This window comes from Sulfitobacter indolifex, from assembly GCF_022788655.1.
Lineage (GTDB): Bacteria > Pseudomonadota > Alphaproteobacteria > Rhodobacterales > Rhodobacteraceae > Sulfitobacter > Sulfitobacter indolifex.
Genome location: NZ_CP084951.1, coordinates 2,307,493 through 2,418,425, shown reverse-complemented (window position 1 = coordinate 2,418,425; position 110,933 = coordinate 2,307,493). Strand labels below are relative to the sequence as shown.

114 protein-coding genes and 1 riboswitch (2 of these 115 only partly in view) are annotated in these 110,933 nt (G+C 60.5%); of the genes, 54 read left to right on the top strand and 60 right to left on the bottom strand.

The window, feature by feature from the left end; genetic code table 11:
• Nucleotides 1–154, top strand: the final stretch of a protein-coding gene (locus DSM14862_RS11820; protein WP_007117482.1) for a response regulator. 590 nt of this gene lie to the left of the window's left edge; 154 of the gene's 744 nt are visible here — the last part of the coding sequence; its start codon lies off the left edge, out of view; its stop codon occupies nt 152–154.
• Between the two features lie 187 nt (nt 155–341).
• On the opposite strand, the gene DSM14862_RS11815 is transcribed toward DSM14862_RS11820, so the two are convergent.
• From DSM14862_RS11815 to DSM14862_RS11780, 8 genes are all read right to left on the bottom strand, one after another.
• Nucleotides 342–1,466, bottom strand: a complete 1,125-nt coding sequence (locus tag DSM14862_RS11815) for a site-2 protease family protein (RefSeq protein ID WP_007117480.1) — start codon at nt 1,464–1,466, stop codon at nt 342–344.
• Between the two features lie 198 nt (nt 1,467–1,664).
• Nucleotides 1,665–2,078, bottom strand: a complete 414-nt coding sequence (locus DSM14862_RS11810) for a c-type cytochrome (RefSeq protein ID WP_007117479.1) — start codon at nt 2,076–2,078, stop codon at nt 1,665–1,667.
• Between the two features lie 810 nt (nt 2,079–2,888).
• Entirely contained in the window at nt 2,889–3,590 is a 702-nt protein-coding gene (locus tag DSM14862_RS11805; protein ID WP_040700182.1) for a FadR/GntR family transcriptional regulator, read from the bottom strand.
• Nucleotides 3,591–3,728: 138 nt separating this feature from the next.
• On the bottom strand, nt 3,729–5,258 hold the full coding sequence (locus DSM14862_RS11800; RefSeq protein ID WP_007117477.1) for a tripartite tricarboxylate transporter permease: 1,530 nt from the start codon (nt 5,256–5,258) through the stop codon (nt 3,729–3,731).
• 3 nt (nt 5,259–5,261) lie between these two features.
• On the bottom strand, nt 5,262–5,723 hold the full coding sequence (locus tag DSM14862_RS11795) for a tripartite tricarboxylate transporter TctB family protein (protein WP_007117476.1): 462 nt from the start codon (nt 5,721–5,723) through the stop codon (nt 5,262–5,264).
• A 200-nt stretch (nt 5,724–5,923) separates the two neighbouring features.
• The gene (locus DSM14862_RS11790) at nt 5,924–6,889 is read right to left on the bottom strand and encodes a Bug family tripartite tricarboxylate transporter substrate binding protein (protein ID WP_007117475.1); all 966 of its coding nucleotides are present in this window, start codon (nt 6,887–6,889) and stop codon (nt 5,924–5,926) included.
• 571 nt (nt 6,890–7,460) lie between these two features.
• Nucleotides 7,461–8,981, bottom strand: a complete 1,521-nt coding sequence (locus DSM14862_RS11785; protein WP_007117474.1) for an aldehyde dehydrogenase (NADP(+)) — start codon at nt 8,979–8,981, stop codon at nt 7,461–7,463.
• A 2-nt stretch (nt 8,982–8,983) separates the two neighbouring features.
• Nucleotides 8,984–9,709 (bottom strand): ribonuclease activity regulator RraA, encoded by a 726-nt coding sequence (locus DSM14862_RS11780; protein ID WP_007117473.1) that lies wholly within the window; start codon nt 9,707–9,709, stop codon nt 8,984–8,986.
• Nucleotides 9,710–10,369: 660 nt separating this feature from the next.
• On the opposite strand from DSM14862_RS11780, the gene DSM14862_RS11775 reads away from it, so the two are divergent.
• The 4 genes from DSM14862_RS11775 to DSM14862_RS11760 all read left to right on the top strand — a co-directional run bounded on the left by DSM14862_RS11775 (nt 10,370) and on the right by DSM14862_RS11760 (nt 14,291).
• Nucleotides 10,370–11,431, top strand: coding sequence for an extracellular solute-binding protein (locus DSM14862_RS11775; protein WP_007117472.1), 1,062 nt, complete (start codon nt 10,370–10,372; stop codon nt 11,429–11,431).
• 61 nt (nt 11,432–11,492) lie between these two features.
• A complete protein-coding gene (locus tag DSM14862_RS11770) occupies nt 11,493–12,578 on the top strand; it encodes an ABC transporter ATP-binding protein (RefSeq protein ID WP_007117471.1) in 1,086 nt (361 codons plus the stop codon).
• Nucleotides 12,578–13,435 carry an ABC transporter permease gene (locus DSM14862_RS11765; protein ID WP_007117470.1) on the top strand — a complete coding sequence of 286 codons (858 nt, stop codon included), beginning with the start codon at nt 12,578–12,580 and terminating at the stop codon, nt 13,433–13,435. The genes DSM14862_RS11770 and DSM14862_RS11765 overlap by 1 nt, the downstream gene beginning before the upstream one ends.
• Before the next feature lie 4 nt (nt 13,436–13,439).
• Nucleotides 13,440–14,291, top strand: a complete 852-nt coding sequence (locus tag DSM14862_RS11760) for an ABC transporter permease (RefSeq protein WP_007117469.1) — start codon at nt 13,440–13,442, stop codon at nt 14,289–14,291.
• A 38-nt stretch (nt 14,292–14,329) separates the two neighbouring features.
• On the opposite strand, the gene DSM14862_RS11755 is transcribed toward DSM14862_RS11760, so the two are convergent.
• From DSM14862_RS11755 to DSM14862_RS11735, 5 genes are all read right to left on the bottom strand, one after another.
• Nucleotides 14,330–14,896, bottom strand: a complete 567-nt coding sequence (locus tag DSM14862_RS11755; RefSeq protein ID WP_007117468.1) for a poly-gamma-glutamate hydrolase family protein — start codon at nt 14,894–14,896, stop codon at nt 14,330–14,332.
• Nucleotides 14,897–14,926: 30 nt separating this feature from the next.
• Nucleotides 14,927–15,862: a class II glutamine amidotransferase gene (locus tag DSM14862_RS11750; RefSeq protein ID WP_007117467.1), complete on the bottom strand. Its 936-nt coding sequence runs from the start codon at nt 15,860–15,862 to the stop codon at nt 14,927–14,929.
• Between the two features lie 160 nt (nt 15,863–16,022).
• Entirely contained in the window at nt 16,023–16,310 is a 288-nt protein-coding gene (locus DSM14862_RS11745; RefSeq protein WP_007117466.1) for an SH3 domain-containing protein, read from the bottom strand.
• Nucleotides 16,311–16,371: 61 nt separating this feature from the next.
• Nucleotides 16,372–18,789, bottom strand: a complete 2,418-nt coding sequence (locus DSM14862_RS11740; RefSeq protein ID WP_113075645.1) for a PAS domain S-box protein — start codon at nt 18,787–18,789, stop codon at nt 16,372–16,374.
• A gap of 223 nt (nt 18,790–19,012) precedes the next feature.
• A complete protein-coding gene (locus DSM14862_RS11735; RefSeq protein ID WP_040700175.1) occupies nt 19,013–20,161 on the bottom strand; it encodes an alpha-D-ribose 1-methylphosphonate 5-triphosphate diphosphatase in 1,149 nt (382 codons plus the stop codon).
• A 47-nt stretch (nt 20,162–20,208) separates the two neighbouring features.
• Between DSM14862_RS11735 and DSM14862_RS11730 the strand changes: the two genes are divergently transcribed.
• On the top strand, nt 20,209–20,886 hold the full coding sequence (locus DSM14862_RS11730; protein ID WP_007117463.1) for a DUF1045 domain-containing protein: 678 nt from the start codon (nt 20,209–20,211) through the stop codon (nt 20,884–20,886).
• Here the strand turns inward: DSM14862_RS11730 and phnN are convergent.
• The 7 genes from phnN to phnG form a co-directional block, all read right to left on the bottom strand.
• Nucleotides 20,862–21,410, bottom strand: coding sequence for a phosphonate metabolism protein/1,5-bisphosphokinase (PRPP-forming) PhnN (gene phnN, locus DSM14862_RS11725; RefSeq protein ID WP_007117462.1), 549 nt, complete (start codon nt 21,408–21,410; stop codon nt 20,862–20,864). The genes DSM14862_RS11730 and phnN overlap by 25 nt on opposite strands.
• Nucleotides 21,407–22,090 carry a phosphonate C-P lyase system protein PhnL gene (gene phnL / locus DSM14862_RS11720; RefSeq protein ID WP_007117461.1) on the bottom strand — a complete coding sequence of 228 codons (684 nt, stop codon included), beginning with the start codon at nt 22,088–22,090 and terminating at the stop codon, nt 21,407–21,409. The genes phnN and phnL overlap by 4 nt, the downstream gene beginning before the upstream one ends.
• Before the next feature lie 71 nt (nt 22,091–22,161).
• Nucleotides 22,162–22,932: a phosphonate C-P lyase system protein PhnK gene (gene phnK, locus DSM14862_RS11715; protein WP_007117460.1), complete on the bottom strand. Its 771-nt coding sequence runs from the start codon at nt 22,930–22,932 to the stop codon at nt 22,162–22,164.
• A complete protein-coding gene (locus DSM14862_RS11710) occupies nt 22,929–23,798 on the bottom strand; it encodes an alpha-D-ribose 1-methylphosphonate 5-phosphate C-P-lyase PhnJ (RefSeq protein ID WP_040700529.1) in 870 nt (289 codons plus the stop codon). Before DSM14862_RS11710 ends, phnK begins: the two co-directional genes overlap by 4 nt.
• Before the next feature lie 47 nt (nt 23,799–23,845).
• Nucleotides 23,846–24,946 (bottom strand): carbon-phosphorus lyase complex subunit PhnI, encoded by a 1,101-nt coding sequence (locus tag DSM14862_RS11705; protein WP_007117458.1) that lies wholly within the window; start codon nt 24,944–24,946, stop codon nt 23,846–23,848.
• Nucleotides 24,946–25,506 carry a phosphonate C-P lyase system protein PhnH gene (gene phnH / locus DSM14862_RS11700; protein WP_007117457.1) on the bottom strand — a complete coding sequence of 187 codons (561 nt, stop codon included), beginning with the start codon at nt 25,504–25,506 and terminating at the stop codon, nt 24,946–24,948. Before phnH ends, DSM14862_RS11705 begins: the two co-directional genes overlap by 1 nt.
• Nucleotides 25,506–25,964, bottom strand: a complete 459-nt coding sequence (gene phnG, locus DSM14862_RS11695; protein ID WP_007117456.1) for a phosphonate C-P lyase system protein PhnG — start codon at nt 25,962–25,964, stop codon at nt 25,506–25,508. The genes phnH and phnG overlap by 1 nt, the downstream gene beginning before the upstream one ends.
• Nucleotides 25,965–26,065: 101 nt before the next feature.
• On the opposite strand from phnG, the gene phnF reads away from it, so the two are divergent.
• Complete coding sequence (gene phnF / locus DSM14862_RS11690; protein ID WP_007117455.1) at nt 26,066–26,779, top strand: phosphonate metabolism transcriptional regulator PhnF; 714 nt, start codon at nt 26,066–26,068, stop codon at nt 26,777–26,779.
• A 9-nt stretch (nt 26,780–26,788) separates the two neighbouring features.
• Here the strand turns inward: phnF and phnE (DSM14862_RS11685) are convergent, their stop codons facing one another.
• From phnE (DSM14862_RS11685) to phnC, 4 genes are all read right to left on the bottom strand, one after another.
• A complete protein-coding gene (gene phnE / locus DSM14862_RS11685) occupies nt 26,789–28,093 on the bottom strand; it encodes a phosphonate ABC transporter, permease protein PhnE (RefSeq protein ID WP_007117454.1) in 1,305 nt (434 codons plus the stop codon).
• On the bottom strand, nt 28,090–28,968 hold the full coding sequence (gene phnE, locus DSM14862_RS11680; protein ID WP_007117453.1) for a phosphonate ABC transporter, permease protein PhnE: 879 nt from the start codon (nt 28,966–28,968) through the stop codon (nt 28,090–28,092). Before phnE (DSM14862_RS11680) ends, phnE (DSM14862_RS11685) begins: the two co-directional genes overlap by 4 nt.
• Before the next feature lie 73 nt (nt 28,969–29,041).
• Nucleotides 29,042–29,950 (bottom strand): phosphonate ABC transporter substrate-binding protein, encoded by a 909-nt coding sequence (gene phnD / locus DSM14862_RS11675; RefSeq protein ID WP_007117452.1) that lies wholly within the window; start codon nt 29,948–29,950, stop codon nt 29,042–29,044.
• 45 nt (nt 29,951–29,995) lie between these two features.
• A complete protein-coding gene (gene phnC / locus DSM14862_RS11670; protein WP_007117451.1) occupies nt 29,996–30,790 on the bottom strand; it encodes a phosphonate ABC transporter ATP-binding protein in 795 nt (264 codons plus the stop codon).
• A 415-nt stretch (nt 30,791–31,205) separates the two neighbouring features.
• On the opposite strand from phnC, the gene DSM14862_RS11665 reads away from it, so the two are divergent.
• From DSM14862_RS11665 to DSM14862_RS11645, 5 genes are all read left to right on the top strand, one after another.
• Nucleotides 31,206–31,478, top strand: a complete 273-nt coding sequence (locus DSM14862_RS11665; RefSeq protein ID WP_007117449.1) for a hypothetical protein — start codon at nt 31,206–31,208, stop codon at nt 31,476–31,478.
• Nucleotides 31,479–31,667: 189 nt separating this feature from the next.
• Nucleotides 31,668–32,522 carry a ChaN family lipoprotein gene (locus DSM14862_RS11660; protein ID WP_007117448.1) on the top strand — a complete coding sequence of 285 codons (855 nt, stop codon included), beginning with the start codon at nt 31,668–31,670 and terminating at the stop codon, nt 32,520–32,522.
• A gap of 10 nt (nt 32,523–32,532) precedes the next feature.
• Nucleotides 32,533–32,850, top strand: coding sequence for an antibiotic biosynthesis monooxygenase family protein (locus DSM14862_RS11655; protein ID WP_007117447.1), 318 nt, complete (start codon nt 32,533–32,535; stop codon nt 32,848–32,850).
• A gap of 309 nt (nt 32,851–33,159) precedes the next feature.
• Nucleotides 33,160–33,324: a hemin uptake protein HemP gene (locus DSM14862_RS11650; protein ID WP_007117446.1), complete on the top strand. Its 165-nt coding sequence runs from the start codon at nt 33,160–33,162 to the stop codon at nt 33,322–33,324.
• Nucleotides 33,325–33,455: 131 nt separating this feature from the next.
• Entirely contained in the window at nt 33,456–33,884 is a 429-nt protein-coding gene (locus DSM14862_RS11645) for a YqaA family protein (protein ID WP_007117445.1), read from the top strand.
• Between the two features lie 3 nt (nt 33,885–33,887).
• Here DSM14862_RS11645 and DSM14862_RS11640 read toward each other — a convergent pair whose 3' ends face one another.
• Nucleotides 33,888–34,406 (bottom strand): cell wall hydrolase, encoded by a 519-nt coding sequence (locus tag DSM14862_RS11640; RefSeq protein ID WP_007117444.1) that lies wholly within the window; start codon nt 34,404–34,406, stop codon nt 33,888–33,890.
• 332 nt (nt 34,407–34,738) lie between these two features.
• Here DSM14862_RS11640 and DSM14862_RS11635 point away from each other — a divergent pair, with 332 nt between their 5' ends.
• The 3 genes from DSM14862_RS11635 (at nt 34,739) to DSM14862_RS11625 (ending at nt 37,415) form a co-directional block, all read left to right on the top strand.
• Complete coding sequence (locus tag DSM14862_RS11635; protein ID WP_007117443.1) at nt 34,739–34,957, top strand: hypothetical protein; 219 nt, start codon at nt 34,739–34,741, stop codon at nt 34,955–34,957.
• A 137-nt stretch (nt 34,958–35,094) separates the two neighbouring features.
• Nucleotides 35,095–36,084 carry a glucokinase gene (locus DSM14862_RS11630; protein WP_007121268.1) on the top strand — a complete coding sequence of 330 codons (990 nt, stop codon included), beginning with the start codon at nt 35,095–35,097 and terminating at the stop codon, nt 36,082–36,084.
• Nucleotides 36,085–36,137: 53 nt separating this feature from the next.
• The gene (locus DSM14862_RS11625; RefSeq protein WP_007121267.1) at nt 36,138–37,415 is read left to right on the top strand and encodes a glycerate kinase type-2 family protein; all 1,278 of its coding nucleotides are present in this window, start codon (nt 36,138–36,140) and stop codon (nt 37,413–37,415) included.
• Nucleotide 37,416: 1 nt separating this feature from the next.
• Here the strand turns inward: DSM14862_RS11625 and DSM14862_RS11620 are convergent, their stop codons facing one another.
• From DSM14862_RS11620 to DSM14862_RS11590, 7 genes are all read right to left on the bottom strand, one after another.
• Nucleotides 37,417–38,508: a Zn-dependent alcohol dehydrogenase gene (locus tag DSM14862_RS11620; protein WP_007121266.1), complete on the bottom strand. Its 1,092-nt coding sequence runs from the start codon at nt 38,506–38,508 to the stop codon at nt 37,417–37,419.
• A 71-nt stretch (nt 38,509–38,579) separates the two neighbouring features.
• Nucleotides 38,580–39,800: a TCR/Tet family MFS transporter gene (locus tag DSM14862_RS11615; protein ID WP_007121265.1), complete on the bottom strand. Its 1,221-nt coding sequence runs from the start codon at nt 39,798–39,800 to the stop codon at nt 38,580–38,582.
• Nucleotides 39,801–39,804: 4 nt separating this feature from the next.
• Nucleotides 39,805–40,212: a lyase family protein gene (locus DSM14862_RS11610; RefSeq protein ID WP_040702010.1), complete on the bottom strand. Its 408-nt coding sequence runs from the start codon at nt 40,210–40,212 to the stop codon at nt 39,805–39,807.
• A gap of 2 nt (nt 40,213–40,214) precedes the next feature.
• Entirely contained in the window at nt 40,215–41,018 is an 804-nt protein-coding gene (gene pcaD / locus DSM14862_RS11605) for a 3-oxoadipate enol-lactonase (RefSeq protein WP_007121263.1), read from the bottom strand.
• A 195-nt stretch (nt 41,019–41,213) separates the two neighbouring features.
• Nucleotides 41,214–42,185 (bottom strand): threonine ammonia-lyase, encoded by a 972-nt coding sequence (locus DSM14862_RS11600; protein WP_243254251.1) that lies wholly within the window; start codon nt 42,183–42,185, stop codon nt 41,214–41,216.
• On the bottom strand, nt 42,182–43,003 hold the full coding sequence (locus DSM14862_RS11595) for an alpha/beta fold hydrolase (protein ID WP_007120822.1): 822 nt from the start codon (nt 43,001–43,003) through the stop codon (nt 42,182–42,184). The genes DSM14862_RS11600 and DSM14862_RS11595 overlap by 4 nt, the downstream gene beginning before the upstream one ends.
• Nucleotides 43,003–43,689, bottom strand: a complete 687-nt coding sequence (locus DSM14862_RS11590) for a haloacid dehalogenase type II (RefSeq protein WP_007120821.1) — start codon at nt 43,687–43,689, stop codon at nt 43,003–43,005. Before DSM14862_RS11590 ends, DSM14862_RS11595 begins: the two co-directional genes overlap by 1 nt.
• Nucleotides 43,690–43,881: 192 nt before the next feature.
• On the opposite strand from DSM14862_RS11590, the gene DSM14862_RS11585 reads away from it, so the two are divergent.
• Entirely contained in the window at nt 43,882–44,310 is a 429-nt protein-coding gene (locus DSM14862_RS11585) for an FKBP-type peptidyl-prolyl cis-trans isomerase (RefSeq protein WP_007120820.1), read from the top strand.
• Nucleotides 44,311–44,418: 108 nt separating this feature from the next.
• Nucleotides 44,419–45,534: a THUMP domain-containing class I SAM-dependent RNA methyltransferase gene (locus DSM14862_RS11580; RefSeq protein WP_007120819.1), complete on the top strand. Its 1,116-nt coding sequence runs from the start codon at nt 44,419–44,421 to the stop codon at nt 45,532–45,534.
• A 184-nt stretch (nt 45,535–45,718) separates the two neighbouring features.
• Here the strand turns inward: DSM14862_RS11580 and DSM14862_RS11575 are convergent, their stop codons facing one another.
• Entirely contained in the window at nt 45,719–46,510 is a 792-nt protein-coding gene (locus DSM14862_RS11575) for an enoyl-ACP reductase FabI (protein WP_007120818.1), read from the bottom strand.
• A 9-nt stretch (nt 46,511–46,519) separates the two neighbouring features.
• Nucleotides 46,520–47,749, bottom strand: coding sequence for a beta-ketoacyl-ACP synthase I (gene fabB, locus DSM14862_RS11570; protein ID WP_007120817.1), 1,230 nt, complete (start codon nt 47,747–47,749; stop codon nt 46,520–46,522).
• Nucleotides 47,750–47,913: 164 nt separating this feature from the next.
• Here fabB and DSM14862_RS11565 point away from each other — a divergent pair, with 164 nt between their 5' ends.
• Entirely contained in the window at nt 47,914–49,293 is a 1,380-nt protein-coding gene (locus tag DSM14862_RS11565) for an NAD-dependent succinate-semialdehyde dehydrogenase (RefSeq protein WP_007120816.1), read from the top strand.
• Between the two features lie 76 nt (nt 49,294–49,369).
• A complete protein-coding gene (locus DSM14862_RS11560; protein WP_007120815.1) occupies nt 49,370–49,972 on the top strand; it encodes an SDR family oxidoreductase in 603 nt (200 codons plus the stop codon).
• 67 nt (nt 49,973–50,039) lie between these two features.
• Here the strand turns inward: DSM14862_RS11560 and fabA are convergent, their stop codons facing one another.
• A complete protein-coding gene (fabA, locus tag DSM14862_RS11555) occupies nt 50,040–50,549 on the bottom strand; it encodes a bifunctional 3-hydroxydecanoyl-ACP dehydratase/trans-2-decenoyl-ACP isomerase (RefSeq protein WP_007120814.1) in 510 nt (169 codons plus the stop codon).
• 163 nt (nt 50,550–50,712) lie between these two features.
• Between fabA and irrA the strand changes: the two genes are divergently transcribed.
• A complete protein-coding gene (gene irrA / locus DSM14862_RS11550; protein ID WP_040701812.1) occupies nt 50,713–51,132 on the top strand; it encodes an iron response transcriptional regulator IrrA in 420 nt (139 codons plus the stop codon).
• A 34-nt stretch (nt 51,133–51,166) separates the two neighbouring features.
• On the opposite strand, the gene DSM14862_RS11545 is transcribed toward irrA, so the two are convergent.
• The 4 genes from DSM14862_RS11545 to DSM14862_RS11530 form a co-directional block, all read right to left on the bottom strand.
• Nucleotides 51,167–51,784: a class I SAM-dependent methyltransferase gene (locus DSM14862_RS11545; RefSeq protein ID WP_007120812.1), complete on the bottom strand. Its 618-nt coding sequence runs from the start codon at nt 51,782–51,784 to the stop codon at nt 51,167–51,169.
• Between the two features lie 17 nt (nt 51,785–51,801).
• Nucleotides 51,802–52,566: a CDP-diacylglycerol--serine O-phosphatidyltransferase gene (gene pssA / locus DSM14862_RS11540; protein ID WP_007120811.1), complete on the bottom strand. Its 765-nt coding sequence runs from the start codon at nt 52,564–52,566 to the stop codon at nt 51,802–51,804.
• 9 nt (nt 52,567–52,575) lie between these two features.
• Nucleotides 52,576–53,268 (bottom strand): phosphatidylserine decarboxylase, encoded by a 693-nt coding sequence (locus DSM14862_RS11535; RefSeq protein ID WP_007120810.1) that lies wholly within the window; start codon nt 53,266–53,268, stop codon nt 52,576–52,578.
• Between the two features lie 267 nt (nt 53,269–53,535).
• Nucleotides 53,536–54,405 carry a hypothetical protein gene (locus DSM14862_RS11530; RefSeq protein WP_040701810.1) on the bottom strand — a complete coding sequence of 290 codons (870 nt, stop codon included), beginning with the start codon at nt 54,403–54,405 and terminating at the stop codon, nt 53,536–53,538.
• A gap of 123 nt (nt 54,406–54,528) precedes the next feature.
• Between DSM14862_RS11530 and miaB the strand changes: the two genes are divergently transcribed.
• Nucleotides 54,529–55,833, top strand: coding sequence for a tRNA (N6-isopentenyl adenosine(37)-C2)-methylthiotransferase MiaB (gene miaB, locus DSM14862_RS11525; RefSeq protein WP_007120808.1), 1,305 nt, complete (start codon nt 54,529–54,531; stop codon nt 55,831–55,833).
• Nucleotides 55,834–55,879: 46 nt separating this feature from the next.
• Here the strand turns inward: miaB and DSM14862_RS11520 are convergent, their stop codons facing one another.
• Entirely contained in the window at nt 55,880–56,224 is a 345-nt protein-coding gene (locus tag DSM14862_RS11520) for a hypothetical protein (RefSeq protein ID WP_243254250.1), read from the bottom strand.
• A gap of 468 nt (nt 56,225–56,692) precedes the next feature.
• Between DSM14862_RS11520 and DSM14862_RS11515 the strand changes: the two genes are divergently transcribed.
• The 7 genes from DSM14862_RS11515 (at nt 56,693) to metK (ending at nt 62,905) form a co-directional block, all read left to right on the top strand.
• On the top strand, nt 56,693–57,220 hold the full coding sequence (locus tag DSM14862_RS11515) for an OmpA family protein (RefSeq protein WP_050770441.1): 528 nt from the start codon (nt 56,693–56,695) through the stop codon (nt 57,218–57,220).
• A gap of 13 nt (nt 57,221–57,233) precedes the next feature.
• Entirely contained in the window at nt 57,234–57,557 is a 324-nt protein-coding gene (locus DSM14862_RS11510) for a hypothetical protein (protein ID WP_007120805.1), read from the top strand.
• A 147-nt stretch (nt 57,558–57,704) separates the two neighbouring features.
• Nucleotides 57,705–58,694, top strand: coding sequence for a PhoH family protein (locus DSM14862_RS11505; RefSeq protein WP_040701796.1), 990 nt, complete (start codon nt 57,705–57,707; stop codon nt 58,692–58,694).
• Nucleotides 58,669–59,214: an rRNA maturation RNase YbeY gene (gene ybeY, locus DSM14862_RS11500; protein ID WP_007120803.1), complete on the top strand. Its 546-nt coding sequence runs from the start codon at nt 58,669–58,671 to the stop codon at nt 59,212–59,214. The genes DSM14862_RS11505 and ybeY overlap by 26 nt, the downstream gene beginning before the upstream one ends.
• 26 nt (nt 59,215–59,240) lie before the next feature.
• Complete coding sequence (locus DSM14862_RS11495; protein WP_007120802.1) at nt 59,241–60,143, top strand: hemolysin family protein; 903 nt, start codon at nt 59,241–59,243, stop codon at nt 60,141–60,143.
• A complete protein-coding gene (lnt, locus tag DSM14862_RS11490) occupies nt 60,140–61,639 on the top strand; it encodes an apolipoprotein N-acyltransferase (protein ID WP_007120801.1) in 1,500 nt (499 codons plus the stop codon). Before DSM14862_RS11495 ends, lnt begins: the two co-directional genes overlap by 4 nt.
• A gap of 31 nt (nt 61,640–61,670) precedes the next feature.
• Nucleotides 61,671–61,719, top strand: a riboswitch (SAM-SAH riboswitch).
• A gap of 4 nt (nt 61,720–61,723) precedes the next feature.
• Entirely contained in the window at nt 61,724–62,905 is a 1,182-nt protein-coding gene (gene metK / locus DSM14862_RS11485; RefSeq protein WP_007120800.1) for a methionine adenosyltransferase, read from the top strand.
• 47 nt (nt 62,906–62,952) lie between these two features.
• Here the strand turns inward: metK and DSM14862_RS11480 are convergent, their stop codons facing one another.
• The 4 genes from DSM14862_RS11480 to trmB all read right to left on the bottom strand — a co-directional run bounded on the left by DSM14862_RS11480 (nt 62,953) and on the right by trmB (nt 66,245).
• Nucleotides 62,953–63,588: a (d)CMP kinase gene (locus DSM14862_RS11480; RefSeq protein ID WP_007120799.1), complete on the bottom strand. Its 636-nt coding sequence runs from the start codon at nt 63,586–63,588 to the stop codon at nt 62,953–62,955.
• Entirely contained in the window at nt 63,585–64,088 is a 504-nt protein-coding gene (locus DSM14862_RS11475; protein ID WP_007120798.1) for a hypothetical protein, read from the bottom strand. The genes DSM14862_RS11480 and DSM14862_RS11475 overlap by 4 nt, the downstream gene beginning before the upstream one ends.
• Nucleotides 64,085–65,437, bottom strand: coding sequence for a 3-phosphoshikimate 1-carboxyvinyltransferase (gene aroA / locus DSM14862_RS11470; RefSeq protein WP_040701792.1), 1,353 nt, complete (start codon nt 65,435–65,437; stop codon nt 64,085–64,087). The genes DSM14862_RS11475 and aroA overlap by 4 nt, the downstream gene beginning before the upstream one ends.
• A 106-nt stretch (nt 65,438–65,543) precedes the next feature.
• Nucleotides 65,544–66,245, bottom strand: a complete 702-nt coding sequence (gene trmB, locus DSM14862_RS11465; RefSeq protein WP_007120796.1) for a tRNA (guanine(46)-N(7))-methyltransferase TrmB — start codon at nt 66,243–66,245, stop codon at nt 65,544–65,546.
• Nucleotides 66,246–66,373: 128 nt separating this feature from the next.
• Here trmB and DSM14862_RS11460 point away from each other — a divergent pair, with 128 nt between their 5' ends.
• The 5 genes from DSM14862_RS11460 (at nt 66,374) to DSM14862_RS11440 (ending at nt 70,867) form a co-directional block, all read left to right on the top strand.
• On the top strand, nt 66,374–67,132 hold the full coding sequence (locus tag DSM14862_RS11460; RefSeq protein ID WP_007120795.1) for a response regulator: 759 nt from the start codon (nt 66,374–66,376) through the stop codon (nt 67,130–67,132).
• Nucleotides 67,133–67,625: 493 nt separating this feature from the next.
• Nucleotides 67,626–69,290 (top strand): 30S ribosomal protein S1, encoded by a 1,665-nt coding sequence (rpsA, locus tag DSM14862_RS11455; RefSeq protein WP_040701803.1) that lies wholly within the window; start codon nt 67,626–67,628, stop codon nt 69,288–69,290.
• 285 nt (nt 69,291–69,575) lie between these two features.
• Nucleotides 69,576–69,860: an integration host factor subunit beta gene (ihfB, locus tag DSM14862_RS11450; RefSeq protein ID WP_007120793.1), complete on the top strand. Its 285-nt coding sequence runs from the start codon at nt 69,576–69,578 to the stop codon at nt 69,858–69,860.
• The gene (locus DSM14862_RS11445; RefSeq protein WP_007120792.1) at nt 69,860–70,210 is read left to right on the top strand and encodes a lipopolysaccharide assembly protein LapA domain-containing protein; all 351 of its coding nucleotides are present in this window, start codon (nt 69,860–69,862) and stop codon (nt 70,208–70,210) included. Before ihfB ends, DSM14862_RS11445 begins: the two co-directional genes overlap by 1 nt.
• 9 nt (nt 70,211–70,219) lie before the next feature.
• Nucleotides 70,220–70,867: a phosphoribosylanthranilate isomerase gene (locus DSM14862_RS11440; protein ID WP_007120791.1), complete on the top strand. Its 648-nt coding sequence runs from the start codon at nt 70,220–70,222 to the stop codon at nt 70,865–70,867.
• 81 nt (nt 70,868–70,948) lie between these two features.
• On the opposite strand, the gene DSM14862_RS11435 is transcribed toward DSM14862_RS11440, so the two are convergent.
• The 5 genes from DSM14862_RS11435 to DSM14862_RS11415 all read right to left on the bottom strand — a co-directional run bounded on the left by DSM14862_RS11435 (nt 70,949) and on the right by DSM14862_RS11415 (nt 76,726).
• Nucleotides 70,949–72,445, bottom strand: coding sequence for a phosphomannomutase/phosphoglucomutase (locus DSM14862_RS11435; RefSeq protein ID WP_007120790.1), 1,497 nt, complete (start codon nt 72,443–72,445; stop codon nt 70,949–70,951).
• A 26-nt stretch (nt 72,446–72,471) separates the two neighbouring features.
• Nucleotides 72,472–73,305 (bottom strand): 3-deoxy-8-phosphooctulonate synthase, encoded by an 834-nt coding sequence (gene kdsA / locus DSM14862_RS11430; protein WP_007120789.1) that lies wholly within the window; start codon nt 73,303–73,305, stop codon nt 72,472–72,474.
• Complete coding sequence (locus DSM14862_RS11425; protein WP_007120788.1) at nt 73,302–75,038, bottom strand: hypothetical protein; 1,737 nt, start codon at nt 75,036–75,038, stop codon at nt 73,302–73,304. The genes kdsA and DSM14862_RS11425 overlap by 4 nt, the downstream gene beginning before the upstream one ends.
• The gene (locus DSM14862_RS11420) at nt 75,016–75,675 is read right to left on the bottom strand and encodes an ABC transporter ATP-binding protein (protein ID WP_007120787.1); all 660 of its coding nucleotides are present in this window, start codon (nt 75,673–75,675) and stop codon (nt 75,016–75,018) included. The genes DSM14862_RS11425 and DSM14862_RS11420 overlap by 23 nt, the downstream gene beginning before the upstream one ends.
• A 244-nt stretch (nt 75,676–75,919) precedes the next feature.
• Nucleotides 75,920–76,726, bottom strand: coding sequence for an acyl-homoserine-lactone synthase (locus tag DSM14862_RS11415; RefSeq protein ID WP_113075751.1), 807 nt, complete (start codon nt 76,724–76,726; stop codon nt 75,920–75,922).
• A gap of 286 nt (nt 76,727–77,012) precedes the next feature.
• On the opposite strand from DSM14862_RS11415, the gene DSM14862_RS11410 reads away from it, so the two are divergent.
• The gene (locus DSM14862_RS11410) at nt 77,013–78,416 is read left to right on the top strand and encodes a sensor histidine kinase (protein WP_113075750.1); all 1,404 of its coding nucleotides are present in this window, start codon (nt 77,013–77,015) and stop codon (nt 78,414–78,416) included.
• Between the two features lie 396 nt (nt 78,417–78,812).
• Here the strand turns inward: DSM14862_RS11410 and DSM14862_RS11405 are convergent, their stop codons facing one another.
• A complete protein-coding gene (locus tag DSM14862_RS11405) occupies nt 78,813–79,844 on the bottom strand; it encodes a permease (RefSeq protein ID WP_040701595.1) in 1,032 nt (343 codons plus the stop codon).
• Entirely contained in the window at nt 79,837–80,178 is a 342-nt protein-coding gene (locus DSM14862_RS11400; protein WP_007120559.1) for an ArsR/SmtB family transcription factor, read from the bottom strand. The genes DSM14862_RS11405 and DSM14862_RS11400 overlap by 8 nt, the downstream gene beginning before the upstream one ends.
• A 109-nt stretch (nt 80,179–80,287) precedes the next feature.
• On the opposite strand from DSM14862_RS11400, the gene DSM14862_RS11395 reads away from it, so the two are divergent.
• Together DSM14862_RS11395 and DSM14862_RS11390 are read left to right on the top strand one after the other, a co-directional pair.
• Nucleotides 80,288–80,887: a uracil-DNA glycosylase family protein gene (locus DSM14862_RS11395; RefSeq protein ID WP_040701593.1), complete on the top strand. Its 600-nt coding sequence runs from the start codon at nt 80,288–80,290 to the stop codon at nt 80,885–80,887.
• Nucleotides 80,888–80,915: 28 nt separating this feature from the next.
• Nucleotides 80,916–81,698 (top strand): SseB family protein, encoded by a 783-nt coding sequence (locus DSM14862_RS11390; protein WP_040701591.1) that lies wholly within the window; start codon nt 80,916–80,918, stop codon nt 81,696–81,698.
• A gap of 76 nt (nt 81,699–81,774) precedes the next feature.
• Here DSM14862_RS11390 and DSM14862_RS11385 read toward each other — a convergent pair whose 3' ends face one another.
• A complete protein-coding gene (locus DSM14862_RS11385) occupies nt 81,775–82,383 on the bottom strand; it encodes a GcrA family cell cycle regulator (protein WP_007120556.1) in 609 nt (202 codons plus the stop codon).
• 349 nt (nt 82,384–82,732) lie between these two features.
• Between DSM14862_RS11385 and DSM14862_RS11380 the strand changes: the two genes are divergently transcribed.
• The 3 genes from DSM14862_RS11380 (at nt 82,733) to DSM14862_RS11370 (ending at nt 85,917) form a co-directional block, all read left to right on the top strand.
• Entirely contained in the window at nt 82,733–83,908 is a 1,176-nt protein-coding gene (locus tag DSM14862_RS11380) for an aspartate aminotransferase family protein (protein ID WP_007120555.1), read from the top strand.
• A gap of 72 nt (nt 83,909–83,980) precedes the next feature.
• Nucleotides 83,981–84,886 (top strand): ornithine carbamoyltransferase, encoded by a 906-nt coding sequence (argF, locus tag DSM14862_RS11375; protein WP_007120554.1) that lies wholly within the window; start codon nt 83,981–83,983, stop codon nt 84,884–84,886.
• Nucleotides 84,883–85,917 carry a 2-dehydropantoate 2-reductase gene (locus tag DSM14862_RS11370; RefSeq protein ID WP_007120553.1) on the top strand — a complete coding sequence of 345 codons (1,035 nt, stop codon included), beginning with the start codon at nt 84,883–84,885 and terminating at the stop codon, nt 85,915–85,917. Before argF ends, DSM14862_RS11370 begins: the two co-directional genes overlap by 4 nt.
• A 19-nt stretch (nt 85,918–85,936) precedes the next feature.
• On the opposite strand, the gene DSM14862_RS11365 is transcribed toward DSM14862_RS11370, so the two are convergent.
• Complete coding sequence (locus tag DSM14862_RS11365) at nt 85,937–87,418, bottom strand: inorganic phosphate transporter (RefSeq protein WP_007120552.1); 1,482 nt, start codon at nt 87,416–87,418, stop codon at nt 85,937–85,939.
• Nucleotides 87,419–87,583: 165 nt separating this feature from the next.
• Entirely contained in the window at nt 87,584–88,045 is a 462-nt protein-coding gene (locus tag DSM14862_RS11360) for an NUDIX hydrolase (RefSeq protein WP_040701558.1), read from the bottom strand.
• A gap of 136 nt (nt 88,046–88,181) precedes the next feature.
• On the opposite strand from DSM14862_RS11360, the gene gndA reads away from it, so the two are divergent.
• On the top strand, nt 88,182–89,630 hold the full coding sequence (gndA, locus tag DSM14862_RS11355; protein WP_007120550.1) for an NADP-dependent phosphogluconate dehydrogenase: 1,449 nt from the start codon (nt 88,182–88,184) through the stop codon (nt 89,628–89,630).
• 175 nt (nt 89,631–89,805) lie between these two features.
• Here gndA and truA read toward each other — a convergent pair whose 3' ends face one another.
• The gene (gene truA, locus DSM14862_RS11350; protein ID WP_007120549.1) at nt 89,806–90,579 is read right to left on the bottom strand and encodes a tRNA pseudouridine(38-40) synthase TruA; all 774 of its coding nucleotides are present in this window, start codon (nt 90,577–90,579) and stop codon (nt 89,806–89,808) included.
• Between the two features lie 89 nt (nt 90,580–90,668).
• Here truA and DSM14862_RS11345 point away from each other — a divergent pair, with 89 nt between their 5' ends.
• From DSM14862_RS11345 to DSM14862_RS11335, 3 genes are all read left to right on the top strand, one after another.
• Nucleotides 90,669–92,096: a YcjX family GTP-binding protein gene (locus DSM14862_RS11345; RefSeq protein ID WP_007120548.1), complete on the top strand. Its 1,428-nt coding sequence runs from the start codon at nt 90,669–90,671 to the stop codon at nt 92,094–92,096.
• 71 nt (nt 92,097–92,167) lie between these two features.
• Complete coding sequence (locus tag DSM14862_RS11340) at nt 92,168–92,557, top strand: GNAT family N-acetyltransferase (protein ID WP_050770431.1); 390 nt, start codon at nt 92,168–92,170, stop codon at nt 92,555–92,557.
• On the top strand, nt 92,557–93,561 hold the full coding sequence (locus DSM14862_RS11335) for a YcjF family protein (RefSeq protein ID WP_007120546.1): 1,005 nt from the start codon (nt 92,557–92,559) through the stop codon (nt 93,559–93,561). Before DSM14862_RS11340 ends, DSM14862_RS11335 begins: the two co-directional genes overlap by 1 nt.
• Before the next feature lie 5 nt (nt 93,562–93,566).
• Here DSM14862_RS11335 and DSM14862_RS11330 read toward each other — a convergent pair whose 3' ends face one another.
• On the bottom strand, nt 93,567–94,346 hold the full coding sequence (locus tag DSM14862_RS11330; protein WP_007120545.1) for a sulfotransferase family protein: 780 nt from the start codon (nt 94,344–94,346) through the stop codon (nt 93,567–93,569).
• 146 nt (nt 94,347–94,492) lie between these two features.
• Here DSM14862_RS11330 and DSM14862_RS11325 point away from each other — a divergent pair, with 146 nt between their 5' ends.
• The 4 genes from DSM14862_RS11325 to DSM14862_RS11310 are packed head-to-tail and all read left to right on the top strand — an operon-like array spanning nt 94,493 to nt 99,765.
• Nucleotides 94,493–96,541, top strand: coding sequence for an HAD family hydrolase (locus DSM14862_RS11325; protein WP_007120544.1), 2,049 nt, complete (start codon nt 94,493–94,495; stop codon nt 96,539–96,541).
• Entirely contained in the window at nt 96,538–97,695 is a 1,158-nt protein-coding gene (locus tag DSM14862_RS11320) for a glycosyltransferase (RefSeq protein WP_007120543.1), read from the top strand. The genes DSM14862_RS11325 and DSM14862_RS11320 overlap by 4 nt, the downstream gene beginning before the upstream one ends.
• Nucleotides 97,667–98,611, top strand: a complete 945-nt coding sequence (locus DSM14862_RS11315; protein WP_007120542.1) for a glycosyltransferase family 2 protein — start codon at nt 97,667–97,669, stop codon at nt 98,609–98,611. The genes DSM14862_RS11320 and DSM14862_RS11315 overlap by 29 nt, the downstream gene beginning before the upstream one ends.
• Nucleotides 98,608–99,765: a glycosyltransferase gene (locus tag DSM14862_RS11310; RefSeq protein ID WP_007120541.1), complete on the top strand. Its 1,158-nt coding sequence runs from the start codon at nt 98,608–98,610 to the stop codon at nt 99,763–99,765. The genes DSM14862_RS11315 and DSM14862_RS11310 overlap by 4 nt, the downstream gene beginning before the upstream one ends.
• On the opposite strand, the gene DSM14862_RS11305 is transcribed toward DSM14862_RS11310, so the two are convergent.
• Nucleotides 99,762–100,511, bottom strand: coding sequence for a Crp/Fnr family transcriptional regulator (locus tag DSM14862_RS11305; RefSeq protein WP_007120540.1), 750 nt, complete (start codon nt 100,509–100,511; stop codon nt 99,762–99,764). The genes DSM14862_RS11310 and DSM14862_RS11305 overlap by 4 nt on opposite strands.
• A gap of 374 nt (nt 100,512–100,885) precedes the next feature.
• On the opposite strand from DSM14862_RS11305, the gene ileS reads away from it, so the two are divergent.
• Together ileS and DSM14862_RS11295 are read left to right on the top strand one after the other, a co-directional pair.
• On the top strand, nt 100,886–103,807 hold the full coding sequence (ileS, locus tag DSM14862_RS11300) for an isoleucine--tRNA ligase (protein WP_007120538.1): 2,922 nt from the start codon (nt 100,886–100,888) through the stop codon (nt 103,805–103,807).
• 261 nt (nt 103,808–104,068) lie between these two features.
• Nucleotides 104,069–104,524: a methylated-DNA--[protein]-cysteine S-methyltransferase gene (locus DSM14862_RS11295; protein WP_007120537.1), complete on the top strand. Its 456-nt coding sequence runs from the start codon at nt 104,069–104,071 to the stop codon at nt 104,522–104,524.
• A 6-nt stretch (nt 104,525–104,530) separates the two neighbouring features.
• Here the strand turns inward: DSM14862_RS11295 and DSM14862_RS11290 are convergent, their stop codons facing one another.
• The gene (locus DSM14862_RS11290) at nt 104,531–105,226 is read right to left on the bottom strand and encodes a CDP-alcohol phosphatidyltransferase family protein (protein WP_040701555.1); all 696 of its coding nucleotides are present in this window, start codon (nt 105,224–105,226) and stop codon (nt 104,531–104,533) included.
• Between the two features lie 268 nt (nt 105,227–105,494).
• Between DSM14862_RS11290 and rpmB the strand changes: the two genes are divergently transcribed.
• The gene (gene rpmB / locus DSM14862_RS11285; RefSeq protein WP_007120535.1) at nt 105,495–105,794 is read left to right on the top strand and encodes a 50S ribosomal protein L28; all 300 of its coding nucleotides are present in this window, start codon (nt 105,495–105,497) and stop codon (nt 105,792–105,794) included.
• 256 nt (nt 105,795–106,050) lie between these two features.
• Entirely contained in the window at nt 106,051–107,679 is a 1,629-nt protein-coding gene (locus tag DSM14862_RS11280; protein ID WP_007120534.1) for a BCCT family transporter, read from the top strand.
• A gap of 39 nt (nt 107,680–107,718) precedes the next feature.
• Here the strand turns inward: DSM14862_RS11280 and DSM14862_RS11275 are convergent, their stop codons facing one another.
• Both DSM14862_RS11275 and DSM14862_RS11270 read right to left on the bottom strand, forming a co-directional pair.
• Nucleotides 107,719–108,411 (bottom strand): NAD-dependent deacylase, encoded by a 693-nt coding sequence (locus DSM14862_RS11275; RefSeq protein WP_007120533.1) that lies wholly within the window; start codon nt 108,409–108,411, stop codon nt 107,719–107,721.
• Nucleotides 108,412–108,417: 6 nt separating this feature from the next.
• Entirely contained in the window at nt 108,418–109,401 is a 984-nt protein-coding gene (locus DSM14862_RS11270; protein WP_007120532.1) for a LysR family transcriptional regulator, read from the bottom strand.
• A 187-nt stretch (nt 109,402–109,588) separates the two neighbouring features.
• Here DSM14862_RS11270 and DSM14862_RS11265 point away from each other — a divergent pair, with 187 nt between their 5' ends.
• The 3 genes from DSM14862_RS11265 to DSM14862_RS11255 all read left to right on the top strand — a co-directional run.
• Complete coding sequence (locus tag DSM14862_RS11265; RefSeq protein WP_007120531.1) at nt 109,589–110,464, top strand: carbon-nitrogen hydrolase family protein; 876 nt, start codon at nt 109,589–109,591, stop codon at nt 110,462–110,464.
• A gap of 81 nt (nt 110,465–110,545) precedes the next feature.
• A complete protein-coding gene (infA, locus tag DSM14862_RS11260; RefSeq protein ID WP_005978431.1) occupies nt 110,546–110,764 on the top strand; it encodes a translation initiation factor IF-1 in 219 nt (72 codons plus the stop codon).
• An 89-nt stretch (nt 110,765–110,853) separates the two neighbouring features.
• On the top strand, nt 110,854–110,933 hold the start of the coding sequence (locus tag DSM14862_RS11255) for a Maf family protein (protein WP_007120530.1). 499 nt of this gene lie beyond the right edge of the window; only the first 80 of its 579 coding nucleotides appear in the window; the start codon lies at nt 110,854–110,856; its stop codon lies off the right edge, out of view.

Below are 110,933 nucleotides of genomic sequence, written 5' to 3'. Positions count from 1 at the left end.
GGAATGGGCCCCTTTGGACCGCACCATCGACAATCAGGTAGCACGCCTGCGCAAGAAGGTTGAGCGGGATGCCTCTCGCCCGCTGTTAATCAAGACGGTGCGCGGCATCGGGTATATTTTGACAGAAAGCGCTGTCGAATTGGACCATCATTAGTCGAGTAGAGCGTGAAATGCCTTTGCGAGATCGGCCTGCCGATAGGCCTTGCGCAAAACCTTGAACTCGGAGGCTTGGCTGTCCCCCCGCATGAGGGCTTCGGAGAACCCTGAGGTTTATTCATGCAAGCGGGTCCGCTTTTGCAGTACTTTCAGGTCGCAGACCCGCTTCGGGACCGTCTTATAAGCTATCCGATTTCTTTCGAGATGTTCAGAACCGAGACCATGTCCGAGAGCGACACCACCCCAGCGAGGCCCTGCGCATCGACGACAAGGAATTTGCGCCGTCCGCTGCTCACGAACTTGGCTATGAGTTCTGTGGCTGACATGTCGTAGTCAACGGTATTTGCGTCACTGCAGCTTTCAACAACATCGTCGACTTTTGTAGTAGTCCAATTCTCACGGTCGATCTTACGCACGATCTGCGTATCAACATACCCGAGCAGAGCACCGTCTTCGACTACGGGCACAAAGCTGATCGCGTGCTTCAGGAAGACGTCATTTACCAATTCCGACAAGGACAGGTTCGGTGACACTGTCCAAGGGTCGCGGCTCATAAGTTGAGAGACAGCCCGGCCTTCAAATGCTTTGTTTTTTTCCAAATTGGCCAAGGTCGATCGCGCGGCCGCCAACAAGAAAAGCGCAATGAAGATAGCCCATAGGCCCAAGGTTACAGCCCCCGAAAAAGCCGCAAGCAAGCCTAATATTGCAATCGCATAGGAGAGGGCCTTTGAGGCCTTGATGGCCTGCCGCGTCGCCGCCAGAAAATCGCCACTGCGGCTCCATAGCCACGCGCGCAAAATTCGCCCGCCGTCCATCGGGAATGCCGGTAACAAGTTGAAGAGAGCAAGGGTGATGTTGAGCGCGGTAAGGTAACCGAGAACGGACCTCAACGGGGCGGATGCCCCAATGAGCAGGGCGATATAGCCAGAACCCCAAAAGGCCAACGCGATGCACAGGCTGGCCACTGGGCCCGCAATGGCGACCCAGAATTCGGTATTTGCGCTCACCGGCTCAGATTCGAGCTCCGCGACCCCGCCGAACAGAAACAGAGTTATGCGGCGGACCCTCAGCCCAAAGTGGCCTGCGACAAAGGCATGCGCCAGTTCATGCAAGACAATTGAGCCAAACAGACCCAGCATGGCAATTGTTGCAAGGAAGAGAAGGGTTGCGGGCTTGGCCTCGGGCAATTCGGCCGGGAAATAGCCCGTGGCGAGGCTCCATATGATCAAGATCGCGATCAGAAACCAGCTGGGATCCAACGTGATATCGATGCCGTTAAGTCGCGCGACCTTCAAAGAGTTACCCCACATTCTGTCCTCCGCGGTTTGGCGTTCCAGCCTGAACGCGTGGTTTGAATAAGCCGTGATGAGGGTCGCATGTCACAGTTCTCCGAAGCCTATCGCAGTGATGTTGCAAAGATCGTGCAGCCCAGAGGCGGGCAGGTGGCATTCCCATCCTTTGAAAGGCACCGACCCTGCGAGCAAATTTGTCCAGCGTGCCGCGCAAGCCTATTCTTGGATCGCTTCGAGATAGTCGAGCAGGTCAGCAAAATCGGTCTCCAGTACTTCGCCATTGGCCCCGCCGTTCGGATAAACATGCCGCAGGCCGACCTGAGAAAAGTCCGGCATCGGAGACGCCGGGTCGTCTTTCTCAAGGCGCCCCATGATGAAGCGGCGAACGAACTCGCGGGGGAAATAGCCGTCATTGCGCCGCTGAAGTCCCGCCAAATCAGGCGGCGCCACACCTAGGTCATAAGACGCAGGTCCAGATCCTCTGCCTTGCGCGCCATGGCATGCGGAACATTCCTTCGCGTAAATTTCCTGCCCGTTCTGAACCGCATTGGGTCCGGCGATGGTGTCTTCGGTGCAAGCGGTCAGGAGCAGGAGACCGAGCGGAGCGATGAGGGAGGAGCGTTTTTTCATGTCGGAAGAATACCTTTAAGTGTTGCGAAAAGGTGCTAGCGCGCGCCGCTGTGCGGCAATCGATTTCGGTGCGGTGTCAGGTTCGCATAAAGCCAGGGGGTCAGTATTGACCTGCATCAAGGCGGGGAAATGGCGCGGTGGCGAGATGGGCCAATCGGCTGCTGACCTGAGCAGCAGCGCAAAAAAACACGAGGCAGCCGCGCTGTTGGATATGGATGCGTATAAACGGCAGGCGTTCCCATGCCGATGTGCTCTGACCGGTCATTCGCCACGCCGAGCATGAAGGTCCGCTGAGGACCGTTTCTGTTCAGGCTGGCAAGGTGTGCAATCACCGAGCCAGCCCTAACCGACACCTGGGCAGCATACCCAGGAATGGCTTTGGCCCGGCTAACATGCAGTGTTCGGATCGGCAACTGCGCATTGAGAGCCGCTTGTGGATTGAGAAATTAGAATACCAGTTAACGCCTGCTTCCGGGAAGCTGCAGCGCGACATGCGATGGCCGGTCAAAGTCTAGAAAGGCCGTCACCTGCAATGTATGCGATGCTGTAACTGCGAATAGTTTCAAGCTCAGCACGGTAAGATCGGGCTCATTCCGGTGGCCGGGAAACGAATTGGCGCAATTCGATCGCCGCTTGGGAGCCGTCGCTTAATCTACTCTAGGCCCGTTCCAACGAGGAGGGGGGCGTTCAGCGTCTTGCGCAACTCAACTCTGCTTCCAAAGGGGACAAACCGCGCGCACGACCGTTCCGGCATTTTCTGACTAGACGTCTCATCCCACTTCTAGCCTCATCATGCGGCGCGCTACCACGTTAGTCCTCTTGCGCATCCACAAACATCCGGTCCTTTGCGGCGGTGATATGGTGGCGCATTGTGGCCTGTGCCACGTCGGGTTGCTTTAGGCGGATCGCCTCGAGTACCGCGCGATGCTCTGCCAACACCAGCTCTTGCCGGACGGGGGCGTCCAGAAGGGTGAGTGAACGCGACAGCCTAACGCCATAGGCAATTTGCTCGCTCAAAGATTCCAGCACAGACGAGAAAAACGGGTTCTTGGCGCCACGGGCAATTGCCAAATGCAAGCTTTGATCCGCATCAACGCCAAGAGCGTTTTGCTGATAGGTCTGTTCCATCAAAAGATAGGCCGCATCCATCGCGGCCAGATCCTCATCATCGCGGCGCCGTGCCGCCCAAGCGGCGGCGGCACCTTCGACATCAATGCGAAACTCATAGCAGCGTTGAACGTCTGAAACCGACTCCAGCGGTACGAAGCTAATCAATTCGCGGTCGGGACGGCGCAGAACATAGCTGCCCGACCCACGCCGTGATTGCACGATGCCATCGTCTCTAAGTCGCGACAGCGCCCCGCGCACAACGGGTCGCGACACGCCAAAGCTCTCGGCCAGCATTTCTTCGGTCGGTAGTCGGCTGTGTACCGGATATTCCTCTTCGAGGATCTTTGTCAGGAGCTGATCGTACACTTGATCTGCCAGTGAGGGGCGACGTGTCTCTGACAAAGTGATCTCCTTGCTTGTGGCCCGGCGTTCGGAGTGACCCTTATAAACCGCATTTGATTAAAATACAGGGGGGGCGGCACGCGCGTGGCAGCAATCTAAGGGACCGCCCCTTCAGAAAAGGGGCGGTCCCAGGGTTGGTTACGACTTGCTATTGACGACAGCTGGCTTCTTTGTCGGCGTGCGGATCACCAAGAAGTAGACGAACACCAGCGTCAGCGCGACAAAGAACAGGCTGTCGGGATTGGTGAAAAAGGTCGTCGGATCCCCGTTCGACAGCGCCAGCGAGCGGCGCAGGAATTCTTCCAGATTTGGCCCAAGGATATACCCCAGCAGCATGGTGATGACCGGAAAACCGTTGCGGCGCAGATAGAAGGCCAGAACCCCCATCGCCAGCGCCATGAACATCTGGAAGGTCGAGTAGGTGGCGACATAGCTGCCCACGACCGCCAAAAGCGCGATCACCGCATAAAGCACATCCTTACGGACCGAGACGATTTTGATGAAGTATGGCCCAATCAGCCACAACGTTAGGGGGATCAGTACCACCGCGCTGAACAACAAGGCGGCCAGCATCGGCGCAATAAGCCCCGCTTGATCGGTCATCAACTGCGGTCCGGGTTGAATGCCGTTAATCACCAGCACGCCTAGCATAATCGCGGTGATCGGATCGCCGGGAATACCAAAGGTCAGCATCGGCACCATGGCGCCACCACAGACCGCATTGTTGGCGCTTTCAGAGGCGGCGATGCCCTTTGGGTTGCCCTTGCCAAAGGTCTCAGGCTCCGTCGAGGTGCGCACGGTTTCGGTATAGGCGAGGAACGATCCCATCGAGCCGCCCGCACCCGGCAACGTGCCGACGAAATAACCAATCAGGCAGGATTTAAAGTAACAACCGAACCCGATTTTGCGGATGTCCGACCATGGCGGCAGGAAGTCACGGCGACGGATCTTGACCTTACCGGCGGCTGCGGCGGCGGCAGTGATATCCGTGCGCGCGCTTGCTTGGGTCAGCACTTCGGCAATGGCGAAGGTGCCGATGATGACGGGCATCAGATCGATCCCAGCCGTGAGGCTGGAATAGCCATAGGTAAAGCGGGTGATCGGCTCCATCGCATCAAGCCCGACCGTCGCCAGCATCAGGCCAATGCAAGCCGCAAGACCGGCTTGCGGGATGCGTCCCCGTTGCGCAATCACGACAACGATCAAAGCAAAGGCCAAGAGAGAGAACTTGCCCGTGGTTTTGACGTAAAGCGACAGTTCGGCCACGAAGGGCGCAAGTGCGATCAACAAAAGCGCACCCACGGCACCGCCGAACATGGAGCCGAGTGCCGCGTGGCCGAGCGCCAGCGCGCCTTTGCCTTGCTGCTGCATCGGATAGCCGTCGAGCGCGGTCATCATTGAGGATGGTGCGCCGGGGATATTGATCGTGGTCGCGGTGATAGACCCGCCGCACATGCCGGCCATATAGATACTGGCACAGGCCATCAGCGCGGTCTCAACGCTAAGTGTGTAGGTGAGGGGCAGCAAGAGCGCCATCGCCAGTGTCGCGGTCAGCCCCGGAATGGCGGCAAAGATCGTGCCGATGACAAAGCCAAGGATCACATAAGTAAAGTTGACCGGATCGGCCAGCAGGGAAAAGCTGCTGAATACGAGGATGATGAAATCCATGACTTAACCCCACAGTGTCGGGAGGCGAACCCCGAACAATTGTTGAAACATGACAAAGGCGACCCCAACGATCGCCGCCGATATGACAGCCTTGAGGACCAGCTTTTCGAACTTTGAAAACAGCAGGATCAGTGCAAAGACGAACAGGCCCGACGACAGGAAATAGCCCAAAGTTCTGAAAGCGACGATGTAGAAGAAAATCGCCACCACCACCCAAACATGGGTGTAGCTGCGCTCCTCGTCCGCGGCATCGGTCTGGGGCGCAGTCTCGGGCGGGACCCGCAGCGCTTGCACAATGAGGATGCTGCAAAAAACAATCGCCGCACAGCCTACAAGGATCGGAAAAAAGGCCGGCGTCAGCCCGTTGTCGGCGATCGGTGCGCCCAAGCTGAGCGCCGTCACCAAATAGCCAACAGACACTGCAAGAGTGACATACAGAAATACCAATTGCCTGTTTAAAAGCATCGTCGTCTCCCGGACTGGGTGTGATAGGGGCGTCTGCGCAAGGCGGCTGTCAGTGCGGTGGGTGCGATTGCGGCAGTTGGCCGCTTGTTCGATCCCAAAGCTTGAAAAACCGGCTTGTGATCAGTGACACTGCGTCTCTGACCCCGACAGGGGGGATGTCTTCGACCCCTAGGAGCCGAAGACATGGTGGGCGTGGTGGCTTACAATTCCAGTTCGTCCATCAGCGTGAACGTCTTGGTCTGCAGCTCGTCGATCCAAGCGTTGACTTCGCCAGAACCCAGCCAATCGGCTGTCACGCCAATCTGTGCCAGCCAGTCTTGGAATTCCGCGCTGTCATAGGCTGTCTTGAACGTGGTCTCCAGCGTCTCGACCGCCTCGTCCGGCGTGTTAGCCGGTGCTGCGAGTACAATGAAGCTGCCGGTCTGCAAGTCGTGGCCCTTGGATTTCAGCGTCGGCACATCGGTGTAGGTGGCGTTCTGCACGCCCGTCAGTTCGACCACACCTTTGGCGTCGCCAGAGGCTAGGATGCCGCTAAAGTCACCAAGGCTCGAGATGGCCGCATCCAACTCGCCCGAGAGCAACGCCTCGGCTTCGGCACTGGACGAGCCTGCATAGGTGATGACGTTGAAATCCACATCAAGCAGTTTTTCCAGCTGCATCACCGAAAGGTAGGGGCCGGAGCCTTTGGGAGCCACGCCGACACGCACTTCGCCAGGGTTCTCTTTGGCACGGGCGATTAGGTCTTCGTAGCTCTCAATCCCCGAATGTTTGGAGACGACAATCGCATCAGCCTCAGAGGTGATGCGCGCGATTGGCTTCATATTGTCGAGCGAATAGCCCGGCACCATTTGGCCGCGGGGCAGGGTGATGACGCTGTCATAGGTCAGCACACCGACGGTATGCCCATCGGGGCGTGCGTTCGTCATCTGGATCAGGCCCGTCGCGGTAACCGCACCGGCGATGTTTTCCACATAGATCGATTTCGGCAAGTCCTGCTCGGCAAGGTTGCTGATTTTGCGCGAGATCGCGTCGGCGCCGCCGCCGGCGGGCCAAGGGACGATCAGGCGAATGTCGCGCATTGGAAAGTCCTGCGCCGCGACGGATGTGCCAAGGATGGCTGCGCCAAGCGCAACACCAAGGGTGGTTTTCAAGCTTTTGTAAAACATAGATCTGTTCCTCCTCTACAGATGTCGTGTGCCAGACAGGGGCTGGCGTCTTGCGTGCACCGACTGGTCCGGAAAAGCGGGGCTTTACCGGTTCGGCGTCATGACGTTGGTCAGCGTTGTCGTCAGTGGGATATGCCATCGGGCCAGATAGGCTGGCTGTTGTACGGCTTTGGCTGGATCTGGTCGCGGTGTGGGCACGAACTGCGCCTGTCCCGACTTAATCTTCGCGTGGATACACAGGTGGCTGTGTCTCTGGTGCGACTGTTGCGATCCTCCCCCTTCCGCTTCGGCAAATTGCCTCTCCGGGTGTCCGCCTGCTGGGGCGGGTACGGTGAAGCTTTGGTCACATTAAACAGCGAATATTTACAAATCAACACAAATTTAACAGGTAAGGCGTATTTATAGCGCGAAACTGCCTAATATTTGTTCACTAAATATACACATCTTCACAATTCCCGCCAAATTGTCGCTAACAGGCGGTGCAACTTGGGAAAGTTGTAAGGTTGGGCGTCAGAATGAACGGTATTAGCCCGCCAACATGGGGTCGGCGGGCTCGTTTCGGTGCCGATTGTCAATCTGCCTGAAGATCGGCTGGCAACAGCGCCTCAGGCAGGTTTTGGTAGCAAACCGGGCGCAAGAACCGGCGAATCGACAGGGTGCCGACCGACGTTGCACCAAAGTTGGTCGATGCCGGATATGGCCCGCCATGCACCATAGTGTCGGCCACTTCGACCCCGGTGGGAAAGCCATTGGCCAATACGCGCCCGGCCATCTGTTCAAGCACCGGCAAAAGCGCGCGCGCCAGATCGGTGTCGCCCTCGTCCATTTGCAAGGTCGCGGTCAATTGACCCTTAAAGCCGGCAGCAACGGTCTGCATCTCATCCGCGTTTCTAACCCGGATCACCAGACCCAATGGGCCAAAGACTTCTTCCGAAAGCTCTTCGTTTGCTGTCCAATCTTCGGCTGAAACCTCAAACAGATACGGCGCGGCAGAGCGGCCTTCGCAGGCGGTGGTCAACAACGATTTCACACCCGCGCCCTCAGACACCCGGCGCGCGCCGCTGCGATAAGCATCAGCCATCCCATCGGTCAGCATGGTTTGGGCGGCCACGGCTTTCAGACCATCGCTGGCGGCGGTCACAAATGCATCCGCTTCTGGCCCGTCCACCACGATCGCGATGCCGGGATTGGTGCAGAATTGGCCCGCGCCCATGGTCAGGCTTGCAGCCCAGCCCGTGCCAAGGTCGGCACCCCGGGCGGCGGCGGCCTGCGGCAGTACGAACATCGGGTTTACACTGCCCAACTCGCCAAAGAACGGGATCGGCTCGGGCCGTTTGGCGCAGAGGTCAAACAATGCGCGCCCGCCGCCAAGGCTGCCGGTGAAGCCAACGGCTTTGATCCGGGGATCGGTCACAAGCGCTTCGCCAACTGCACGGCTGCCGCCCTGCACAAAGCTGAAGATGCCGCCGTCCATGCCGAGCTTGGACAGTGCCGCAACAATGGCATCGCCGACGATCTCGCCAGTGCCGGGGTGCGCGGAGTGGCCTTTGACAACAACCGGACAACCCGCCGCCAATGCCGCGGCGGTGTCACCACCAGCGGTCGAAAAGGCCAGCGGGAAGTTGGACGCGCCAAACACAGCAACCGGGCCGATGGGCCGCTGCATCATGCGCAGATCAGGGCGGGGCAACGGCTGACGGTCTGGCAGCGCCGTATCGTGACGACGGTCAAGGTAGGCGCCATCGCGGATATGGGTCGCGAACAACCGCAGCTGGCCCGTGGTGCGCCCACGCTCACCCTGAAGCCGGGCTTCGGGCAGACCGGTTTCGGCTGTGCCAATCTCGGTGATTTGCTCACCGCGCGCATCGATCTCGTCGGCGATGGTTTCCAGCAGCACTGCGCGCTCTTCGCGCGAAGTTGCAGCAAATGCCCGGAACGCTTTATGCGCGGCCTCGCAGGCCTCGGCGATCAGCTCTGGCGAACCGGCGGAATATTCAAAGGCGTCGCCACGGGCTGGAGAGGAAGAGAATTTCGCCTCAGCACTCACGCGCTTGCCAGCAATCAGGTGGTCGCCATGTGGGGTGAATGTCATGTTTATCGGCCTTTCTGTTCGCGCCATGCGTTAAATTTCACGATGCTCTCGTCGTCGGTTCCCGGGTAAAGACCGATAATCCCGGCCCCAGCGTTGACCTGCTCAAGGACGAAATCCTCATAGGCTTCCATTTCAATGCATTCCGCTGCGATTTCGTCGGCAAGATGCGCCGGGATGACCATGACGCCATCGCCATCGCCCAGCATCACATCACCGGGAAAGACCGCCGCATCGCCGCAGGAAATCGGCACGTTGATGTCGATCGCCTCGTGCAGGGTCAGGTTCGTAGGGGCCGAGGGCCGGGCAAAATAGGCGGGCATGTCAAGCGCGCCAATGCCAGCCGCGTCGCGCACACCGCCATCGGAAACCACGCCTGCGACGCCGCGTTGCTGCAACCGGGTAATAAGGATTGAGCCCGCCGTCGCCGCGCGACAGTCCTTGCGCGCGTCCATCACCAGGACATGGCCTTCAGGGCAGGTTTCGACGGCGACGCGCTGTTTGTGGTCGCGGTTGCGGAACACAGTAATCGGATTGCGATCTTCGCGCGCCGGAATGTAGCGCAGGGTAAAGGCCTGACCGACCATGGTCACCGCCTTACGCTCGACCGGGGTAACACCCTGCACGAACTGGTTGCGCAGCCCACGTTTGTAAAGCGCCGTGGCCACGGAGGCCGTCGACACCTTGCGCAATTTGTCGCGGGTTTCGTCTGACAAGTTATATTCGCTCATTTTTCTTCCCCATGGTGTAGCGTTTTGCATTTTTGGAAAGATCAGGCGCTAGAGTGCGCTCCCCCAGCCGTCGTCGCGAACGACACTGGCCGCGAAGTCTCGCGAATTTTTTGCCCGCTCCTCCAAGAGCATCGAGCCTTGGAGCTACATAAGGATGGGAGATATGTCAATATTTGTAATGTTAGGTCGTGGAATTAGTGAAATATTGCCGTTATTGGCGCAATACGAATTACTAATTTTTACAATAGCGGGAGCCGACGGCTTTCGCTCTCTGGGCTTTTAACCGGCAATTCCCGGTCTCAAACCGAATGATCTTTGCCGCTACACTGAACCAGCCCGTCAGCCTTGGCACGGTCTCGACCCGTACAGCGACCGCTTCGCTGACGCGGGGTCATTTGCTTCAGCATCTGTGGTCTTCGTTTAATTCTAGGTCATCAGACCCAGAACCCGAACGAGGATAATCGCTCAGTTTTAAGAGGCATCGTGGCGAAGCCTGCTTCCAAGACAACCATGCCAGAACAAACGGCAATCTCCCCCTCTGTCACAAATGTTTCGCAATATCAGGCGACAAGGGCCCGATGCGCTCTGAAGTATAAATTGACCAAACGGTCTAACGCGCGCATTCTGCCGACAATGAGTACACTAGAAAGAGGATTTCCCATGACACGAACCATTTTGCTGGCCGGCACCATGCTGGCGGGGCTCGCTTCCGTGGCCCACGCCGACACGCTGCGTCTTTTGACATGGGGCGGCTACGCACCTGAGGACGTGGTCGCGAAATTCGAAGAAGAGACCGGCCATACCGTCGAAGTGACGAAATCCAACAACGAAGAAATGATCGCCAAGCTGCGCGCGACGGGCGGTGGTGGTTTCGACCTCGCTCAGCCGTCGCAAGACCGCATCATGGGCCCGCAGATGGAGTTCGGCATCTACAAGCCGATTGATGTCTCGAAGCTGAACAAAGATCTGTTCATTACCTCCATGCTCGACGCGACGATGGGCAACACCACCGTGAACGGCGACGTCTACGGTGTGCCGCATGTCTGGGGCACCTCTGGTCTGGTGATAAACACCGCCGAAGCGGGCGAGACGGTCAAGGATTACACCGACCTCTGCGCGCCGGAAGTGGCGGGCAAAGTCTCTTACCGTCTCAAACGTCCGACGCTGATCGGTTTTGCTTTCGCCATGGGCGAAGACCCCTTCGCCGCCTATGGCGACGAAGCCAAATACGCCGAGATCATGGGCAAGGTCGAAGCCAAGCTGATCGAATGCAAAGCGAACGTCAAAACCTACTGGGGTGGCGGTGATGAGCTGATGAACCTGCTGCGCTCGGGCGAAGTGACCGCGTCGATGGCATGGGACACCGGCGGTTGGAAGCTGAACGACGACAACGCTGACCTGACCTTCGTGGCCCCGGCTTCGGGTGCTTTGGGCTGGATCGACACATTCGTTCTGCCCGCCAAAGGCCAGGCCGACGATGTGGCCTATGAGTGGATCAACTTTGTCATGCAGCCCGAAATCGCGGCGATGATCACCGCAGCGGCGGGCAACTTCACCGCCTCTGCAGGCGCAGATGAGTTCGCCGAAGACAGCCTGAAAGCCAAGTATCAGGCCAGCTTCCCGCAAGAGGCGATCGACAACATCAAATGGTATCCGCCGGTGCCCGCCGGTCTGGAAACGATCGAAGGCGAAGTGCTGGACCGCGTTCAAGCTGCCAACTGATATTTGACCCTAAGAGCGGCACCCTCATCCCGAGGGTGTCGCTCCTTTATACGGAATTCACATGACCCCAGATCTGGAATGCGTCGACCTCGTGAAGCGGTTCGGCGATACCACCGCTGTTAACAACGTCTCCTTCACGGTGCCGCCGGGCAGTTTCTTCTCCATCCTCGGGCCTTCGGGCTGCGGCAAGACGACGATCATGCGGATGATCGCGGGGTTTCTTGACCCGACCTCGGGCGACATTCGGATCAAGGGCGGATCGGTGCTCGACACGCCACCGAACAAGCGCCCGGTGAACATGGTGTTCCAACATCTGGCGCTTTTCCCGATGATGACGATTGCCGAGAATATCGGCTATGGCCTGCGCCGCCGTGGCATGCCTAAACCCGAGATCGCGCGCAAAGTTGATGAGGCGCTGGACCGGATCGGCCTGCCGGGGATCGGCACGCGCAAGGTGGATGAGCTTTCGGGCGGGCAGAAACAGCGGGTCGCCATCGCGCGCTGCATGGTGCTGGAGCCTGATGTGCTGCTGCTGGATGAGCCGCTGGGCGCGCTGGACCTGAAGCTGCGCGAGCATATGAAGGTTGAGCTGAAATCGCTGCAAGCCGCCTTTGACACGACATTCGTCTATATCACCCACGACCAGTCCGAAGCGCTTGTGATGTCCGACCAGATCGCCGTCATGAGCAATGGCCAGTTTGAGCAGGTCGGCAAGGGGCAAGACCTCTACTACCGCCCCGAGACGCCCTTCGTCGCGGGCTTCATCGGGGAATCGAACCGCTGGAAGGGCCGGATTGAGCGGGTTGAGGGCGACGCGCTGCAACTGCGCACCGACAGCGGGTTGGCGATGCGCGCCACGGGGGCGGGTCTTGCCCAAGGGGCGCGGGCCGAGATTTTCGTGCGGCCCGAATCCATTCGGCTGGCCGCCAGTGCCGATGCGCTCTCAGGCTTCGACAATCAACTGACGGGCACTGTCACCAGCCTGCTGTTCAACGGCGCGGCTTCGCGTGTGTTGGTGCAGGATGACGTGGGTGAAACGCTTGAAGTCACGCTGCCGCAGTCGGGAGAATTCTCAAGTCTGCAACGCGGCGATGCGGTGCATATCGGCTGGGGTGCGGGGCAGGCGACCTGCTTTGGGGCCGCCTGATGCGCAGCCAATCCCGAATTACATTCTACCTGCTGCTGACGCCTTTGGTGCTTTGGCTGGGTCTGCTCATCATCATCCCGCATATCGACATGCTGCTGATTTCGCTGCGCGAACGGATCAGCTTTGGCGTCTATGAAACCAGCTTAGCGCAATATGAAAAGGCGCTGACCGAACCGCTCTACCTACGCACCTTTTGGCGCACGGCGGTGATGTCGGTGCTGGCCACGGCGCTGACGCTGCTGATCGCCTTTCCAGTGTCTTATTACATTGCCAAGATGGCGAAGGGGCGCTTGCAACAGGTGCTTTTCCTGCTCTGCCTGATCCCGTTTTACGTCTCTGAACTGGTGCGTACTTTTGGCTGGATGATCCTGCTGCGGGAAACAGGCCTTGTCTCGAACCTGCTACAATGGGTGGGGCTGGCGGATCGCCCAGTTGAGATGCTCTATACCGACGCCACGATGATGGTGGGGCTGGTCTATACCTCGATGCTCTTCATGGTGGTCCCGCTTGTCACCACGTTGGAAAGCCTCGACGACAGTGTGATTGAGGCGGGCTATGATCTGGGCGGAAGCGGGCTTTCGGTCTTGCGAGAGATCATCATCCCCCACGCCATGCCCGGCATCGTCTCGGGCTGTATCGTGGTCTTTATGCTGAGCTTGGGCAACTACCTGACGCCGACGATGCTCGGGGGCAAGGACAGCCTGTGGTTCACCGAAATGATCTATAACCAGTTCATCGTACGCTCCAATTGGGAGCTTGGCGCCGCCTTTGGCTTTATGCTTCTGTTGCTGTCTTCGGTGATCGTCTGGGGGATGCTCTGGCTCACGGGCCGGACCCTCAAGGAAACGATGGGGTGATCCAATGATCCCGACAATCCCGCAATCGCGCAGCTTTCGCATCCTCTATGGTGGCTATGTGGCGCTGTTCTTTCTCTATCTGGCCCTGCCGCTGACCGTGGTCGCGGTCTTTGCCTTTAACGACAGTCAGTTCCCCTCTCTCCCGTGGGAGGGGTTCACGTGGAACTGGTTCTTTGGCGAGGAGCGCCCGCAGATCGGCGTCTTTCATGAACGCGGCATTCTGCGGTCGGTCGGCACCTCGGCATTTGTGGCGCTTTGCGTGGCGATCATGTCGGTCTGCGTTGGCACGACGAACGCCTTTTTGTTCAACCGCTATGAGTTTCGCGGCAAGGGGTTTCTCTATGTGCTGATGCTGCTGCCGCTGGTGATCCCCGGCATCGTACTGGGCATCTCGGTTCTGGTGTTCTCATCCACGCTGGCCAATGGCGTCTGGGACATGGCGCAGATCGACATTCAGGCGCTGCGCCCCGGTCTATTGTTGGTGATCCTTGGGCAGTTCAGCTTTATCACCACCATCGCCACGCTCGTCATCTCGGCCCGCTTGCAGAAGTTTGACCGCACGCTGGAAGAGGCAGCACTGAACCTTGGCGCGGATCGTTTGACGGCTGTGCGCACGATCACGCTGCCGTTTCTCGCGCCTGCGATGATTGGGGCGGTCGTGGTGGCGTTTCTCATGAGCTTTGAGAACTTCAACACCACGCTGATGCTGGTAGGCTCTGACGCGCCGCTGACCATTGCCATGTTCGACCGGTTGAAAGAGGGCTCGACCCCCCTGTTGAACGCCGTGTCGCTGCTGTTGATGCTAGGCTCATCGCTTTTGGCGCTGATGCTGATCCTGTTTCAAAAACGGGGATGATAATGGGGCAGGCCCGTTCTGGGCCTGTCGCCTTTTGGTTAAAGCGCGTGCCGTACCGCTCGGCTGAAGCTCTCTAACAGGTCGGGGTCTTCGGCCAACCTGCGCCGCAACGACCGCGGCAGTTCAAGCTGCACCCCTTCGCCTGTGCGGGTACGGTTGCAGATGTTCGTTTCATGCACGCCGGGCAGCGTGGTGTTCAGCGCCGCCTCAAACCCCGCAACGCGCAGGGCCGTGCCGATTGCATCGCGCAAAGCTTCGGCTCGCCCGCCCAGCCAGACCGTCTCAGTGCCATCATCCTTGCGGCCATGGATCGCCACGGCGACCTGCGCGCTTGCCACAAGTTCCAACGCCTGTGGCTCGTCAAAGCGATGCGAGGTGATGTGAAAATCCCCATGCGCGCCGGCTTTCAACGCCTCAAACAGATAGTAGGAATGATCGCCTCCCGCGATGGCCTCGGCGATCAGGCTGGTCTCAGGCTCAATCGTACCGCCATGGGGCGCGATGATGATGACTGCGCTGCCCCGATCCTCGGCGCGTATCTGGTAATCATCATCGCGCAGCATCTCGGCAGAGAGGTCGGCATAGTTCTGGAAACGATCCGTCATCAAATGGCTCCTATCGGCTGGGGAGGGCGATCAAACGTCGAGCTTGCGCACCGTTTTGGTAATGAGCCCGTCTTTCCGCTCCAGAAACACGATCTCGCCAAACTTGATGCACTGCCATTCCTCACCGTCTTCGGTCAGCGGCTCAGAGGCAAAGATCGCCGATGTGGCTTCGCCCTCGGGGCAGGCGTCGACCTTATAGGAATCCGCATGATCCTCAAAATTCGCGCCCGTCAGCACATAGACCGGCTCAAGCAGCATAGAGAGGGGCAAGTCCTCGTCGCGCAGCTTTTTCCAGTCGCCGGTCACATCGGTCTCGCCGTCATGCCCGCAGCCATAGTTTACGCCGATAATGCGATCCGAACTGACCAGCGCGATTTTTAGCTTGGTCAGTGCCGCCAGATCAAGTTTTCGCGCGGCCTCACAAATGACCCGCAACAGCTTTTCAAATCCGCGTTGCACATCGTCGTTACTGTCGCCTTCCAAGAGGGATAGCAGCAGCACATACAGAAATTCCGTATCCGTCGTGCCGCGCATTTGGGTGAGGTATTTATCTTTACAATGCTGCAAAAGCTCGCGTTGCAACTGCCGCCAATGGGGCAGGGCCCCGTTCTGGGCGATGATCCACGGGGTGTGCTCAAACGAGAATGGGTGGCAATTCTCATCCGCCTGCACAACGCTGGCATCATAAGACGCTGCCCGGACATGCGACAGCAGCGTGTGCGCTTGCAGGCTTGGGATCAGAGTCTTGGCATTGTCATCGTGAAAGGCCGCTTTGGGCCGATGGTACAGCAGCGGCGCTTCGGGTTTCAGCAGATGGTCGCTCCACGCGGCAAAACCCCAGCCCGCCAGTTGCAGGCTTGGGTGCAGCTCAGGATCAAGGCTTTGGTTCAGCAGAGAGTTCTCAGGCGCAAGGAGCAGCGCGTCGATTGGCAGTTCGGGTCCGATATAGGCGAGGAAGCGGCACATATTTGTCCTTACTCTTGAGAGGTTTCACTGACTGTCTCAGCGGGTGTGAAGCCCTCAGATAGAGTGATGTGCCGGTAAATCTAGCCACGCGTCGGACAGCGGCGCAGTGGGGCCGTCTGAAAGGGAGGGGGGCGTGCGCCGCCCCGCTCCGGTTTTCGCGTCAGATATCCGAGATATAATCAGCCGAGACATAGCCCCGTACCTCTGGCGCGTCGGCCAAGGACACACGGCACCAAAGCTGGCCAGTCTCAGTCACACAATCGCGACGGTTGAGGACTGTGCCATCAGGCAGCCCCATGATGACCCCAAAGTCGAGGCCGGGGCCGCTGCGCAGCTTCAAAAGCTCATCTGGCCCGGTGCGGTGCACCATCACCTGATCGGCAACGATGCCCGCACAACCTGCGACGAACATAAGGGTGGAAACGGTTGCGAATGTGATCCTGCGCATGATCTGCCTCTCATTTGTTTTCTGACGTCTTAAATCGAAAACAGGGCTGATCCTAGCCGTCTTAGGCCTGGCTCTCCTCGCATTGCGCAAGTGCGCGTTTCAACGAATGTTCATCGTAAGGTTTCATCAAGCTAACAAAGCGCGTCCGGTCGGTTTCACCTTCGGCGTATTCCCGCGGATCGGCGCCTGAGGCAATGATGACCGCGATCTCCGGGCGCAATTGCGTAACCTGCTGCACCAAATCCATGCCAGAGCCATCCGGCAGCCCAAGATCGGTAAACATGATATCAAACCGCTCCTGCGCGAGGCAGCGCTCTGCGGCGGCGACACAGTCCGCTTCGGTGACAGCATAGCCCAAATCAGAGAGCATATCCGCCGTGGCCATGCTGATCAGTGCGTCGTCTTCGACCAACAAGACTTTCAACGCATCGCTGGTCTGGTCCTGCTCGGCTTGCCGACCCGAAAGCGCAGCTTCGGCGCTGGCATGACGGGACAGGATCTCGTGGATCTTTAGCGCTAGCCGTTCGCGGGTGTAAGGTTTGCTCAGCAAGTCAACTCCGTCATCCAGCCGGCCGGCATGGACAATGGCGTTCTGTGTGTAACCCGAGGTAAAGAGCACACCAACATTTGGCAGTTGCGCTTTGGTTTCACGCGCAAGCTCGGGGCTGCGGATTTTGCCGGGCATGACCACATCGGTGAACAGCAGGTTGATTTTCACGCCGCTTTTGACGATCGCCAGCGCGCTGTCGGCATTCTCAGCCGTTAGCACAGCATAGCCCAGATCGCGCAGCAGATCGACGGCGGTTTCACGCACGGCGGCGTCGTCTTCGACAACCAAAATCACCTCACCGCTGCCAATGGGCGTTTCGGTTGTGACGGGCTGGCGCACGCTTTCTTCTTGGCGCTGTGTGCGCGGCAGATAGACCCGCACAGTCGTACCATGGGCCTCTTCGCTGTAGAGTTTGATGTGCCCGCCGGACTGTTTGATAAAGCCGTAAACCATGCTGAGACCAAGCCCCGTGCCTTCGCCGGTTTCCTTGGTGGTAAAGAAGGGGTCAAAAACCTTCTCCATAATCTCGGGTGCGATGCCAGAGCCGGTATCGGTGATCGCCAGCATCACATATTGGCCGGGGGTCACATTGGGTTGGCTCCGTGCGTAGGCGTCATCGAGGGATGCGTTGCCCACCTCAATTGTCAGCTTGCCATGATGCGACATCGCATCACGCGCGTTGATCGCGAGGTTAAGGATCACGTTTTCCAATTGTGCCGGATCGACAAGGCAGTTCCACAATCCGCCTGAGATTACCGTCTCAATCTCAATCCCTTCGCCCAAGGTGCGGCGCAGCATGTCGTCCATGCCCCGCACCAAACGGCCAAGGTTCTGTGGCTTGGGCTCCAAGGGCTGCTGCCGCCCAAAGGCCAACAATTGCGACGTAAGGTTCGCCCCGCGCGACACGCCCGCAATCGCATTATCGACGAAACGTCGCTTAGCGTCGCCTTCGGCCAATTCTTTCGACAAAAGTTGAAGGTTGCTGCCCACCACCTGAAGCAGATTGTTGAAATCATGCGCGATGCCGCCGGTAAGCTGGCCTACGGCTTCCATTTTCTGGGCCTGTACCAGCTGCGCTTCTAGCCGGTCACGCTCGCCCATGGCCTCTTCGATCTTGGTCTTCAACGCGTTGCTAAATTCAATCTCCGCATTGCGGGCGCGAAGTTCTTCACGCAGGTCGCGGACTTCGATCACCGTGCCGACGGTCTTGCCATCCTCGTTCTTCATCGGCGACGCGGTGAAGCCTACGGGGTAAAAACTGCCATCCTTATGAACGAAAGTTTCCTCGCCTTGGGTCTGGTGGTTTTCGGGAAAGGCGCGGTCGATGGCGCAGTCTTCGATGGGGAAGTGCCGCCCGTCGGGGTGGGTGTGATGGATCACGTCATGCAGCGGTTTGCCCGCCGTTTCCTCAAACTTATAGCCGGTCAATTCTTCCGCAGCGCGGTTCATAAAGACGCATTGCTGCTGATCGTCCATCATGAAGATCGCCATGGTGGTGTTGCTCAGGATCGCGTCCAGTTGGGTCGAGACCTTGGTCAGCGCCGCGTTGGTCTCTTTCTGCTTGGTGATGTCCTGAATGGCCGCATAGAACACCTTCTCGCCTTCGGTGACGATTAGCTGCAAATGCGTCAAGACGTGGTAACGCGAGCCATCTTTGCGCTGGTGTACCGTCTCATACTCAAGGGTGGATTTTTCACCCCGCAACAGCGGCTGCACAAGGCTGAGAAAGGCGTCGCGCGACAGTTCGGGTTTGATGTCCCACGCGACCATGTCGCGCAGTTCACTCATCGAATAGCCCAAGTTCTCACGCGCGCCGCGGTTAACGAGGGTGAAAGTGAAGTCATCGGCTGAAAATAGGTAAACTTCGCTCGCCGCGTCTTCGACGATTTGACCCAGACGATCGCTCGCCAATTTGATTGCTTCTTGCACCTTTTCCCTCAAGCTTGTCGATTGCAATAACCGGCTGAAATCCACCTGCGAGATGCAGAGTGGACGTAATCTAGCTTTAAGGCGCGGCAAGGCGAGCGAAAAGGGCCACTTTTCCGCTTAGCAACAAATTTTTGTGCTGCTTGCCCCTGAGGTTAGGGAGGATGATGCGCTTGGCGGTACCCGCCGTAAGGGGCGGGTCCGCTGAAATAGCCATCTGCGCCGATCAGGCGACACGCTTGCCCATGGCAATAACTGAACGCAGGATCGGCGCGTCTTTCATCACCTCGAACTCGATCAGATCGGCCCGCATCCCAACCGCAATCTCCCCCCGGTCGGTCAGCCCCACATGATGTGCGGGCGTACGTGTGACGGTGGCAAGCCCGCGGGCCATATTGCCCCAAAGGTTGCCCAGTTGCACCGCGCCCAAGAGGAGGGCAGCAGGCACGTAGTCTGACGAGAGGATGTCGAGCAAATCCAGTTCGGCCAATTCCTGCGCCGCCACATTGCCCGAATGCGATCCACCGCGCACAAGATTGGGCGCGCCCATGATCGTGGCGATGTCTTGGGCATGGCAGGCCTGCGCCGCCTCGCGGGTGGTGGGAAATTCGGCCAAGCGCACGCCATGGGCATGGCTGGTGGCAACCTGTTGGGCCGTGGTGTCATCATGACTGGCCAGCGCCGCGCCATAGCGCTTTGCCGCTGCCACCGCCGCCGCCTCATGTTTCGCGCCCAGCCGCTCCTGCAACCCGTGCAGAAAGGTGACGTAGTCGCCAAAATCCTCACGCGGAAGGCCGTTTTTGCCGCAGACGTAATCCTCGAACTTTTGCACATCGCGGAATTGGCGCTGGCCCGGTGTGTGGTCCATCAGGCTCACGATGCCGACCTTATCGTCGGGGCCAAATTCGGCCAATTCCTCCTCCAGCGTTTCCGAGCATACCTCGGCGCGCAGGTGGATGTGGTGGCTGATCGACAGCGCGCCGCTGTCGCGCATCATCAGAATTTCATCGGCCATGTTGCGGGCGTATTTATCATAGCGTTTGCGCCCGTCGTCCGAGATGATCGACCCCACACGGATCGCGTCAAAGACCGTGGTGATCCCGGTGCCCGCCAGTTCCCGATCATGGGCGATGATTGCCGCGCGGTGTGGCCAATCGACCTTTGGGCGTGGCTTCATGTGACGCTCAAGATTGTCGGTGTGCAATTCCACCAAACCGGGCGCGAGGTAGCGGCCTTCACAATCGGCTGCCCCCTTCGGCACGGCGGCCCCTTCGGCGATATCCGCGATCACCCCGTCACGCAGTACAATGCTGCCGGTTTTTACCTCATCGGGCAGGATCAGTTTCGCATTGGCGAGAATGGTTTCTTTTGTCATGAGAACGTCACGCTTGTTGCGCATCCATGGATGCAAGGAGAAGATGAATGAAGTTTGACCGCTACGCGATCTATTATACGCCGCAGGGTACCTTGGCCGAGGCCGGTGCCGCGTGGCTGGGTTGGGATGTGGCACGCGGGCAGACTGTGGCGCATCCGAACGTGGCCGGGCTGGACGTGGCCGCCCTGACCGAGACGCCGCGCAAATACGGACTGCATGCGACGATCAAACCGCCCTTCGTTTTGGCCGAGGGGGTCACGGCGGACGACCTGCAAGCCGCGTTCGAAGCGCTGTGCACGCAGCTTGCACCCGTTACGCTGGACAGGCTCACCCTGACCCCACTGGGCCGCTTCCTGGCGCTGACGTCTGAGGGGGACACCACCGCACTGAACGCCATGGCCGCCGAGGTGGTGCGCGGCCTTGATACCTTCCGCGCGCCCCCGGCTGAGGCTGACCTTGCCCGCCGCCGCCAAGCCAGCTTGACGCCTACGCAGGAGGCGAACCTCATCCAATGGGGCTATCCTTACGTCATGGACGCTTTCCGCTTCCACATCACCCTGACCAGCAAGCTGCCTAAAGCCGACCTGCCGCAGATTACGGCGGCGCTGACCCCCTATATCACGCCACATCTGCCCCAGCCCTTCACGCTGGACAGCCTGACGTTGGTGGGGCAGGCCAAGGACGGTATGTTCCACGAGGTTCACCGCGCCACCCTCTCGGGGTAAAGTGCCGCCACCGCCTGCGCCACGGTTTGCTCCAGCGGGCCAGAGTTGTCGATTTCAAGCGCCGCGATGTGATCGGGCAGGGCGCGTTCGGCCCGTGCCAAACGGGCGGTGATTTCATCCTCCGTTTCGCGCCCACGCCCTCGCAGCCGCGCGGCCAGCACTTGAGGGGAGGCAGTGAGCGACAGCACCTCGAACCGCGCGAACCTCCGCTTTGCCTCACTCAACACCCCGCGCGAGAGATTGGCCAGCACATCGCGCCCATCTTCCAGCGCCGTTTCGACCGCGATGGGAATGCCGTAGTGCAGCCCATGCGCCGACCAACTCAGCGCAAAGGCACCCGCCGCCTCAAGCGACAGGAATTCGCGCTTGCTCATCCCGTCGAAATCCTCGCCCCCTGCGTCACTGGACCGCGTGATCGCGCGACGGGCGAGGAAGAGGTCAGGCCGCCCTTCCGCCAGCTTTGCCATGACACTGTCCTTGCCGACGCCTGACGGGCCGACCACTGCGATAAAACGCCCGCTCATGCCGCCAATCCGGGGGTGAAGCGGGTCACATCCACCTCGCGGTCGCAGATCTGATCGCGGGCGGCTTCATCGTGGAAAATGCCCAAGATTGCCGTGCCGCGTGCCTTGGCCTCTTCGATCAACGCGAGCACCGTGGCGCGGTTGGTGGCATCCAGGCTCGCTGTCGGCTCATCCAACAGCAAGACGGGGTAGGGGTGCGCAAAGCCGCGGGCGATGTTCACCCGCTGCTGCTCCCCGCCTGAAAAGGTCGTCGGGCTGAGCTGCCAAAGCCGCTCGGGGATGTTGAGCTGCGCCAGCAACTCTCCGGCCCGCGCCCGTGCGTCAGCTTCGCTGCTGCCCACGGCGCGGAGCGGTTCGGCCACCACGTCAAGCGTGGCCACCCGCGGCACCACCCGTAAGAACTGGCTTACATAGCCCAGCACATTGCGGCGCAGGTCCAATATCTCACGCGGGGCGGCGCGGGCGACATCCAGATCGCCCACCATGACCCGGCCCGAGGCGGTCAGATAGTTGCCGTAGATCATCCGCATCAGCGTTGATTTCCCGGCCCCCGAGGCACCGGTCAGCGCCACGCATTCGCCGCGTGCCACGGTCAATTCACCGCCGCGCATCACCGGGATCACCGCAGCACCTTGGTTGTGCAGGGTAAAGGATTTGCTCACATTTTCCACGCGTATCATGGGTTCAGCCTTGTTTAACCTATTGTTAACTTTTGTAATTTGTTTCGCGTGCGAAACATTTCCCTGCACCGTCAAACCTGTAGCACGCTAGAGACCAAAAGCTGCGTATAGCCATGCTGCGGGTCGTCCAACACCTGATCTGTCAGTCCGGTTTCAACCACATGGCCGTCCTTCATCACCATCAACCGATCGGCGAGCAGCCGCACCACCGCCAGATCATGGGTCACGATAATGGCGCTCAGCCCCATTTCACGCACCAGACCGCGCAGCAGGTCGAGCAGCCGCGCCTGCACGCTCACGTCCAGCCCGCCGGTGGGTTCATCCATAAAAACCAGCCGTGGCCCGGTCACGAGGTTGCGGGCAATCTGCAAGCGTTGCTGCATCCCGCCGGAGAATGCCGAAGGCCGGTCGTCAATCCGGTCTTCGTTGATCTCGACCCGGCCCAGCCAATCGGTGGCGCTGGCGCGGATGTCGCCGTAATGTCGCGCGCCCACGGCCATCAGCCGCTCACCCACATTGCCGCCTGCGCTTACGTTCATGCGCAGCCCATCGCGGGCGTGCTGGTGCACAAAGGCCCAATCGGTGCGCGACAGCATTCGGCGCTCCGGCTCGCTCATCGTTACCGTGTCGCGCAGCCCATCGGCGCGGGTGTCAAAACGCACCGCCCCACGATCCGGCGTCAAATGCCCCGCCAGCGTGTTCAGCAGCGTAGACTTGCCCGAGCCACTTTCGCCGACGATGCCCATGACCTCACCAGGATAGAGGTCAAAGCTGACATCGGTGCAGCCGATCCGCGCACCATAGAATTTCGCGATGTTTTCAACTTGCAACAAAGGGGTCATGCCACGCCCTCCAACATAGGGGCCGCATCCGCGCCGCGATGCCCAGCCGCCTGACGCGCCGCGCAATAATCGGTGTCGGAACACATGAACAGGCGCCCGCCTTCGTCATCGACGATCAACTCATCCAGATAGCTGTCGTCGGCCCCGCAAAGCCCGCAGGGGTGATCGGCTTTGCTAGCCTCAAAGGGGTAGTCCTCGAAATCCAGCGACACGACCTGCGTATAGGGCGGCAGCGCATAGATCCGCTGCTCGCGCCCCGCACCGAAGAGTTGGATCGCGGCCATTTCCAGTTTGGGGTTATCAAACTTGGGGATCGGCGACGGGTCCATCACATAGCGTCCCTCGACCTTGACCGGATAGGCGTAGGCCGTGGCAATCGCGCCATGCTGGGCGATGTCTTCATAGAGTTTCACATGCATCAGCCCGTATTCCTCCAGCTCGTGCATCTTGCGGGTCTCGACTTCCGAAGGCTCAAGAAAGCGGAGCGGTTCGGGGATTGGCACCTGATAGACCAGCACCTGATCCTCGCGCAGCGCGGCTTCGGGAATGCGGTGCCGGGTTTGGATGACGCTGGCCTCTGTCGTGGCCTCAGTCACGGCGACCCCGGCGGTCTTTTCAAAGAAACGGCGGATTGAGACGGCGTTGGTCGTGTCATCCGCCCCTTGGTCGATCACCTTGAAAGTGTCCTCCGGCGTTAGCACGGCGGCAGACACCTGCACCCCGCCCGTGCCCCAGCCGTAAGGCATAGGCATTTCGCGGCTGGCAAAGGGCACCTGATAGCCGGGGATCGCCAACCCTTTCAGGATCGCGCGGCGGATCATTCGCTTGGTCTGCTCATCTAAATAGGCAAAGTTGTACTCGTTCATGCCGCTATCCTCTTTCGTGTCCTGTTCACTCTGTGTCATAGCGTGCCTCATTCTGCGGCCTCCCGGGGCGCGTCTTGGGCTGCTGTCGCCTCGCGGCGCAGCTTGCGGATCAGTTCGAGTTCGGACTGGAAGTCGACGTAATGGGGCAGTTTGATATGCTCCAAGAACCCCGTCGCTTGGATGTTATCCGCATGATAAAGCACGAATTCCGCATCCTGCGCAGGCGCGCCGAGGTTGTCTTCGCCCAGTTCTTCCCAGCGCAGCGCCCGGTCCACCAGCGCCATGGAAATCGCCTTGCGCTCGGACATGCCGAACACCAATCCATAGCCGCGGGTGAACTGCGGCGGTTTGGTTTTGGAGCCCGTGAATTGGTTCACCGTTTCGCATTCGGTGAGTTCAACCTCACCGATCTCGATGGTGAAACCCAGTTCGGGAATGTCCATCTCCACCGCGACCTTGCCGATGCGCAGTTCTGCGACGAAAGCGTGGTTCCGCGCATAGCCGCGCTGGGTGGAATAGGCCATGCCGAGCACGAAACCTTCATCGCCGCGTGTTAACGCTTGCAGGCGCAGGTCGCGGGTGGCGGGCAGTTCCAGCGGTTCGCGGGTCAGATCGCGCGGCGGGGTCTGACTGTCCGTATCGCGCTGCATCAAGCCTTCGCGGTCGAGGAATTCCATGATGTGCGGCGTGTCCTTGGGCGGCTCGTCATCGGCCACCTCGGGCGCGGGCGGCACCTCACCATCGGCGGCCAGTTTGAAGTCCAGCAGGCGGTGCGTGTAGTCGAATGTCGGCCCCAAGACTTGCCCGCCCGGCGCATCCTTAAAGGTGGCCGAGACGCGGCGGTCGCAGGCCATAGCGCCAGTCTCCATCGGGCGCGAGGCGCCAAACCGGGGCAGGGTGGTGCGATAGGCGCGGATCAGGAAGACCGCTTCGATCAGATCGCCGCGCGCCTGTTTGATCGCCAGCGCAGCAAGGTCCGGATCATAAAGCGAGCCTTCGGCCATCACCCTGTTCACCGCCAGCGTCATCTGTTCGCGAATTTGCGCGACGCTCAGTTCGGCCACGCCGCGATCGCCGCGCCGCTCTTCGGCGAGCCATGCGTGGGCGTTGTCAATCGCCCGCTCGCCGCCTTTTACCGCTACATACATCAGGACACCTTTGTGCTTCGGGGCAGCGCCGCCAGTCGGTCGCCGCAGGTGAAAATGAAATCCAATCCGCGCGGGAAAAGCGCCGCGTTTTGTTGAAAGGCGGCACGTTCGGGCAGCGACAGCGCCGCGCTGTCTTTGATGCCGGGGCCAGTAAGGGTTGCGCCCTCGGCGCGCAGGTCATCCATCTCGACGATCAGCGTGGCGGATCGGTCGGGGTAGGCGGCGCTGCCGAGGGGAAAGTCAGCCAGCGGCAGTTCGTCCCATGTGCCCAAGGCGAATTGTGCCGCGCTGGCCGCAACGAAAGCTGCGCCGGTGTGGAAGGTGATCCAGTCGCGCAATTCGGGCCGGTCTAGGCTGGGGGCGAGATAGATCGGCGTTTCGGGGTCGCAGAGCGTCAGCAAGATGACCCCGGCAGCGATCGACAAACCCGCAGGCGGTTCAGCGCCAGCCACGCTGTTGATCTCCCCCGGTTTTGCCATGGCGTTCATCACGGCGCGAAAGGCAAAAGCGGCGTCTTTGGGCGCGTCGCGAAACCCACCTGTCAGCGATAGGGTCTGCATCAGTCTTCTCCTCGGACCATGGTGAAAAAATCGACCTTGGTGGCTGCTGCCTTGGCGGCGCGACTGGCGCGGCGTTGGGTCTCAATCTTAGCCAGCGGGTCGAGCAGTTTGGCGCGCAGCTCATCGGCGGCATCGCCTTGCATCAGCGCGTCGATAAGGGCGGCTTGCAGCGCCTTGTCACGGCTGCGGCCTTGCACATAGGCGTGGCCGTCAGGCCCATCCGCCAGCCGCACCGAACAGCGCGTGACCGACATTTCGCCCATGTTAAAGGCTTCGCCCACAGCGCCCATCCGGCCCCGGAGCATGACGCCGCCGATCTCGGGCGCGCGCAGCAGGTCATGGGCAGGGGCCGCACCGTAGCGCGCCCAGAGCCGCGCCAAATCAGCGGCCTCGGCCCGCGCAAGCAGGCCCATCCAAGCCTGCCGATCGCTGGTCTTTTCTTTGGTTTCAACGGTCATCTAGACACCTTGTGCATTTGTCTAATTTTCTATACAACTAGACAAGTATTAGCCGCTGGCCTCTCGCTGGTGCAAGCTTGGATATGTGAAACTTCTGCGACATGGCCCGTACCGCGATTTGGAAAAACATCACCGCCACGCTGACCCGTGACATCGCCACGGGGAAATACGCCCCTGGCGACCGGCTCCCGACCGAGGCGCAACTGGCCGCACGGTTTGGGGTGAACCGCCACACGGTGCGCCGCGCGATCAGCAATATGAACGAGGGCGGGCTGACCTATAGCCGCCGGGGCGCGGGGGTGTTCGTAGCGCAGCGGCCCACGGACTATGCCATTGGTAAACGGGTGCGCTTTCACCAGAACCTTGCGGCGGCGGGGCGCGTGCCGGCCAAGGAGATTTTGACGTTGGAGACCCGCGCGGCCTCGGCCCATGAGGCCGATCACCTTGGGTTGGAGTACGGGGCGCTGGTGCATGTTTATGAGGGGCTTTCACTGGCCGATAGCCAGCCAATCGCGATCTTTCGCAGTCTGTTTCCTGCCGCGCGTTTCCCCGATCTGTTGGCGGCGCTTGAGACCAGCCGCTCGGTCACATCGGCTTTGGCGCAGGGCGGGGTGGCGGATTATACCCGCGCCTCAACCCGGCTGACGGCGAAGCTGGCCAATGCCACGCAGGCGCTGCATCTACGGTTAAGTGAGGGCGCGCCGATCTTGCGGTCTGCTGGGATCAACGTGGACCCGGACGGGGTGCCGGTGGAATATGGGGTGACGTGGTTCGCCGGGGACCGCGTGACGCTGACGCTGAACCCCGGCGATTGATGCGCGGCCTTAATGGCCGTCTGAGGTGCCCGCGATCAGCTTGCGGCGGAGCCAGCCCGAGAAACTGTCCATCGCCACAACCATCAGGATGATCAGCACGATGTAATAGCTGACTTCCTCCCAATCCTTCTGGGTGATGATCGCTTGGGTCAACAGCAAACCGATGCCGCCACCGGTGATCGCGCCGATGATGGTGGCTGAACGGGTGTTGGACTCCAGATAGTAGAGCACTTGGCTCAGCAGCACCGGGGTGATCTGCGGGATGACGCCAAAACGGTAGCGCTGCATCGGCGCGGCCCCGGTGGAGGCGATACCTTCGATCTGTTTTTCGTCTACATTCTCCAGTGCCTCGGAGAAGATTTTGCCGAAGGTGCCGGTATCGGTCAGGAGGATCGCCAGCGACCCCGTGAGGGGGCCGGGGCCAAAGGCGCGGGACAAGACGATGGTCCAGATCAGCCCATCGACGCCGCGCAAGAAGTCAAAAAGCCGTCGCGCGGCGAAGCGCAGACCGCCTAATGGGGAAAAGTTCTTGGCGGCCAGAAAGCCCAGCGGTAGGGCAATCATCGCTGCGCCAAAGGTGCCGAGGAAGGCCATGAGAATGGTCTCGACCAGCGCCCAAGCGACATCGCCGTGACGCCACATTTTGTTGGTCCAGAAATCCTGCCAGATCGCGCCGTATTCGCCGCTGCGCAGCAGCTCTAGCGGGGACATGCCGTGATAGGGGCTGTCGAGCGTGAAGAAGAACAGCTCCCACCCATTGAAATAGCGGAAGACCTCGGCCCGGTTGCGGGTGATCGTCAGACGGCCTGCGTCCGTGGTCACCGCAAGGCGGTTTTTGGAGGCGTTGATCCATTCGGGCAGGGGGCCGTCCGGCAGGGTGGCATTGACGCCGCTGCGCCCCGGTGTGGCGGTGATTAGCCCGTAGCCCGGCACGTCATAGCGCACTTCGGGGCCAAGTTCGACGGCATGACCGTCGCCCAGCTCGACTAGCGTCGTCTCACCCAAGGTGACCCAATCGGGGGAGGTGCCCGGCGCGTAGCGGCCCTTGCGCTCGCCTTCGATGGCGATCTCCATCTCGCCGTTGCGGTTGTCGCGGGCGACATGGGTTTTGTAGCTGTAGCTGTCGGCCACCAACGTCTTCATGTTGGAGACACTGATCCGATCTCCCAGCCCGGCCACGTCGAAGGCAAAGAAGACGTAAGCGAGATAGACAAGGATCAGCACCGGCGCGGCGAGGCTAGCGATGCGCTTGCGCCGGAAGCTGCGGCTGGCGGTCTGCTGGGCGGGGAAAGTGGCAGCGGTAAGGTCGGTCACAGGATGGCTCCCTTGTCCTTATAGGCGCGGCCATGGGTCAGCCGGTCGCGGAAATGGCTCGAGATTTGGTCAACGATGATGATGGTGCCGAAGAGCAGCAGGAAGATCGCCGCCGCCTCGTCGAATTTGCCCTGACCCCAGGACATCGTGTTGCGCAGGTCATAGCCAATGCCGCCTGCGCCCACGAAGCCGAGGATGGCGGAGGCGCGGATGTTGATCTCGAACCGCAGCAGCCCATAGGAGAGGTAGTTGGGCGCGACCTGCGGCACGACGCCCAAGACCATCCGTTGCAGCCAGCCCGCCCCGACAGAGGCAAGGCCGTCTACGGGTTTAAGCGAAGCGTTCTCATTCACCTCAGAGAAGAGCTTGCCAAGCGCGCCCACGGTATGCAGCGCGATGGCGATCATCGCGGGCACCGGACCGTCGCCGAGCAGGAAGATCAGGACGAGGGCCACAACAATCTCAGGCACCGCGCGCAGCACATCCAGCAAACGGCGCAGCGGGGCGACGAGCCATGGCGCGGGGGCAAGGCCACGGGTGGCCAGCAGGGCGGCGAAGAAGGCAAAGAGCGCGCCGATCAGCGTCGCGGCCCCGGCGATGTTCACCGTCTCGATGAGAGAGGGGAGGTATTTCCCGAAATAGCCGGGCAGCAGATGGACGCGCTCCCAAGCCTCGCTCAGCACATCGGCGGGGAAATCAAAGACATTAGGCAGCCCATTCCAGAACCCGCCAGCGTTGCGGGTATTGGCCGTGCCGAAGCCGCCGATCAGCAGGGCCACGAAAACGACCAGCAGGATCATATTCATCACCCGCTTTTGTCGGGTATGGGCAAGGTAATCGGCCGTGATCTGCGGCGCGGTGGTGGTTTGGTGCATCTGTCGTCCCCCTATGACGACAGGCCCCGACAATCGTTGCCGGGACCTGCCAGATGTCTTTCGTCCCTAAGGATCAGTTGGATTTCGCCTTGCGCGCTTCGACGATCGAGACATAGGCGTCATGGGCAATCGGATCGAAGCCAAGGCTTTCGCCCGCGGCCACACCGTAAGCGCAATCGGCGTCCATCTCGTGCAGCTCATCCACCAATGCGGTCATGGTCGCCTTGACCTCTTCGGGCAGGTCTTTGCGCAGCACGACCGGGCCTTCGGGGATCGGTTTGGAGCGCCAGATTTCCACCAGATCATTCATATCGACGAGGCCCGCGTCCACCGCTTTGCGCAGCGCGCCGGAGTTGTAGCCGTCTTCCCAGTTGCCCTGACCGTCGGCCCATGTCACGCCGCCCGCCACGTCACCGTTGTTGACCGCAACGATGGTCTGCTCATGGCCGCCGGTGAATTTCACTTCGCCGAAGTAGTCGCCAGATTCCATTGTCGCACCCGTGGTCTGGGGGATTTCGATGGAGGGGATCAGGTAGCCAGAGGTCGAGTTCGGATCGCCAAAGCCGAAGACCTTGCCTTGCATGTCTTCCAGCGTGTTGATGCCCGCATCTTTGCGCGCGAAACCGATGGAGTGGTAGCCGTAGGAGCCATCAAGGTTGATCTTGACCAGCACCGGCTCAACCGCTTCGGGGTCTTGCAGGTAAACGGCGGCATAGCTTGAGGCCCCCATCCACGCCATATCGAGCGTGCCACCCAGCAGGCCTTGGATCACGCCGTTATAGTCAGCCGGGGCAAAAAGCTTGGCCGGAACGCCAAGGCGTTCTTCGGTGTAGCCGCGCAGACATTCGTAGGAGTTCATCCGGTCCTGCGCGTTTTCCCCGCCGAGGATGCCGATGCGAAATTCGGTGACATCGGCGCTTTGGGCCAGTGCAGCGCCGGTCAGGGCAGTTGTTGCCAATGCGGCGGCGATGAGCTTCTTCATTTTGTCGTCTCCAGTTTGAAAATATGCCCCGTGGGGCGGGTCGTGTCAGGCTGGCACCTTGTCCAGCGTTTCGATCTCGGTTGAGGTGGCGGCTTCGGAGAAGCTGCTGTCGGCACCGTAGATTTCGCGGGCCATGCTGGTGGTCAGCTGCGCGGGCGTGCCGTCAAAGACGATTTTGCCGTCGCGCATCCCCACCACGCGGTCGCAATAGCGGCGCGCGGTATCCAGCGTGTGTAGGTTGGCGATGACCATGCGGCCGTCTTCCTCGTGAATGCGGCGCAGCGATTGCATCACCACCTGCGCGTTCATCGGGTCGAGGCTGGCAATGGGTTCATCGGCCAGAATGATCTGCGGGTCTTGCATCAGGGCGCGGGCAATGGCGACGCGCTGCTGCTGCCCGCCCGACAACGCTTCGGCCCGTTGGGGCGCATGTTGCGCGATGCCCAGACGGTCGAGGATTTCAATCGCGCGGGTGATGTCGGCATCGGGGTAGAGGTTGAAAATGCTGCTGAGCGTCGAGCGGCGGTTGAGCGTGCCGTGCAGTACGTTCGAGACCACATCCATGCGCGGGACGAGGTTGAACTGCTGAAAGATCATCGCGCATTCCGCCTGCCAGCCGCGCCGGGCCGCCCCGCGCAGGGCGGTCACATCGCGCCCTTGGAACAGGATTTGCCCCGAAGAGGACTCGGTCAGCCGGTTCAACATCCGCAGCAGCGTGGATTTCCCCGCGCCAGAGCGCCCGATGATCCCGATCATCTGCGGCTTGTCGACCTGCAGATTGGCGCGGGCCACCGCAGTGTTTGCGCCGAATGTTTTGGTCAGTTCAGATATGACGAGCATAAGTCCCCCGGGTTTACGGGGCGAGCTATCGCAGCGGTGAATGTCACGAATGTTTAAGTTTGACGAAGCTTTTGTAACGCGTCGCTTTTTGAGAAACCTGCGGAGCACGTAGCCCGTTCGGTGTGGCGCGGGCAGCTGTGCAGAGCATGGTTCTGGGGGGTTGCGGGTGCGGGTTTCTTGGCTCGTAAGGCATCCAATTTCAGGGCCGAGGCGCAGAAAAATAAGGGATTATGGAACTAAATACCGCGATACGGGCTTTCACTCGTAGGGCCAATTAGGTAGGGCCACATCTTGTTCAGCTGCGCGATGTAGCGCAGGCTAAATCATCTTAGGCGAAATCACCGGCTGTGCAGCGCCCAACCCACGCGCCCCATCGGTGATACGGCCCCCGCAAACGAAAAAAAGGAGCGCGTTCATGAGCGCACAAGTTATCGCATTTTTGATTCTGCTGCCGATCACATTGGTTTTTATCTACGCAGGCATTCACGAGTTTCAGCGCTACAAAAGCGAGGGTAAGGCGAGTTATGGTTTGGTCTACGATGAGGAAAGCGGCACCACCCACGTCAGTGGCATTGCTGACCATGAGGACCCGTATGATCCTGATGACTTTGACCCCAACAACTACAACGATCCTGAAGTGAAAAACGATATCGATCCGCAGGTTGAAACGGAAGTGCCCAAGGTCTGAGCTGGGGAGGGACGTCTCGGATGGCTGAAGGGTAATAGAGCGACGTTGATGATTTCCCGAACGTCTTCTTTGTTGTGCAGCTGTGAGGCGTATTGCCGTCAGATGCATGACTGCAGGTGTGCCATGTTTGGGCCGTGGTTGAACAAACCTCTATGCCCTGCAACGAAATAGGCGGCGGCGGACGGACCGATGAAGACGTATCTCACCTTGCTGGAGCTCAACTACATGGTTCGAGACAATTGCCTGCGACAGTATCTTGCATCCTTCCGCATCACATTCCCTGAAGGGGCGCTCATGGGCCTGAGTGCGTTTCTATTTTGCCTTGCATTGCCAGCCGGTGCTGCCCCCACCGCCGACATCGTTATCTTGGGCGAAGTCCACGACAATCCCCATGCACATCTTGAACAGGCCGCCGCGTTGGAAGTGCTGCACCCTACGGCTGTTGTCTTTGAGATGCTGACGGCCGAGCAGGGCGCAAAAGCCGATGCCGACCGCAGTCAGATTGCACAGGCTTGGACCGCCAGCGGCTGGCAGGATTTCGATATCTACGCGCCGATCTTTGACGCAATGGGGGCTGCGCGCATCATCGGTGCCGCTGCCCCGCGCGAGGCGGTGCGTGCTGTCTATCGTGATGGGGCGGCAGCGTTATTTGGGCCTGAGGCGGGGCGCTTTGGTCTTGACCAGCTGCTGCCGGACATTGAGCAAGCCGCGCGCATCGAGGTGCAGTTCACAGCCCACTGCGAAGCGATGCCGCGTGAGATGATGGGCGGCATGGTCGAGGTGCAACGCTACCGCGACGCCACATTCGCCCGCGCGGCGTTGGACGCGTTGAAACTCTATGGCCCACCCGTCGCCGTTATTGCAGGCAACGGTCATGCCCGCACCGATTGGGGCATTCCCGCCCTGATCGCCCTGGCCGCGCCTGAGGTGACGACCCATGCTATCGGCTTTGTCGAGGCTGGGGGCACCGCCCCCTATGATGAGACCCATGTCATTCCGCCCGCCAAGCGGGAAGATCCCTGCAAATCCTTGATAAAAGACTAAAGGACATCCCATGTATCTTGCCATGAACCGCTTCACCGTGCTGCGCGACAACGCCGCCGATTTCGAAGACCTTTGGCTGGGCCGCGAGAGCCGTTTGAAAGATACCGAAGGGTTTATCTCGTTCCACATGCTCAAAGGGCCAGAGGAAGAGGGGCAGGTTCTCTATGCTTCTCACACGGTTTGGGAGAGCGAGGCGCATTTCCGGGCGTGGACAACCAGCGACGCGTTTCGCGCGGCGCATGCGCGGGCAGGAGAAACCCGCAAGCTGCATGAGGGGTCGCCGCGTTTCGAAGGGTTCCGCGCCATTCAAAAGATTGAAGCCTCTTAGCTAGAGTAACACCTAAAAGGGCCAGCTTCTATACTTGACTAAAATAATCGGGTTAAGTAGCTTGTTCAGAGGCCCGGTACAAACCTCGGGCGCTTAGACAATTTACACTGATACCGCCCAAGCCACCGTTTCCGGCAGCCGGGATGTCACCGCAAAGGAGCCCGCCCCCGTGAAAACATCCCTAACCACGCCCGAATTGCCATCCCATGCCCCGCGCGCCCCGCACCGCGGAAATACGCGCGATCTCGCGCCCCGGTATTTCATTGACCAGCAGCCGCTGTACCGGGTGGAGGCAGGACGATGAGCCTCATGCAAAAGCTACCCGATCCGTCACCTGCAAACCAACCGGTCGAGCAGGCCGTTCATGATGCCCGTGCATTGGTGCCCAACGGCACCACGGCCAATATCGTGCTGGACGGTCAAACCTATACGTTGCGCATCACACGGGCTGGGAAATTGATCCTGACGAAGTAAGCTGCGGCTCTCTCTGGGGCGGCCCTCTGCTCGGTGCCGCATGATGTGTCTGTGGCTTGCTTTGACGGCGCGCCGTCTTTAACTGAGCGCCATGCTTGGCCCCTTTATCCTACACAAAGATAGCCGCTGACGTGTTGGCCCTTCTGAGCCTGTTTTTCGCGGCGCTGTTGGCGGCGACGTTGATCCCCGCCCAATCCGAAGCGCTGCTTCTGGGGCTGATGTGGTCGGGGTCTCATGCGGTTGCGCTTTTGTGGTTGGTGGCGACTGTGGGAAACGTCTTGGGGTCGGTGCTGAATTGGCTGCTTGGGCGTTACCTTAGCCATCATGCTGATCACCGCTGGTTTCCCTTCTCGGCCAAGCAGATGGCACGCGCATCAGACGGGTACCAGAGGTGGGGCTATTGGAGCCTGCTGGCCAGTTGGGTTCCCGTCATTGGCGATCCGCTGACCTTGGCCGCAGGTATTCTGCGCGAGCCGCTTTGGCGCTTTATCCTGATCGTCACATTTGCCAAAGGCGGGCGCTACCTTGTGCTGATCTTGATCGCACGTGGTTCTATGTGAGTGTCAAAGTGGTGTGATGCCCTCAAGCGGCGGCAGCGGGTTGGGCGTGGTCACAAGGGCCGGGCGGCGCTTTTCATAAAAGGCATTACCGCCTGCCGTCACAACGTAATGCATGTTGTTGTAATTGGCATTGTACCACGCGGCGTGGAAGAACTTAGCACGCGTGACCTTGGGATGACGCTCGCCTTGCAGCACTGCAAGCGCCGTGGCGCGCGCCAGCGGGGCAGAGCGGTCGTTCATGGGTTTGCTCATGACGCCCGGTGCGAATTGGTTCGCCTGCCCAACCACGCCGCAGATCGTGTTGGGGAAGGCGTCGGAATGCACGCGGTTCATCACCACCGTGCCCACGGCAATCATCCCATCGCGGCTGGAGCGGTTAGATTCGAAATACATCGCGCGTGCCATACACTCAACATCACGCGCAGGCACCGAAACCGGCTCAGGCGATTTGCCACAGGCAGCAAGCAGGCCAAGGCCCACGATTAGGGCGGTGGTCGTGGATTTCCGAGATTGCGCGCGCATGGATGACCTTCCGAAAGCAGTGGGCTGTTTGGCTGGCAATTTTTCAGCAAACGCTTGGTGAGGCAAGTCCTGTACCTTCGACCCGGCGATTTCCCCCCTTACAGAGCAGAATGGGGCGCTTGGGCTGGCCCATTTGCTGTGATGGGCGGGCGGCGCCGGCAACGTGATAAATTGTAGTCAGATTTCGACATGCCATTGTGGAATTTACGGCGCGCCTCGGAAACCTTCCAGCCTCTGGGAACTTTGGCATGGTCTGCCGGGTTCGTCCTGTAACAAGGTCGCGCGACGCATATTTCGCGGCGCAGGTCGAATTAAGCGAAAGGGAGCGGATCATGAGTCCACCAGACACAAATCTGAACAAGCAGGAAAGCCGTCATAAATGGCCGCTAATCGGTATGGCGATTGTCGTGATCTTTGGCATCGGGATCATTGTGTTTTGGACTGGCGAAGAAGTCGCGACCGCGCCGGGCACCGAAGAAGAAGTGATTGTCGATGACGGCACGGCAATCGAGGGCGACAGTACCACAACCGTGCCCGTCGCACCTGATTGACAGTACCTGATTGATAGCACCTCGGCCTGATTAAAAGTTAGACCCGGAAGCCAGAAGCTTCCGGGTTTTTTGCTGTTTGACCTTTGCCGTGCGGGTGGGCCATCTTGCATCAGCATTCAGGGCATCGGGGCAGACATATGTGGTTTCTCGTAGGGGACATCGGCGGCACGAACCTGCGGCTGGCAGCGGTCGATGCGGCAGGCGCAGTCATAAGCCGAAGCGAGCATGCCACTGACGGTCGGACAGCGCTGCCTGAGGTCTGCGCCGACTTCTGTGCAAAGATGAGCAGCGCGCCTGAGGGGGTCGCAGTTGCGGTGGCCGGTGTCGTTGTCGATGGCCGGGTCCGTATGACCAATGCCAATCGCACAATCTCGCGCGGTGATCTGGCGAAGGCTTGTAAGATCGCGCCGGCCAAAGTGATGCTGCTTAACGATTTTGAAGCGGCGGCATGGTCACTGGCCACATTGGACCCGGAGAAAGTCACCTATCTACAAGGCGGTCCAGCCTCGCAGCCGGGCCCGCGGGTGATCATCGGGCCGGGAACGGGCTTGGGCGTCGGGGCTTTGGTATGGCAAGGCGCGCGGCCAGTGGCAGTGCCGGGCGAGGGGGGGCATGTGCGGCTCACCCCGCATAGCGCCGAGGAAGTGGCCTATTTCGAGGCGCTGATCGCGCTTTGGCCTGAGGTGCAGATGGGCGACACTATGGCGGTCGAGGCCGAAGCGATCCTTTCAGGCACCGGTATGCCCTATTGGTATCGCGCTATTTCTCAGGCGCGCGGCGAAGCGGCGACGTTGGGCGGGGCAGCGGCAATTTTCGCGGCGGCCAAGACCGGAGAGGATGCCAACGCGTGCCGCGCAGTGGGATTGATGGCGCGCTATCTGGCGGGTGTTGCGGGGGATCTGGGTTTGGTTATAGGCGCGCGGGGCGGGGTCTTTTTGACGGGCGGCGTGGCACAGCAGAATGCATGGATATTTGACGCGGCCTTTCTCGCGGCGTTCAACGCAGGCGGGCGGCACAGCAGATGGCGCGAAGCGCTGCCACTTGGCCTGTGCCATGACCCGGATTTTGGTCTGCTGGGCGCGCGCAACTGTCTCTTTGCGGATCGCGATCACCCTCTGCCGGATTGACAGCAGGCCGCACACCGCCAAGATTGCCGCAGCCGTCGGAGTGTGCTTGCCCTATGTCCAACCTCAATAGCCCGAAACGCCAGTTCTTGGCAGAGCTGTTTCACACTGCCGTTGCCGCGGCTGACCCGCGTTTGATCTTGAAGGACATACTCCCGCTGCCGCCCAAGGGGCGCACAGTGGTGATCGGCGCGGGCAAGGGGGCGGCGCAATTGGCGCAAGCGTTCGAAGCGCTTTGGCCGCATCCCTATGAAGGCGTGGTGGTAACGCGCTATGGCTACGGCGCCTCGTGTCAGCGCATTCAGGTTTTGGAGGCCGCCCATCCGGTGCCCGATCAGGCCGGGGTAGAGGCTGCGCGTGCTCTGCAAGGTGCTTTGCAGGGCTTGGGGCCAGAGGATCAGGTGATCGCGCTGATCTGCGGCGGTGGGTCTTCGCTGTTGCCCGCGCCGCCCGAGGGATTGACGCTGGAGGATTTGCAGGCGTTGAACAGCGCGCTCTTGGCCTCAGGGGCACCGATCTCAGTCATGAATGACATTCGCAAACAGTTTAGCACCGTGAACGGCGGGCGGCTGGCGGAATTGGCCTATCCGGCGCAGGTGGTGAGCCTTATCGTGTCGGATGTGCCGGGAGATGATCCGGGCGCTGTTGCCTCTGGTCCCACCGTGCCGGGACGGCGCAGCGCGGGGGATGTGTTGGAGGAGGTGGCCGCGCGGGGGTTGGAGTTGCCACAGCACTGCATGACGTTTCTGAAGGACGCGGCGCAGCGGCCATCGTTGGACGCGCCAAGCAACACGCGCACAGATGTCATCGCCTCTGCCGGTCAGTCGCTCGCCGCCGCCGCCGAAGCCGCACGTGCGCGGGGGGTGAACGCTTGGGTTTTGTCTGACGCGATCGAAGGCGAGGCGCGGGATGTGGCGTTGGTTCATGCGGCTTTGGCCCGACAGGCCGCCCAAAGCGGTTTCCCGCATCGCGCGCCTTTGGTCCTGCTTTCGGGCGGAGAGGCGACAGTCACCCTGCGCCACAAGGGCCGCGGCGGGCGCAACAGTGAGTTCGCCCTTTCCTTGGCGCTTGGCTTAGAGGGGCAGGCGGAGATTGCCGCCTTGGCTGCAGATACAGATGGTATCGATGGGTCAGAGGAAAATGCCGGGGCCTTTGTCGACGGCGGCACGACGCGCGCAATGCGTGCGGCAGGCGTGGATCCGCGCGGCGCGCTACAGCGCAACGATGCTTACGGCGCGTTTGCGGCGATTGACGCGCTGTTTCACACCGGCCCCACGGGGACCAATGTGAATGATTTTCGCGCGATCCTGATCGGCGATCTGCCGGAGAGCTAAGTCAGTCGGGTTGATTGAACAGGATTACATTGCGCCGCGCGGCACCGGTTTTGGTATCGGCAATCGCCTCGTTGATCTGATCCAATCGCCAGCGCCCTGAGATGAGGCTGTCGAGTTGCAAGCGGCCCTGTAGGTAGAGGTCGACCATCCACGGAATATCGCGCTGGATCACCACATCACCCATTTTCGAGCCGACCATCCCTTGGCCCATTGCGGCTAGGATCACCGGCTCATAGCTGGCACGCGCCCCGCTGTGGGGCATGCCGACCATGATCACCCGTCCCCCAGCGGCGAGATAGCGCGTGGCAGTCTCATAAGCGGGGATCGCGCCGACGGTGACGATCACGGCATCCGCCCCGCGTCCCATGGCCTTGACCGCCGCGCGCCACGGTTTGGCATCGGTGGCCAGCACGGTGTCGGTGGCACCAAATTCTCGCGCGATGGCAAGCTTTTCTTCGGTCATGTCGACCGCCACGATCCGCCGCGCCCCGGCGATACGCGCGCCTTGGATCGCGTTTAACCCAACGCCGCCCGCGCCAATCACCACCACGTCTTGGCCAGCGCGCAGCTCCGCCGCGTTGACCACCGCGCCGACCCCGGTGATGACACCGCAGGCGATCAGGCAAGCGGCCTCTTTGGGGATGTCATGCGAGATTTTAACGACCTGTGAGCGGTCCACGACGACCTTCTCGGCAAAGCCGCCGGTCGCCATGGCCTGATGCAAAGGCCCGCCATCGGCGGTTTGCAACGGACCTTCGGGATCCTGTGGGGTTTCGCAGATAGTTGGCTGGCCCGAGGCGCAGCTGGGGCAGCTGCCGCAGGCGCGGATTAAGGTCACCACCACGCTATCGCCTTCGGCCAGCCCTTGTACGTTTGGCCCCACGGCGCTGACGCGGCCTGCGGCCTCATGGCCATAGACGGCGGGCAAGCTGCCACCCCAAGCGCCATCCGCAAAAGAAATGTCCGAATGGCAGATCGCCACGGCGTCGAGGGTGACTTCGACTTCGCTCGACACCGGCGCGCGGAGCAATACGTCTTCGACGCTCAGCGGGCTGTCAAAGGCGTGGCAGACGGCGGCTTTTATGGTTTGCAATGGCCTGTCCCTTTATCTCAATTTGGCTCAGCGTGGCCCGGATGGACGCGCGGTGCAAGACTGGGAATGGCTTAGGACGCGCGTGAATCGGCCTGTGACGTAGGGGTAGGGCGGCTGGCAAAGATCACCAGCCCGCCGAGGGTCAGAACGAGCGCGAGTAAGAAGGGCGCGCCTGGCAGATAGAGCGGCGCCTCAGACGCGGTGAAATAGGCAAAGACCGCTGTCATCGTCAGGGGGGAGAGGATCATTGCAAGCGCGGTTGAGGAACTGAGCGCGCCGTGAAGCTCGCCCTGCGCATCTGCGCTGACGCGGGCCGACATGATGCCTTGGAGTGCGGGAGGGATGACGCCCGCTAGGGCTGCAAGTGGGGTCATGATCAGCGCCCAAGTGCCCGAGGTCAGCAGGGTCAGCGCCGCAAAGGCCGCAAGAGCAAAGACATGACCCAAGATGACCGTCCTGCGCGCGCCAAGGCGGCGGGTCACCGGGCCGATCAGCGCGCCTTGGACCAGCGCCATCTGCACCCCGAACAGACCCAGCGACAGGCCGATCATCGTCGGTGACCAGCCAAACCGCTCCACTCCGAAATAGGCCCAGACCGCCGGGTAGGCGGCAAAACCCACATGATAGATGAAATAGACAAACAGCATCCGGCCAATGCCCGGCAGGCGACCAAGGGCGCGCAATGCGCCCAGCGGGTTGGCGCGCCGCCAGTCGAACGCGCGACGTTGCGTTTGGGGTAGGGTCTCACGCAGCACTGCCCAGCCAAGCGCAGCATTGCCCGCCGCCAGCACCGCCGCCGCCCAAAAGGGTGCGCGGGTGCCATATTCGCCCAAGATACCGCCCATCAACGGCCCCAGAACAAAGCCTGCACCAAAGGCCGCACCGATCAGCCCAAACCGTGCGGCGCGGTCCTGTGTGGAAGAAATATCGGCCATATACGCCGAGGCGGTGGCATGGGTCGCCGCCGTAACACCGCCCACCAGCCGCCCGATCAACAGCAGCCAGATGCTGCCCGCCAGCGCCATGACGCCATAGTCCAAAGTCATTACCACCAGCGCCAGCAGCAACACCGGGCGGCGGCCAAAGCGGTCGGAAAGCCCGCCCAAAACAGGGCCGAATAGGAACTGCATCGCGGCAAAGCCCGTCGCCAGCACACCACCCCAGAGTGCTGCATCGCTCAGCCCGCCGCCCCGCACTTCGCGGATCAGGTCAGGCATCACCGGCAGGATCAGACCAACGCCCATGGCATCGATCATCACGGTCAGAAGAATAAAGATCAGCGGCAGCGGCATCCGGTTAGATGTGGTCCGCGCGGGTGGCAAAGGCAAGGGCATCGGCGGGGGCTTGGCGTAGGTGCGGCACCAGCGCTGTGTCGATGGTGTACTGCGAGGTCGCGCCCCAAGGGACGTATTGCGCGGGTTTGGGGGCCTGCAACTCGGCGCGAAACCGGTCGATCAGGGCAGGCACGCTGACGCCGTTATGGCTCGTGGCCTTGGCCCGCGCTTTGGGCTCGATGCGGTTCTCAAGACTAGCGCGGTGGATGGCGGGGGCGCTGAGTTCGGGGATCACGCCTTGGACCTTGGCCAGCGCCCCTGTGACCAGCAGGATGGCACGCATTGCGGCACTGTCTGTGAGCCGCCGCCCAGCCGCGCCGCAGTCAAAGGAGCGGGCGCAAGGGGAGCTGTCGAAAACGCTGGCGGCCACTTTTAGCCCCGCGCCTTGGAGATATGCCCGACACTGACGAGGAATTCGTTCAGCGTCTCGGCGTATTCTTGGGGCTGCTCGACGCAAGGCAGGTGTCCTGCGCGGCGGATCAGTTTAAACTTCGATGCCGGGATCAGGTCCATCATCTCGCGCACCAGATCGGGCGGGGTGGAGCCGTCCTCGGTCCCGGCGATGCCAAGCGCGGGCAGGCGCAGGCCAGAGGTCGGGGTCATGAAGTCACTGTGTGAGATCGCCGCCGAACAGCCCGCATAGCCCGCGTCCGGCTGACGGACCAGCATATTACGCCACAGCGCCAGTTCCGGCGTGGCGCGGAATTGGGCAGAGAACCAGCGCTCCATCACCGCATCGGCAAGGCTCTCGATACCGCCCTGTTCCACCGCCGCGATCCGCTCGGCCCAGATGTCGCGGTTGCCGATCTTGGTGGCGGTGTTGCTGAGCACCAGCGCGCGGATCATGTCGAGGCGTTTGACCGCCAGTCCCTGCGCGATCATGCCGCCAATCGATAGGCCGACGAAGACGCAGTCGCGGACGTTCAGATGGTCGAGCAAACGCTCGGTATCGGTGATCAGCGACCCCATAGAATAGGGCGCAGGCGGGCAGGACGACAGACCGTGGCCGCGTTTGTCAAAGCGGATGATGCGCAGGCCGGGGGCGAGCAGCGACAGGATCGGATCCCACAGGCGCATGTCGGTGCCGAGCGAATTGGCAAAGACCACGGGCGCGCCATCATCGGGGCCGTCGACGCGGTAGTGGAGTTGCACCTCGCCTGTGTCGAATATTTGCATGGGTGGTCTCCTGCGAGTGGCGGTGGTGGCTAGCATATCGCGCGAACGCGGAAGGTCAAAGATACGGGCAATCTAGAAATGCCCCGCCCGGTGGTACACTGGGCAGCGCCATGCCAAAGGCATGCCTCCGGCATGACCCGCCCCCATGGGGCGGCGCTTTCAGCACCACCCCGCGGGTCGGCGCTACCCTTGTCTTTACCCCAACGTCTGCAGCGCGCGGGCGAACATGTCCGAATCCACGTTGCCGCCGGAAATGGTCACGATCACATCATCACCTTCGATCTCATCGCCGCGAAACAACGCCGCAGCCAGCGCCACCGCGCCACCCGGTTCAGCCACCAGTTTCAACCGGTTGAAGGCATGGCCCATCGCTTGCAAAGCCTCGTCGTCGCTCACCACCAGACCGGGACCGGCGAGCCGCTGCATGATCGGAAAGGTCAGATCCCCCGGCTGGGGCGTCACAATGGCATCGCAGATTGACCCGAGGGGGCGGTCGTTACCCACGATCTGCCCCTGCAGCAGCGACCGGGTCGCATCGTCGAAGCCTTCAGGCTCTGCCGGGCGCGCACGAAGAGAGGGGGCCTCGGCCTCCAGCGCCAGCGCGATGCCGGAGGTCAGGCCGCCACCGCCGCAGCAAACGATCACATCGGCAGACTTAATCCCGGCCTCGGCTGCCTGCTGGGCGATCTCCAGCCCCGTGGTGCCTTGGCCCGCGATAACCTGCGGCTCGTCATAGGGTTTGATCAGCGTGAGGCCGCGTTCTTCGGCCAATTTCGCGCCGATCTCTTCGCGGCTTTCCCCCGCACGGTCATAGAGCACAACCTCGGCCCCATAGGCGCGGGTGTTGGCGATTTTCAGGCGCGGGCTGTCTTTTGGCATGATGATTACGGCGGGTGCGCCATGCATTTTGGACGCAAGTGCGACGCCCTGTGCGTGGTTGCCGCTGGAATAGGCGATGACACCCTTGGCGCGCGCCTCTGGGTTCAGTGCCGAAAGTGCTGACCACGCGCCGCGAAACTTGAAGCTGCCAGTATGTTGTAGACATTCCGGTTTGACCCAAACCCGACGGCCCGCGATCTCGTCCAGAAAATGCGAGTTCAGCAGGGGCGTGCGGCGCACATGGCCTTCCGCACGGGCGGCAGAGGCGCGGATCATGTCGATGTTCATTGCAGTTGTCCTATCCATTCGTGCAGCGCGGCCAGCGCTTCGGGTTCGTCGAGAAATGGCACATGGCCACGGCCCGGCACTTCGGCCACGATCATATCGGGTCGTTTCTCTTGCATTTGCAGAAGCGTCTTGTGGCTAAGTAAGGTGGAACTGGCCCCCCGGATCGCAGCCAGCGGCATGCCTTGGAGCGCCTCGAAAAACGGCCATAGGTCAGGCGTGGGCTGGCCCGCCGTGGCAACAGCATCGCGCAGGTGAGGGTCATAGGTGATTTTCAGCCCGTCCTCGGTGGCCGTGTAGTGGCGATGCACCTCTTCCATCCAACGGCTTTCCGGCACATCGTGAAATTCAGGAAAGGCGCGCGCCATGGCGGCGGCGGCCTCTTCATAGGTCTTGGCGGCGGGGTTGCGGCCCAGATAGCCCATGATGAACTCGATGCCCTTGGCGTCAAGCTCGGGGCCCACGTCATTCAGCGCTACGCCCAGCAGGTGATCATGCGCCACCATCGCCAGCCCCATAGCGTTTAGCCCGCCGCGCGAGGTGCCGATGACGGCGACCCGTTCCAATCCCAGATGCGCCAGCAGTTCCAGCACGTCGCGGCATTCCACCGGCAGGCTATAGTTCTTCCAGTTCTTGTCGAAGTCCGACCGGCCACGGCCTCGGTAATCCATGCGGATCAGGCGATGGCCCGGCAAATGCGGGGCCAGATAATCGAAATCCGCGCCGGTGCGGGTAAGGCCCGCGAGGCAAAGGATTGGCAGCCCGTCGCCCTCATCCGTGTAATGCAGCGACAGCCCGTCGGAGGTGGTAAAACGCGCCATCAGAGGCCGGCCAATGCAGGGATACCGCTGAGTTCACGTAACTGATGCGCCGGTGTCCAAGGCAGCCGGTCCACCGGATCGCCGCCCCGGTTCACCCATGCGGTGGTGAAGCCATAGCCCGTAGCCGCTGCTGCATCCCAGCCGTTGGAGGAGACGAACAGCACCTCTTCCTTGGCGCAGCCGTAGTGCTGCCCCACAAGATCATAGACCGACGCATGCGGTTTGAAGACGCCCACGCTTTCGACCGACAGCGACACGTCAAGCAGGTCACTGATTCCCGCCGATTGCACCGCGCCGTCCAACATCGCAGGCGAGCCATTCGACAGAATCGCAGTATTCATGCCGCCGTCTTTCAGGACGCGCAGCATGGCGGGGACTTCGGCAAAGGCCTGAAGCTCCCAGTAAAGGGCCAGCAGGCGCTCGCGCAGGGCTGGGTCACCCGCGACGCCCATTTTCTCAAGCGACCAATCCAACCCGTCTTGGGTCACCTGCCAGAAATCGTCATGCGCCCCGGTTACGGCGCGCAGCCATGAATATTGCAACTGCTTGAGGCGCCAGTGTTCCGCCAGCTGCGGCCAAGTGTCGGCGATGGCGGCAAAGGCAGGCTCTTTGGCTGCCTCCCGGGCGGCGGCGGCCACGTCGAACAGGGTTCCATAGGCGTCGAAAACACAGGTGGTAATGGGCATCTGGCTGGCTCTCCCTCATATGTCGCGGCAGAGTGGCATGCGGGCGAAGCGGCGAAAAGGGGCGAATTCCCCCATCGGCCGGGACTGGGGGTTTACTCTCGGGGCCACAATCTTCATGCTGTCGCGGAATTTGGAGCACCCGTGCAGATACGCGGCCTCCTTCCCTTTTCCCCTGACAAATTGGAGACAACAATGGCTGAGGTCAAATCCGGCGACACAGTACAGATTCACTATACCGGCACCCTGCAGGACGGCACCACTTTTGACAGCTCTGAGGGGCGCGACCCGCTTGAGTTCGTCGTAGGGTCGGGCCAGATCATTCCCGGTCTCGACAGCGCGCTGCCCGGCATGGCTGAGGGCGACAAGAAGGTCGTTCAAGTGCCCAGCGAAGAAGCCTACGGCCCGGTGAACCCTGAGATGCGCCAGTCGGTGCCGCGCGAAGGTATCCCAGCGGATATCCCGCTTGATCCCGGCACGCAGCTGCAGATGCAGACACCCGAAGGTCAGGCGCTGCCCGTGACCGTAGTGGAAGTGGACGAAACCACCGTTACACTCGACGCGAACCACCCGCTTGCGGGCAAAGACCTGCAGTTCGACATCGAATTGGTCAAGATCGCTTAAGCGGCCTGACAATGGCTACCGGGGGGCAATCCCCCCCGGTGACCCGACAAGGCGCGGCTTGCGTCTTTTCCCCTCGCACCATGCCGCGCAGGCGCTTATGCAGGGGCCATGGATACGCAAGATACATTTGAGATTTTCCTTGTCTGCCCGCCCGGGCTTGAGGATTTGCTCTGCGCCGAGGCGCAGGAAAAAGGCTTTGCCGACGCACAGGCGCAGCCCGGTGGCGTGACCGTTCAGGGCGGTTGGCCCGAGGTCTGGCGCGCCAATCTGGAACTGCGCGGCGCGGGCCGGGTTCTGGCGCGGATCGGCGGCTTTATGGCCTTCCATCTGGCACAGTTGGATAAACGTTGTCGCAAGTTTCCCTTTGGCGATGTGCTGCGGTCAGACGTGCCGGTGAAGGTGCAGGTGACGACGAAGGCGTCGAAGATCTACCACGCCGGGGCCGCGCAGCAGCGGGTCGAGACGGCATTGCGCGAGAGCCACGGGATCACTGTCAGTGCTGATGCTGCGATGGTGCTGAAGGTGCGCATTGACGACAACCAAGTGCAGTTCAGCATCGATACCTCCGGGGAGGCGCTGCACAAGCGCGGCCATAAGGAGGCGGTGGGCAAGGCGCCAATGCGCGAGAATATGGCGGCGCTGATGCTGCGGTCCTGTGGGTATACGCCGGGTGAGCCGGTGGTTGATCCGATGTGCGGCTCGGGGACGTTCCTGATCGAAGCAGCAGAGATCGCGGCGGGGGTGAAGCCGGGGCGCTCTCGGCGTTTTGCTTTTGAGGACTTGGCGAGTTTTGATGCCGGGGCTTGGGAAGAGAAGCGCAGCGGCGGGGATGTTTCGGTGCCTTCCGCGCGGTTCTACGGCTCGGACCGGGACGCGGGCGCAATCCGCATGAGCACGGCCAATGCCGAGCGCGCGGGTGTGGGGGAGTGGTGCCATTTCGCCTGCCATGGGGCAGGGGAGGTGCAGCCGCCAGAGGGTCCGCCGGGGCTGGTGATCGTGAACCCGCCTTATGGGGGGCGGATCGGGAATAAGAAGCTGCTCTATCCGCTTTATGGGACTTTGGGTGAGACGCTGAAGTCGCGGTTCCGAGGGTGGCGCGTGGGGCTGGTGACGTCAGAGCCGCCCTTGGCGCGGGCGACCGGGCTGCCTTGGAAACCGCAGGGGCCTGCGATTGCCCATGGTGGGATGAAGATATGGCTCTGGCAGACGGATGCGCTGCGGTAGAGACCGAGGGCCAGCGCCTGCCCGTGGGGTGGCGATTACAGCGTTCATCCGTCCCACTTTATGGTGAGGCTTTAGCGCACCCCCGAAAAGGCGCGCCCAGCCTCACCAAATCGCCTCCCCGTGGGGACGGGCAGGCGATGGCCCGGCGCCTGCGGCTTAATTCCGGGCTGAGGTAGTTAAACCCTTACAGGTTCTCCGCCTGCGGCATCCCCAGCACATGGAAACCCCCGTCGACGCGGACAATCTCACCCGTCGTGCAAGCGCCTGCATCAGACGCCAGATAAACCGCCGTCCCACCAACAGCCTCCAACGTGGCATTCGACCGCAACGGTGCGTTCTGATCCGTGTGCTTATAGGTCTTGCGCGCACCACCAATCGCGGCCCCCGCCAGCGTCTTCATCGGCCCCGGCGAGATCGCGTTCACACGGATCCCCTCCGGCCCCAAATCATTCGCCAGATAGCGCGTCGCACTCTCCAGCGCCGCCTTGGCCACACCCATCACGTTGTAGTTCGGCGTGACCCGGTTCGAGCCCATGTAGGTCAGCGTCAACAGCGTGCCGCCGTTCTCAACCATCAGCGGATGCGCGCGGCGCGCAACGTCGATGAAGGAATAGGCCGAGATATCCATCGAGTTTTTGAAGTTCGCCCGGCTGGTGTTCAAAAACCGCCCCGTCAACTCGGACTTGTCCGAGAAAGCAATGGCATGCACGACGAAGTCAATCGTCGGCCAACGCGCGCCCAATTCCTCAAACGCCCGGTCAAGCGACGCATCGTCGGTCACATCGACGTCGACCATGAAGTCGGACCCGACACTCTGCGCCAGCGGCTCAAGACGCTTGCCAAAGGCCTCGCCCTGATAGGTGAAGGCCAGTTCGGCCCCTGCCTCGGCCATCGCTTTGGCGATGCCCCAAGCGATGGAGCGTTCATTGGCCACACCCATGATGAGGCCGCGTTTTCCTGCAAGCAATCCTGACATAACGCGCCCTCAGCCCTTATACTTTGACAGGATCATCGACCCATTGGTGCCACCAAACCCGAAAGAGTTGGTCATCACGGAATCGAGCCCCGCATTGTCGACCCGCTCCAGCGCGATTTCCGACGGATCAAGCGCCGGGTCGAGATTTTGCACATTGATCGACCGAGCAATGAAATCATTGTCCAGCATCAGCAGGCTAAAGATCGCCTCCAGCGCACCGGCGGCGCCTTGGGCGTGGCCAGTCATGGATTTGGTCGAGCTGACCGGAGGCGTGCTGCCCTGACCGAAGACGCGGCGGACCGCTTCGATCTCGCCCACGTCGCCGACGGGGGTCGAGGTGCCATGGGCATTGATATAGCCCACCTTGCGGCCTTCGGGCAGGGTCTCAAGCGCCAGACGCATCGCGCGCTCGCCGCCTTCACCGGAAGGGGCCACCATGTCGTGCCCATCGCTGGTGGCGGCATAGCCCGTCACCTCGGCATAGATTTTTGCACCGCGCGCCAGCGCGTGGTCGAGGTCTTCCAGCACCAGCATCCCGCCGCCGCCTGAAATTACGAAACCATCGCGGTCCGCATCAAAGGCGCGGCTCGCTGTTTCGGGGGCGTCGTTGTACTTGGACGACATCGCGCCCATCGCGTCAAAGAGGCACGACAGCGTCCAGTCCAACTCCTCACCACCACCGGCAAACATCACGTCTTGCTTGCCCAGCATGATCTGCTCAGCCGCGTTGCCGATGCAATGCAGCGAGGTGGAGCAGGCTGAGGTGATCGAATAGTTGATGCCCTTGATCTTGAAAGCGGTCGACAGGTTCGCGCTGACGGTCGAAGACATGCATTTCGGCACGGCAAAGGGCCCGATGCGCTTGGTGGCGCCTGTGTCTTTGACGATGTTATGCGCGGCGAACATGGCGGAGGTCGACGGCCCGCCGGAGCCTGCCACCAGACCGGTGCGCGGGTTGCTGATCTGATCTTCACTCAGCCCGGCATCCTTGATCGCCTGATCCATCGCGACATAGGCATAGCCTGCGCCCGGCCCCATGAAGCGCAGTGTGCGCTTGTCGATGTGGTCGGCCAGATTGATCTTAAGCGTTCCGGCCACGCGGCTGCGGAACCCGTGTTCGGCCATCTCCGGGCTGGCTTCGATCCCGGAGGTGCCGTCCTTCAGCGCGGCAAGCACTTCTTCGGCGTTATTTCCGATGGATGAGACAATTCCCAACCCTGTGACGACGACGCGGCGCATGGGCAGCACTCCTTTGTTTTATCAGCCCCGGTGTATGACAGCACGGCGGGACGGCGCAAGCGGTTTGCCATTTGGCCGCGGGCGGAAGTTGTCGGTCAAGGTTCTGTGATGGAACGCGCGGCGGGCAGGCGGTGTTGGCCAAGCAAGACATAGAGGAGAACAGAATGCCCGAGATCAAAACGATAAACCCCGCCACCGAAGAAGTCCTGAACACCTACACCGTGATGTCCGAAGCCGAGGCGACCCAAGCGGTCGAGGCCACGCATGAAGCTTTTAAAAAGTGGCGCAAGTTCACCCATGCAGAACGCGCGCCCTATCTGAAAAAGATCGCCGAAAAACTGCGCGACAACAAAGAGGAACTGGCCGAGTTGATGACCCGCGAGGTTGGTAAACTGTACAACGACAGTCTTGACGAAGTCGACCTCTGCGCCGCGATCTTTGACTGGACCGCCGACGCGGGCCCGGAAAAACTCAAAGACGAGACCCGCGAGTTGATGGACGGCAAGAAAAACGGCGTGGTGACCTATCAGCCGATCGGCGTGATCTATTCAGTCCAGCCGTGGAACTTCCCCTTTTACCAGCCGGTCCGCGTTCTGGCGGCAAACCTGATGGCAGGCAACGGGAACGTCCTAAAACACGCCCAAATTTGTACCGGCAGCGCGCTGCGTCTCAAGGAGATCTGTGAAGAAGCCGGGCTGCCGAAAGACCTGTTTAACGTCGTCATTATTGACCATGACACCAGCGACAAGCTGATCGCCCATGACCTGGTGCGTGGCGTGACCATGACCGGGTCCGACAAAGCGGGCAGCCACATCGGGTCGCTGGCGGCAAAGCACCTCAAGAAATCGGTTTTGGAGCTGGGTTCGAACGATGCTTTCATCGTGCTGGATGATGCAGACATCGAGACGGCAGTGAAGTTCTCTGTCGCCGGCCGGATCTACAACAATGGCCAGACCTGTATCTCGGCAAAGCGCTTTATCGTGACCGACAAGAATTACGACGCCTTCGTGAGCGCCTTTGTTGAGCAAATGAAATCGATCGAGATGGGCGACCCGATGGACAAAAGCACCGGCCTTGGCCCGCTGTCGAGCCAAGAACAGTTCGAGACGGTGCGCGATCAGGTTAAGGAAAGCGTCGAGAATGGGTGCGAACTGCTCTGCGGGGGCGAAGTGCCTGACCGCACGGGGGCTTACTATCCCTCGACCGTTCTGGGCAATGTGAAGCCCGGCTCGCCCGCCTATGACGATGAAATCTTCGGCCCTGTCGCCTCGGTGATCCGCGCCAAGGATGACGAAGACGCGATGCGCATTGCCAATGACAGCCGCTATGGCCTTGGCGGCGGTATCTTCTCGCAAGACGAAGACCGCGCGCTTGAACTGGCTCGGGCCGAGTTTGACACCGGGATGATCCGGATCAATGGTTTTGGTTTGGCGGATCCGAATATGCCCTTCGGCGGGGTCAAGAACTCAGGTTATGGCCGCGAACATGGCGGCTTTGGCATGAGCGAGTTTGTCAACGCCAAGGCGATTTTCCTGCCGTCCTAAGCAGCACTCGCAGATTAGAGGCGGGCGGCTCTCCAGTTGCCCGCTGTGGTATCAACGAAAATTCAAGAGGTTCCATATGACACTTAAGGTACTCGTTGCCGGTGCGACCGGCAAAACCGGGCGTTTGCTCGTAAGTGAATTGAAAGATCGAGGGGCGGAGCCGATCGCGCTGGTGCGCAAAGGGTCTGACACTTCTGTTCTGCCCGAATGCACAGCACAGCGCGAAGGGGATTTGACGAAACTGCGGGCAGGCATCTGTGATGATGTGGATGTCGTCGTCTTTGCTGCAGGCTCGGGTGGTAACACCGGCCCTGAGATGACCGAGAAGGTTGATCGAAAAGGCGCGCAGCATCTGATTGATTTGGCCCGTACAGCTAATGTGGACCGTTTCGTGATGCTAAGCTCGGTCGGGGCTGACAACCCGCCCGAAGATACGGAAATGACCCATTACCTCAAAGCGAAGCAGGCAGCGGATCAACATCTGATCAACTCAGGGCTGACCTATTCCATTTTACGCCCCGTGGCGCTGACCGATGACCCCAAGACCAACGCGGTGAACTTGGGCGATAGTGTCGATCAGCAGGGTCAAGCGCGCCGCGGTGATGTGGCCGCCGTGTTGGCCGAGGCGGCGGTGACTGGTCGCCATGATGGTAAGGTACAGGAAATGCAGACCCTCTAAGGGTATGCTAGAGACACAAAAGGGGGCCACGCGGCCCCCTTTTTCGTATTCGCTGGGCGTTGTCGGCTCAGCTCTCGCTCAGCGCGACTTTCATGTCTTTCACCTGATAGATCACTTCACCATCGGCTTCGACGATGCCGTCGGCCACACCCATGGTCAGACGGCGTGTTTGGATCGCTTTGGTGAAATCAATCTTATAGGTCAGCATCTTACGCTCAGGCCGGACCATGCCGGTCAGCTTCACTTCGCCCACGCCAAGCGCATAGCCACGCCCCTGCCAGCCGCGCCAGCCGAGGTTGAAACCGGTCAACTGCCACAGACCGTCTAGGCCCAGACAGCCGGGCATGATCGGGTTACCGGGGAAGTGGCATTCGAAGAACCACAGGTCCGGGGTGATGTCGAATTCGGCGGTGATATGGCCTTTGCCATGGGCGCCGCCATCGGCGGATACATCGGTGATCCGGTCCATCATGAGCATCGGCGGGGCAGGAAGCTGCGCGTTACCGGGGCCGAAAAGTTCGCCGCGGGCGCATTTCAGCAGATCTTCCTTGTCGAAACTCGTGGGGTAGTCGGCCATACTGCGGCTCTCCTGCTGGTCTGTTATCACTTGGGTCCCGTTTAGCATCGCGCTCCAGCATGCTGCAAGGGCCGCGCGCGCGCAGCTGCGACGATTGGCGCGAGGTTTTCAATTGAAAACCGGGGATTTCATCCTTTATATGACCATGAAAGGCAGGAAATTGATGTCCGAACAGGAACAAGAGGTCGGGACGCGCTGGTTGGCGCAGGCCGGACTACGCCCCACACGCCAACGTGTTACGCTGGCAAGCCTGCTGGTGGGCGATGGACAAGACCGTCACGTCACCGCCGAAAGCCTGTTTGAGGCAGCCAAAGGGCAGGGCGAAGCCGTGTCGCTGGCAACGGTCTACAACACCCTGCGGGCGTTCTGTGATGCTGGATTGTTGCAGGAAGTGACCGTTGATGGCTCCAAAAGCTATTTCGACACCAACACCCACGACCACCCGCATTTCTTTTGGGAAGACGACAGCAAGCTGACAGACGCGCCGTCAGAGCAGTTGGTGATTGCCCAGCTTCCCGATGCGCCTGAGGGGGCCGAGATCGCCTCGGTTGATGTGGTGATCCGCCTGCGCCGGAAGTCCTGAGCGGCGGGGCGATGCGCCCTGCCACAGGGGCGGCTTAGCCGCGTTTGCGCAACACCAGAAACGTCATCATGCCCATTGGCGGCAGGGCGCGTTCGTCTTCGACTTGCAGCGCATCTTGTTGCAGCACGGTTTCCATCTCGAAATCCGAGTGCCAGCCCAGCGTATTGGCGAAGGGCGCGGACACTTTTTCAAGAAAACCCAAAACGCCGGTGGTGCGCATAAAATGGTTGGCGATGACCACCTGACCGCCAGGTTTGAGCACGCGGGCGATCTCCTCCATCACGCGCTCAGGTTCGGGCACGACCGACAGCACATGCATGGCGGCGACGGTGTCGAAACTGGCGTCGGGAAAATCAAGGTCGCGGGCATCCATCTGGCGCAGGCCGGCTACATGCGTCAGCCCTTCGCGCGCGACGCGCTCGCGGGCTTTGGCGAGCATCTCATCGCTGAAATCCATACCTGTGACTGAAAGATGTGGCGCGTAATGCGGCAGCGATAATCCGGTGCCAACGCCGACTTCGAGCACTGTGCCGTCGCCCTTGTTGATATGGGCGACCACATGGCGACGGCCACCGCTGGTCAGCGCGCCAAAGGTCTTGTCGTAGATCGGCGCCCAGCGGGCATAAGAAGTCTCGACCGCCTTGATATCCATCTTAATTCCTTTTGGTTTTATTTGGTTTTTTTGCCGCGCAGCAGGCCCCAGATCACCATGCCGATATAGGCCACGCAAACTGCGACCAATGTGGTCCACGCATAGGTCGCCAGTGCTGCGGCAAAAATTGCCACACCGACGAGCAGGTATTTCACATGGCGGCGCGAAATCTTGGTGGTTTTAAATGACCATGTGGGGATGCGGCTGATCATCAGAAAGCCGATCAGCACCATATGCAGCGCAATGATCCAGTCCGGCAGAATGGGCCGGTTGTGGAAAGCAAAGGACAGCGTCATCGGCAACAGCACCAGCAGGGCCCCTGCGGGCGAGGGGATGCCGGTAAAGTAGGAGCCGGATTCCCCGACCGCGTCGCCATTCTTGGCTTTCTCGGCTTCGGCCTTGTCGTTCACATTGAACCGGGCCAGCCTGACCACACAGCAAACCGCGTAGATCAACACCGCAATCCAAGCCGCGCCGCCCATGTCTTGCAAGGCCCAGAAGTAGAGGATCAGCGGCGGCACCACGCCAAAGTTCAAAAAGTCGGCCAGCGAATCCAGTTCTGCGCCCATCGGGCTGGAAGAGCGCAAAAGCCGCGCCAGCCGCCCGTCTAACCCATCCAGCACACAAGCCAGCAGGATCAGTTGCACCGCCAGCACATAGTTGCCATTCACGCCAAAGCGGATCGCCGAGAGGCCCGCGCAGATCGCGGTGATGGTCAGCGCATTTGGCAGCAATTGGATCAGCGCAAGGTCTGCGCCGGACTTTTCAGAAGAGGGGCGCATGCAGCAATCCTAGACGGGGGTGGACTGGGCCACCGGCGGTTTCAACTCGGCCAGCACGGTTTCCCCGGCGACCATGGTTTGCCCGATGCGCACCATTGGGTCGACGCCTTCGGGCAGGTAGACATCTAGACGCGAGCCAAAGCGGATCAAGCCAAAGCGCTCGCCGGTTTCCAGCCCGTCGCCGGACTTCACGAAACAGACGATCCGCCGCGCCACGAGGCCCGCAATCTGCACCACGGCCAGATCGCGCCCGTCGTCCATACGGATGCACAGGCTGTTGCGCTCATTGTCGGCGCTGGCTTTGTCGAGCGAAGCATTAAAGAATTTGCCGGGGCGGTAGGCCACGGCCTGCACCTTGCCCGCGACGGGGGCGCGGTTGATGTGGCAGTTGAACACGCTCATGAAGACGCTCACGCGGGTCAGGGGCACATCGGGCATGCCCAGTTCGGCGGGGGGCACCGCAGGCTCGATCAGTGAGACGATGCCGTCGGCGGGGCTAACGATCAGGTCGGGCCGGTCGGGGGTGACACGCTCTGGATCGCGGAAGAAGTAGTAGCACCAGACGGTCAGACCGACGCCGATCCAGCCCAGCACATCTGCGATGGCAAAAAGTACCAGTGTGATGGCGGCAAAGATCGCCACGAATTTGACGCCCTCGCGGTGCATCGGTTTGATGAATGTGTCGAGCATGTTGACGGACATCGGACCCTCCCGTGATGGCTGTCTTCCGTCATAGGTGCATAGCGCGCGAGTGCAAGTCGGTTTTGGGAATAGGGCATGTTTGGGCGGTAGGGTGCAGGCATGCGCGAAGGGCGTAGCCCTCCCTGTAGGGCGATGAATGGGGGCGCAGGGCAGACGGAAGCATCAATCGTCTAGGATGCTGTATGATGAGGCAGCAGAAAACTTCCCCCCGGGGGGAGGGCAGTGCCCTTTGGGTCCTTGGGCGGCAAAGCCTTTAGCGAAGCGCTGTCAAAACCACTGACCCGGCTCCATCAGGCCCAGATCCATCAACTGCCGTGAATGCCACTCAAACGGCTCTGAGTTATGCCATTGAAAAGTGGGTATATCATAGCGGCTGCCCGGATTGCTTTTCAGCGCTTTGGCCGTGCGGAACGAGCAAATCGCCGTGGTTATATTGTGGTGCCACTTACACGCGTAGGTATTGTATTCTTCATCATTGAACGTGTGATCGCTGCGCAGCAATAGCCCCGGCTTGGCGCGAAACAGGGGGATGCGGTCAATCTTGCGGCTTTGCGGGGGGACGTGTTCTTCAAACCTCCAGCGCAGGCCGCCAAAGAAATCCAACTGCCGTTCCTTTGGGTGCCCTTGCTGCTCCGTGTCCTTGCGCGCCGATGCGTAATAGCCTGAGCGGTCCAGATGCGCTTGATCAAGTGAGACCGCATTGGGGTGCCGCTTGAGGTCCAGCGCGTAGAGGTCGACCACATAGCCCAGCAACGCATCGCGCCGCTCTTCAACGTGAAAAGCCAACAATTCCTTGATATTGCGCGTCTCGCTGAAGGGGTGGAAAAGGTATTCGGCGTTGTAGCAGTAATAAAGCCATTGCCCCGGCAGCGCCGCGATCATCTGGTTCACCGCCTGCTCTAACGCGCCGTCGCGTGTGGTGTCGTAATCGACCCTGAGCACGCTTTGCTGCAAATCGCGCGGCAGGTCGAACGCCGGGGGCATCAGCGCCATCACCGTGTCAAAACCGGCCTGCTGGTGGTGGCGAATGGTCGTGTCGATCTCGACATCATCCTCGACCAGCACCATCGCGACGGGGCCCGCGTTCAGCGCCGTGCGTGCCTCTTTGATAAGGTGATCAAGATCGCGATACCGCATAGGCCCCCGCTGGAATTTCCGTGGGGCAAAGTCGGTCAATTCCGGGCGCATTGCAAGACGCGGCTGCCGCTGTTAGACAACGCCATCTGCCTATGTACTGCCAAAGCCAGTTGGATCCCCGCCATGACACAACCGAAAAAGCTGTTCATCAAGACCTATGGTTGCCAGATGAACGTCTATGACAGCGAACGCATGGCCGAAAGCCTGGGCGGTCAGGGCTATGTCACGACCGACAAGGCTGACGACGCCGATATGATCCTGCTCAACACCTGCCACATTCGCGAAAAGGCGGCGGAGAAGGTTTATTCCGAGTTGGGCCGCCTGAAGCCGCTGAAAGACGCGCGCCCCGACTTGAAGATCGGTGTGGCGGGCTGTGTGGCGCAGGCCGAGGGGGCAGAGATCATGCGCCGCCAGCCTGCCGTCGATCTGGTCGTTGGGCCGCAAAGCTATCACCGTCTGCCAGAGATGGAGGCGAAGGTGCGCAGTGGGCAAAGCGCGCTCGACACCGATTTCCCGGCAGAAGACAAATTCGATCACCTCAAGAGCCGCCCTAAGGCGAAACGCGCGCCTGCGGCATTTCTCACGGTGCAAGAGGGCTGCGACAAGTTCTGCGCCTTCTGCGTGGTGCCCTATACGCGGGGCGCCGAAGTCTCGCGCCCTGCCGAAAAGGTGTTGGAAGAAGCGCGTGATCTAGTCGAGCGCGGCGTGCGTGAAGTCACCTTGCTGGGTCAGAACGTAAACGCCTACCACGGCGGCATGACACTGGCCGATCTGATCCGCGCTTTGGCCAAAGTCGACGGGCTAGAGCGCATCCGCTACACCACCAGCCACCCCAACGACATGGGCGACGATCTGATTGCCGCGCATGGTGAGGTGCCAGAATTGATGCCTTACCTGCACTTGCCAGTGCAATCGGGCAGCGACCACATCCTGAAACGGATGAACCGCAGCCACACCGCCGAAAGCTATCTGAAACTGCTGGAACGCATCCGCGAAGCGCGGCCTGATATCCTTCTGTCAGGCGATTTCATCGTCGGCTTCCCCGAGGAAAGCGATGCCGATTTCGAGGCCACGATGGAGCTGGTCCGCCAAGTACGCTACGGCTATGCCTATTCGTTCAAATACTCCACCCGCCCCGGCACCCCTGCGGCAGAGCGCCCACTGGTCGATCCGGCAGTCGCGGACGACCGCCTGCAACGCTTGCAGGGGCTGATCACCCAGCACCAGCGTGAGATCCAGCAATCGATGGTTGGGCGCGAAGTGTCGGTTCTGGTTGAGAAGCAGGGCCGCTTGCCCGGTCAGATGCTCGGCAAGTCTGAATATCTTCATGCAGTGCATATCGAGAACTGCACAGCGGCAATCGGTGACATCCAGCGCGTGCGGGTGACCGAGGCGAAGACGAACTCTCTGGCCGCCGTTCAGGTCTAAAGGTTAGGGCTGCCTTGGGTGCGCGTTGCCGCGCACCCTGAGCGTTTCAGTAGTTGTGCTTGCGATGAGATGACGCATCCGCAAAGATCCGCTCCATCTCCGCTTTCATGCCAGCAGGGTTGCCCACCAGTTTGTCGTCGCGGCAGATGCGCTCGGCCACGGCATGGGCGGTCGAGAAATCGTAGCCCACGGCCACGAGGCTATCCACGAAGACAGAATTGGGGCGGTCCCAGATCACGCCCTTCCACGGGCCGCGAAAGCAGCTGACATGGATCACGTTGCCTGTTGGATGCGCCTTGCCTTGATGGTGGTAGGCGTATGTCACACCACCAGCAAAAGCAGGCATGGCCAGCAGGCCGGTGACGGCGGTGGCGAGTATTGTTTTCATCATGAGTTGGTCCCCCAAGTTATCATTGCAGCGTCAGTCCAGATCGGCAAAGCCGCGCGAAAGTCCCACCCTCGCGATCCGATGCATAGAGGCTTAGGCCCAACCGTGCGCATTTCAAGAAAATTCGATGGAACTGTCAGGGGGCTGCGAACAATCTTGAAAGCCCGCAGTTGATTGTCGCTTAGGTGGCGATCAATGGGGTGTTTTCTAAGTCGGCGGTTCAGGCACGAGGCCTTGAGCGATCTGTCTTTCCCCAGTCCCCCGCCGCAGCAGATTCGTTGTGACCTAAAGTGTCCAGGCCACAAAATGTTGATTTCACAGCTTCACAGCAGGCAAGTTTTTGCCTAACCTGACACCATATTATGTAGATGCTGCTTCGGGGTGGGGCCGCATTTGCCAAAATTTAGAATGAGGACAATCGCTGTGGGACCCACTATTTCCAATGCGCTGCGCGCCATCGCCAGCCTGACGATGGCAGCCGCGCTGACCGTTGCCAGCACGTCGGCAGACGCGCAGACACGCTCGCAACAGGGCCGTGACAAAGGCGTCTACACGCCGACCATCTGGGTTGATCCCGATGGATGCGAACATTGGGTGATGGATGACGGTGCTGAGGGGTATATGACCCCGCACACCACCCGTCAGGGCATCCCCGTATGCCGCCGTGGCGATGTTTGCGGTGTGATGGAGGCGGACCAGTTCTTTGCCACCGACAAATACAATATCTCCGCTCAGGGCCGCGCGCGTTTGGCGAATTTCTTCCAGTCGACCGGGGCGGTTTCTTATATCATCACCGGCCATACCGACAGCCGCGCGTCGGACGCTTATAACATGCGCCTGTCCTACAACCGCGCAAACTCGGTCGCGCATGTCGCCAACCAAGTTGGCGCACGCATCGCCGATGTACGGGGCTACGGCGAACGGATGCCAGCCGTGCCGAACAATTCCGCTGCGAACATGGCCAAAAACCGCCGTGTCGAAATTATCTGCATCCGCTGAAGGGACCAAAAAAGTGATTCAGACGAAACTTCTCATGGTCACCGCCTGCGCCGTCGGCCTGTCGGCCTGTACCGACTACGAAGGTGGATTGGGCCGCGGCTACCCTTCGGACAAGACATTTGACCGGGGCATCGACAAAAAGCACCTCAGCCAGCTTCAGGCGGGCATCTGGGTTGATCCAAATGGCTGTGATCATTGGATCATCGACGATGGGGTCGAGGGCTATCTTTCGGCGCGGCTTGATAAATTCGGCAAGCCGGTCTGCTCGGGCGTGGCACCGCCCACACATACCGCAGGCGACTTCAAAGGCGGCTCTAGCATCAAAGACCCGAATTGACCTATGTGGTCCATATCAAACACACTGGGCCGGAGCGCATTGCGCTTCGGCCCTTTTTGTCGGAACGGGTTGGTAAATCCTGTCTGCCTGCCTATCTCTCCTTTTAATGCTTAACAAAGGATGCGCGCATTGCCTTCAACTGATCTGATGACACCGGAAACCGCGGCCGAACGGGTGGTGGAGTTTCCCGATAACCGCCTGCTGATCGACCTCTGCGGCGCTTATGATGCGCATCTGGCTGCTATCGAGAAATCGCTCGAGGTGCAGATCATCCGGCGCGGCAATCACCTGCAAATTTTGGGTGAGGGCGAGGCCGTTGAAAAAGCCGAAAGCCTGCTGAATGCGCTTTATGTGCGGCTTGAAAGCGGCCGCTCGGTTGAGTCTGCTGATGTGGACGGCATGTTGCGCATGGGCAATTCCAGCGCGGGTACTGGCGTGCGTCAGGGCGACCAGTTGGAAATGCCCATGGGCGACGCGATTGAGATCCAGACGCGTAAAAAGCGGGTCGAGCCGCGCACCGACGCGCAGAAGGCCTATGTGCAATCGCTGTTTGACAATGAACTGGCCTTTGGCATCGGTCCTGCGGGTACGGGCAAGACCTATCTGGCCGTGGCGGTGGGCGTGTCGATGTTTATCGGTGGCCATGTGGACCGGATCATCCTGTCACGCCCTGCTGTCGAGGCGGGGGAGAAGTTGGGCTATCTGCCGGGTGACATGAAGGACAAAGTCGATCCTTACATGCAGCCGCTTTATGACGCGTTGAATGACTTCCTGCCGGGCAAGCAACTGGCGAAACTGCTAGAGGAAAAGCGCATCGAGATTGCGCCGCTGGCCTTTATGCGGGGGCGGACGCTCTCGAATGCCTTTGTCGTGCTGGATGAGGCGCAGAACGCCACGTCGATGCAGATGAAGATGTTCCTGACACGTCTGGGGCAAAACTCGCGTATGGTGATTACTGGCGACCGTACACAGATCGACCTGCCGCGCGGGGTGCAATCGGGGCTACAGGATGCCGAGCGTTTGCTGAAAACGATCCCCAGCATTAGCTTTAATTACTTCACCTCCAAGGACGTGGTGCGCCACCCGCTGGTTGCGGCAATTATCGAGGCTTATGAGGCGGATAGCGGTGCCGCTTGACGTGATGCTTGAAGATTTCGATATCGTGATTGAGGACGACCGCTGGGAGGCGGTCGACCTTGAGCGTTTGGCGCATGCCGCAGCGCAAGCCACGCTTGGACATCTGGGGCTGGACGCGGAAACCGCAGAGATGACCCTGCTGGCCTGCGATGATGCGCGCATTGCTGTGCTGAACGAAGACTTTCGTGGCAAGGCGCGTGCGACCAATGTGCTCAGCTGGCCTGCGGAGGAACGCGGTGCCGCCGCGCCGGGCGGTGATCCGCTGCCCGTCGCACCCGGCATTGACGGAATGCTTGAACTGGGCGACATCGCCATGGCTTATGAGACATGTGCCGCCGAGGCCAGTGCGGCGGCCAAGCCTTTGAATGCGCATGTGACCCATCTCATTGTACATGGGCTGTTGCATCTTCTGGGCTATGACCACGAAAATGACCCCGACGCCATGTTGATGGAGGGGTTAGAGCGCGAAATACTTGGCAAAATGGGTTATGATGACCCATATAAGGAAAATGGCCCTTAAGGGGCTTGTAACACAGACGGGACCCAATGGGCGATACAGACGGATCATCTGAGGCGGCGCAGAGCGCGCTTGCGGATGAAGATAGACATGAGCTGCCGGATGATAGTGCAATGCGCACCGGCAATTTCTTTTCTCGGGTGTTCGAGGCATTAAGCCCATCGGACAGCGAGGATGACACCCCCGAGGCATCGGCAGAGGCCGAGCGGCCCACCGGGCACGGCATGATCAACCTGCGTCGGATGCGGGTTGATGATGTGGCGGTGCCCAAGGCGGATATCACCGCTGTGCCGGTGAGCGCCACGTTGGATGAGCTGGTGGCGGTGTTCAAGGAAAGCGGCATGACACGGCTGCCCGTCTATGACGGCACGCTGGACACGCCGGTGGGCATGGTCCACTTGAAAGACCTTGCGCTGAACCACGGGTTTAATGGCAAAAACACCAAATTCGATCTGCGCGCCATGCTGCGCCCCTTGGTCTATGTGCCGCCGTCGATGACCATCGGCGTGCTGCTGACCAAGATGCAGGCCGAGCGGCGACATATGGCATTGGTGATCGATGAATATGGTGGCGTTGACGGGCTTGTCACCATCGAAGACCTGATCGAACAGGTCATCGGCGAGATCGAAGACGAACATGACGTTGACGAGGGCACCTATTGGACGGTCGAAAAGCCCGGCACCTATCTGGCGCTGGCCAAGACCCCGCTGGGTGATTTTGAGGCTGAGATTGGCCATTCGCTGACCGACCATGAGACCGTCGACGAAGAGGAGATCGACACCCTTGGTGGTTTGGTCTTCATGCTGTCGGGCCGGGTTCCGGCGCGCGGCGAGGTGGTTTTGCACCCCGACGGCCCTGAGTTTGAGGTCATCGACGCCGATCCGCGTCGCATCAAACGCTTACGGGTCCGCACCCAAGGGGCCGGGGGATGATGCAGCGGCTGGCGATGCGGGGCCGCATGTTGCTGGCTCCGATCGCCGGAGCTGCTGCCGCCTTCGGGCAAGCGCCCTATGAACTGCCGCTGCTGCTTTTTGCCGGGCTGCTGGCGGCGTTCTGGCTGTATCGTGCGCAATCGGCTGGTCCGGTGCGCGCGGCGCTTTTGGGTTGGGGCTTTGGCTTGGGCTATTTCCTGCACGCGCTGCAATGGATCGTATCGCCCTTTATGGTCGATGTGGAACGCCATGGTTGGATGGCGCCCTTTGCGCTGATCCTATTGGCGGCAGGGATGGCACTGTTCTGGGGGCTGGCTTTCGGTCTTGCCCGTTGGATTTCACCACGGCGCGGGCTGGTCTTGGCGCTGACCTGGGCGGCGGTTGAACTGCTGCGGGCCTATATTTTCACCGGCTTTCCATGGGCTATGCCCGCGCAGGCGCTGGTCGGCGTGATGGCCGGGCAGGGGTTGGCTTGGGTCGGCCCCTATGCGCTGAACCTCTGGCTTTTTGCCATCGCCGCGACCTTGTTGCTGCGCGGCCCTTTGGCGCTGCGCTTGGGGCAGGGGACGTTGGCGCTGTCGACCGGTCTGCTCTTGCTGTTGCCGCCACAAGCGCCGCCTGCGGTGCTGACTGATCAGGTGGTACGCTTGGTCCAGCCCAATGCAACACAGCGGGAAAAGTGGAACGCGGACAGATTTGAATTCTTTTTCTCACGGCAGCTCGAGTACACCGCCGCCGCGCCGAAAGACGCAAGCCAAGCGCCTGATCTGGTGATCTGGCCCGAAACGGCGATCCCTTGGGCGTTGGATATGGCGGGCAGTGCACTGGCCGAGATCGGTGCGGCGTCTGACGTGCCCGTTGTGCTTGGGGTGCAGCGCCGGTCGAACATGCGCTATTTCAATTCGCTCGTTGTGCTGGATGCCGATGGCGCGGTGGATCAGCTTTATGACAAACACCACCTCGTGCCCTTTGGCGAATACATGCCGCTGGGTGATCTGATGGCGCGTTTCGGGATCCATGGCCTCGCTGCGCAAGAGGGCAACGGCTTTTCCAGTGGGCCGGGCGCGGAGCTTCTTGATATGGGGCCGCTCGGCGCCGCATTGCCGTTGATCTGCTATGAGGCCGTATTTGCCCATGATGTGAACGCCGCCCCGGCGCGGCCCGCCTTCTTGATGCAGGTCACCAATGACGCATGGTTCGGCAAGGCGGCAGGCCCGCGCCAGCACCTTGCCCAAGCGCGGATGCGGGCGATTGAGCAGGGGTTGCCCATGGCCCGTGCGGCCAACACAGGCATCTCGGCGATGATCGACCCGCAGGGGCGCGTGACCGCGTCGCTGGCGCTCAATTCCGCAGGGTTCATTGACGCGCCGCTGCCCGCGCCATTGCCGCCAACACTCTATAGCCGCAGCGGAGATTTGCCGCTTTCGCTGCTCTTGGGGCTATGCCTTGCAGGGCTTGCTGTAGCCCGCCGCCGCAGGCCCGGGAATGCCGATTGACCATCCACCAGCGGTTGTCTAAGCCGTTGGCAGAGCATCACAACGGCTTCCTGACGTGGTGCGTAATTTTTATTGGAGCACTACATGTCCCGTCAGAACTATACTTTCACTTCGGAATCCGTTTCCGAGGGGCACCCGGATAAGGTCTGCGACCGGATTTCCGATGCCATCCTCGACGCTTTTATCAGCGAGGAACCCGAAGCACGGGTCGCCGCCGAAACCTTTGCTACCACCAACCGCGTCGTAATCGGCGGGGAGGTTGGTCTGGCCAACAAGGCCAAGCTTGACGAATACCTCGCCGGTGTCGAAGACATCGCCCGCGCCTGCATCAAAGACATCGGTTATGAGCAGGAAGAGTTCCACCACGCGACATGCGAGATCACCAACCTGTTGCACCCACAGTCCGCGCATATCGCCCAAGGCGTTGATGCGGCTGACGGCAAGGAAGAGGGCGCAGGCGATCAGGGGATCATGTTTGGTTTCGCCACCGACGAGACGCCCGAGCTGATGCCCGCGCCGATCCACTACGCCCATGGAATCCTGCGCCGTCTGGCCGAAGTGCGCAAAGACGGCACCGAGCCGACCCTGCGCCCGGATGCGAAAAGCCAGCTTTCAGTGCGCTATGAGAACGGCAAACCGGTTGGCGTAAGCTCTATCGTGCTGTCGACGCAACATGAGAGCGAGAGCCAGTCCAGTGCCCACATCCGCGATATTGTTGAGCCCTACATCCGCGAAGTCCTGCCTGAAGGTTGGATCGACGATGAGACCGTCTGGCATGTGAACCCCACCGGCGTTTTCGTCATTGGTGGGCCGGATGGCGACGCGGGCCTGACGGGCCGCAAGATCATCGTCGACACCTATGGTGGTGCGGCCCCGCACGGCGGCGGCGCGTTTTCGGGCAAAGACCCGACCAAGGTGGACCGCTCAGCGGCCTATGTCGCGCGCTACCTGGCGAAAAACGTCGTGGCGGCAGGGATGGCTAAGAAATGCACCATCCAGCTTAGCTATGCGATTGGCGTGAGCGAGCCGCTGTCGATCTATTGTGACACCCACGGCACTGGCGACGTGCATGATGCGGCGATTGAAAAAGCGATCCGCCAGATCATCGATCTGACCCCGCGCGGCATTCGTGAACATCTGCAGTTGAACAAGCCGATCTATCAGCGCACGGCGGCCTATGGACACTTTGGCCGCGCGCCCGAGGCGGATGGCGGCTTTAGCTGGGAACGCCGTGATCTGGTCGATCAGCTTAAGGCGGCAGTGTAAAAATATATGGGTGGGCGATCGCGCCCACCCTTTAGGCTTAGCGGCACTTACCCCCGCTCGGCCTGTTTGGCCTCGACCAAAGCCACCGCTGCGGCCACCGCATCTTCGATCGCCATTTCTGTGGTGTCGATCTGCTTGGCATCAGCGGCCGGTTTTAGCGGCGCTTGGTCGCGGCTCATGTCGCGCATGTCGCGCTGTTTGACGTCGTCCAAGACGATTTCATAAGTGATCTCGATCCCCTTGCCCGAAAGCTCGGCAAAGCGGCGCTGCGCGCGCACTTCGGGGCTGGCGGTGATGAACAGTTTCACCGGTGCGTCGGGGCAAATCACCGTGCCAATGTCGCGCCCGTCCAACACCGCACCGCCCGCACGGGTGGCAAAGCTGCGTTGGAACCGCACGAGGGCTGCACGCACCGCCGGAATCACCGCCACTTTGCTGGCCTCTTGCGCCACGTCCGGGTCACGCAGGCTGGGGTCTTCAAGGTCGACAGGGGCGAGCGTTCGTGCGGCCTCTTCAGGGTCCATCCCTTTAAGGGTTTTCGCGGCCACCGCCCGGTACAAAAGCCCGGTGTCGAGATGTGCAAAGCCGAAATGCGTTGCGACCGCTTTAGCGACCGTGCCTTTACCCGCCGCTGCGGGGCCGTCGATGGCAACAGTCATGCCGCCATTGGTACTTTTCGTCATTGTAGATTCCTTTCGTTGCGCGCCCGGAGGCCAAGCAGTAGGGCTGCTCCGAAACAGGCGGCCAGTATCGTCCATTTTACCTGCGTAAACAGGCTGGCGGTCGCAACCGCTTGTGCAGTCAGCCGTTCCGGCCCCAGTTCAACCAGCCGGGCGATGAGCATGTTCTCGGTGTAATCTGCGCCGAGGTAGAGTGCGACGGCAAGCGTCAGCGCCAGCCGAAGCCCGCCCGCCGACCAGCGCCGAAACCACAGCAGTAATGCCAGCGCCAGAAGCGCGGGGAAGGCCGTGTCAGCCAACCCGAATTGGCCGAAGTAAAGTGCTGTCTGTTTTGGGCTGAGGGCTGTGAGATAGGCGCGCGCTTCGGCCAGATCATAGCCCCAAAGCCGCCCGTCCAAGACCCCCATGCCCGCCGCGCGCAGGTGGGTTTCGGCAAAGCCCGCAAGGGCGGCAAAGGCCAACGCGGCGCAAAGGCTGAGCCAAATGAGCCTGTCCCCTGTCACGCAGGCAGCCGTTCGACCTGCGCACCCAAGGACGCCATCAGCGGCTCGAAAATCGGGAAAGACGTGGCAATGGGGCCACCGTCATCCACCTGCACCGGCTGTTGCGCGACCATGCCAAGGATCAGGAAAGACATGGCGATGCGGTGATCGAGGTGGCTTTGGCAGGTCGCCCCTCCGGGAATATTGCCGTGGCCCAACCCTTTGACGATCCACCAATCTGGCCCGTCTTCGACTTCGATACCATTGGCGCGCAGGCCGCTGGCCATGGCCTCAATCCGGTCGCTTTCCTTGACACGCAACTCTTTGACGCCGCGCATCAAGGTGTCGCCCGTGGCACAGGCCGCCACGACCGAGAGCACGGGGTATTCGTCAATCATGCTCGCCGCGCGTTCGGGCGGGACTTCGATGCCATGTAGATTGGGTGAGAATTTCGCGCGCAGGTCAGCGACAGGTTCGCCGCCTTCGGTCCGCTCGTTTTCATAGGTCAGGTCCGCGCCCATTTCGCGCAAGGTTGTGAACAGCCCCGCCCGTGTGGGGTTCAACCCGATACCGGGGACCAGCACGTCCGATCCGGGGACGATCAGCGCCGCACAAACAGGGAAGGCGGCAGAGGACGGATCGCGCGGCACGTCGATATGCTGCGGTTTCAACTCTGGCTGGCCCGTCAGGGTGATGACGCGGCCCTCCTCGGTATCTTCAACTGTGATCTCGGCGCCGAAGCCCGCAAGCATCCGCTCAGTATGGTCGCGGGTGGCTTCGGCCTCAATCACTACGGTTTTGCCCGGCGCGTTGAGCCCGGCCAGCAGTACGGCGGATTTGACCTGTGCGGAAGGGACCGGGACGGTATAGCGCACCGGCACAGGCTCAGCCGCGCCCACGAGGGTCATCGGCAAGCGGCCCCCGGTGCGGCCCACGGATTGCGTGCCAAACAGCGCCAGCGGGTCGGTTACCCGCGCCATTGGGCGGCTGTTTAGGCTGGCGTCACCGGTGAAGGTCACAGAGATCGGAGAGGTCGCCATTGCCCCCATCAGCAGGCGCACGCCGGTGCCGGAATTGCCGCAATCGATCACGTTGTCAGGCTCAGCAAAGCCGCCGACGCCGACGCCGTGAACGGAGTAAGAGCCGCCGCCGTGGTCGATCACCTCGGCCCCGAAAGCCCGCATCGCTTTGGCGGTGTCGAGCACGTCTTGCCCTTCCAGAAGCCCGGTGATCGTGGTCTCGCCCACGGCCATGGCGCCAAGGATCAAGCTGCGGTGGGATATGGATTTATCGCCGGGCACCTCGGCAGTGCCGCTAAGCGGCCCGCAAGCGCGCGATGACATGGGAATGGGGCTGCCGTGACTGGACATGAAGTACCTCTGATCTGCTTGAGGCCCCTATTATCGCAGGCGAACGGCAGCGTCCATCGCCGCGCGTGCAATGGGTTGTAAACAGGGTGGTATCAGGCGCTAGTGCTTAGCGTTTGCGGAAGGTCAAGTAATGCGGGGTACGACCCTCGCGCAGAGCTTTTTGCTCATAGCGGGTCGAAATCCAATCATCCCACGGCGCGCGCCAATCGTCCGGCCCTTCGGCCAGCCAGTCAAAGCCATGCTGCGGCACCTGTTCGAGGGTCTGGCGAACGTAGTCTTCGATATCGGTCGCCACCCGGAAGATCGCACCGGGTTTCAACACGCGGGCCAGCGGCTCTAGATGCTCGGGCGTGACAAAGCGGCGGCGGTGGTGGCGTGTTTTCGGCCAAGGATCGGGGTAAAGCAGAAACGCCCGGTCGATGGAGGCTTCGGGCAGCACGTCGAACATATCGCGCACGTCACCGGGGTGGATCGCAAGGTTATCCACGCCCGCACGCCGGATTTTGCCCAGCAGCATGGCAACGCCGTTGATATAAGGCTCGCAGCCGATGATGCCGACATCCGCGTTCTGCCCCGCCTGATGCACCAGATGCTCACCACCGCCAAAGCCGATTTCCAGCCAGACCTTGCGCCCGCCAAAGAGCGTATCAAGGTCAAGCGGCCTGCGGTCGGGATTGGCGTCCCAATCGACAGCCCCCGGCGACAATGCGTCGAGATCCTCGTCGATGTAGGTCTTTTGCGACTTCTTCAGGGATTTGCCTTTGAGGCGGCCATAGAAGTTGCGGCGGGGGCGTTCTGTGTCACTCATGGCGGCTCATGTAGCGGCCCGGCTGGTCCTTCGCAACAATCCTCTGCATGGGACCGACGATTAGGCGAGGTTAAACATTTATTAGGCTCGATGGGGATAGATGACTGGGCATAGCAGGGGGATGGCAGATGAGCGTGGCCAGACAAGAGACAGGTAGGAGTACGGCAGGCGGCACGGCTGAACCGGGTGGCGCGGCGCGTATCTTGATTGTGGATGACCACCGGTTTGACCGAATGCGGATCAAACGGCTTTGTGGGGGCCTCGATTTTCCCACACTGCTAACAGAAGCGGACAGCCTTGCCGCACTTGGCCAGCAATTGGACGAGGGTGCATTTGACCTGATCTTGCTGGATTACAACCTGCCCGACGGGGACGGGCTACGCGGGTTGCAGATCATCCGGCAACATGCGCGAAACGGTGGTGTTGCAACGGTGATGGTTACAGGAACGGATCAGACTGATGTCGCGATTGAGGCACTGCGCGGCGGCTGTAGTGACTATATCGCCAAGGACGAACTTTCGCAAAGCACCTTGCGGCGCTCTGCCTTCAACGCGCTGCAAAAGTCGGCTCTGCTCTTGGGTGTCGCCACGCAAGAACAGAAACGGACTGAGGTTCAAAGCGTCTTGCGGCGATTCACCGAAGAATGCGCGCAGGAGATTAAGCCTATGGTCGGCGACATGATGCGCGACCTGCGCGCGCTCGACCGGTCGAACCCGGCATTGATCGAGGAAGAACTCGCCAAGGTTGACTATACATTTTTGCGCTTGTGGGAGTTTGTTGAGGATTTGGCGAGCTTTCGAGGCAGTGAACTTGCTGATGGTGATCTTAGCGATCCGCCAAAGCCGACGCCGGGACTTGGCGCCGGGTGGGGTGGGGGGCTTGGGTAGGATGTTGTTTTCGGGGGCTATTTGCCGTGGGCGTTTTTCACAGGGGGCGGTTTTTTAGCGCCCCTGCCGCTCTACTAAGAGGCGAACTGCGGCCACGAAGGAAAAAACCACGCTCGATCTGCGCTTTGGGGGGAAGCCTCTTGCAACCCCTTGGTTGCAAACGTAACCCCATACGCCACCTCCGGCAAAACCCTGCAAATCACCCGCCATGAGCACCCATGGCCCTTGCAGGAGCGCAAAATTTCCCCTATACGCGCCTTGTCTAAGGGGCGGTTACAGCTTCGGACGCGATATAGCGGGCAGGGTCGGTTTCAACCGGCCCTCTTTTGTTTGCGTTCGACTGCGGATTCACCGCTGTGCCTTTGTTTCGGAGTTTCTCCGGCATGATCAGCACAGTGCCACCACGACGACCAATTGCAACTCCAGACCGGCGGAGACAACCGCGCGGCCAGAAACATTTGATAAGGAAACGAAAAGCTACATGACCAAAGCAATGGACGAATTCGAAGCGCTTCTGAACGAAAGCTTCGAGATGGACACACCCGAAGAGGGTACAGTCGTTAAAGGCAAGGTGATCGCTGTCGAAGCGGGCCAGGCCATCATCGACGTCGGCTACAAAATGGAAGGCCGCGTTGATCTGAAAGAATTTGCTGATCCCGGCGAATCCCCCAAAATCGAAGTTGGCGACGAAGTCGAAGTTTTCCTTCGCCAAGTCGAAAACGCGCGTGGCGAAGCTGTCATCAGCCGCGAAATGGCCCGCCGTGAGGAAGCCTGGGATCGTCTGGAAAAAGCCTATGCCGCAGAAGAGCGCGTCGAAGGCGCGATCTTTGGCCGTGTCAAAGGTGGCTTCACTGTCGATCTCGGCGGCGCAGTTGCGTTCCTGCCCGGTAGCCAGGTTGACGTCCGCCCCGTGCGCGACGCGGGCCCGCTCATGGGTCTCAAGCAGCCGTTCCAGATCCTCAAGATGGACCGCCGTCGTGGCAACATCGTGGTTTCGCGCCGTGCGATCCTCGAAGAGTCCCGTGCCGAACAGCGCGCCGAAGTCATTGGCAACCTGACCGAAGGTCAGACCGTCGATGGTGTGGTCAAGAACATCACCGAATACGGTGCGTTCGTTGACCTTGGCGGTGTTGACGGCTTGCTGCACGTCACCGACATGGCATGGCGCCGGGTTAACCACCCGTCCGAGATCCTGGCGATTGGCGAGACCATCAAGGTCCAGGTCATCAAGATCAACAAAGAAACCCACCGTATCAGCCTCGGCATGAAGCAGCTGCAGGAAGATCCATGGGATCTGGTTGGCGCCAAGTACCCGCTCGAGTCGGTGCACACTGGCCGCGTGACCAACATCACCGACTACGGCGCATTCGTCGAGCTGGAGCCGGGTGTCGAAGGTCTCGTTCACGTGTCCGAAATGTCTTGGACCAAAAAGAACGTGCACCCCGGCAAGATCGTGTCCACTTCGCAAGAAGTCGAAGTCATGGTGCTGGAAATCGACGGTGCCAAGCGCCGTGTTTCCCTTGGTCTCAAGCAGACCATGCGCAACCCATGGGAAGTGTTCGCTGAAACACACCCCGAGGGCACCGAAGTTGAAGGCGAAGTCAAGAACATCACCGAATTCGGTCTGTTCGTTGGCCTGCCCGGCGACATCGACGGCATGGTTCACCTCTCCGACCTCAGCTGGGACCAGCGCGGCGAAGAAGCGATCCAAGACTACCGTAAAGGTGACGTGGTTCAGGCCGTTGTCTCCGAAGTCGACGTTGAGAAAGAGCGTATCTCGCTCTCGATCAAGAACGTTGGCGGCGACAAGTTCGCTGAAGCCGTTGGCGGCGTGAAGCGCGGCTCGATCGTGACTGTGAACGTGACCTCCATCGAAGAAGGTGGCATCGAAGTCGAATACGAAGGCATGAAGAGCTTCATCCGTCGTTCCGACCTCAGCCGTGACCGTGCCGAACAGCGCCCTGAGCGTTTCTCGGTCGGTGACAAGGTTGACGTGCGTATCACCAACGTCGATGCCAAGGCACACCGTCTGGGCGTCTCCATCAAGGCGCGTGAGATCGCAGAAGAGAAAGAGGCGGTACAGCAGTACGGTTCCTCCGACTCCGGCGCGAGCTTGGGCGACATCCTTGGTGCGGCGCTGAAAGGCGACGACGAGTAAGCACATTCCACGTTGAATGTGTAACGTTAGCGAAGGCCCCGCATGGCAACATGTGGGGCCTTTTGCTGTTCTGCGGGCTTGTTCGAATCGGGGTGACTTTGGGCGCAGGGGCGGCCGGGGTGCCGCCTGTCGCGACAGAACTGAGGTCGAAGTGGCGGAAAAGAGCCGAAATAACAGGGGTTTCGCCTAGAAAAATCTACCGTCGAACGAGTGGAACACCTTCCCGAGTGAAGCGTTATTTCCTATAGTCGGGTAAGACATCAACAAACTCTCGGGGGACGTGCCATGATCCGGTCGGAACTGATCCAAAAGATCGCTGACGACAATCCGCATCTTTATCAACGTGATGTTGAGCGGATCGTAAACACCGTTTTTGACGAGATTACAGGTGCCATGTCACGTGGGGACCGGGTAGAACTTCGCGGCTTTGGTGCCTTTTCGGTGAAAAAACGTGACGCCCGTGTGGGGCGCAACCCGCGCACCGGCGAGACCGTAAATGTTGACGAAAAGCATGTGCCGTTCTTTAAAACCGGCAAGCTGCTGCGCGACCGGCTGAACGGTAAAAGCTGATGCGTTATATTCGTTATGCCTGCATCGCGCTATTCGCGGTGGCCTTGGTTTCTGTTGCTCTGGCGAACCGTAATATCGTGACCTTGCAGGTCTTGCCGGTTGAGATTTCCGGCTGGTTTGCGGTGAACCCCTCCATCCAATTGCCGCTGTTTATTGTAATTCTAGGCAGCATCATCGTCGGGCTTCTGGTGGGTTTTGTTTGGGAGTGGATCCGCGAACATGGCCATCGCGCAGAGGCTGCGCGTCAGGCGCGTGAGCGCCGCCGGTTGGAGCGCGAAGTGATCCGCCTGAAAGAAGAAAAACATCAGGGCAAGGATGAGGTTCTGGCGCTGTTGGATGAAGCGGGTTAAGCCTTTTCCATGCCTGAGAATATCAACGTAAAAATCTGCGGTTTGACCGATCCTGCCGATATGCCTGCTGCGTTGTTGGCGGGTGCACGGACGCTGGGATTCGTGTTTTTCGAAAAATCCCCACGCCATCTTTCGCTCGAAGCAGCGGCCCATATGACCGAGGCGGCACCCGATGGCATTTGCAAGGTTGCGCTGACGGTTAATGCCGACGATGCGGCGCTGGACGCGCTGCTTGCTGCGGTGCCATTTTTAGATATGCTACAGCTTCACGGCAGCGAAAGTCCCGCACGGGTGGCTGAGGTCAAAGCGCGCTATGGTTTGCCAGTCATGAAGGCCGTAGGCGTGGCGGATCGGGATGATCTTATTGCGTTGAACGACTATGTTGACGTGGCCGACCAGCTTTTGGTCGACGCCAAGCCCCCCAAAGACGCGGTCTTGCCCGGCGGCAATGGGCTGGCCTTTGACTGGCGTCTGATCGCCGGCCGTCGTTGGCCGAAACCATGGATGCTGGCGGGCGGCCTTAATGCGGGTAACGTCGGCGAGGCGATTGCTCTCACTGGCGCGCGACAGGTGGATGTCTCTTCCGGCGTGGAAAGCGCGCCGGGTGTGAAGGATGCGGAGCTTATCCGTGCTTTCTGCGAAGCCGCGCTCAAGTAAGAAACGGCACCTAGGATAGCAAAAAGGCCCGGTGGCATTGCCCCGGGCCTTCGTCGTTTTGATGAGTAGCTCACCCGCGGGTCAGATCGACTGGTCGTAGTCGCCGACCGCTGGCTCAGTACGGATCACCGCGTCGATATCAGCAAAAATCGCGCGCATCTCGGCCTCAGATTCGGGGCTTTCGCAAACCACCACAAGGTTCGGAGTGTTCGAGGACGCCCGCACCAGTCCCCAGCCACCGTTATCGAGCATAACCCGCGCGCCGTTGACAGTGATGACTTCAGCAATCGCGCGGCCGCCGATCTTGTCACCGGCATCGGCTTTCGCGACAAGCTTTTGTACCAGACGGTCGAGGATGTCGTATTTCTCGGTGTCTGAGGCATAGGGCGACATGGTGGGCGTGGCCCAAGTCTGGGGCAGGGCGCGGCGCAGGTCAGACATGCTTTTGTCGGGGTTGCGGTCCATCAGCTTGCAGATCTCGACGGCGACGCGCATGCCGCAGTCATAGCCACGACCAATTGGCTCGGCGAGGAAGTAGTGGCCGGATTTCTCGAATCCCGCCAACGCGCCAAGTTCTTTGACGCGGCGCTTCATGTGGCTGTGGCCAGTTTTCCAGTAGTCGGCTTTCGCCCCATGCTTTTGCAACTCGGGATCAGAAGCGAAGAGGCCGGTGGATTTTACATCCGCGACGAAGGTGCTGTTGGGGTGCAATCTGGCCAGATCGCGGGCCATGATGACGCCCATTTTGTCGGCAAAAATCTCTTCACCTTCGTCATCCACCACGCCGCAGCGGTCGCCGTCTCCGTCGAAGCCAAGCGCGAAATCAGCACCGGAAGCGCGGACGCTGTCGGCCATGTCGTGCAGCATTTCCATGGCTTCGGGGTTCGGGTTGTAATGGGGGAAAGTGTAATCAAGCGCGTTGTGGCTATCGACCACCTCAACGCCCAAACGGCGGAACAGCTCGGGTGCGAAGGCCGAGGCAGTGCCGTTGCCAGTGGCGCACACCACTTTGAGTTTGCGGGTCATTTTGAAGTCGCCCACGAGATCGTCAAGATAGGCTTCGCGCACACCCTCAATGAACTCATAAGCGCCGCCCGGACGTTTTTTGCCCCGGCCATTCAGCACGATGTCCCGCAACTCGGCCATCTCGTCAGGGCCGTGGGTCAGGGGGCGCTCAAAGCCCATTTTAACGCCGGTCCAGCCGTTCGGATTGTGGCTGGCGGTGACCATCGCCACGGCAGGCGCATCAAGATGGAACTGCGCGAAATAGGCCATGGGGGACAGGGCAGGGCCGATGTCTTTAACCGTAATCCCGGCCTGCATCAGGCCCAACATCAGCGCGTTTTTGATCGATAGCGAATAGTCGCGGTAGTCATTGCCAACGGCAATGACTGGCTCAATTCCACGCGCGTGCATCTGAGTGCCAAGGCCAAGGCCAAGTGCTGTGATGCCCGGCAGATTGATGTCGTCGGGATACTTCCACCGCGCATCATACTCCCGAAAGCCCGTGGGGGTGATCATCGCATCACGTAGAAATTCCCAAGTGTTTGGGGTCACGGTCGAAGCCGGTTTGGTCACGTCAAATACTCGCTTTTTGAATAAATTTAGAATGTCAGCGGATGGCTTTTTGCCAGCGCATCAAATTGCATGAGCAAGTTAATCAGCCCCGGCATTTGATCAAGGTAGATCATATTCGGCCCATCGCTGGGCGCGCGGTCAGGATCTTCATGTGTCTCCATAAAGATCGCCGCAACGCCGATGGAGGCCGCCGCGCGGGCCATCACGGGGGCAAACTCGCGTTGGCCGCCAGACGATCCGCCTTTGCCGCCGGGTTGGGCAACAGAGTGTGTTGCATCCATCACAACCGGATAGCCGGTCTGGGCCATCTGCGGCAGGCTGCGCATGTCGGCAACCAACGTATTATAGCCGAATGTCGTACCACGCTCGGTCAACAAGATGTTCTTGTTGCCGGTGCTTTCGATCTTATCGACGATGTTCTGCATTTCCCACGGCGCAAGGAACTGCCCCTTCTTCACATTGACGGCCTTACCGGTTTCGCCCGCGGCGAGCAGGATGTCAGTCTGACGACACAGAAAGGCGGGGATTTGCAGCACGTCGACGACTTCACCGGCCTGCGCGCATTGCGCCTCGTTATGAACATCCGTCAGCACTGGCACATCATTGGCGCGGGCCACGGATTGTAGCACCTGAAGACCCTTTTCGATGCCCAAGCCGCGTTTGCCCGACAGGGAAGTGCGGTTGGCCTTGTCATAGCTGGCTTTGAAGATGAACTGCGCGCCCGCCGCATTGCAGGCTTCCTTCAATACGCCCGCAATCATCTGCGCGTGGTCTTCGCTCTCTAACTGGCAGGGGCCAGCGATCACGGTGAGGGGGCGGTCGTTGCCGACAGTCAGATTTCCGATGCGCAGCTGGGTCATGAAGTTACCTGTTCTCTAAGAATGGACGCCGTCAGGGACAGCATCAGGTAGATGCCTGCAAAGATAAGAAAAGCCAATATCGTGTTTTCGAACTTGCGGGGGTAGGTGGCCTCGTCCGGGGCCACGGGATTGACCGCCACGGTGAGGTAACGCACCTGCCGCCCGGCCTCTGTTCGGGCTTGATCCATTGCTGTTTGCGCGCTTTGCAGCACCATGTCAGCAGCGGCCAAATCGGCTTGCGCAAGCTGCGCTGCGACGGCCTGCTGGGCAAGCGAATTTTCGCCTTCATTGGCAGCGGTCATCCGTTCGCGCAGTTTGGTCAACTGTTCACGCAGTCGCCGCACATCACCACGCGCCCCATCGACTTTGGCTTGGTTCGGGCGCTGGTTGTCGAGGAGGGCGGCGAGTTCCAGTTCCTTCTCAATCAGGAGCGTTTCATAGCTTGTGATCTGCGTGCGAATTGAGGCGATCATCGCTTCCGGGTCGACGTTGTTATCGACCTGCAATGTGATCAGCGCTTCTTGCGCATCACGACGATTTTGGAACGCAGTTGCATAGCCTGCAAGCGCGTCCCGCATGCCGTCTTCGCGTTTTTGTTTGCTGAGATCGTTAACCCGCTCTTCGGCGTAGGTCAGCAGGCGTTTGGAGAACTCTTCTGACACTTCTGGATCGGCGGCGATGACCTCCATCCGGATCACGCCTTCGGTTGGGTCGTACCCGATTTTGACGTTCTTTTTATAGGTTTTGTAAGACTCTTCGCTGGTTGGATTTTCAGTTAACCGTTGGATCGGATCAATCTCAGGGTTGGCGAAATGCGCGCGGAACCCAGCATCTTCGTCAAGACGCAGCATCGCGTCCTTGGATTGCAGATAGGCCTGCGTGGCGATGCTGTCGGCGCTGTTGGCGAATTGCGTGGGCAGCAGCCCGCCAAAGGGGCTGGACCCGCCGCCGCCCTCGTTCTGGATGATCAAGAACTGGCTATCGGTCGCATACATTGGCGTGGCGATCTTGTAGAAATAATAGCCCGCTGCAAAGGTTGGTAGCATGACAAAGAAGGCCAGCCGCACCAGGAGCATCGTCGCTTTGCGACGGCGGCGGCGGGTAATGTCGCGCTGAATATCGGAAATCTCGCGCTGGCGACGCTCGGCAGGGCTGACGTCGGTGGAGGGCAGGTTGCGACCGCCTGCTGGTGTTGTCTGCGGCAATTGCACGCGCGCGGCCCCCGGTTGGCCACGGGTGGCAGGCAGTCCGGCAGCGTCTTGATCGCCCGATTGCGGCACCACGAGTTCCAGCATGTTAGAGCGCTGGAACGGGTCGATCCCCTTGGCGCGCAGCAACCGTACCGCATCAAAGTCCGAGGTGGGGGCAAGCCCATGTTTTTGTGCCACGCGGCGCGCCATACGCAATTGGCGGCCTGTCAGACCCTCTCGTCGGATCGCATCCATGTCTTGCTCGGCCGAGACCTCATTGGCCGAAGATACCTCTCCCGCGCGGCTGGCCTCTGACTGGTCGGCTTTGCCGGATTTGGCAGCGTGTTCTAGGGCTTCTTTGCTATAGGAAGGTTTCACATCCGTCGCATCCGCCACAGCGCGCAGCTTAGCCGTTCGTTCTGCCCGCTCGGCATCAGCTTTCGCGACCGGCGCCTTTGCGGCACTGCCTGCGGGCGCGCTGGCCGCCGAAGGGGGCGGCGCTTTGCGGATGCGAAATTTTCTAGCCTTGGGTTTCGTAGTCATAGAGCTGTTTCGCTTCTTCCAAGGTGTCGAACATATGCAGTTTACCGTCCAAAAGGACAGCGGCGGAGCGGGCGAATTTCTCAAGCGTATGGGCCTGATGTGAAACGATGATAATCGTGGTGGTCCGCAGCCGTTCCTTAAGAATGTCACCCGCTTTTCGGTTGAACTCCACGTCTGTCGTGCCGGGCATACCTTCGTCAATCAGATAGATATCAAAATCCAGTGCCAACATCAGCGCAAAAGAGAACCGGGACCGCATCCCTGCGGAGTAAGTGCCAAGGGGCTGGTCAAAATATTCGCCCAATCCACAAAGCCAGCGGCAGAAGCTTTCGACATAATCAGGGTCGAGCCCATATAGGCGCGCGATATAGCGGGCGTTTTCCATAGCAGAGACTTTACTGACCACCCCGCCCATAAAACCTAATGGAAACGAGATGTTACAGCTGCGCCTGATCTCACCCTCATCAGGTTTCTCGAGCCCGGCCATCATGTTAATCAGCGTCGTTTTGCCCGTGCCGTTCGGGGCCAGAATGCCCAGCGAATGGCCAAGTTCCACGCGAAAAGACACCCGGTCAAGAATGACCTTATGTTGCGATCCTGTCCAAAAGGACTTGGACACATTTTCAAATTCCAGCATTCCCTGCTCCGGTTGGTGCTGAGCGCGGCCTCGTGGCGTCTCTTTTATCAGAGGTATCTTAACCGTCTATTCACTGAGTTTGACCACAATATGTCGAAATGCAGGCAAGAGCCACCTTCGGGAAGGGGTGGGGGCTGTCAAAGAAAGGGTAAAATGCCGCCCCGGCATGATATAGGGCCGCCCCGGCGTGATCAGGAGGAGAGGGCCGGGTACGGTATTTCGATTTGTGCAGCAGCGCTGAAGGTCAGTGCAGCGTATGTGTGCTTTCGGTAGGGGTCATCTCGCCGATATAGCTGACATTCATCAAAGCTGCCTGTGTCCGGTCGCCGTCGATGTTTTGCACCGGGCCCACGGGAACGGCGCTCATCAGACCAAGCCGCGTCATCCAGCGGCTGAACGTTGCAGGCACGATGCCCAGAACATGGCTCGCGCCCATGGCATAAGCGGCGCCGGCCATCTGGTTCATCAGCATACGTTGCACGGCAATGCGACGCTGTGCAGGGACGGCGCTGGTGAGGAAAAGGCGGGTCGCTTCCCAGATATCGTCGCGTACGGGTGCTTTGAAGAACAGCACGTCCTGGGGGATATCAGGCAGCATGCCCAACTGCGCATCCCGCAGCATGTAGCTATATTGCGCGCAAACCGAAGTGGTTGGCATTAGACGCACGCCGCCCATGACCTCGCCATATTCGTGCAGCACGATCCAACGCGCGCGCGGCGTGTCGTATTGATCAAATTCCATCCCATCAACCTGAGGGAGATCCCATTGCTTGTCGTCGATAAAGATCCGACGCCGGGCACGCAGGAAATTTACAAATAATTCACCGTGCTGATGCATGTTTAAAAACGATAAAGTCGTCGCGCGCATATACGGATTGGCCTGGGCGAGGGCCTCTGGGCTGTAGGGATCGGGTTCAGCGTCTTTGGTGCTAAGAAGCTTGCGAGGAAAGCGTTTGTTTTTAACTTCTAACGCCTTAGCGTCCTGTGGCGTCAGTTCAGGAAGAACATCTTGCCAAGATTTTCCGGTAAAGTGTCGTCCTTGCAGACTCATATTGGGCCTCAAAAAATCGCTGTAAAAATGCATCTTAACAGGACGCTAACCTCTAGTTGCACGAAATGGCCACACTTATGTCCCATTTCCGTGTGTAGAAGGGAGGATGATCGCGTCTAACATGTACTGCGGTGCCGAAATGCAACATGTTGAACGTGCAAATAAATGGCAGAATGCCGGGATACGGGAAGCCGACCGAAGAAAAACGAGAGCGATGGCGCAGAAAAAAGTAACATACGGGCCGACACAGTCACCCCTTCTGGCGGATGCCACGAAGGTGCAGCAGATGCGCGACTATTCTCAAGTCGGCGTCAGTCTTTTTTGGCAGCGGCAGATGATCTTTGCGGCGGCCATTTGCTTGTCCGCGTTCTACTACGAACTTTGGCTGTCGATCTCGACGCTTGTCCTTATCGCGATTTCCGAGACATTTGATTACCTTCTGTTTCTACGCATCACCCGGTGGCGTGGGCGCAGCCCCCGCTTGGCGCGGGTGTTTATGAACCGAATCTACATTGGCACAGTGCTGAGTGCGGGTGTGATCAGTTATTTCGCGCTTGGCATCGCTTTGCAGCAGGGGGCAACCACACACTTTTTGCCGCTGTTCTTCCTGTTTGCAGCGGCCCTTTTCGCGTCGATGAACAATTACCACATCCTGCCGGTGCTAATGCTGCGACTGGCGATTTATGGTGTAACCTTCCTGTTTATCCCCATCTGGGACATCGTAAGCACGGGGGCGGGGATAGAATCCGAGCTATGGACACAGTTGTTCACTGTAGTTTTCGTGCTCTATTTTATCGTCGATTGCTCCCGCATCTTTATGAAGATGTACCGCACCAACCTCCGGCAGTTGGAAGAACTGAAGGAAGAACACGAGAAGACCAAGATCGCCTTTAAGGTAAAGACTGAATTCGTCTCGACCATCAGCCATGAGCTGCGCACGCCCATGACCTCGATCAAAGGGTCGCTGGATATGGCGTGCGCGGGGGTCTTGGGCGACATGACCCCGCAGATGGAAAAGGTGCTGAAGATCGCGCAGCGCAATTCGGCGCGGCTCACATCGATCATCAATGAGATCCTCGATCTGCAAAAATTTGAAGCAGGCAAGGTGAGCTTCGACATCGAACCGCTTGAAGTACAGACCATTATTGAAGACGCAATTGAACTTAATCAGGCATTTGCGTCGAATCTAGGTGTCACGCTGCGCTATGCAAAACCGTCGGATGCGGCGGGCATCGCCACTGACGAAAAGCGCCTGCAGCAAGTGATGTCCAATCTTTTGTCCAACGCGGCCAAGTTTTCACCTGCGGGATCGACGGTGAAGGTCACCTCTGTCAAGCAAGACGAGAAAGTCCGCATCAGCGTAATCGATGAGGGAATTGGTCTTGCTGAATCTGAGCGGGAAAAGGTCTTTGACGAGTTCTCGCAGATCGATTCGTCCGACCAGCGTGCCGTTGGTGGCACCGGTTTGGGGATGAATATCTCAAAGCGGATCATTGAAGCCCTGGGCGGGCAGATCGATTACTTTAAAAACGAAGGCCCCGGCACGACGTTCTACATCGATATGCCCTTGGGCAACGGGTCTGGTCGCGAACTGGCGCATGGGATGCATATCAAAGACATGGTCAGCGGCGCCGGGCCAATTGGCGATGAAGAACCAGAGAAAGCCACAGGCGATCGCGCAGCGGCATAACGCGCGGCGACGTGATCTGCGTTTGGCGAGCAAGGGCCGCGGCCACTGCTGTTAACGTTACCGCCAGAGTGATCTATCTCGCGGCGTGAGACGGATCATCGAAACCCGGTGGGGTTTTCTTAACGAGATGGAAACTCTTCATGACCAATGTGATTTAAGCGATCTGCGCAAGCACGAGCGGTCAGTTGCTGCGCCGCGTGCGACATGCGGCGCTGCGAATAGTAATGGTTAAGGCGATTGTCTGTGTGAAAAAGCCGATGTCTCGGCGCTGGATGACGAGCTGTTGGTTATCATCCCGTAGTGCCCTGCGGTACGGATGGGCTCGCTGATCCCTTGGGCGGCGACACTACGGTCGCCGCCCAAGGGAATATGCAAGGATGCCTGTGATCCATCACATCACGCCACCAACTGCCAAGCCAGGCCAGCGAGGATGGCACCGACAAAGGCAAAGGCAAGGTAGGCAGCAAAGACATGTGGTTTCACCAGTGCCCAGACCGCGATGGCCGCCGGGATGCAGCTCACCCCGCCTGCGATGACAAAAGACATGGCCGCCCCTTGGGTCATGCCTTGGGCCAGCAGCGCGTCGATCAGTGGCACGGCAGCATAGCCGTTAAGATAGGCGGGTGCGCCGACCAAAGCGCCAAGGATGATCGGCATGATCCCGGACCCGCCCAAGATATTGGCGATCCACTCTGCGGGCACATAGGTCAGCATCAAGGCTTCGACCACATAGGCAAGCGTGAGCCATTTCACGAGGAACAGCGCATTGCTCAACGCCGTGTCGTTAAAGCTCGCGCGGCGCTCGGTCTCTTGCCAGAACTTCCAAACCGGCGTGCAGGAGAAGGGTTTGGCCGACGAACAGCAGCTGCTTTTCGCAGGCTGGGCACGCAGCGGATCGTTGAAGAGCGGGGTTCGTGATAGGGCCAAGACGGTGAAGCCACCGAACATTCCAACGCCGAGCGCGGCGATGGTTTTCGCCACGGCGAAATCGATGCCGAGCGTACCGGAGGTGATCGCAAACATCGCTGGATCCATCAACGGGGAGGCGAGCCAGAAGGCCATGACCGCGCCCAAAGGTGCACCCACTGCGAGCAGGGCGGCGATGAAGGGGATGACCTCGCAACTGCAAAACGGGGATAGCCCGCCAAGTGCGGCCGCCATGACGACCATCCGGGCGGGGCTTCCCTCAAACGCGCGGGCGAGCAGGCTCTCGGCGCCGCTGGCTTTGAGGTAGGCGACCGCTAGCACCGCGAAGGCGATGAAAGGGGCGGTGCCCAGTAGCGCTTGGCCGGTGAAAATAACGGTCGGTACAAATTGCGGGGGATCCAGCAGCGCGATGAGGGCGAGCAGGCCCAGTATAATGCCCCAAGCGCTTTTCAAAAACGCCAACCGGTGGAGGGCGGGGACAGATTGAGTGGTTTCAGCCATGATCATGCTCCGTACATTCATCGATTGCATCTGCGCAGCATTCGGTGAGAAGAAAATTCGCCAAGGCGCGCACTTCCTCGTAAGCGACAGCTGCGCAGATCGTGCTGCGGCCCTGCTTTTCCTGTTTTACCAATCCAGCAGAGGCGAGAAGTTTGAGATGGTGCGTTAACGTTGAGCCGGTCACGCCTGTGCGGTCGCCCAGCGTGCCGATGCTCAGCCCCGCTGATCCGGCGCGCACCAGCGTGCGCAGCACCAAAAGGCGTTGTTCTGATCCAAGTGCTGCAAAGCTGCTGGCTGCGAGGGTAAGGGCGAGGGTTGCTGATTCTTGTTTCATAGTTCTAGAATTATCGAAATATAAGATCGAGGCAAGTTTTATTTCGATAAATGTCGAAGTGATGGGCCGCCCCCCTTTATCTTCTGAACCTTTTGCCTATCTCCTGACCATGAAGGATATCCGAAATGATCTGGCGGCCTGCCGTCTTTGCGCCGATCGCTTTGCCGTGACGGCGACGCAGCATCGCCCGCGGCCCATCGTTTGGTTCAAGCCCGGCGCGCGGCTGCTCATCGCGAGCCAAGCGCCCGGCAAGCGTGTGCATGAAGCGGGTAAGCCCTTTTGGGATATGTCCGGTACGCGCCTGCGCGATTGGCTGGGATTGGATGAGGCGACATTTTATGATCGCAACCGCGTCGCCATCGTGCCGATGGGGTTCTGTTTTCCGGGTTATGACGCCAAGGGCAGTGACCTGCCGCCGCCGCGCGTCTGTGCGCAGACTTGGCGCGAACCGGTGTTGGATATTCTGCCCGACCTCGCGCTGACGGTGCTGATCGGGGGATACGCGATGAAGTATCACCTGCCCGAATTTCGCAATGTGACCGAGGCTGTGGCGGGCTGGCGGGACCATCCACCGGGGGTCTTTGCCTTGCCTCATCCGTCCTGGCGCAATACCGGATGGTTGAACAAGAATCCCTGGTTCGCGGAAGAGGTCTTGCCCCGTCTGCGCACCGCCGTGTCCGAGGTGATGAATGACCGATCCCCAAGCTGACCCCCAAACTGCCCCTAACACAGCCCGGCTGATTGAGCCGACCCCGCTGGACCAAGCCCATGCCGCGATGGTGGCCGCTCCCGACGATGATGCTGCCCGCCTGCGGTTTTACGAGCGGATCGCGGATGTAGAGCTTTTCATGCTGCTGGAGGATGAGCCGCAGGGCGATCAGATCAGCCCGGTGCTACTGGACGACAGCTATGTCATGGTCTTTGATCGCGCGGCACGGCTTTCAGCGCATGTGGGGGAGGCGTCTCCCTACGTGGCGCTTTCGGGCCGGGCGATTGCCACGATGCTCGCGGGGCAGCCCTTGGGCATGGCGGTGAACATCGGCGTAGCGCCTTCGGAAATCCTGTTGCCGGCCGACGCGATGGATTGGTTGCGCAGCACCTTGGCCCATGCGCCCGGCGAGGTTGAGGCGGGCATTGACCGGGTGTTTCCACCGCAGGGGCTGCCTGAGACGTTGATCGCCGCGATTGATGCCAAGCTTGCGACGGCGACCGGCATGGCGGCAGGCGCATTTCTTGTGGGTGTGGAATATACAGGCGGCGGGCGCGGGCATCTGCTGGCTTTCGTCGGCGCGATTCCTCGTGCGCAGGACGCGCTGGTGCGGGCGGCGTCTGAGGCGTTGACGTTCTCAGGGATCGAAGCGGGCGCTATGGACGTGGGTTTTTTCGGCCCCAAGGATGCGGTGGTCGAGAAATTGGCCCGCGTTGGCCTGCGCTTTGACTTGCCACAGATGGAGCCTTTGCAGAACACCCCGCGGATGGCACCGGGAAGCGATCCGGCAAAACCACCGAAACTGCGCTGATCTTTTCAACGGTCAAAGAAAAAGGCGGGCAGGGCAATCATGCCCGCCCTCCTTTCTTCATTTCACAGAGCCGGTCTTAGCGGCGGCGGTCGCGCCGTGCGCTCATTGGTTGGAAGGCGACGCCAACATGGGCCTCGCAATAGGGTTTGCCCTGCTGCACAGGCAGACCGCAGAACCAGAAGTCATCGGTCGCTGGGTCACCTACGGGCCATTTGCAGGTCCGCTCGGTCAGGTCCATCAGGCCGATCTTCTTAGCCTTCTTCTCGACTTCGCTAACTTTGGCCAGCGCCTCGGGGCTGATTTCATTGGCCGACGGCTGCGGCGGAAGGGGCTGGCCCGCAGGGATGATCTGTTTGCGCGCGGGCAGGTTGGGCCTTGGCGCCGGGGCTGCGGCGGGCTCTTCAGCTTCCGCGGCAGGGGCGGCTTCGGGTTCGGGCGCAGGCTTGGCTGCGGGCTTTGGCTTGGCTTCGACCTTGGGGGCGGTGGGCTTGGCTTTCGGCTCCGGCTTGGCCGCTGCGTCGGCGGCTGGCGCACCGGCGGTGCGGTTCGACAGGCCCAAACGGTGCACCTTGCCGATCACCGCGTTGCGCGTCACCCCGCCCAGCTCTTTCGCGATCTGGCTGGCGGACTGGCCTTCGCCCCACATCTTTTTCAGTGTTTCTACGCGCTCATCAGTCCAGGACATACGGGGTTCCCCAGTTAAAAAGCGGCCCCATAGCCCGGACCGCTTTGTCAGTGTATCGGCCCCCATTTTATCTTGTGGGGCCGCAGGTGCAAGCGCCGATCCCCATAAGGGCGGCAGGCTGCGATTGGGGCTTTACGTGGGGGATGAAGGGCGGCTATGCAAGGCCTATGATCAAAAGCGCCACAAATTCCATCCGACGACGCACCGTCCGATAGCTGCGCGGCCCTGTTGGGCCTGATCACGCAGCATGTCTGCTGCACCCTTTCAAAATCCTCCAAATCCCATTGACCCGGCGCCAACCCCATGCCCTTTTACCGGCGTGATATGGCCCCTTCCTAAGGACAAACAGATGATCGCTTCCGTTCTGCCGACCTATAACCGCGCCCCTTTGACCTTTGTCAAAGGCGAAGGCACTTGGCTGATCGAGGCGGACGGGCGACGTTTTCTTGATCTTGGGGCGGGGATCGCGGTGAACGCGCTTGGCCATGCGCATCCGGCGCTTGTGAAGGCCTTGACCGATCAGGCGCAAGCGCTGTGGCATACGTCGAACCTCTACCATATCCCACAGCAAGAGGCGCTGGCGGACCGGTTGGTTGCTGAAACCTTTGCCGACACGGCGTTCTTTTGCAATTCGGGCACCGAGGCTTGTGAGCTGGCCGTCAAAATGGCGCGCAAGTATTTCTATGAGGCGGGCCAGCCGAAGCGGGTTGAGATCATCACCTTTAGTGGCTCGTTCCACGGGCGTTCCTCTGCCGGAATCGCGGCGGCAGGGTCAGAGAAAATGACCAAGGGGTTCGGCCCGCTGCTGCCGGGTTTTGTGCATCTCGACCTTGGCGACAGCGACGCGCTGGAGGCCGCCATCACCGACAAGACCGCCGCCATCATGGTCGAGCCGGTGCAGGGCGAGGGCGGCATCCGCGCCGTGCCTGACGCGGAATTGCAGCAGATGCGGGCGCTTTGTGATCAGCACGGGCTGCTCTTGATTATGGACGAGGTGCAGTGCGGTGTGGGCCGGACAGGGCGGCTTTTTGCCCATGAGTGGGCCGGGGTGACACCCGACATCATGATGGTCGCCAAGGGCATCGGCGGGGGATTCCCGCTGGGTGCTGTGTTGGCGACCGAAAAGGCCGCTTCGGGCATGACCGCAGGCACCCATGGATCGACCTATGGCGGCAACCCGCTGGGCTGCGCTGTGGGCAGCGCGGTGCTGGATGTGGTGGCCGATGAGGCGTTTTTGGCCGAAGTGAACCGCAAGGCGGGGCTGATGCGTCAGCGCCTTGAGGGGTTGGTGGCCGAGCATCCAGAGGTCTTTGAAGAGGTCCGCGGCGCAGGGCTGATGCTGGGGCTAAAGTGCAAGGTGGTGAATGCCGATGTGGTCACTGCAGGCTATGCCAATGAGTTGATCACCGTGCCCGCCGCCGACAACGTGATCCGCCTGCTGCCGCCGCTGACCATTTCCGACGATGAGATTGCCGAGGCCGTCACCCGCCTTGACGCCATCGCGCGTGAACTGACCCCGGCCTAAGCGCCATTCGCCTAAAATATTCCTCGGGCATCGGGGCAAATGCTCCCGTTACCCGCAAGACAGAGACGACAGATGAACCATTTTCTTGATATCCACCAAACCGACCCCGCCGATCTGCGGCAGATCATCGACAATGCCGCCGCTATGAAGGCCGCGCGCCAAGGCCGCCCGCGCGGGGCGGCGGATGATGATCAGCCGTTGAAAGACCAGATGGTCGCGCTGATCTTTGAAAAACCCTCGACCCGGACGCGCGTGTCTTTCGACGTGGGCGTGCGCCAAATGGGCGGGCAGACGATGGTGCTTTCGGGCGCTGACATGCAGTTGGGCCACGGCGAGACCATCGCCGACACCGCCCGCGTCCTGTCGCGCTATGTTGATATGATCATGATCCGCACCTTCGAAGAGCAGACCCTGCTGGAGATGGCAGAATACGCCACCGTGCCGGTGATCAACGGGCTGACCAACCGCACGCACCCCTGTCAGATCATGGCTGACATCCAGACTTTTGAGGAACATCGCGGCCCGATCAAAGGGCGCAAGGTGGTCTGGTCGGGTGATGGTAACAACGTCTTTGCAAGCCTCGCCCATGCGGCCAAACAGTTCGACTTTGATCTGGTCTTTACCGGGCCGCAGACGCTGGACCCGGAAGCGGCGCTTGATGGGCTTTATACGATCGAGCGCGACCCACAGAAGGCTGTCGAGGGCGCCGATTTGGTGGTCACCGACACTTGGGTCAGCATGCATGATCCCCAATCGGCCCGCGAGCGCCGCCACAACCAGCTGCGCGGCTATCAGGTGAATGACGCGCTGATGTCGCTGGCCAAACCCGACGCGCTCTTTATGCACTGCCTGCCCGCGCATCGCGATGATGAGGCGACAAGCTCGGTCATGGACGGGCCACATTCGGTGATCTTTGATGAGGCCGAAAACCGTCTGCACGCTCAGAAAGCTGTCATGCGCTGGTGTCTGGGCGCATGAGCGACGGCCCCCGCATCGTTGTCGCGGGCGCGGGGGCGATCGGCTGTTTTATCGGCGGGCTGCTGGCCGGGGCGGGCCATTCCGTAACCTTGCTGGCGCGGCCCCGTATCCAGGCCGAGATCCGCACCCATGGGCTGACCCTGACGGACTTTGGCGGAATGGCCCGCAACCTGTCGTCGGATGAGCTGACCCTTGCGAGTGATGAGACCTGTCTGCGCGATGCCGATATCGTGCTGGTCACGGTTAAGTCAGGCGATACCGAAAACATGGCGCGGCAGATCGCCCGCCACACGCCGCAGGGCGTGCAGGTCATCAGCCTGCAAAACGGCATGGGCAACCGCGCCATCTTGGCCCAGCATTTGCCCCAGCATGATCTGCGCGCAGGGCTGGTGCCGTTCAACGTCGTGGCCATGGGGCAGGGGTGCTACCACAGGGCAAGCTCGGGCGATCTGGTTATCGAGGGCGGGCCGGCGGACCTGGCTGCACGGTTGTCGTTGCCCCAGCTTCGGATGATTGAACACGCGGATATCACCGCCCTGCAATGGGGCAAGTTTTTGATGAATCTCAACAACGCGCTGAATGCGTTGAGTGGGCTGCCGTTGCAGGCGCAGTTGCGTGACCGGGCATGGCGCCAATTAATGGCCGATCAATGGGCTGAGGCGCTTTCCGTCCTGCGAGCCGAGAAGATCCGCCCTGCCATGACCACGCCGATCCCTGCGCGGCTGGTCCCGGCGCTGCTGCGCTTGCCGACGCCCCTGTTCACGCGCATCGCTTCGGCCATGCTGCAGATCGACCCACAGGCGCGGACTTCGATGGCCCAAGACCTCGCCGCGCGCCGCCCGACCGAGATCGATGCGCTGCAAGGCGAGGTGCAACGGCGCGCGCAGGCGCTTGGCCGGGCGACGCCGGTGACGGATATGGTGTTGCGGGTGATGGGCTGGGCAGAGCTTGCCGGCGAAGGGCTGCCGCATTTGCCGGTCACCGCCCTGCGTACCGAGATGGCAGCAGGGCAGGACCAGCAGAAGGGGTGAGGCACAACAGCGCCTGACCTCAGCTTACGAGGGTATTAAGCACCCAGAAGACCAGCGCCGACAGCAGCGCCGCGGCAGGCACGGTGATCACCCAAGCCGCCACGATGGTCATGAAATGCGAACGACGCACCAGTTTGCGGCGGCGGCGTTCTTCTTTGGCGATGCGTTTCACTTCGCTGGTTTGGCCGCCGATCAGGCGCAGACGCCGCTCCATATGCCACTCACGGTAAAACCCCACGCCAAAGACCCCGCCCACGGCGATATGGGTGGAGGAGACGGGCAGACCGAGCCAGCTTGCCACGATCACCGTGATCGCCGCCGACAGAGCCACGCAATAGGCGCGCATCGGGTTCAGCTTGGTAATCTGGCTGCCGACCATGCGGATCAGTTTCGGGCCAAAGAGGAACAGACCGAAGGAGATGCCGAAGGCGCCGATGATCATCACCCATGTGGGAATGCTGACCTTATCTTCAAAGCTGCCGAACTCTGTCGCATGGACAATCGCCGCCAGCGGGCCAACCGCATTGGCCACGTCATTAGCACCATGGGCAAAGCTGAGAAGGGCGGCAGAAAGGACCAGCGGCAGGCCAAAGAGGATTTTGACTGAGCGGTTGCGGTTTTCCATCCCTTCGGACTTTTTGCGGATCAACGGGGCGGAGATCGCATAGGTCACCAGACCCACGACGAGGCCGATGATCAGCGCCATGGGCATATCGATTGAGATGATCTTTTTCAGACCCTTCAGCGCCAGATACGCCGCAAAGACCCCAGCCATGATACCAACCAGTACCGGCACCCATGTGCGCGCAGCAGCGATTTTGTCGTCTTGGTAGATGATACGGGCTTTGATGAACGCAAGGAACATCGCGGCCACCGTACCGCCCAGCACGGGCGAGATCACCCAGCTTGCGGCAATCAGGCTCATGGAGCTCCAGTTCACGACACCAAACCCGGCTGCCGCGATACCAGCACCCATGACGCCGCCTACGACCGAATGCGTGGTTGAGACCGGCGCGCCGACCCATGTGGCAAGGTTCACCCAAAGCGCCGATGAGATCAGCGCAGCCATCATCGCCCAGATGAAGATGCGCGTGTCAGCGACGCTGGCCGGGTCGATGATCCCTTTTGAGATGGTCGAAACCACATCGCCCCCGGCGAGCAGCGCGCCCGCAGATTCGCACAAGGCCGCAATGACGATGGCACCGCCCATGGTCAGCGCATTGGCCCCCACAGCCGGGCCCATATTGTTGGCCACGTCATTTGCGCCGATGTTGACCGCCATGTATGCGCCAAAAGCGGCGGCGGCGATAACGACGAAGCTTGACGGTTGATGCCCAAAGAAGACCGCCGCGACAGCCCCGGCCACCACGATAAAGGCCAGCGCGATGCCCGGCCCAACGAGAGGGCGGGCGACATAGGTCGCGGCCAATTCGACTTGAGAAATACGGTTAAGGTCTTTGTCCAGTGTCTTCCACTGGCTGCCCTGCGGTTCCGATGCCATTCCTAGATGATCTCCCAAAGATCCTTACATTCAGCGGGGGGTGACATAAGGCTATCGAGGGCGCAAGTCACCCTGTCACAAAATTGTAACATGCGGGATATGGGGAATTTCGAGGGCGGCGGGGAGTTGAATGGGCACCGAACAGAGGTCCGGTGCCAAAACCCGTCAGTGGAATGCGGCCAAAATCGCTTTAAGATCAGGCTCATCCACCAGCTCTGACGCCTCTTGCGGCGTGAACCAAGCGCGTTTGCGCATACCCGCTTCGGGGTATTCTTCGCTCAGATCGCGTACGCGGGTCAGATAGACCTGTGTGGTCACGGGCACGGTCAAGCCTTCGCCGAGACCCTTGTCATAGTCGAAAATGCCCATTGGATCGGATTCGATATCCGCTTCGGTCACCCCGGCCTCTTCCCATGCCTCTTGTAGCGCGGCGCCGGCCCCGTCCAGCCCGTCAATCGGCCAGCCTTTGGGCAGGATCCAGCGGCCCGTATCGCGGCTGGTGATAAGCAATACTTTTTTGCCCGCGTCGGTGGTGCGGTAGCAGAGGGCTGCCACCTGCACGCGGCGGGGGCGTTTGAAAATGGGGAGGACCATATCCTCCCATGCGCGTCTAAATACGTGTGTCATTATTGGACTATGCCTCGGTCGGGTGTTTTTCTTGTTATGAACACATTATATAGTGTTCCCAAACGCAAATCAAACTGCAGCGCGCGGAACTGGCGGGCCTGGCAGTCTGACCGTCTAAAGATGAGGCATAAACGACATGGCAACGGGCACGCAGGCGAAGGGGGGCGCGGCTGAGGCCACAGGCGCCGATATCGGGGTTTACGGGCTGGGCACCATGGGGTCGGCGCTGGCGCTAAATCTGGCCGACAGCGGCTTTACCGTGGCGGTGAGCAACCGCGAAGCCGAGTGGATCGCGCCTTTCCTTGATGAGGCCGGACCACTGTCCGAGCGTTTGATCGGAGCAGAGCAGCTTGAAGAGTTCGTCGCCGCCATCGCGCGCCCGCGGAGTATCCTTTTTATGATCCCCTCCGGCGCGCCGGTCGATGCGATGATTGAGGCGATTAAGCCACTGCTCGATAAAGGCGATACGCTGATCGACGGCGGCAACGCTGATTTCCACGACACCCGCCGCCGCAGTGCCGCGTTGGAAGGCACGGGGCTGCATTTTGTCGGCATGGGCGTCTCGGGCGGTGAAGCTGGGGCGCGCAATGGCCCCTCAATGATGGTCGGTGGCAGCGATCATTCTTGGGAGCAGTTCAAGCCGATGGCCGAGGCGATTGCCGCGCAGTTCGACGGCTCGCCCTGTGTGGCGCATCTTGGCCCTGATGGGGCAGGCCATTTTGTTAAGACGGTGCACAACGGCATCGAATACGCCGACATGCAGATGATTGCCGAAGTTTACGGCCTGCTGCGCGACGCAGGCGGGCAGGGCGCGGTTGAGATCGGCAACCTCTTTGCTGAATGGCAGAAGGGGCCGCTGAGTTCTTATTTGATCGAGGTTTCTGCCGCAGCTCTTTTGTCGGTCGACACGCAGACCGACACGCCAATGGTCGATGTGATCCGCGATCAGGCGGGGCAAAAGGGAACCGGGCGCTGGACGCTGATCGAAGCGCTCAAGATGGGGCAATCGGCCAACACCATCGAGGCCGCTGTTGGTGCGCGGGGCTGGTCGAGCGAGAAAGCTGTGCGTGAGATGGCCGAGCCGCTTTTGCCCGAGGGCGTGCAAGACGCGCCGTTGCCTGAGGCGGAAGATTTGGAAATGGCGCTGCTGGCGGGGCGGATCATCGGCCATGCACAGGGGTTTCGCATCCTCAGCGCGGCGTCAGAGGAGTTTGAATGGTCGCTCGACATGGCGCGAATCTCTGAGATTTGGCGCGCGGGCTGCATCATTCGCTCGGCGCTCTTGGACGAATTTGCCGATGCCTTCCGTGGCGAATTGCCCGGCGGTCATCTGATCCTTGCACCTGCCATGCGCAAACGGCTGGAGGACAGCATCCCGGCACTGCGCCGTGTCGTGGCGGCGGGCGCGCTGCTGGGCGTCGCTCTGCCTGCGCTCTCGGCGGCGTTGGCGTGGTACGACAGCATGCGTCGAGCGCGCGGCACGGCAAATATGATCCAAGCACAGCGGGACTTCTTTGGCGCGCATGGGTTTGAGCGGACAGAAGGTGAGGGGAAATTTCACGGCACGTGGAATCCGCTGCCGTAAAAGCGCTGAAAGGTCCGGAATCAAGCCGAAGGCGCCGGACCATCGCCTGCCCGCCCGGACGGGAAGGCGATTTAGCAACGGGCGGAACACTATTAAAAGCGCACCCACGGTTGCACCTTAAAGTGGCGCGGATAGACGTTAGGATCGCCACCCGGCGGGCAGGCGATGGTCCTTGTCACGCCCTGGCAAATGGGTCCACCGGATAGCTCACATGCGCCAAGTACAGCCCATGCGGCGGGCAAACCGGCCCGCAAGCCGCACGGTCTTTCGCCGCAAGCGCCGCACCCATATCCGCCACACTCCAAGACCCAGCACCGACCCGCTCCAGTGTCCCCACAAAACTGCGCACCTGATTGTGCAGGAAAGACCGCGCCCGCACATCGAAGTGATACTCCGTGCCAGTGGCGGTCTCGACTTCGCGCACGTCCAACCGGTCCAATGTCTTCACTGGGCTCACCGCCTGACAGATTGTTGAGCGGAAGGTCGTAAAGTCGTGCTTGCCCACTAAAAGATCGGCAGCGGCCTGCATGGCCTCGACATCCAGCCGATGTTTAACCTGCCAAACCAGCCCAGCCTGATGCACCGCAGGCGCGCGGCGCGAAAGGATGCAGAAGTGGTACCGCCGCTCCAGCGCCGAGAAGCGCGCGTGAAAATCCTCAGGTGCCAACACGCAATCAGTGATCGCGATGGGCTGCGGTTTCAGATGGTAGTTCAGCGCTTCGCCTAGGCGAAACGGCGACCAATCACGCGCCATATCGCAATGGGCCACTTGGCCCAGCCCATGCACCCCGGTGTCGGTGCGTCCGGCGGCGGCAATGGTATGCGCGCCGGGTTCCAACCGCGCCAGCGCGGCCTCAATGAACCCCTGTACAGTGGGCAGGTCCACCTGTCGCTGCCAGCCGTTGAACGGCGCGCCGTGGTATTCGATTTTCAGAGCATATCTGGGCATGGACGCGGCATTAGCGCGGGCGGGCGCTTCTGGCAATCCCCGGCTGCCAGCCCTATGTTAACGCCAAAGGCAAAGGGACGGGCGCAGCATTGGGTATTACAGGCATCGCCGACGGCATTTGGCGGCAGTTTGAGACGGTCACAGACACGGTCGGGGAGACGTTTTTCGAGCCGGTGATCCGTCTGGGCGTCACAGGGCTTGCACGGTCGGGCAAGACTGTTTTCATCACCTCACTGGTGGCGAACTTGCTGGACCGGGGGCGCATGCCGGGGCTGTTGGCGGCCTCAGAAGGCCGGATTGAGGCCGCGTTTTTGCAGCCACAGCCCGATGATACCGTGCCGCGGTTTGACTATGAGAACCACCTCGCCGCACTGACTGGCAAGACACCGCATTGGCCAGAAAGCACGCGGGCGATCTCGGAACTGCGGCTGTCGCTTAAGGTACGGCCCAACGGCTTGTTGGCCGGGTTGCAGGGGCCGCGCACGTTGCATCTGGATATCGTGGATTATCCCGGTGAGTGGCTGCTGGATCTGGCGCTGATGGACGTAACCTACGCTGAATGGTCGGCACAGGTGATTGAGCGTATCGCGCACCGCGAGGAGGCTGCGGGCTACCGGACGCTTGCTGAGCAAACCGACCCCCATGGCGAGTTGGAAGAGACCACAGCGCGCAGGCTTGCCGACAGCTTTGCCGCGTATCTGCAAACCGCCCGCGCCAATGGCTATTCTGACTGCACGCCGGGGCGGTTTCTGCTGCCCGGTGATCTTGCCGGATCGCCGGTGCTGACCTTTGCGCCGTTGCTCGGCTCGGACGGTGCGCCGCGCAAATCGTTGATCCGCGAGATGGCGCGGCGGTTTGAGGCCTATAAGAAACAGGTGGTGCAGCCCTTCTTTCGCGATCATTTTTCCAGGATCGACCGCCAAGTCGTGTTGGTCGATGCCCTTGGCGCGATTCACCAAGGGCCGCGCGCGGTCGAAGATTTGCGCGGAGCGATGGCTGATATATTAAGCGCTTTCAGGCCGGGGAAGAATAACTTCCTGACCAGCCTGCTGCGCGGCAAACGGGTTGAAAAAGTACTCTTTGCTGCCACCAAGGCCGACCATCTGCATCACAGCCAGCACCCGCGGCTAAGCGGCATCATGCAGGCGCTGATCCGCGAGGCACGGGACCGGGCGCAATACGCCGGGGCAGGCACGCGGGCCATGGCCATCGCCAGCCTGCGCGCCACGACCGAAGATGTGATGACCCATGGGGGTGAGCCGCTTGATGTGGTGCGCGGGACGCTTTTGAACGACGATGAAACGCGCGGGCGGCAGGCGGCATTCTACCCCGGCGAACTGCCCGAAGACCCGGCGCATCTGCTGACCCCTGCGCGGCAGGGCGCGCAGGAATGGTTGGGCGCGGATTACCAGATTATGCGCTTTGCGCCCGCTGTGCTGGATCTACGCCCCGGTGACGGCCCACCGCATATTCGACTGGACCGCGCGGCAGAGTTCTTGATCGGAGATCGGCTTTGAGCGCGCGGCTGACACGCCCCGCCACGCTGCGCGCAGCGCAACCTTTGGACGCAGGCGCGGTGGGAGGGATCATGAGCGATTTCACAAGGCAGACCAATTGGTTGCCACGCATTCATACCGCGGCTGAAGACATCGCCCATGCCGATGCGATGATTGTACGGGGCTGGGTAACTGTCGCCGAGCAGGCAGGCCGGATCGCCGGTTTCGTCGCCTGCAAAGGGGGCGAGTTGGATGCGCTTTATGTTGCAGATGATGCGCGGGGGCAGGGCATAGGCTCCGCCCTTATCGGGGGGTTGAAAACCCGTCACAAGGCGCTGACATGTTGGACATTTCAGGCAAACACGCCTGCCATTGCTTTCTATCGCCACCACGGGTTTGCCGAGACCGCGCGCGGCGATGGCAGCGCCAATGACGAAGGGCTGCCCGATCTGACATTGCACTGGCAAAGGGAGGCCGCCTAATGGCCCGCGGACCAATCCTGTTCGACCTAGAGGAAGACAGCAAACCCCAGCCCTCGGTCGCCGATGCGCCCGCCGTGCCGGAGTTTGACACCGACGTCCCCGCGCCCAAGGGGCAAGCGATGCAGATCGCCGCACAACTTGCAGCACGCAAACCCTCGCGGCTGGTGCGGCTGTTCTGGGCGCTGGCGGGCGCTTTGGTGACGGCGCTTGTGTCGATCGCCGCATGGACCTTCGTGACTGACCTAATGGCACGCTATCCGGTGCTGGGGTGGGCGATGACCCTACTGCTCGGGGCTTTTCTGCTGGTCCTGCTGCTGCTTTCCTTGCGCGAAATGGCCGCTTTTGGCCGGCTTGCGCGGCTTGACGGGCTGCGCCATGACGCAGGCGAGGCACTGGCGCAGGCCGATTTAGCCGCAGCGCGCAGCGTGACGGATCGGCTTGAAGCGCTGTATAAACACCGCGAAGACACCCGCTGGGGCCGCGACCGATTGGCGGAACTGCGCGGTGACCAATTCGACGCAGAGGCATTGTTGGGGCTGGCCGAGAGAGAGGTCTTGGCTCCATTAGACCGCGCTGCGACCCGCGAAGTCGAGGCGGCGGCGCGGCAGGTCGCAGCCGTTACTGCGCTTGTGCCCTTGGCGCTTGCCGACGTGGCCGCTGCACTCAGCAGCAACCTGCGGATGATCCGACGTATTGCAGAGATCTACGGCGGGCGTTCGGGCTTTTTGGGCTCATGGCGGCTGACCCGCGCGGTGCTGTCGCATCTTGTGGCAACGGGTGCTGTGGCGGTCGGCGATGACTTGATCGAACCGCTTTTGGGCGGGTCCATCGTTGCCAAATTGAGCCGACGTTTCGGGGAAGGTTTGGTAAATGGCGCATTGACTGCACGGGTGGGCGTGGCTGCCATTGAGGTCTGCCGCCCGCTGCCCTTTGCCCGTGAAAAGCGCCCCGGCGTGCGGGGAATCGTCAAACGTGCTCTCACAGGGGTGTTTGGCAACAACTGAACGGGTTAAGCGGCGGAAACTGCGTCACGTACCGAGCGGAGAGGGTGCTGTAGCAGGCCCGACCACGGGGCCACGTTTAACCCCGGTTCATACCCCCAGCGGGCAGCGTAATTCGCCTGCGCTGCAGTCATCTGCGCGGCCCCGGCATAGTTTTGATTGCCGTCTGCGATCCCCTCCGGCAACGCCGCCTCGGGCAGGTCAAGGAACTGCGCGATCTGGCGCATGCTGCGGGGGGCATCGGCCACGATATCCTCGTAGCGCAGTACCATTACCGCGTGGAGATAGGGCAGGTCGTCCAACATCTGTGCCTGCGCCGCGATCCAGTGATCCAGCAACTGCTGCGCTGGCGCATCGACCCAGGATGCGACCGAGGCCGCGACTGCTTCGGGATGGCGCAGAACGACCATAAATTGCGACATAGGAAACAGCTGCTGCATAAGCCGCATACGCGTCAGATTTACCGGCGATTTCTCTATCCGCCAGCGCAGGTCTGGGTCGAACCAAGGGGCCCAGTCACGCTCGAGCCGCGTCTTTGTTTCTAAAGAGTTCAGCGGATGTCCTTCGGTCAAATGCTCTGCCGGATTGGTCGCGAAATGCATGGGCCGACCGGACTGCGCGGTATGGGCGATGGCACCCTGCAGATAGACGCCTTCGTTCTCAGGGGCTGCTGCTCCGGTAATACCGCCCGCGCCGGGCAGGGCATTGGCCAGCCGATTGACCAAGGAAGTGCCAGACCGATGCAGCCCGCCGATAAATAGATAACGTGGTGGAATTTTCGGGGTCATCAGTTGCTCATTCAACGGTATGATATTGCGCTATGAACGGCCAGCTAGGGCCGCCGAGGCCCCTTTCCAGGAGCTTGGGGGTTAACTTTTGTTATCGGAACGCAAAGGCTGTCATCGGGGGTTCACCTTTCACAAGGAGACCCATCATGTTCATCTGTCATATTGCCCTCGGGGGCTGTCTCACAGCTCCGACTGTTAATTATGGCGTGACCGAAGATACCGGTGGTCACATCGCTTATATCTTGGGGGCAGCCCGCGCACAGGCAGCGCGGGGGGATGTGGATGCGGTGCAAATCGTAACCCGTGCTTTTGATGATCCCAGCCTCGGGGCGGTCCATGCACAGACCGACCAACAGGTCGGCCGCGGTTTGTCGATCCGGCGGTTGTGGACGGCGGAGCGGGGGTATCTGAGCAAAGAAAATCTGGCTGCTGAAATTTCTGCGCTGGTGGACGCGTTTTTGGCGGACTTGGCGCAGGCGGCGCGGCGGCCAGATGTGATCCATGCGCATTTTGCGGATGCAGCGCACCTGGCACTGGCGGCGCGGGAACGGTTCGGCATTCCGGTGATCTACACGCCGCACTCCTTGGCGCTGAGCAAATCCGGTGCGGTCGTCGATACAGCGCGGATCGAGGCCGAGCGGCGTGCTTTGTTGGAGGCGGATGCCGTCGTGCTGTCATCGCGCGACGAGGCGGAGGTTCAGGTGGCGGCCTATGGGACTGGCGCGCAAGCGCGGGTTCACCGCGTTTCTCCGGGTGTTTCGTTGCGCCGCCCTGCAGGGGCGGGCGCAGGGCGCGCGTTTCTGGCCGACACTCTCAGCGATCCCGACCGCCCGATGCTGCTGGCGGTGGCGCGTCCCGTGGCCCGTAAAAATCTAGCCACTTTGGCAAAGGTATATGCTGACAGCCCTGCGCTGCAGAAACGTGCGAACCTTGTGATCGTTGCGGGCCAACATGGCGATGCCTTGCAGGCCAATCCCGAAGCGCGCGCAGAGTTGGCGCAACTACACGAGGTTTTGGGGACACCGCATCTGTGCGGTCAGGTCGCCCTTCCGCCGCGTCATAGCCAAGCTGATGTTGCAGGTCTTTATGAAGCGGCGGCCCAGACGGGTGGGGTGTTCGTGAACCTCGCTCTGCATGAGCCCTTTGGCCTGACCATGTTGGAAGCCGCGTCTCATGGCTTGCCAGTCGTGGCCACGCAGGAAGGTGGCCCGGCGGATATCGTGGCAGACCTTGGCCACGGCATATGCGTGCCACCACGTGACGTAGAGGCTATCGAGGCTGCGTTGCTGAAGCTGTTGGATAACCGGGCCGTTTGGTCGCAGGCGGCAAAAGCCGGGCGTGCGCATGTGGGGCGCTACGATTGGTCGAAATGGGCCGAAGAGGTGCAGCTTATTTGCGAGGATATCCGCCAGTCTAAGCCACTTCGGGGCGCGCCGGTCATGTTGGCAAGCGATATTGACAACACCCTGACCGGCTGCGCCCCGTCGGCTGCTCTGTTCGATGCTTGGGTTAGGCGTGATCGTCCAGTGTTTGCCGTGGCCACGGGCCGCAGTCTTCCCGAAGCCCGGCGCATCTTGCGCGCATGGCACCTGCCGATGCCGCGTGTCTTCATCACCTCGGTCGGTACTGAAGTTTACCTACCCGATAGCCAAGGGCGCCTTTGTTTAGATGCGCGTTTTGCCCGCAAACTTGATGCAGGGTGGGAGCGTGATCGGGTGGAACGCGCCCTTCTGGATTTCGGGTTCAATTGGCAAGCGCGGGTCGAGCAGCGGCGATGGAAACTGAGCGGATTTGGCGACATGCGCACCGCGCGGCGGCTGGAACGCCATCTGGCGCGGCGGAATGTGGCGGCGCAGATCGTGGCTTCGCATGGTCGGCTTATTGATGTGCTGCCCTTGGCCGCGGGCAAAGGCGCCGCCGTCTGTGCTGCGGCCCGGCAATTGGGCATGTCGATGGACCGTGTGGTTGTCGCCGGGGACAGTGGCAATGATTTCGACATGCTGCAGGCGGTAAATGACGGGCCGGGTCGGGGCATTTTGGTTGGCAATGCCGTGGACGGCTTGCGCGATCGATTGGGAGGCGGGCGACTTTACTACGCGCGTGCATCTCATGCCGCGGGTGTGTTGGAGGGGTTGGAGACCTTTGGCCTTGCGCCCAACGCGATGGAATCGCCGGTCAAGATGGTGGCGCAATGACGCGGCCGATTGGGTATTTCGTGCACCATCAGGGCCGAGGTCATGCCGAGCGCTGCGCGGCGGTGGTGAATGCACTGCCCGAAAGCCAGCCGGTGACTGTCTTTTGCGCAAAACCGGACATATTCACCGATTTCACCCGGCATATTGAGGTTATCACTTTGCCGTCGCTTTTCGAAACCACAGGGGCGGAGGATATCCACGACACCACGAGCGCGCCGGATACGGTGCATTGCGCCCCCTTGGGATGGCCCGGCATCCGGCAAGCAATGGCTCGAATGGCATCTTGGTTTGCCCATGCCAATCCGGTTTTGATGATCAGCGATGTGTCTGCCGAAGTGGCGCAGCTGGCGCGCCTATGCTCGGTGCCGCATGTGAACGTGCTGCAGCATGGGCAGCGTGGGGATGCGGGGCATCACGCGGCCTATGATGGGGCGGTTGGTCTTCTTTGTCCCGGCGCGCAGGCACTGGCTCAACCTGATTGGCCAGTGAGGCATTTGGTTAAGACGCATTTTGCGGGCGGGCTTGGAGTAGACGTAAAGCGGCCCGATCCGGCACAGCGCGCGACGCTGCGTGCACGCATGGGCGTCGCGGCTGATCAACGGTTGGTGGTGGTCATGTCGGGAGGGGGTGGCACCGGCTTTGCCTCGGCCCCCTTTGGGATCGCTGCGCGGGCCATGCCTGACACGACGTTTATCACCATCGGTCAAATGGCACGGGACTGGCACGCAACCGAGCCCGCGAACCTGCACCACCATGGCTGGGTCGAAAATGCGCCAGACTACCTTGCGGCGGCTGACTTGGTCGTGGCCTCGACCGGCAATACCACTTGTCATCAGATCCTCGCGGCGGAAAAGCCGTGGCTGGCTGTACCCGAGTGGCGCTACTTCGATGAACAGATTGAAAAGGCCAACGCGCTTGCCCGCGCCGGCGGCGCCCATCATCTACTGCATTTCCCGTCGTCCGCCGATGCGTGGCGCGCGGCGATCAATACCACATTCGATACCCATGACCCGGCATTGCAACGGTCTTTAGTGAACGAGAATGCCGCGTCCGAAACCGCTCAGTGGCTGTGCGGTTTGGTCGATCAGCTACTTCCCAAAACATCAAATGAAACCGGAGATTTACATGACGTCGTTCACCCCATCCGCGCCTGAGGACATCTTGGTCAGCGCGCTGACGCTTGCGCGGGGCCGCGCGACACATTTGCGCAATGTCATCCTTGGTCTTACCCGTCAAACCCGGCAGCCGGATGAGCTGGTGATCGGGGTGATGCAGGACACGTTATATGATGACCTACCGCAGACTGACTTCCCAATCAGACAGGTGCAGGTCACGGGCCGCGAACTGCCGCTGTCGCGCGCCCGTAATGCAGTTGCTGCTGGCGCAACGGGCGAATGCCTCGTCTTTCTTGATGTCGATTGCATTCCTGCGCCCGACCTCATCGCCGATTACATGGGCTATGCGCGGCCCGGCAATGGGTTGATCATGGGCGAGGTGAACTATTTGCCCGCAGGCACGGCCAGCGAGGGCTGGACCTACAGCAGGCTCGAAGCGGTCGCCGTGCGCCATTCTGACCGCCAAGGGCCACCTGCCGAAGGATTGAAACGCTGCAATGACTACCGCTGCTTTTGGTCGCTAAACTTTGCCATTCACCGCGAAGATTGGGACCAATCCGGCGGTTTCGATGAACGCTTTACCGGCTATGGGGGCGAGGACACCGACTTTGGCCGAGAGTTGGACGCGCGCGGCGTGCCGATTCACTGGGCGAAGGGCGCCAAAGTGTTCCACCAGCACCACGCGCATTGCATGCCGCCCATTCATCACATCCCATCGATCCTTCGCAACACCGAGATTTTCGCAGACAAATGGGGGCATCGCACGATGAACCACTGGCTCACCGCCTTTCGTTTGATGGGGCTGGTGGGCAGCGATGGGGATGCATTGGTGCAGCTGCGCGAGCCGGATGCGGATGATTTTGCCCTTTGTGAACAACAATCGGATCAGCCCTACGCCAATACTGCGCGCGTGCTTCGCCATCTGCGCGGCGAAGAGCAGATCGCGGCGGAATGACCCTGCGCATCGCCATCGTTGGCCATATACGCCACCCCATTGCACCTCCCTTCAAGGGGGGGATGGAGGCGTTTACCCATGGACTTGCACGGCTGCTGGCCGCGCGGGGCCATGATGTGACCCTATTGGCCAGCGGCGATAGCGGGGCAGGGTTGCCACCGGGGGTGAAACTGCTGCCGATTTGCGAGGCCCATTACGACGCCCGCTTTCCATGGCATGATTTTCACGGCACCGAGGCGCTGAATGACCATCTTGATGCCTGCTATGCCCGTGCGGCGCGGCTGTTGTTAGAAGGGCGCTTTGACGTGGTACACAACAACGCGCTGCACCGTTACTTGCCACGCCTATCGCGGGCAGAGCGGGTGCCGATGGTGACATCGCTGCACATCCCGCCGTTCAAAGTTTTACGTGGCGCGTTGATGGATGGGGCAGCACCGTGGCATTTTTCGACCGTCGTTTCAGCGCGGCAGCGCGGCATCTGGTGGCCCGAAGGCGCGCCCGAGACGGCGCAAGTGGTACACAACGGGATCGACCTTTCTGAGTGGTCAGAAGGGGGGCCGGGCGACGGCAGTGCCGTCTGGGCCGGTCGGATCACGCCAACGAAAGGCACGCATCTTGCGGCAGAGGCCGCTCAGATCGCCGGTATGCCGCTGCGTATCTACGGCGCGGTTGAGCATCAGGATTACTTTAACGATATGGTAAGACCGCATCTATACGGCGATGTGGCCTATGTTGGGCATCTGGATACAGCCGCGCTTGGGCGGGCCTATGGCCGGGCGTCGGTTGCGCTTTTCACGCCCCAATGGGAAGAACCCTTCGGCCTCGCTGCGGTAGAGGCGATGGCAACCGGCCTGCCGGTCGCGGCGACCCCGCATGGCGCTGTGGAAGAAGTGCTAGGCGATGCGGGGGTGATTGCGGAAAACGACAGTCCCGAAGCATTGGCCGCGGCCTTGCAGAAGGCGCTTATGATCCCAGCGGAGGTGCCGCGCGCCCGGGTGGCGCGCTTGTTTGACGCGCAGGTGATGGTAGCCAAGTTCGAGCAGCTTTACCAAGGGGCGCTCGCCCAACATGACGTGGCCATGCCACGCATAACATATCCGGCAATTGCCTTGCAGGTGGAAGCGATCGGCCAGCCATTGGCCGAGGCGGGCTAGGGGGCCATCTCGGACTGGGGAACATAAAGGTAGGCGGCTTCAAACATGCCGACCTTATGTAATTCCTTTCGGTCGTGGATCAAAAGCTTCCCTCCTGCCACCGTACAACACCCATGCTCGCGCAACTCGCGCAGAGTACGACTGACGTGCACCGACGTAAGGCCAGTCGCATCTGCGATATCAGTTTGGCGCAGGCTGAAGGGCAGGCTCTGCCGCTCCATCCCGAAGGCGGCGCTCATGCGGGCATCAAATTCGCTTAGGAAATTTGCGACCCGCGCCAAGGCCCGCATGGCGCTGTTGCGCATCACCCAATGACGGTGAATGGAGGCATCGACCAAGGTCATCAGCCACAACTTCCGCGCAAGTTCCACATCGCCATTCAGTAATTCGCGCAGCGGTTCATGCGCGACTATGGCCACACGGGTATCGGCCAGTGTTACGACATCGTGGTCCAGCCGTTTCAGCGGAAAGGCATGTAGATCGACAAATTCCCCGGGGAATTGCAGGGCGACAAACGTATTTCGCGCGCGTTGACCACTTGGCACACTGCGCGCAATCAAACCATCGAGCAGCAAAAGACTGTGATCCAGCAAATCACCCCGGCGGCTGATGACCTCACTGGGAGGATAGTGCATATGTTGGGTCAACAGGGGCGCAACCTTGGCCCACTGCGCATCACTGAGGTGATCGACCATGCCAGAGGGTTTGACGGACATATCGTTATACTTGATCTGTTCGGTGGTCACATGAAGGCCTTTCCGCCCAATCGGAATGGCGCAGCCGCCGTAGGTATCAGGCCCGCGCGCTCATAAATCTATCGAATAGCGTATGATATTGATTTTACCGAAAAATTCAAGAGAGGGCCGGAAATCATAATAAATGTTAAATTTGCTGGCGGCCGTGTTCGGCGCGGCTTTCATGGCGTTGTTCTGCCATTCGACCGGGGCTTGTCGGGGCAGGGGGGGCTGTTTATAAGCGGCCCTATGACACGCCTCACCGCGATCATTATTCGAATTATATCCCCGGCGCTCTGATCCAATGAGACGCCGGGCCGAGGTGTTTGAGCCGCTCGCACCGAACCAAATTGAATAACCCCCCATATGCCTAAAGGACGCCCCCCATGTGCGCCGAGACCCCCGACTATAAAGCCACGCTGAACCTGCCCAAAACCGATTTCCCGATGCGCGCCGGATTGCCCAAGCGCGAGCCCGGCTGGTTGGAGCGTTGGGAGAAGATCGGCGTCTATGACCGCCTGCGCGAGAAAGAGGGCCGCCAGCCCTTCACGCTGCATGACGGCCCTCCTTATGCCAACGGGCATCTGCACATCGGCCACGCCCTGAACAAAACGATCAAGGATATGATCGTGCGGTCGCACCAAATGATGGGTTATGACGCGCGTTATATCCCCGGCTGGGATTGCCACGGCCTGCCGATCGAGTGGAAAATCGAAGAGCAGTACCGCAAAAAGGGCCGCGACAAGGATCAGGTGCCGATCAACGAGTTTCGGTCCGAGTGTCGCGAGTTTGCGCGTGGCTGGGTTGACGTGCAGCGCGAAGAGTTCAAGCGTTTGGGCATCACCGGCAATTGGGAGAACCCCTACCTCACGATGGATTTCCACGCCGAGCGGGTGATCGCCGAGGAATTCATGAAGTTCCTGATGAACGGCACGCTTTATCAAGGCTCCAAGCCCGTGATGTGGTCGCCGGTTGAGAAGACCGCGCTGGCCGAGGCCGAGGTCGAGTATCACGACAAGGAAAGCCACACGGTTTGGGTGAAGTTCAAGGTCGTCGGCACCGAGGGTGATCTCGACGGCGCCCAGGTGGTGATCTGGACCACGACGCCTTGGACCATGCCAAGCAACAAGGCCGTGGTTTACGGCGAGGGCATTTCCTATGGCCTTTACGAAGTGACCGCGACGCCGGACGAATGCTGGGCCAATGTTGGCGAGCGTTTCCTGCTGGCCGATGATCTTGCGGCGGATGTCTTTGCCCGTGCCCGTCTTGAGGACGGCATGTGGCAGCGCGTTCGCGGTGTCGAGAATGACGAGCTGTCCAAAATCTCGCTCCTGCACCCGCTGGCTGGGGCCGACGGGGCAAACGGCGAGTGGGACGACCTGCGCGATTTCCGTGCCGCTGATTTCGTGACCTCGGATGAGGGTACGGGCTTTGTGCATTGCGCACCTTCCCACGGCCTCGAAGAATATGAACTCTACCGCGATCTGGGCATGCTGCCGCAGGTCATCACCTATAACGTCATGGAAGATGGCCGCTTTCGCGACGATCTGCCGTTCTTTGGCGGCAAGGCGATCCTCAAGCCGAACGGCAAAGAGGGCAATGCCAATAGCGCAATCATCGACAAGCTGGTCGAGGTTGGCGGGCTGCTGGCGCGGGGCAAGATCAAGCACAGCTATCCGCATTCTTGGCGCTCGAAAGCACCCGTTATCTACCGCAACACGCCGCAGTGGTTTGCCGCGATCGACAAGGTGGTGGGCGACGGGCTGGATACGCATGGCAAAACCATCCGCGAGCGCGCGCTGACCGAGATCGACAACGTCAACTGGACGCCGAAATCCGGCCGCAACCGCCTGCACTCGATGATGGAGGCGCGGCCCGACTGGGTGCTGAGCCGCCAGCGTGCTTGGGGCGTGCCGCTGACCTGCTTCGTGCGCAAGGGTGTCGCCCCAACGGATGAGAACTTCCTGCTGCGCAATGACGAGGTGAACAAGCGCATCGTCGAGGCGTTTGAGGTTGAAGGCGCGGATGCGTGGTATGTCGATGGCGCCAAAGAGCGCTTCCTTGAGGGCATCGTCGACCCGGCGGAATTCGATCAGGTGACCGACATCCTCGACGTCTGGTTCGACAGCGGCTCGACCCATGCCTTCACCCTGCGCGACCGTGAAGATGGGACCGAGGACGGCATCGCGGACGTCTATATGGAAGGCACCGACCAGCACCGCGGGTGGTTCCACTCCTCGCTGTTGCAGTCGGTCGGCACCACGGGCCGCGCGCCTTACCGCAATGTCGTGACCCATGGTTTCACGCTGGACGCCAAAGGCATGAAGATGTCCAAGTCCATCGGCAACACCATCGTGCCCGAGAAGATCGTGCAGCAGTACGGCGCGGATATCCTGCGGCTTTGGGTGGCGCAGACCGATTACACCGCCGACCAGCGGATCGGGGATGAGATCCTTAAAGGCGTGGCCGACAGCTATCGCCGCTTGCGCAATACCATGCGCTATATGTTGGGCGCGTTGAATGACTTTAGCGAGGCAGATCGTGTCGATCCCGCCGAGATGCCGGAGCTTGAGCGTTGGGTGCTGCACCGGGTGGCGGAGTTGGACAAGGTCGTGCGTGACGGTTTTGCGCGCTTTGACTTCCAAGGCGTGTTTCAGGCGGTGTTCACCTTTGCCACGGTCGATCTCTCGGCCTTCTACTTCGATATCCGCAAGGACGCGCTTTACTGCGACGGCGACACCCTGCGCCGCCGCGCCGCGCGCACGGTGCTGGATATCCTGTTCCACCGTTTGACGACATGGCTTGCCCCCGTGCTGGTCTTCACCATGGAAGAAGTCTGGCTGGAGCGGTTCCCCGGCGATGAGTCTTCGGTGCATCTGATCGACATGCCCGAGACGCCCGAAGCATGGTTGAACCCTGAACTGGCGGCGAAATGGGCCAAAGTCCGCGCCGCGCGCCGTGTGGTGACCGCAGCGTTGGAAGTGCAGCGGACTGAGAAGGTCATCGGGGCTTCGCTTGAGGCCGCCCCCGTGGTGCATGTCGACGACGCAGCGCAGCGCGAAGCGTTGCAAAGCGTGTCGTTCGAGGACGTGGCCATCACCTCTGACATCACCGTAACCGGCGATGCGGCCCCGGCGGAGGCGTTCCGGATGCCCGAGACCCAAGGCGTGGCCGTGGTGTTCGAAAAGGCCGAAGGCGCGAAATGCGAGCGCTGCTGGAAGGTGCTGCCGGATGTCGGCACGCATGCCAATCCGGGCGTTTGTGGCCGCTGTGACGAAGCAGTGCGAGAGGCTTTGGCGGAAGCCTGAAGCTAGCAGTAGAACTGATGAAACGGGCGACGGTCAAACCGCCGCCCGTTTTTCTTTGCTACCTCTCAAACCGCCCCGCCCGGTGGCGCACCGGGCATCGCCCTCCCTACCCCCGGAGGGCGATTTTACTGCGTCATCACAGATCGCTGCCTCGGCGTTCTCTGCGCCCCCATACCAACCAAATAAGTATTAACGCCCCCCAGGGAGGGCGATGCCCTCAGCACTCTTTCGCGGCGGTGCGTTCTGGGGCAGGGTGGTCGGATGAAACAAGCCTCCCTCTCCACGCCCTTCGGCGATCTGATCTTAACCGAAGACGACGGCGCGATTACGGCGCTCGGCTGGGGGCAGGCGGCGCGGCAGGACCGCTCGGACCTGCTTGATGCCGCACTGGGCCAACTCAACGAATACGCATCAGGCGCGCGCCAGAGCTTCGACCTACCACTGCGCGTCAGGGGCAGCGATTTCCAACTCCAGGTCTGCGCCGCGATTCTCGCGATTCCGTTCGGCGATACACGCACTTATGGAGAGATTGCCCGCGATCTCGATGTCCCTGCACAAGCGGTGGGGAGAGCCTGTGGTGGCAATCCGATCCCACTCATTATCCCGTGTCACCGGGTGATGGGTGCAAAGGGGCTCACCGGGTTTAGCGGGGCAGGCGGGGTCGAAACCAAGGTTGCCCTGCTGCGCCATGAAGGTGCTGCGGGCTTGTTGATTTAAGTGGCTTCAATCTTCGCCAATGGGCATCAACTGCTGCGCAGCACCTGCGAAAACAAGGTAAATTGATGTCACAACCAAACCCCAATGCGCCCAGCTTTCGGGGTCAAAGTTCACCCAAGCAGACCAGCCCGCAAAGAAGGTCCATGCCAGCGCCATGGGCAATGTCACCGGACGCCAGCGCTCCGTTCGCACGGGATGCACGAACTTAATCGGCAGGAACATCGCCGCGGCAAGGACCGTCACCACGATCAGGCTGACCCACCATTCGGGTTGCAACGCAAAGAGCACCAGCACCAGCATATTCCAGCAACCGGGAAAGCCTTTAAAGGAATTATCCTTTGTTTTCATGCGGGTGTCAGAGAAATACATGACGCTCGCAAAGGTGATGATGATAATCATCGCCCAACCGCTCCACCCATCCATAAGGCCCGAAGTGAACAACGCGAATGCCGGGATGAAGACGTAAGTGAGGTAGTCGATGATCAGATCCATCAAGACGCCATCGAACTCGGGCGCGTTGGTCTTTACATCGTATTTACGCGCCAATGGCCCGTCGATGCCATCGACAAAAAAGGCAATCACCAGCCAGAGGAACATCAAATCCCATTTTTCTTCCACGGCGGCGAGCATGGCAAGCATCGCCAAGACTGCACCCGTGGCAGTAAAAAGGTGAACGAAAAGGGCGCGCATTTGTATGGTCATGTGTCTGCATCGCAAATCCGACAGGGGGATGCAAAGGAAACTCAATTACAGGTGGCAAAAACCGGCGTAAGAGTGGCGGGGAGGCGGGGCTGGCCTTGACGTCACGGTCAAACACGCAGGAAAAGCGCCCAAGTCCTGCGCTTCGGGTTGACGGCTACCGCGATTCCCCTTAAAGCCAGCGAACCAATTCAGGGTCGGCTCTGCGCGGCCCCCACGTTATGTGTTTTTCCGGATCGCTGGAAGGACACAACAGCAAAAGGATGAACCCATGTCGCGCCGTTGCGAATTGACCGGAAAAGGCCCGATGACGGGCAACAACGTAAGCCACGCTAACAACCGTACACGCCGTCGGTTCTTGCCGAACCTCAACGACGTGTCGTTGCAGTCCGAAGCACTGGGCCGCGCGTTCAAGCTGCGCATCTCTGCTGCAGCTCTGCGCACCGTCGATCACCGCGGTGGTTTGGACAAGTTCCTGGCGAAAGCCAAGGACGTTGAGCTGTCCGACAACGCGTTGAAGATCAAAAAAGCGATCGCGAAATCCAGCGCGACTGCCGATGTATTGAGCTAAGGCTTAACACAGACGAGATTGGGGCCTCGATCCGAAAGGATCGGGGCCTTTTTTGTTTTGGGTTTAGGATTTTCTTTAGGTTTTCGGGTTTACTAGGGGGCCACTGGAGGCAGCCAATCGGGATTTTGTTGTGCAGAACTATGTTTTTATTCGGGAAACCTTGGAAGGGCGCGCTAATTGATCTTCCGACATTTGTTGTTCTGGCCATGCTACCTGCCAAGCGGGGCCCAGATCATGCATCAAGATCGGAGACTTCATGACTAACCCCACACCCGGCACGCCCCCCTCCGACACGAATGAGATCGAGACAGATTTCGAAGTCGGCCAAGATAACATCGACGGCACCCTCGGCCCGTTGGGCTTTGACATACACAACCCGGTCTTCATGGTATCCGGTCTGACGGCAGTGGCCTTTGTGCTCCTGACGATGCTCTTTCCAGACCAGGCAGGGGTGCTCTTTCTCGCCGTTCGGGATTTTGCCACCACCAAGCTGGATTGGCTGTTCATGATCATCGTAAATATCTTCGTGATTTTCTGTATTGCGTTAATCTTTCTGCCCGTCTCAAAAGTCAGGCTGGGTGGCAAAGACGCTGTGCCGGAGTATTCTTACCCCGCGTGGTTTGCCATGCTTTTCGCGGCGGGTATGGGGATCGGGCTCCTGTTCTTTGGTGTGCTTGAGCCTGTGTATCATATGAACGTCTCCGGCCCTCTGGGGGTGCCGCTGCCGATTGCCGAAGACGGCTCAATCATCCCTGAGAACGTCGAGGCGGCACGTGCCATGGGGCTTGCAGCGACGTTTTATCATTGGGGTCTGCATGGCTGGGCGGTCTATGCCATCATGGCGCTGGCACTCGCATTGTTCACCTATAACAAGGGTTTGCCCTTTTCTATCCGGTCGTGTTTCTACCCAATCCTCGGTGATCGCGTTTGGGGGTGGCCGGGTCATATCATCGACATCTTGGCCGTGTTTGCCACGCTTTTTGGACTGGCCACATCGCTCGGGCTTGGCGCGCAGCAAGCCAACGCCGGGTTTAACTTTGCCTTCGGGCTTGAGATTTCGACCAATGCCCAGGTGATAATCATCTTATTGGTGACCGCTGTGGCGTTGGTATCGGTTTGGCGTGGGTTGGACGGCGGGGTCAAGATTCTGTCCGAAGTGAACATGGTCGTGGCGATCTTGTTCTTTCTATTCGTGCTTTTCGTTGGCCCGACTTTGGTGGGCCTCGATGGATTCTGGACCGGGCTGGTCGCCTACACCCAAGAGATCATTCCGTTATCAAACCCGTTCGGGCGGGAGGACGATGCGTACCGCGAGAGCTGGACCGCTTTCTATTGGGCGTGGTGGATTTCCTGGGCGCCTTTTGTGGGCATGTTCATCGCGCGGGTTTCGCGGGGGCGGACGGTGCGAGAGTTTATCATCTGCGTCTTGCTGATCCCCTCGTTGATCATCTTTATCTGGATGGGTGTTTTTGGCGGTATCGCGATTGAGCAAATCCTTACCAGCCCTGAGACCTCGCTGGTCAAAGCCAATGTGATCGACAGCTACTCGCCTGAACTGTCACTCTTTGGGATGCTGAATGAACTGCCCTTTACCAAGGTGGCGTCGACCATCGCGATTCTTCTGGCGCTGGTGTTCTTTGTGACGTCATCGGATTCGGGTTCACTGGTCGTCGATACGATCACGGCGGGCGGTAAGATCGACGCGCCGGTGCCTCAGCGAATCTTTTGGTGCATTGTTGAAGGATTGATTGCCATCGTTCTGCTGATCGGTGGCGGGCTATCTGCGCTGCAGGCTGGCGTTACGGCCACGGGGGTTCCATTTGCCATCCTGATGCTGGTGATGTGCTACACGGTTTACAAAGGGCTCAGCAGCGAGCCGCGGTAAAAAATCGCGCAGGCGCGCCCTTTTGTGGCGCGCCCGCGCTTAACTGCGCAAGACTTCGTCAACCCACGCGGGGATTGTTTGGCTGGCTGGGCCGATGCGGTGATCTTCAAACTGATTGCCTACGGCTGAGCGTTCTAGATTGAACTCTATCGTATGCGCCCCGGCGCGGCGGGCTTCGGCGACGAAACCGGCGGCGGGGTAGACGTTGCCTGAGGTGCCGACTGCCGCGAAGATGTCGGCCTCGGCCAAGTGTTGAAAAAGCGTATCCATCTCATAGGGCATTTCGCCAAACCAGACGATATCGGGCCGCGCGGCAGGGGCGTTGCAGGCGGGGCAGGAATCGCCGGGCGCCATAAACATCGGGGCAGGCCAGCGATAATCGCAGGCAGCGCAAAGCGCACCTTTGAGGGCGCCGTGCATATGCATGACATTCTGCGAGCCACCCTGTTCGTGCAGATCGTCGACGTTTTGGGTGATGACCACGACTTCACCATTAAGCTCGGCTTCCAGCCGGGCCAGCGCCTGATGTGCGGCGTTGGGCGACACTTCTGCAGCCTGGGCGCGACGGGCGTTGTAGAAATCGACAACTAGTTTGGGATTGCGGGCGAAGCCCTCGGGCGTGGCCACGTCTTCGACCCGGTGCTGCGCCCAAAGGCCATCAGAGGCGCGAAAGGTCTCAAGCCCGCTCTCGGCCGAGATGCCCGCGCCGGTAAGGATCACGATTTTGGTCATGGCTGATTAGTCTCCGATCCGGTTGTCGTCTTCAAGCAGGTGAAACCCCTCGGCCAGCCACGGGAGCTGCGCGATGGCGGGGGCGATTATGTGGGTCTGCATCAACTGCCGCACGGTTTGGGCGATGTCGCGCGGCACGGGGCCGGACCATTCGGCCCCGGCGAACAGCGAGATGGTCCGCGCCGGCACTGGGGCGGGCAGGGGGCAAGCGGCCAGCTTGTTGTGAAACCGCGCGGCGCGCATGTAGCCCAAGGGCGTTGTGATTGCCCAACCGATGCCGCGCGCCACCATGGCCATCAGCGCCAGATGGCTGCCGATCTCGAACCGTGCAGGTAAGTTATGACCCTGGGCAGAAAGATGGGCTTCGATCTGCCGCGCGATCAACTGGTCGGCGGCATATCGCAGGAAAGGCAGCTGGGTGTCGCCGCTTAGCAAGACCGCGGGATCATGTGGCGTCGCTGCGGGGGTGACGATGATAAAGGGATCGCGGGCCAGCGGATATTCCAGCACTGCGTCCAGCTTGCTGTCGATCTGAGCAGAAAGCGCCATATGTAGGCTTTTTTCGCGCAAGGCATCGGCCAATTCATTGCTGCCTGCGGTGATCATGCGAAAGCGGCATCCGGTCAGGCTGTCGCCAAGGATCGTGGCAAGGCGCGGCGTCAGGTCATCATCGAAATCATCAATCACGCCGAGGTTTAGTGCGTCTAAATGCGCGAGGTCCATTACGGTCACTTCGCTCTGCGCTTGCCGAAGCTCCGATAGCGCAAGTCCGGCACGGCGCAAAAACATCTGTCCGGCTTGGGTCAGACGCATTGGACGGCGTGTGTGATCGACCAGCTCAGCGCCGACGGCGGCTTCAAGTTTGCGCATTTGCTGGCTGACGGCGGGTTGGCTGAGCCCCGTGGCCTGTGCAGCCTGTGCCACCGATCCGCTGCGCGCCAGCGCCTCAAACACTTCGATGCCCCGAAGGGTGATGCCTTTGTTAAGCATGTGCGTCCCATCTCTTTCAGATCTTGTGAAACTACGGGCCGCTCAGGTCAAGCGTTTGCCCGAGGAACTGGCAAGTCGGATTTGGAAATGGTGAAACTGCACAGGCCCCACCTGATCCCTTTAGCCACCCCTTGAAGCCCCCGCCAAAGCCGCGCAGACTGCGCCGAATGCAGTCCCGGAGCACAAAATGAAAATTGCCACAGCCGCCTATCCGCTCGATATTTTGACCTCTTGGGCGCAGTACGAAGACAAGCTGGCCCATTGGGTCGCAGAGGCAGCCGTGCAGGGAGCGGACCTATTGGTGTTCCCCGAATACGCCGCGATGGAATTGGCCACGCTTGATGGGGCCGAGGTGGCCGGGGATTTGGAGCGGTCGCTCTTTTCGGTTTCCGAAAAGCTGGATGAGGCGGACCGGCTGCATTTGAAACTCGCGGCGGAGCATAACGTGCATATCGTTGCAGGCTCCGGCCCCGCGGCTACTGACAGTCGCCCGGTCAACCGCGCGCGGTTAATCACGCCTTCGGGGCAGGTGGGGGTGCAGGACAAGCAGATCATGACCCGGTTTGAACGTGAAGAGTGGGGCGTGATCGGGGGCAATGCGCTTCAGGTTTTCGAGACGGCGATCGGCAAAATCGGCATCCTGATTTGTTACGATAGTGAGTTTCCCTTGCTGGGTCGTGCGCTGGCGGACTGCGATGTGATCTGCGTGCCAAGCGTGACAGAAACACTGGCAGGCTATTGGCGTGTGCGCATCGGCTCCATGGCCCGCGCGCTGGAGAATCAGTGCATTACGGCAATGTCTTCGGTGGTCGGCGCGGCGGATTGGTCAGACGCATTGGGTCAATCCTTTGGCGCGGGGGGCATTTTTTGCCCGCCCGATCGGGGCTTCCCGCCGACGGGTATTTTGGGCCTGCGCGAGGTGAATGCCCCCGGCTGGACCATTGCAGACGCCGATTTGGCACAGGTTGCCGAGGTGCGCGCAGACGGTATCGTGCTCAACCGAAGGGACTGGCAAGACCAGATTGGTCGCGAAGGAACGGCGATAAACGTCGCTTTGCGCTGAATCCCCCTTGAAAAAGCCCAAGAATGCGCCCATTTAAGCCTGCGCCCTCAAATTGGAGGGTATTGTGCTCAAGGAGAGACCATGGCCAAGGAAGATACGCTCGAATTTCCCGGTGTCGTGAAGGAACTCCTGCCTAACGCGACGTTTCGGGTCGAGCTGGAAAACGGCCATGAGATCATCGCGCATACGGCAGGCAAGATGCGGAAAAACCGCATCCGTGTTCTGGCTGGCGACAAAGTTCAGGTGGAAATGACACCCTATGATTTGACCAAGGGTCGGATCAACTATCGCTTCAAGTAAGCGGCACCGCGTTCGCGCGTTGCGCGGCGCAGGCGGGGCCGTGCGCGGCCCCGACCGGGCTGCCGGCCTCAGACAAAGAGGCCCATAAGATGCAGTTCATTCTCGGATCAGGATCACCGCGCCGGTTGGAGCTTTTGGCCCAGATCGGTGTGGCCCCCGATGCGATTCG

Coding starts and splice junctions, on each gene's coding strand:
- DSM14862_RS11815 (WP_007117480.1), bottom strand. CDS start 1,466: ATGTGGGGTAACTCTTTGAAGGTCGCGCGACTTAACGGCATCGATATC.
- DSM14862_RS11810 (WP_007117479.1), bottom strand. CDS start 2,078: ATGAAAAAACGCTCCTCCCTCATCGCTCCGCTCGGTCTCCTGCTCCTG.
- DSM14862_RS11800 (WP_007117477.1), bottom strand. CDS start 5,258: ATGGATTTCATCATCCTCGTATTCAGCAGCTTTTCCCTGCTGGCCGAT.
- DSM14862_RS11795 (WP_007117476.1), bottom strand. CDS start 5,723: ATGCTTTTAAACAGGCAATTGGTATTTCTGTATGTCACTCTTGCAGTG.
- DSM14862_RS11790 (WP_007117475.1), bottom strand. CDS start 6,889: ATGTTTTACAAAAGCTTGAAAACCACCCTTGGTGTTGCGCTTGGCGCA.
- DSM14862_RS11785 (WP_007117474.1), bottom strand. CDS start 8,981: ATGACATTCACCCCACATGGCGACCACCTGATTGCTGGCAAGCGCGTG.
- DSM14862_RS11780 (WP_007117473.1), bottom strand. CDS start 9,709: ATGAGCGAATATAACTTGTCAGACGAAACCCGCGACAAATTGCGCAAG.
- DSM14862_RS11775 (WP_007117472.1), top strand. CDS start 10,370: ATGACACGAACCATTTTGCTGGCCGGCACCATGCTGGCGGGGCTCGCT.
- DSM14862_RS11770 (WP_007117471.1), top strand. CDS start 11,493: ATGACCCCAGATCTGGAATGCGTCGACCTCGTGAAGCGGTTCGGCGAT.
- DSM14862_RS11765 (WP_007117470.1), top strand. CDS start 12,578: ATGCGCAGCCAATCCCGAATTACATTCTACCTGCTGCTGACGCCTTTG.
- DSM14862_RS11760 (WP_007117469.1), top strand. CDS start 13,440: ATGATCCCGACAATCCCGCAATCGCGCAGCTTTCGCATCCTCTATGGT.
- DSM14862_RS11755 (WP_007117468.1), bottom strand. CDS start 14,896: ATGACGGATCGTTTCCAGAACTATGCCGACCTCTCTGCCGAGATGCTG.
- DSM14862_RS11750 (WP_007117467.1), bottom strand. CDS start 15,862: ATGTGCCGCTTCCTCGCCTATATCGGACCCGAACTGCCAATCGACGCG.
- DSM14862_RS11745 (WP_007117466.1), bottom strand. CDS start 16,310: ATGCGCAGGATCACATTCGCAACCGTTTCCACCCTTATGTTCGTCGCA.
- DSM14862_RS11735 (WP_040700175.1), bottom strand. CDS start 20,161: ATGACAAAAGAAACCATTCTCGCCAATGCGAAACTGATCCTGCCCGAT.
- DSM14862_RS11730 (WP_007117463.1), top strand. CDS start 20,209: ATGAAGTTTGACCGCTACGCGATCTATTATACGCCGCAGGGTACCTTG.
- phnN (WP_007117462.1), bottom strand. CDS start 21,410: ATGAGCGGGCGTTTTATCGCAGTGGTCGGCCCGTCAGGCGTCGGCAAG.
- phnL (WP_007117461.1), bottom strand. CDS start 22,090: ATGATACGCGTGGAAAATGTGAGCAAATCCTTTACCCTGCACAACCAA.
- phnK (WP_007117460.1), bottom strand. CDS start 22,932: ATGACCCCTTTGTTGCAAGTTGAAAACATCGCGAAATTCTATGGTGCG.
- DSM14862_RS11710 (WP_040700529.1), bottom strand. CDS start 23,798: ATGAACGAGTACAACTTTGCCTATTTAGATGAGCAGACCAAGCGAATG.
- DSM14862_RS11705 (WP_007117458.1), bottom strand. CDS start 24,946: ATGTATGTAGCGGTAAAAGGCGGCGAGCGGGCGATTGACAACGCCCAC.
- phnH (WP_007117457.1), bottom strand. CDS start 25,506: ATGCAGACCCTATCGCTGACAGGTGGGTTTCGCGACGCGCCCAAAGAC.
- phnG (WP_007117456.1), bottom strand. CDS start 25,964: ATGACCGTTGAAACCAAAGAAAAGACCAGCGATCGGCAGGCTTGGATG.
- phnF (WP_007117455.1), top strand. CDS start 26,066: ATGGCCCGTACCGCGATTTGGAAAAACATCACCGCCACGCTGACCCGT.
- phnE (WP_007117453.1), bottom strand. CDS start 28,968: ATGCACCAAACCACCACCGCGCCGCAGATCACGGCCGATTACCTTGCC.
- phnD (WP_007117452.1), bottom strand. CDS start 29,950: ATGAAGAAGCTCATCGCCGCCGCATTGGCAACAACTGCCCTGACCGGC.
- phnC (WP_007117451.1), bottom strand. CDS start 30,790: ATGCTCGTCATATCTGAACTGACCAAAACATTCGGCGCAAACACTGCG.
- DSM14862_RS11665 (WP_007117449.1), top strand. CDS start 31,206: ATGAGCGCACAAGTTATCGCATTTTTGATTCTGCTGCCGATCACATTG.
- DSM14862_RS11660 (WP_007117448.1), top strand. CDS start 31,668: ATGAAGACGTATCTCACCTTGCTGGAGCTCAACTACATGGTTCGAGAC.
- DSM14862_RS11655 (WP_007117447.1), top strand. CDS start 32,533: ATGTATCTTGCCATGAACCGCTTCACCGTGCTGCGCGACAACGCCGCC.
- DSM14862_RS11650 (WP_007117446.1), top strand. CDS start 33,160: ATGCAAAAGCTACCCGATCCGTCACCTGCAAACCAACCGGTCGAGCAG.
- DSM14862_RS11640 (WP_007117444.1), bottom strand. CDS start 34,406: ATGCGCGCGCAATCTCGGAAATCCACGACCACCGCCCTAATCGTGGGC.
- DSM14862_RS11635 (WP_007117443.1), top strand. CDS start 34,739: ATGAGTCCACCAGACACAAATCTGAACAAGCAGGAAAGCCGTCATAAA.
- DSM14862_RS11630 (WP_007121268.1), top strand. CDS start 35,095: ATGTGGTTTCTCGTAGGGGACATCGGCGGCACGAACCTGCGGCTGGCA.
- DSM14862_RS11625 (WP_007121267.1), top strand. CDS start 36,138: ATGTCCAACCTCAATAGCCCGAAACGCCAGTTCTTGGCAGAGCTGTTT.
- DSM14862_RS11615 (WP_007121265.1), bottom strand. CDS start 39,800: ATGCCGCTGCCGCTGATCTTTATTCTTCTGACCGTGATGATCGATGCC.
- pcaD (WP_007121263.1), bottom strand. CDS start 41,018: ATGCAAATATTCGACACAGGCGAGGTGCAACTCCACTACCGCGTCGAC.
- DSM14862_RS11600 (WP_243254251.1), bottom strand. CDS start 42,185: ATGAACATCGACATGATCCGCGCCTCTGCCGCCCGTGCGGAAGGCCAT.
- DSM14862_RS11595 (WP_007120822.1), bottom strand. CDS start 43,003: ATGGCGCGTTTTACCACCTCCGACGGGCTGTCGCTGCATTACACGGAT.
- DSM14862_RS11590 (WP_007120821.1), bottom strand. CDS start 43,689: ATGCCCATTACCACCTGTGTTTTCGACGCCTATGGAACCCTGTTCGAC.
- DSM14862_RS11585 (WP_007120820.1), top strand. CDS start 43,882: ATGGCTGAGGTCAAATCCGGCGACACAGTACAGATTCACTATACCGGC.
- DSM14862_RS11580 (WP_007120819.1), top strand. CDS start 44,419: ATGGATACGCAAGATACATTTGAGATTTTCCTTGTCTGCCCGCCCGGG.
- DSM14862_RS11575 (WP_007120818.1), bottom strand. CDS start 46,510: ATGTCAGGATTGCTTGCAGGAAAACGCGGCCTCATCATGGGTGTGGCC.
- fabB (WP_007120817.1), bottom strand. CDS start 47,749: ATGCGCCGCGTCGTCGTCACAGGGTTGGGAATTGTCTCATCCATCGGA.
- DSM14862_RS11565 (WP_007120816.1), top strand. CDS start 47,914: ATGCCCGAGATCAAAACGATAAACCCCGCCACCGAAGAAGTCCTGAAC.
- DSM14862_RS11560 (WP_007120815.1), top strand. CDS start 49,370: ATGACACTTAAGGTACTCGTTGCCGGTGCGACCGGCAAAACCGGGCGT.
- fabA (WP_007120814.1), bottom strand. CDS start 50,549: ATGGCCGACTACCCCACGAGTTTCGACAAGGAAGATCTGCTGAAATGC.
- irrA (WP_040701812.1), top strand. CDS start 50,713: ATGTCCGAACAGGAACAAGAGGTCGGGACGCGCTGGTTGGCGCAGGCC.
- DSM14862_RS11545 (WP_007120812.1), bottom strand. CDS start 51,784: ATGGATATCAAGGCGGTCGAGACTTCTTATGCCCGCTGGGCGCCGATC.
- pssA (WP_007120811.1), bottom strand. CDS start 52,566: ATGCGCCCCTCTTCTGAAAAGTCCGGCGCAGACCTTGCGCTGATCCAA.
- DSM14862_RS11535 (WP_007120810.1), bottom strand. CDS start 53,268: ATGTCCGTCAACATGCTCGACACATTCATCAAACCGATGCACCGCGAG.
- DSM14862_RS11530 (WP_040701810.1), bottom strand. CDS start 54,405: ATGCGGTATCGCGATCTTGATCACCTTATCAAAGAGGCACGCACGGCG.
- miaB (WP_007120808.1), top strand. CDS start 54,529: ATGACACAACCGAAAAAGCTGTTCATCAAGACCTATGGTTGCCAGATG.
- DSM14862_RS11520 (WP_243254250.1), bottom strand. CDS start 56,224: ATGATGAAAACAATACTCGCCACCGCCGTCACCGGCCTGCTGGCCATG.
- DSM14862_RS11515 (WP_050770441.1), top strand. CDS start 56,693: ATGGCAGCCGCGCTGACCGTTGCCAGCACGTCGGCAGACGCGCAGACA.
- DSM14862_RS11505 (WP_040701796.1), top strand. CDS start 57,705: ATGACACCGGAAACCGCGGCCGAACGGGTGGTGGAGTTTCCCGATAAC.
- ybeY (WP_007120803.1), top strand. CDS start 58,669: ATGAGGCGGATAGCGGTGCCGCTTGACGTGATGCTTGAAGATTTCGAT.
- DSM14862_RS11495 (WP_007120802.1), top strand. CDS start 59,241: ATGGGCGATACAGACGGATCATCTGAGGCGGCGCAGAGCGCGCTTGCG.
- lnt (WP_007120801.1), top strand. CDS start 60,140: ATGATGCAGCGGCTGGCGATGCGGGGCCGCATGTTGCTGGCTCCGATC.
- metK (WP_007120800.1), top strand. CDS start 61,724: ATGTCCCGTCAGAACTATACTTTCACTTCGGAATCCGTTTCCGAGGGG.
- DSM14862_RS11480 (WP_007120799.1), bottom strand. CDS start 63,588: ATGACGAAAAGTACCAATGGCGGCATGACTGTTGCCATCGACGGCCCC.
- aroA (WP_040701792.1), bottom strand. CDS start 65,437: ATGTCCAGTCACGGCAGCCCCATTCCCATGTCATCGCGCGCTTGCGGG.
- trmB (WP_007120796.1), bottom strand. CDS start 66,245: ATGAGTGACACAGAACGCCCCCGCCGCAACTTCTATGGCCGCCTCAAA.
- DSM14862_RS11460 (WP_007120795.1), top strand. CDS start 66,374: ATGAGCGTGGCCAGACAAGAGACAGGTAGGAGTACGGCAGGCGGCACG.
- rpsA (WP_040701803.1), top strand. CDS start 67,626: ATGGACGAATTCGAAGCGCTTCTGAACGAAAGCTTCGAGATGGACACA.
- ihfB (WP_007120793.1), top strand. CDS start 69,576: ATGATCCGGTCGGAACTGATCCAAAAGATCGCTGACGACAATCCGCAT.
- DSM14862_RS11445 (WP_007120792.1), top strand. CDS start 69,860: ATGCGTTATATTCGTTATGCCTGCATCGCGCTATTCGCGGTGGCCTTG.
- DSM14862_RS11440 (WP_007120791.1), top strand. CDS start 70,220: ATGCCTGAGAATATCAACGTAAAAATCTGCGGTTTGACCGATCCTGCC.
- kdsA (WP_007120789.1), bottom strand. CDS start 73,305: ATGACCCAGCTGCGCATCGGAAATCTGACTGTCGGCAACGACCGCCCC.
- DSM14862_RS11425 (WP_007120788.1), bottom strand. CDS start 75,038: ATGACTACGAAACCCAAGGCTAGAAAATTTCGCATCCGCAAAGCGCCG.
- DSM14862_RS11420 (WP_007120787.1), bottom strand. CDS start 75,675: ATGCTGGAATTTGAAAATGTGTCCAAGTCCTTTTGGACAGGATCGCAA.
- DSM14862_RS11415 (WP_113075751.1), bottom strand. CDS start 76,726: ATGAGTCTGCAAGGACGACACTTTACCGGAAAATCTTGGCAAGATGTT.
- DSM14862_RS11410 (WP_113075750.1), top strand. CDS start 77,013: ATGCGCGACTATTCTCAAGTCGGCGTCAGTCTTTTTTGGCAGCGGCAG.
- DSM14862_RS11405 (WP_040701595.1), bottom strand. CDS start 79,844: ATGGCTGAAACCACTCAATCTGTCCCCGCCCTCCACCGGTTGGCGTTT.
- DSM14862_RS11400 (WP_007120559.1), bottom strand. CDS start 80,178: ATGAAACAAGAATCAGCAACCCTCGCCCTTACCCTCGCAGCCAGCAGC.
- DSM14862_RS11395 (WP_040701593.1), top strand. CDS start 80,288: ATGAAGGATATCCGAAATGATCTGGCGGCCTGCCGTCTTTGCGCCGAT.
- DSM14862_RS11385 (WP_007120556.1), bottom strand. CDS start 82,383: ATGTCCTGGACTGATGAGCGCGTAGAAACACTGAAAAAGATGTGGGGC.
- DSM14862_RS11380 (WP_007120555.1), top strand. CDS start 82,733: ATGATCGCTTCCGTTCTGCCGACCTATAACCGCGCCCCTTTGACCTTT.
- argF (WP_007120554.1), top strand. CDS start 83,981: ATGAACCATTTTCTTGATATCCACCAAACCGACCCCGCCGATCTGCGG.
- DSM14862_RS11370 (WP_007120553.1), top strand. CDS start 84,883: ATGAGCGACGGCCCCCGCATCGTTGTCGCGGGCGCGGGGGCGATCGGC.
- DSM14862_RS11365 (WP_007120552.1), bottom strand. CDS start 87,418: ATGGCATCGGAACCGCAGGGCAGCCAGTGGAAGACACTGGACAAAGAC.
- DSM14862_RS11360 (WP_040701558.1), bottom strand. CDS start 88,045: ATGACACACGTATTTAGACGCGCATGGGAGGATATGGTCCTCCCCATT.
- gndA (WP_007120550.1), top strand. CDS start 88,182: ATGGCAACGGGCACGCAGGCGAAGGGGGGCGCGGCTGAGGCCACAGGC.
- truA (WP_007120549.1), bottom strand. CDS start 90,579: ATGCCCAGATATGCTCTGAAAATCGAATACCACGGCGCGCCGTTCAAC.
- DSM14862_RS11340 (WP_050770431.1), top strand. CDS start 92,168: ATGAGCGATTTCACAAGGCAGACCAATTGGTTGCCACGCATTCATACC.
- DSM14862_RS11335 (WP_007120546.1), top strand. CDS start 92,557: ATGGCCCGCGGACCAATCCTGTTCGACCTAGAGGAAGACAGCAAACCC.
- DSM14862_RS11330 (WP_007120545.1), bottom strand. CDS start 94,346: ATGACCCCGAAAATTCCACCACGTTATCTATTTATCGGCGGGCTGCAT.
- DSM14862_RS11325 (WP_007120544.1), top strand. CDS start 94,493: ATGTTCATCTGTCATATTGCCCTCGGGGGCTGTCTCACAGCTCCGACT.
- DSM14862_RS11320 (WP_007120543.1), top strand. CDS start 96,538: ATGACGCGGCCGATTGGGTATTTCGTGCACCATCAGGGCCGAGGTCAT.
- DSM14862_RS11315 (WP_007120542.1), top strand. CDS start 97,667: ATGACGTCGTTCACCCCATCCGCGCCTGAGGACATCTTGGTCAGCGCG.
- DSM14862_RS11310 (WP_007120541.1), top strand. CDS start 98,608: ATGACCCTGCGCATCGCCATCGTTGGCCATATACGCCACCCCATTGCA.
- ileS (WP_007120538.1), top strand. CDS start 100,886: ATGTGCGCCGAGACCCCCGACTATAAAGCCACGCTGAACCTGCCCAAA.
- DSM14862_RS11295 (WP_007120537.1), top strand. CDS start 104,069: ATGAAACAAGCCTCCCTCTCCACGCCCTTCGGCGATCTGATCTTAACC.
- DSM14862_RS11290 (WP_040701555.1), bottom strand. CDS start 105,226: ATGACCATACAAATGCGCGCCCTTTTCGTTCACCTTTTTACTGCCACG.
- rpmB (WP_007120535.1), top strand. CDS start 105,495: ATGTCGCGCCGTTGCGAATTGACCGGAAAAGGCCCGATGACGGGCAAC.
- DSM14862_RS11280 (WP_007120534.1), top strand. CDS start 106,051: ATGACTAACCCCACACCCGGCACGCCCCCCTCCGACACGAATGAGATC.
- DSM14862_RS11275 (WP_007120533.1), bottom strand. CDS start 108,411: ATGACCAAAATCGTGATCCTTACCGGCGCGGGCATCTCGGCCGAGAGC.
- DSM14862_RS11270 (WP_007120532.1), bottom strand. CDS start 109,401: ATGCTTAACAAAGGCATCACCCTTCGGGGCATCGAAGTGTTTGAGGCG.
- DSM14862_RS11265 (WP_007120531.1), top strand. CDS start 109,589: ATGAAAATTGCCACAGCCGCCTATCCGCTCGATATTTTGACCTCTTGG.
- infA (WP_005978431.1), top strand. CDS start 110,546: ATGGCCAAGGAAGATACGCTCGAATTTCCCGGTGTCGTGAAGGAACTC.